The 106,252-nt window shown below is 41.7% G+C and carries 84 protein-coding genes, 1 tRNA gene, 1 rRNA gene and 7 pseudogenes (1 of these 93 cut by a window edge); 37 read left to right on the top strand and 56 right to left on the bottom strand.

All coding sequences use genetic code 11. The features are described 5' to 3' along the window. Positions 1–1,085: ribosomal RNA gene (locus HEQ19_23845) — 16S ribosomal RNA — on the bottom strand (it extends 402 nt beyond the left edge of the window). 840 nt (positions 1,086–1,925) lie between these two features. Here HEQ19_23845 and metH point away from each other — a divergent pair. The 3 genes from metH to HEQ19_23825 all read left to right on the top strand — a co-directional run bounded on the left by metH (position 1,926) and on the right by HEQ19_23825 (position 6,100). Continuing rightward, the gene (gene metH, locus HEQ19_23835; GenBank protein WYM02073.1) at positions 1,926–5,462 is read left to right on the top strand and encodes a methionine synthase; all 3,537 of its coding nucleotides are present in this window, start codon (positions 1,926–1,928) and stop codon (positions 5,460–5,462) included. A gap of 84 nt (positions 5,463–5,546) precedes the next feature. Beyond that, on the top strand, positions 5,547–5,711 hold the full coding sequence (locus HEQ19_23830) for a hypothetical protein (protein ID WYM02072.1): 165 nt from the start codon (positions 5,547–5,549) through the stop codon (positions 5,709–5,711). Positions 5,712–5,893: 182 nt separating this feature from the next. Then, entirely contained in the window at positions 5,894–6,100 is a 207-nt protein-coding gene (locus tag HEQ19_23825; GenBank protein WYM02071.1) for a hypothetical protein, read from the top strand. 143 nt (positions 6,101–6,243) lie between these two features. On the opposite strand, the gene HEQ19_23820 is transcribed toward HEQ19_23825, so the two are convergent. The 16 genes and pseudogenes from HEQ19_23820 to ilvN form a co-directional block, all read right to left on the bottom strand. Next, a complete protein-coding gene (locus HEQ19_23820) occupies positions 6,244–7,290 on the bottom strand; it encodes a glycosyltransferase (GenBank protein ID WYM02070.1) in 1,047 nt (348 codons plus the stop codon). A gap of 52 nt (positions 7,291–7,342) precedes the next feature. Further along, entirely contained in the window at positions 7,343–8,629 is a 1,287-nt protein-coding gene (locus HEQ19_23815; GenBank protein WYM02069.1) for a glycosyltransferase, read from the bottom strand. Positions 8,630–8,638: 9 nt separating this feature from the next. Continuing rightward, entirely contained in the window at positions 8,639–9,922 is a 1,284-nt protein-coding gene (locus tag HEQ19_23810) for a colanic acid biosynthesis glycosyltransferase WcaL (protein ID WYM02068.1), read from the bottom strand. 50 nt (positions 9,923–9,972) lie between these two features. Further along, the gene (locus tag HEQ19_23805) at positions 9,973–10,656 is read right to left on the bottom strand and encodes a histidine phosphatase family protein (GenBank protein ID WYM02067.1); all 684 of its coding nucleotides are present in this window, start codon (positions 10,654–10,656) and stop codon (positions 9,973–9,975) included. Then, positions 10,640–12,487: an ABC transporter ATP-binding protein gene (locus HEQ19_23800; protein WYM02066.1), complete on the bottom strand. Its 1,848-nt coding sequence runs from the start codon at positions 12,485–12,487 to the stop codon at positions 10,640–10,642. Before HEQ19_23800 ends, HEQ19_23805 begins: the two co-directional genes overlap by 17 nt. A 37-nt stretch (positions 12,488–12,524) precedes the next feature. After that, positions 12,525–13,724, bottom strand: coding sequence for a glycosyltransferase (locus HEQ19_23795; protein ID WYM02065.1), 1,200 nt, complete (start codon positions 13,722–13,724; stop codon positions 12,525–12,527). Next, entirely contained in the window at positions 13,690–14,907 is a 1,218-nt protein-coding gene (locus HEQ19_23790) for a glycosyltransferase family protein (GenBank protein ID WYM02064.1), read from the bottom strand. The genes HEQ19_23795 and HEQ19_23790 overlap by 35 nt, the downstream gene beginning before the upstream one ends. 497 nt (positions 14,908–15,404) lie before the next feature. Continuing rightward, on the bottom strand, positions 15,405–15,968 hold the full coding sequence (locus HEQ19_23785; protein ID WYM03576.1) for a Uma2 family endonuclease: 564 nt from the start codon (positions 15,966–15,968) through the stop codon (positions 15,405–15,407). A gap of 178 nt (positions 15,969–16,146) precedes the next feature. After that, positions 16,147–17,559: a carotenoid oxygenase family protein gene (locus HEQ19_23780; GenBank protein WYM03575.1), complete on the bottom strand. Its 1,413-nt coding sequence runs from the start codon at positions 17,557–17,559 to the stop codon at positions 16,147–16,149. A 643-nt stretch (positions 17,560–18,202) separates the two neighbouring features. Further along, positions 18,203–19,342 (bottom strand): annotated as a pseudogene (glf, locus tag HEQ19_23775) (UDP-galactopyranose mutase). Between the two features lie 119 nt (positions 19,343–19,461). Continuing rightward, entirely contained in the window at positions 19,462–21,327 is a 1,866-nt protein-coding gene (locus HEQ19_23770; protein WYM02062.1) for a glycosyltransferase, read from the bottom strand. 140 nt (positions 21,328–21,467) lie between these two features. Further along, positions 21,468–22,469, bottom strand: coding sequence for a glycosyltransferase family 2 protein (locus tag HEQ19_23765; GenBank protein ID WYM02061.1), 1,002 nt, complete (start codon positions 22,467–22,469; stop codon positions 21,468–21,470). Next, a complete protein-coding gene (locus tag HEQ19_23760) occupies positions 22,470–23,768 on the bottom strand; it encodes a glycosyltransferase family 2 protein (protein WYM02060.1) in 1,299 nt (432 codons plus the stop codon). It lies immediately after the preceding gene. A gap of 655 nt (positions 23,769–24,423) precedes the next feature. Beyond that, on the bottom strand, positions 24,424–25,569 hold the full coding sequence (locus HEQ19_23755) for a glycosyltransferase family 4 protein (GenBank protein WYM02059.1): 1,146 nt from the start codon (positions 25,567–25,569) through the stop codon (positions 24,424–24,426). Positions 25,570–26,465: 896 nt separating this feature from the next. Beyond that, the gene (locus HEQ19_23750) at positions 26,466–26,771 is read right to left on the bottom strand and encodes a hypothetical protein (protein ID WYM02058.1); all 306 of its coding nucleotides are present in this window, start codon (positions 26,769–26,771) and stop codon (positions 26,466–26,468) included. A gap of 12 nt (positions 26,772–26,783) precedes the next feature. Next, entirely contained in the window at positions 26,784–27,302 is a 519-nt protein-coding gene (gene ilvN, locus HEQ19_23745; GenBank protein ID WYM02057.1) for an acetolactate synthase small subunit, read from the bottom strand. A 181-nt stretch (positions 27,303–27,483) separates the two neighbouring features. Here ilvN and HEQ19_23740 point away from each other — a divergent pair, with 181 nt between their 5' ends. Continuing rightward, a complete protein-coding gene (locus tag HEQ19_23740; GenBank protein WYM02056.1) occupies positions 27,484–27,834 on the top strand; it encodes a BON domain-containing protein in 351 nt (116 codons plus the stop codon). A 140-nt stretch (positions 27,835–27,974) separates the two neighbouring features. Here the strand turns inward: HEQ19_23740 and HEQ19_23735 are convergent. Beyond that, positions 27,975–28,094, bottom strand: a pseudogene (locus HEQ19_23735) (transposase). Continuing rightward, positions 28,079–29,008, bottom strand: coding sequence for an alpha/beta fold hydrolase (locus tag HEQ19_23730; protein ID WYM02055.1), 930 nt, complete (start codon positions 29,006–29,008; stop codon positions 28,079–28,081). Before HEQ19_23730 ends, HEQ19_23735 begins: the two are co-directional and overlap by 16 nt. 548 nt (positions 29,009–29,556) lie before the next feature. Between HEQ19_23730 and infC the strand changes: the two genes are divergently transcribed. After that, on the top strand, positions 29,557–30,090 hold the full coding sequence (gene infC, locus HEQ19_23725) for a translation initiation factor IF-3 (GenBank protein WYM02054.1): 534 nt from the start codon (positions 29,557–29,559) through the stop codon (positions 30,088–30,090). A 67-nt stretch (positions 30,091–30,157) separates the two neighbouring features. Here the strand turns inward: infC and HEQ19_23720 are convergent, their stop codons facing one another. Beyond that, positions 30,158–31,330, bottom strand: coding sequence for a transposase (locus HEQ19_23720; GenBank protein WYM02053.1), 1,173 nt, complete (start codon positions 31,328–31,330; stop codon positions 30,158–30,160). A gap of 731 nt (positions 31,331–32,061) precedes the next feature. Here HEQ19_23720 and HEQ19_23715 point away from each other — a divergent pair. After that, positions 32,062–35,064, top strand: coding sequence for an MFS transporter (locus HEQ19_23715; GenBank protein ID WYM02052.1), 3,003 nt, complete (start codon positions 32,062–32,064; stop codon positions 35,062–35,064). A gap of 660 nt (positions 35,065–35,724) precedes the next feature. Here HEQ19_23715 and nadC read toward each other — a convergent pair. Together nadC and HEQ19_23705 are read right to left on the bottom strand one after the other, a co-directional pair. Then, positions 35,725–36,600 carry a carboxylating nicotinate-nucleotide diphosphorylase gene (gene nadC, locus HEQ19_23710; protein ID WYM03574.2) on the bottom strand — a complete coding sequence of 292 codons (876 nt, stop codon included), beginning with the start codon at positions 36,598–36,600 and terminating at the stop codon, positions 35,725–35,727. A gap of 105 nt (positions 36,601–36,705) precedes the next feature. Continuing rightward, positions 36,706–37,125, bottom strand: a complete 420-nt coding sequence (locus HEQ19_23705; protein WYM02051.1) for a cyclic nucleotide-binding domain-containing protein — start codon at positions 37,123–37,125, stop codon at positions 36,706–36,708. Positions 37,126–37,311: 186 nt separating this feature from the next. Between HEQ19_23705 and HEQ19_23700 the strand changes: the two genes are divergently transcribed. Next, entirely contained in the window at positions 37,312–40,278 is a 2,967-nt protein-coding gene (locus HEQ19_23700; GenBank protein ID WYM02050.1) for a UPF0182 family protein, read from the top strand. Between the two features lie 263 nt (positions 40,279–40,541). Here HEQ19_23700 and HEQ19_23695 read toward each other — a convergent pair whose 3' ends face one another. The 9 genes from HEQ19_23695 to HEQ19_31295 form a co-directional block, all read right to left on the bottom strand. Beyond that, entirely contained in the window at positions 40,542–41,201 is a 660-nt protein-coding gene (locus HEQ19_23695; GenBank protein ID WYM02049.1) for a Na(+)/H(+) antiporter subunit B, read from the bottom strand. Continuing rightward, entirely contained in the window at positions 41,201–41,797 is a 597-nt protein-coding gene (locus tag HEQ19_23690; protein WYM02048.1) for a DUF4040 domain-containing protein, read from the bottom strand. The genes HEQ19_23695 and HEQ19_23690 overlap by 1 nt, the downstream gene beginning before the upstream one ends. Further along, entirely contained in the window at positions 41,790–42,068 is a 279-nt protein-coding gene (locus tag HEQ19_23685; GenBank protein ID WYM02047.1) for a monovalent cation/H(+) antiporter subunit G, read from the bottom strand. The genes HEQ19_23690 and HEQ19_23685 overlap by 8 nt, the downstream gene beginning before the upstream one ends. After that, positions 42,065–42,316, bottom strand: coding sequence for a hypothetical protein (locus HEQ19_23680; GenBank protein WYM02046.1), 252 nt, complete (start codon positions 42,314–42,316; stop codon positions 42,065–42,067). The genes HEQ19_23685 and HEQ19_23680 overlap by 4 nt, the downstream gene beginning before the upstream one ends. Beyond that, a complete protein-coding gene (locus HEQ19_23675; protein WYM02045.1) occupies positions 42,313–42,702 on the bottom strand; it encodes a Na+/H+ antiporter subunit E in 390 nt (129 codons plus the stop codon). Before HEQ19_23675 ends, HEQ19_23680 begins: the two co-directional genes overlap by 4 nt. After that, positions 42,699–44,129 (bottom strand): cation:proton antiporter, encoded by a 1,431-nt coding sequence (locus HEQ19_23670; GenBank protein ID WYM02044.1) that lies wholly within the window; start codon positions 44,127–44,129, stop codon positions 42,699–42,701. Before HEQ19_23670 ends, HEQ19_23675 begins: the two co-directional genes overlap by 4 nt. Then, positions 44,126–44,461 carry a cation:proton antiporter subunit C gene (locus tag HEQ19_23665; protein ID WYM02043.1) on the bottom strand — a complete coding sequence of 112 codons (336 nt, stop codon included), beginning with the start codon at positions 44,459–44,461 and terminating at the stop codon, positions 44,126–44,128. The genes HEQ19_23670 and HEQ19_23665 overlap by 4 nt, the downstream gene beginning before the upstream one ends. 1,186 nt (positions 44,462–45,647) lie before the next feature. Next, on the bottom strand, positions 45,648–46,268 hold the full coding sequence (locus HEQ19_23660; GenBank protein ID WYM02042.1) for a methyltransferase domain-containing protein: 621 nt from the start codon (positions 46,266–46,268) through the stop codon (positions 45,648–45,650). A 431-nt stretch (positions 46,269–46,699) separates the two neighbouring features. Continuing rightward, positions 46,700–46,855, bottom strand: coding sequence for a hypothetical protein (locus HEQ19_31295; protein ID WZI66999.1), 156 nt, complete (start codon positions 46,853–46,855; stop codon positions 46,700–46,702). Positions 46,856–46,911: 56 nt separating this feature from the next. Here HEQ19_31295 and HEQ19_23655 point away from each other — a divergent pair, with 56 nt between their 5' ends. The 4 genes from HEQ19_23655 to arsM all read left to right on the top strand — a co-directional run bounded on the left by HEQ19_23655 (position 46,912) and on the right by arsM (position 50,439). Continuing rightward, positions 46,912–48,135 carry a transposase gene (locus tag HEQ19_23655; protein WYM03573.1) on the top strand — a complete coding sequence of 408 codons (1,224 nt, stop codon included), beginning with the start codon at positions 46,912–46,914 and terminating at the stop codon, positions 48,133–48,135. Positions 48,136–48,159: 24 nt separating this feature from the next. Then, entirely contained in the window at positions 48,160–48,456 is a 297-nt protein-coding gene (locus HEQ19_23650) for a Mo-dependent nitrogenase C-terminal domain-containing protein (GenBank protein WYM02041.1), read from the top strand. Positions 48,457–48,628: 172 nt separating this feature from the next. Next, complete coding sequence (locus HEQ19_23645; GenBank protein ID WYM02040.1) at positions 48,629–49,303, top strand: response regulator transcription factor; 675 nt, start codon at positions 48,629–48,631, stop codon at positions 49,301–49,303. A gap of 167 nt (positions 49,304–49,470) precedes the next feature. Next, positions 49,471–50,439: an arsenosugar biosynthesis arsenite methyltransferase ArsM gene (gene arsM, locus HEQ19_23640; protein WYM03572.1), complete on the top strand. Its 969-nt coding sequence runs from the start codon at positions 49,471–49,473 to the stop codon at positions 50,437–50,439. Positions 50,440–50,458: 19 nt separating this feature from the next. On the opposite strand, the gene HEQ19_23635 is transcribed toward arsM, so the two are convergent. Beyond that, positions 50,459–50,695: a hypothetical protein gene (locus HEQ19_23635; GenBank protein ID WYM02039.2), complete on the bottom strand. Its 237-nt coding sequence runs from the start codon at positions 50,693–50,695 to the stop codon at positions 50,459–50,461. Here HEQ19_23635 and arsS point away from each other — a divergent pair. The 5 genes from arsS to HEQ19_23610 all read left to right on the top strand — a co-directional run bounded on the left by arsS (position 50,687) and on the right by HEQ19_23610 (position 56,210). Continuing rightward, on the top strand, positions 50,687–51,673 hold the full coding sequence (gene arsS, locus HEQ19_23630) for an arsenosugar biosynthesis radical SAM (seleno)protein ArsS (protein WYM02038.1): 987 nt from the start codon (positions 50,687–50,689) through the stop codon (positions 51,671–51,673). The genes HEQ19_23635 and arsS overlap by 9 nt on opposite strands. A gap of 870 nt (positions 51,674–52,543) precedes the next feature. Continuing rightward, positions 52,544–53,005, top strand: coding sequence for a DUF29 domain-containing protein (locus HEQ19_23625; protein ID WYM02037.1), 462 nt, complete (start codon positions 52,544–52,546; stop codon positions 53,003–53,005). Between the two features lie 410 nt (positions 53,006–53,415). Then, the gene (locus HEQ19_23620) at positions 53,416–54,420 is read left to right on the top strand and encodes a zinc-dependent alcohol dehydrogenase family protein (protein WYM02036.1); all 1,005 of its coding nucleotides are present in this window, start codon (positions 53,416–53,418) and stop codon (positions 54,418–54,420) included. A 666-nt stretch (positions 54,421–55,086) separates the two neighbouring features. Beyond that, entirely contained in the window at positions 55,087–56,061 is a 975-nt protein-coding gene (gene era / locus HEQ19_23615; GenBank protein WYM02035.1) for a GTPase Era, read from the top strand. A gap of 11 nt (positions 56,062–56,072) precedes the next feature. Then, on the top strand, positions 56,073–56,210 hold the full coding sequence (locus HEQ19_23610) for a hypothetical protein (protein WYM02034.1): 138 nt from the start codon (positions 56,073–56,075) through the stop codon (positions 56,208–56,210). A 42-nt stretch (positions 56,211–56,252) separates the two neighbouring features. Here HEQ19_23610 and HEQ19_23605 read toward each other — a convergent pair whose 3' ends face one another. Further along, positions 56,253–56,681, bottom strand: coding sequence for a hypothetical protein (locus HEQ19_23605; protein WYM02033.1), 429 nt, complete (start codon positions 56,679–56,681; stop codon positions 56,253–56,255). Positions 56,682–56,877: 196 nt separating this feature from the next. Then, the gene (locus HEQ19_23600; protein ID WYM02032.1) at positions 56,878–57,633 is read right to left on the bottom strand and encodes a M15 family metallopeptidase; all 756 of its coding nucleotides are present in this window, start codon (positions 57,631–57,633) and stop codon (positions 56,878–56,880) included. A 615-nt stretch (positions 57,634–58,248) separates the two neighbouring features. Here HEQ19_23600 and HEQ19_23595 point away from each other — a divergent pair. The 5 genes from HEQ19_23595 (at position 58,249) to HEQ19_23575 (ending at position 61,151) form a co-directional block, all read left to right on the top strand. Next, complete coding sequence (locus HEQ19_23595; GenBank protein ID WYM02031.1) at positions 58,249–58,518, top strand: type II toxin-antitoxin system RnlB family antitoxin; 270 nt, start codon at positions 58,249–58,251, stop codon at positions 58,516–58,518. Between the two features lie 49 nt (positions 58,519–58,567). Continuing rightward, on the top strand, positions 58,568–59,506 hold the full coding sequence (rnhC, locus tag HEQ19_23590) for a ribonuclease HIII (protein ID WYM03571.2): 939 nt from the start codon (positions 58,568–58,570) through the stop codon (positions 59,504–59,506). 339 nt (positions 59,507–59,845) lie between these two features. Further along, on the top strand, positions 59,846–60,415 hold the full coding sequence (locus tag HEQ19_23585) for a zeta toxin family protein (GenBank protein ID WYM02030.1): 570 nt from the start codon (positions 59,846–59,848) through the stop codon (positions 60,413–60,415). Beyond that, positions 60,408–60,602, top strand: a complete 195-nt coding sequence (locus HEQ19_23580) for a hypothetical protein (GenBank protein WYM03570.2) — start codon at positions 60,408–60,410, stop codon at positions 60,600–60,602. Before HEQ19_23585 ends, HEQ19_23580 begins: the two co-directional genes overlap by 8 nt. A 78-nt stretch (positions 60,603–60,680) precedes the next feature. Then, positions 60,681–61,151, top strand: coding sequence for a type I restriction-modification system subunit M N-terminal domain-containing protein (locus HEQ19_23575; GenBank protein WZI66998.1), 471 nt, complete (start codon positions 60,681–60,683; stop codon positions 61,149–61,151). A 57-nt stretch (positions 61,152–61,208) separates the two neighbouring features. On the opposite strand, the gene HEQ19_23570 is transcribed toward HEQ19_23575, so the two are convergent. Beyond that, positions 61,209–64,013, bottom strand: coding sequence for a pitrilysin family protein (locus tag HEQ19_23570; GenBank protein WYM03569.2), 2,805 nt, complete (start codon positions 64,011–64,013; stop codon positions 61,209–61,211). A gap of 236 nt (positions 64,014–64,249) precedes the next feature. On the opposite strand from HEQ19_23570, the gene HEQ19_23565 reads away from it, so the two are divergent. Then, the gene (locus HEQ19_23565) at positions 64,250–64,540 is read left to right on the top strand and encodes a type II toxin-antitoxin system ParD family antitoxin (protein ID WYM02029.1); all 291 of its coding nucleotides are present in this window, start codon (positions 64,250–64,252) and stop codon (positions 64,538–64,540) included. Beyond that, a complete protein-coding gene (locus tag HEQ19_23560; protein WYM03568.2) occupies positions 64,522–64,827 on the top strand; it encodes a type II toxin-antitoxin system RelE/ParE family toxin in 306 nt (101 codons plus the stop codon). Before HEQ19_23565 ends, HEQ19_23560 begins: the two co-directional genes overlap by 19 nt. Before the next feature lie 58 nt (positions 64,828–64,885). Here the strand turns inward: HEQ19_23560 and HEQ19_23555 are convergent, their stop codons facing one another. Both HEQ19_23555 and HEQ19_23550 read right to left on the bottom strand, forming a co-directional pair. Beyond that, a complete protein-coding gene (locus tag HEQ19_23555; GenBank protein WZI66997.1) occupies positions 64,886–65,287 on the bottom strand; it encodes a hypothetical protein in 402 nt (133 codons plus the stop codon). 6 nt (positions 65,288–65,293) lie between these two features. Then, positions 65,294–66,310, bottom strand: a pseudogene (locus tag HEQ19_23550) (transposase). Between the two features lie 169 nt (positions 66,311–66,479). Between HEQ19_23550 and HEQ19_23545 the strand changes: the two are divergent. Beyond that, positions 66,480–67,622 carry an IS4 family transposase gene (locus HEQ19_23545; GenBank protein WYM03567.1) on the top strand — a complete coding sequence of 381 codons (1,143 nt, stop codon included), beginning with the start codon at positions 66,480–66,482 and terminating at the stop codon, positions 67,620–67,622. Position 67,623: 1 nt separating this feature from the next. Here the strand turns inward: HEQ19_23545 and HEQ19_23540 are convergent, their stop codons facing one another. Beyond that, on the bottom strand, positions 67,624–67,932 hold the full coding sequence (locus HEQ19_23540) for a hypothetical protein (protein WZI67240.1): 309 nt from the start codon (positions 67,930–67,932) through the stop codon (positions 67,624–67,626). Positions 67,933–68,173: 241 nt separating this feature from the next. Next, on the bottom strand, positions 68,174–68,431 hold the full coding sequence (locus tag HEQ19_23535) for a hypothetical protein (GenBank protein WZI66996.1): 258 nt from the start codon (positions 68,429–68,431) through the stop codon (positions 68,174–68,176). Between the two features lie 146 nt (positions 68,432–68,577). Between HEQ19_23535 and HEQ19_23530 the strand changes: the two are divergent. The 4 genes and pseudogenes from HEQ19_23530 (at position 68,578) to HEQ19_23515 (ending at position 71,745) form a co-directional block, all read left to right on the top strand. After that, positions 68,578–68,955 (top strand): annotated as a pseudogene (locus HEQ19_23530) (Uma2 family endonuclease). A gap of 107 nt (positions 68,956–69,062) precedes the next feature. Next, the gene (locus HEQ19_23525) at positions 69,063–70,205 is read left to right on the top strand and encodes an IS4 family transposase (protein ID WYM03565.1); all 1,143 of its coding nucleotides are present in this window, start codon (positions 69,063–69,065) and stop codon (positions 70,203–70,205) included. A 21-nt stretch (positions 70,206–70,226) separates the two neighbouring features. Next, positions 70,227–70,469: pseudogene (locus tag HEQ19_23520) on the top strand (Uma2 family endonuclease). A 616-nt stretch (positions 70,470–71,085) separates the two neighbouring features. Then, complete coding sequence (locus HEQ19_23515) at positions 71,086–71,745, top strand: hypothetical protein (GenBank protein ID WYM02027.1); 660 nt, start codon at positions 71,086–71,088, stop codon at positions 71,743–71,745. 85 nt (positions 71,746–71,830) lie between these two features. Here the strand turns inward: HEQ19_23515 and HEQ19_23510 are convergent, their stop codons facing one another. From HEQ19_23510 to HEQ19_23480, 7 genes are all read right to left on the bottom strand, one after another. After that, on the bottom strand, positions 71,831–73,924 hold the full coding sequence (locus tag HEQ19_23510) for a prolyl oligopeptidase family serine peptidase (GenBank protein WYM03564.1): 2,094 nt from the start codon (positions 73,922–73,924) through the stop codon (positions 71,831–71,833). A gap of 319 nt (positions 73,925–74,243) precedes the next feature. After that, a complete protein-coding gene (locus tag HEQ19_23505) occupies positions 74,244–79,487 on the bottom strand; it encodes a response regulator (GenBank protein ID WYM02026.1) in 5,244 nt (1,747 codons plus the stop codon). Positions 79,488–79,625: 138 nt separating this feature from the next. Further along, complete coding sequence (locus tag HEQ19_31290; GenBank protein ID WZI66995.1) at positions 79,626–79,748, bottom strand: hypothetical protein; 123 nt, start codon at positions 79,746–79,748, stop codon at positions 79,626–79,628. Positions 79,749–79,769: 21 nt separating this feature from the next. Then, positions 79,770–82,643, bottom strand: coding sequence for a methyl-accepting chemotaxis protein (locus HEQ19_23495; GenBank protein WYM03563.1), 2,874 nt, complete (start codon positions 82,641–82,643; stop codon positions 79,770–79,772). A gap of 16 nt (positions 82,644–82,659) precedes the next feature. Then, positions 82,660–83,190 carry a chemotaxis protein CheW gene (locus HEQ19_23490; protein ID WYM02024.1) on the bottom strand — a complete coding sequence of 177 codons (531 nt, stop codon included), beginning with the start codon at positions 83,188–83,190 and terminating at the stop codon, positions 82,660–82,662. 154 nt (positions 83,191–83,344) lie between these two features. Further along, complete coding sequence (locus tag HEQ19_23485; protein WYM02023.1) at positions 83,345–83,710, bottom strand: response regulator; 366 nt, start codon at positions 83,708–83,710, stop codon at positions 83,345–83,347. 391 nt (positions 83,711–84,101) lie between these two features. Beyond that, positions 84,102–85,292 (bottom strand): response regulator, encoded by a 1,191-nt coding sequence (locus tag HEQ19_23480; protein WYM02022.1) that lies wholly within the window; start codon positions 85,290–85,292, stop codon positions 84,102–84,104. 333 nt (positions 85,293–85,625) lie between these two features. Between HEQ19_23480 and hmpF the strand changes: the two genes are divergently transcribed. Beyond that, a complete protein-coding gene (gene hmpF, locus HEQ19_23475) occupies positions 85,626–87,401 on the top strand; it encodes a pilus motility taxis protein HmpF (GenBank protein WYM02021.1) in 1,776 nt (591 codons plus the stop codon). 101 nt (positions 87,402–87,502) lie between these two features. Here hmpF and tilS read toward each other — a convergent pair whose 3' ends face one another. From tilS to HEQ19_23455, 4 genes are all read right to left on the bottom strand, one after another. Next, complete coding sequence (tilS, locus tag HEQ19_23470; GenBank protein WYM02020.1) at positions 87,503–88,477, bottom strand: tRNA lysidine(34) synthetase TilS; 975 nt, start codon at positions 88,475–88,477, stop codon at positions 87,503–87,505. 137 nt (positions 88,478–88,614) lie between these two features. Beyond that, entirely contained in the window at positions 88,615–88,896 is a 282-nt protein-coding gene (locus HEQ19_23465) for a hypothetical protein (protein ID WYM02019.1), read from the bottom strand. Between the two features lie 621 nt (positions 88,897–89,517). Further along, entirely contained in the window at positions 89,518–90,585 is a 1,068-nt protein-coding gene (gene ccsB / locus HEQ19_23460; protein WYM02018.1) for a c-type cytochrome biogenesis protein CcsB, read from the bottom strand. A 205-nt stretch (positions 90,586–90,790) separates the two neighbouring features. After that, the gene (locus HEQ19_23455; GenBank protein WYM02017.1) at positions 90,791–91,123 is read right to left on the bottom strand and encodes a hypothetical protein; all 333 of its coding nucleotides are present in this window, start codon (positions 91,121–91,123) and stop codon (positions 90,791–90,793) included. Positions 91,124–91,359: 236 nt separating this feature from the next. On the opposite strand from HEQ19_23455, the gene HEQ19_23450 reads away from it, so the two are divergent. Both HEQ19_23450 and HEQ19_23445 read left to right on the top strand, forming a co-directional pair. Continuing rightward, complete coding sequence (locus HEQ19_23450; GenBank protein WYM02016.1) at positions 91,360–92,355, top strand: mechanosensitive ion channel family protein; 996 nt, start codon at positions 91,360–91,362, stop codon at positions 92,353–92,355. 37 nt (positions 92,356–92,392) lie between these two features. Next, positions 92,393–92,728, top strand: a pseudogene (locus HEQ19_23445) (Rpn family recombination-promoting nuclease/putative transposase). A gap of 250 nt (positions 92,729–92,978) precedes the next feature. On the opposite strand, the gene HEQ19_23440 reads toward HEQ19_23445, so the two are convergent. The 3 genes from HEQ19_23440 to HEQ19_23430 form a co-directional block, all read right to left on the bottom strand. Next, positions 92,979–94,703, bottom strand: a complete 1,725-nt coding sequence (locus HEQ19_23440; protein ID WYM03562.2) for a DUF3352 domain-containing protein — start codon at positions 94,701–94,703, stop codon at positions 92,979–92,981. Positions 94,704–94,733: 30 nt separating this feature from the next. Next, positions 94,734–95,357 carry a chorismate lyase gene (locus HEQ19_23435; GenBank protein WYM02015.1) on the bottom strand — a complete coding sequence of 208 codons (624 nt, stop codon included), beginning with the start codon at positions 95,355–95,357 and terminating at the stop codon, positions 94,734–94,736. A 154-nt stretch (positions 95,358–95,511) separates the two neighbouring features. Then, positions 95,512–95,592: transfer RNA gene (locus HEQ19_23430), tRNA-Leu, on the bottom strand. 472 nt (positions 95,593–96,064) lie between these two features. On the opposite strand from HEQ19_23430, the gene accC reads away from it, so the two are divergent. Next, positions 96,065–97,408 carry an acetyl-CoA carboxylase biotin carboxylase subunit gene (gene accC / locus HEQ19_23425; GenBank protein ID WYM02014.1) on the top strand — a complete coding sequence of 448 codons (1,344 nt, stop codon included), beginning with the start codon at positions 96,065–96,067 and terminating at the stop codon, positions 97,406–97,408. A 204-nt stretch (positions 97,409–97,612) separates the two neighbouring features. On the opposite strand, the gene HEQ19_23420 is transcribed toward accC, so the two are convergent. Continuing rightward, positions 97,613–97,906 (bottom strand): YggT family protein, encoded by a 294-nt coding sequence (locus tag HEQ19_23420; protein ID WYM02013.1) that lies wholly within the window; start codon positions 97,904–97,906, stop codon positions 97,613–97,615. Between the two features lie 228 nt (positions 97,907–98,134). Between HEQ19_23420 and HEQ19_23415 the strand changes: the two genes are divergently transcribed. The 4 genes and pseudogenes from HEQ19_23415 to HEQ19_23400 all read left to right on the top strand — a co-directional run bounded on the left by HEQ19_23415 (position 98,135) and on the right by HEQ19_23400 (position 101,249). Further along, positions 98,135–98,254: a photosystem II reaction center X protein gene (locus HEQ19_23415; protein WYM02012.1), complete on the top strand. Its 120-nt coding sequence runs from the start codon at positions 98,135–98,137 to the stop codon at positions 98,252–98,254. Between the two features lie 366 nt (positions 98,255–98,620). Next, a complete protein-coding gene (locus HEQ19_23410; GenBank protein WYM02011.1) occupies positions 98,621–99,517 on the top strand; it encodes a Ycf66 family protein in 897 nt (298 codons plus the stop codon). A 47-nt stretch (positions 99,518–99,564) separates the two neighbouring features. After that, positions 99,565–100,126: pseudogene (locus HEQ19_23405) on the top strand (hypothetical protein). Between the two features lie 601 nt (positions 100,127–100,727). Continuing rightward, positions 100,728–101,249, top strand: a complete 522-nt coding sequence (locus tag HEQ19_23400; GenBank protein WYM02010.1) for a Tol biopolymer transporter periplasmic protein — start codon at positions 100,728–100,730, stop codon at positions 101,247–101,249. 76 nt (positions 101,250–101,325) lie between these two features. On the opposite strand, the gene HEQ19_23395 is transcribed toward HEQ19_23400, so the two are convergent. Then, positions 101,326–102,327 (bottom strand): succinate dehydrogenase/fumarate reductase iron-sulfur subunit, encoded by a 1,002-nt coding sequence (locus HEQ19_23395; GenBank protein ID WYM02009.1) that lies wholly within the window; start codon positions 102,325–102,327, stop codon positions 101,326–101,328. A gap of 1,513 nt (positions 102,328–103,840) precedes the next feature. Here HEQ19_23395 and HEQ19_23390 point away from each other — a divergent pair. Continuing rightward, positions 103,841–104,281: an AbrB family transcriptional regulator gene (locus HEQ19_23390; protein WYM02008.1), complete on the top strand. Its 441-nt coding sequence runs from the start codon at positions 103,841–103,843 to the stop codon at positions 104,279–104,281. A gap of 257 nt (positions 104,282–104,538) precedes the next feature. On the opposite strand, the gene HEQ19_23385 is transcribed toward HEQ19_23390, so the two are convergent. After that, a complete protein-coding gene (locus HEQ19_23385) occupies positions 104,539–105,660 on the bottom strand; it encodes a geranylgeranyl reductase family protein (protein WYM02007.1) in 1,122 nt (373 codons plus the stop codon). Positions 105,661–106,252 lie beyond the last annotated feature (592 nt).

The raw sequence follows: 106,252 nt of genomic DNA, 5'->3' as shown, positions 1-106,252 counted from the left end.
ACTTAATGCTGGCAACTAAAAACGAGGGTTGCGCTCGTTGCGGGACTTAACCCAACATCTCACGACACGAGCTGACGACAGCCATGCACCACCTGTGTTCGCGCTCCCGAAGGCACTCTTCCCTTTCAAGAAGATTCGCGACATGTCAAGCCTTGGTAAGGTTCTTCGCGTTGCATCGAATTAAACCACATACTCCACCGCTTGTGCGGGCCCCCGTCAATTCCTTTGAGTTTCACACTTGCGTGCGTACTCCCCAGGCGGGATACTTAACGCGTTAGCTACGGCACGGCTCGGGTCGATACAAGCCACGCCTAGTATCCATCGTTTACGGCTAGGACTACTGGGGTATCTAATCCCATTCGCTCCCCTAGCTTTCGTCCCTCAGTGTCAGTTGCGGCCTAGCAGAGCGCTTTCGCCACCGGTGTTCTTCCTGATCTCTACGCATTTCACCGCTACACCAGGAATTCCCTCTGCCCCGAACGCACTCTAGCCATGTAGTTTCCACTGCTTTTATCTAGTTGAGCTAGACTCTTTAACAGCAGACTTACATAGCCACCTGCGGACGCTTTACGCCCAATCATTCCGGATAACGCTTGCATCCTCCGTATTACCGCGGCTGCTGGCACGGAGTTAGCCGATGCTTATTCCTCAGGTACCGTCATTTTTTTCTTCCCTGAGAAAAGAGGTTTACGACCCAAGAGCCTTCCTCCCTCACGCGGTATTGCTCCGTCAGGCTTTCGCCCATTGCGGAAAATTCCCCACTGCTGCCTCCCGTAGGAGTCTGGGCCGTGTCTCAGTCCCAGTGTGGCTGATCATCCTCTCAGACCAGCTACTGATCGTCGCCTTGGTAGGCTCTTACCCCACCAACTAGCTAATCAGACGCGAGCTCATCTTCAGGCAATTAATCTTTTACATCTCTGCTCATCCGGTATTAGCCACCGTTTCCAATGGTTGTCCCAGACCTGAAGGCAGATTCTCACGCGTTACTCACCCGTCCGCCACTATCTCCGAAGAGACCGTTCGACTTGCATGTGTTAAGCATACCGCCAGCGTTCATCCTGAGCCAGGATCAAACTCTCCGTTTTGGTTTGTTTGTTTAAGCTCTTTAGCTGCTCTTTTTTAACTTCAGCTTAGTTATTCTATTTACTGACGCAGGCCACTTGCTGTATAATGGCTTTCAAACTATAATATTTTCAAGGTTCGGTGTCCCTCCAGCGTCGCTTCGTTTCGCTTCGCTCTCAGGCACTTATTCAATATAGCGAACCTTCTTTTCTTTGTCAACTCTTTTTCCAAAAAAATTTTTCTGGGCTGTTTTTATTCTCTCAAAGCTGCTCACCGTCCTGAGTTTAGGCAACAATGGTTTATGCACTGTGGCGACTAAGGAAGGGACAAGCGTGAATTTTCAGTCGGTAATAGCTTTATTGCATCAGTTCTGGGGGGAACGTGGTTGTCTGATTGCCCAGCCCTACGACAATGATATTGATATTTATCTGATTGACCCTCCGAATTTTAGATTTTGGATACTTCTCTACGAGAGGCTACGCCAACGACTTCGCTCAGTACAAGTTTTGGATTTTAGATTTTTGGGGTACCTTGCAGACCCCATGTGTCTGTAAAAATCTCAAAGACGCTCCTACGTCGCTTTACGCTACGCTATGCCGTAGGCTTTACGCACCGCAAGCACGTCAATCTAAAATCCCCGAGCAAGGCACCCTTGTGGTCGGGGTCACATCACCCTCAATTTTATCGACTATGTGAGGAGGACAGGGGGGTAGGGGCGCAGGCCTTGCGCCCCAGAAGTTCATTCAACAACGCCAAAAACACGGATTTACCAAATCTTGTCGCAAGTGTCAAAAATTTGGCAAATAATAAATTAAGTCGAGTATCACAAAACTCACTTAATTTATTATTTCTTCAAGCAAAATATGACCCATCCTTTCCTTGAACGCCTACATGGTCTAGAACGCCCGGTTATCGTCTTCGACGGTGCGATGGGAACTAACTTGCAAACGCAAAACCTTACCGCTGATGACTTTGGCGGACCGCAGTATGAAGGTTGTAACGAATATTTAGTCCACACCAAACCCGAAGCTGTCGCTAAGGTTCACCGTGATTTTCTCGCTGCTGGTGCGGATGTCATTGAAACGGATACCTTTGGTGCTACGTCGATTGTCCTGGCAGAATATGATTTAGCAGACCAAGCATACTACTTGAGTAAGAAAGCAGCAGAATTAGCCAAGGGTGTCGCTGCTGAATTCTCGACGCCGGATAAACCCCGGTTTGTGGCTGGTTCCATTGGACCGACAACCAAACTCCCCACCTTGGGACATATCGACTTTGACACCCTGAAAACAGCTTTTGCTGAACAAGCAGAAGCGCTGTGGGATGGTGGGGTTGATATATTTTTGGTGGAAACATGCCAAGATGTGCTGCAAATTAAAGCAGCGCTGAATGGAATTGAGGAAGTGTTTGCCAAAAAAGGCGATCGCCGTCCGTTAATGGTTTCTGTGACAATGGAAAGCATGGGGACAATGTTGGTAGGTTCGGAAATCAGCGCGGTGCTGACAATTTTGGAGCCTTACCCCATTGATATTCTCGGTCTGAACTGTGCCACAGGCCCAGATTTGATGAAACCACATATTAAATATCTGTCGTCCCATTCGCCTTTCATCGTCTCCTGTATTCCCAATGCGGGTTTACCTGAGAATGTCGGCGGTCAAGCACACTACCGCCTGACCCCGCTGGAATTACGGATGTCGCTGATGCATTTTGTTGAAGATTTGGGTGTCCAAGTGATTGGGGGTTGCTGTGGGACACGTCCAGAACACATTCAACAATTGGCAGAAATCGCCAAAGACTTAAAGCCAAAGGTGCGACAACCGAATTTAGAACCAGCCGCAGCTTCAATTTACACGACGCAAAATTATACTCAAGACAATTCCTTCTTGATTGTCGGCGAACGTCTCAACGCCAGTGGTTCCAAAAAATGCCGCGAGTTGCTGAATGCGGAAGATTGGAATGGACTGGTGTCAATGGCGCGGGAACAAGTGAAGGAAGGCGCCCATATCCTCGATGTCAATGTCGATTATGTGGGACGTGATGGTGTCCGGGATATGCACGAATTAGTTTCGCGCATCGTCAATAATGTTACACTCCCCTTAATGCTCGACTCCACAGAATGGGAAAAAATGGAGGCGGGTTTAAAAGTTGCCGGTGGTAAGTGTTTGCTGAATTCCACCAACTATGAAGATGGGGAACCCCGTTTCTTGAAGGTGTTGGAATTAGCGAAAAAATACGGCGCTGGTGTCATCATTGGTACAATCGATGAAGATGGCATGGCGCGAACCGCCGAGAAAAAGTTTCAAATTGCCCAACGTGCCTATCGCCAAGCTGTAGAATACGGTATTGCGCCTACAGAAATATTTTTTGATACTCTGGCGTTACCAATTTCCACCGGGATTGAGGAAGACCGAGAAAACGCCAAAGCCACCATTGAATCTATCCGCAGAATTCGTCAGGAATTACCAGGCTGTCACGTTATGCTGGGTGTTTCCAATATTTCCTTCGGTTTAAACCCAGCGGCGCGAATCGTGCTAAATTCGATGTTTTTGCACGAGGCGATGAATGTGGGAATGGATGCAGCCATTGTTAGCGCTAGCAAGATTTTACCACTAGCCAAGATTGAGGAACGCCATCAACAAATCTGTCGCGACTTGATTTATGATCAACGGCGATTTGAGGGGAATGTCTGCGTTTATGACCCCTTGGGAGAACTGACCACCGTGTTTGCTGGGGTGAAAGCCAAACGCAACACCGGTATTGATGAAAATCTCCCCATCGAAGAACGCCTGAAGCGTCATATCATCGACGGTGAACGCATCGGTTTAGAAACGCAGTTGACTAAAGCTTTAGAACAATATCCGCCTTTGGAGATTATCAACACATTCCTGTTAGATGGGATGAAAGTTGTGGGTGAGTTGTTCGGTTCCGGTCAAATGCAGCTACCTTTCGTTTTACAATCAGCCGAAACCATGAAGGCAGCGGTTGCTTATTTAGAACCGTTCATGGAAAAATCAGAATCGGGTAATAATGCCAAGGGTACTTTTATTATTGCCACGGTGAAAGGTGATGTCCACGATATTGGGAAAAATTTGGTGGATATCATTTTATCTAATAATGGCTACAAGGTGATTAATCTGGGCATTAAGCAGCCGGTGGAAAATATCATTGAGGCGTACCTACAGCACAAAGCTGATTGTATTGCGATGAGTGGTTTGCTGGTGAAATCTACCGCTTTTATGAAGGAAAATTTGGAGGTATTTAACGAAAAGGGAATTACTGTCCCGGTGATTTTAGGTGGTGCGGCCTTGACTCCTAAATTTGTGCATCAGGATTGCCAAAATACTTACAAAGGTAAAGTTATTTATGGCAAAGATGCTTTCTCTGATTTGCATTTTATGGATAAATTAATGCCAGCTAAAGCTGCTGCAAATTGGGATGATTTTCAGGGATTTTTGGATGATTTGTCCACTGATGAATTAGCAAATACTAATCCCCAATCCCCAGTTCCCAGTCCCCAGTCCCCAGTTCTCAGTACCGAATCCCGAGTCGCCATAGATACGCGGCGTTCGGAAGCGGTGGCGTTAGATATTCCCCGTCCAACTCCGCATTTTTGGGGAACGCAGTTGTTGCAGTCTGCTGATATTCCTATTGAGGAGGTATTCTGGTATTTGGATTTGCAAGCTTTGATTGCTGGACAATGGCAATTCCGCAAGCCGAAGGAGCAATCTAAGGAAGAATATCAGGCTTTTTTGGATGAGACGGTGTATCCTATTTTGGAACTGTGGAAGCACCGAATTATTGAGGAGAATTTGTTGCATCCGCAGGTAATTTATGGGTATTTTCCTTGTCAGGCTGAGGGGAATATTTTGTATGTTTATGAGACCAACAGCACAGGCGCAGAAGTAAGAACAAGTTTTGAGTTTCCCAGACAGAAATCTTTGAGGCGGCTTTGTATTGCAGATTTTTTTGCAAGTAAGGAGTCGGGAATAATTGATGTGTTTCCGATGCAAGCGGTGACTGTGGGTGAGGTGGCGACGGAGTTTGCTCAGAAGTTGTTTGCGGATAATCAATACACTGATTATCTGTATTTTCATGGTATGGCGGTGCAGGTGGCTGAGGCTTTGGCTGAATGGACTCACGCGAGAATTCGCCGGGAGTTGGGCCTTGGGGCTGAGGAACCGGATAATATTCGCGATATTTTAGCACAGCGTTATCGTGGTTCGCGGTATAGTTTTGGCTATCCGGCTTGTCCGAATATTCAAGACCAGTATAAGCAACTGGAGTTGTTGGGGACTGATAGAATTAAGCTGTATATGGATGAAAGTGAGCAGCTTTATCCTGAACAGTCTACGACGGCGATTATTACTTATCACCCAGTAGCGAAGTACTTTAGCGCGTAATACCCCACCCCCTAACCCCCTCCCCGCTGTTTCGTGGAGGGGGGATTAAATAAACCGCAAATAAACATAAATCGCTCCAGGCTTATGACTCTAAAAACTCAGACCGAAAAAGACTTTTCTACTGCAAGCACTAATATGAATATTAATCAAGAAGCAGAGAACGAAAAAGTTTTATGTTCTCATTGTCAGCGGACAGCTACGAACGGTATTAAATGTAAAGGAATTTGTGTGGCTGACAATGACTATTAAGGTATGAATTTTCAACATTTGTATCAAAATTTGCCTAGGCCATATGAAACGATAAACGATACATAAATCGCTGTATTAGGGTCATTGAAACATGAATATTTTGAACAGATTAATTGTGGTGTAGCCGTTATCCTCATAGCATCAATGGAATTCTCAAACTGTTGCACATTCTTTGGAAACCTATGACACCTCAAGAATTTTTAGAAAATTTGGCTTTAGCCGAAACAGACCCCGAAAAACTAGTTGTTTTTGCGCGATACTTAGATACAACTGCGCTGGACAATGCAACATCCCGAAAATGGAGAAGCATTTCTTACAGTGCCGAAATTCAGCTAGCGCTCAATAATCTTGCCTTTCATCTAGAGGCACTTGCTGAGGCAGGAAAGTGAGGTAAAATTCTTTATAAGCGAGCAAATAACGTAGACGCTTCCTCCCTATAAGCGTCCACAAAAAACTATAACAACTATAATTCTAGGGGCGCAAGGCCTTGCGCCCCTACCGGCGTACCTCATTTACCTGAAATATGCTGTATTTATTTAGTCGGGGTTAATTCTTCGATTAGTAAAGGGTATTTTTTAATCGGTGGTAACTCAATTTTGCATTGTATGAGCATTTTTTCATAACGGTTAGTGAGGAAACTATTGATTTTCCTATCTAATTTTTTCAACAATCTTTTTAAAGGTTTATTTTCATGACCAAAGCTAACTTGACGTACAAAAGGTTTAATAATAGTCGCTACTCTTCTGACACCTAATTTTTTGTACTTAGTTTGAAAATAACCATCTTCAGATAAATCCCATTTGCTGCGGATACGTTGTAGACTGGCTAAAGTCCAAGCATCACTCCAACGCAGCATATAAAAGTGTAAATCACTCCATTCTAGGGGAGGACCCGGTACATAAGTTACTAAACTATCAGGTTCAAAATAAACCTTACCACCTACTTGTCTTACAGTCATACAAAAATCAATGTGTTCTTTGGTGTTGAGAATTTCTTCATCTAAATAGCCAATTTGCTCAAATATTTCCGTGCGAACTAAAGTGCAGTGAAATTCTGCTAGTTCAGTTTCAGTGCGTTGGAGTTGAGGAAGTAATTCTGATGCTTGATGACCTTGTTTGTACATTTTTTCGCGTAGATGTCGCCTACCTTTAATATCGATCACAATATGGCTTTCTCCACCAGCAAAATGAACTCTTTGATGTATGGGTTGCTTTTCGCACATTAAAGGTCCGACAACGGTTGCTTTTGTTGTTTCTGCACAATTAACTAAGGCTTCTAACCAACCGGGAGAAACTATCACATCATTATCAATGAATACTAAATATTTAGTATCAACATGACTCAAACCAATATTACGTGCATGATTGGGTGAGAGATAGTAATCTGTACGAATTAATTTAAAGTTATTTGCTTGCGCTTTTGTTTGGAGATAATGATAGACTTGATGTGGTGAATTACCATCAACGTAAATTAATTTAAAGGGAATTTTTGTATGTTCATAAATACTTTCTAGTGATTCTTGGGTGCAGCTAAAACGTTCACGGGGGACAACTATAAGGGTGACAATTGGTTGTGACATTTTTGGTAGATCCATTTTGATGTTTATTCAGGTTTAGACGCGATTCAATAATTTATCTAGATGCGATGAATGGGGTCTCAAAAAGATATTGTGTGGGTAAATTATGATCTAGTAGTTGCTGATAGATTTCTAATAACTCATCATTGAGCTTATTCATGTCATATTTATCTTCAACACGCGCACGCCCAGCTTTACCCATTTTTTCCCATAGTTCGGGATGTGTAATGAGATAAGTTAATTTAGTAGCGATCGCCTCTGCGTCTCGTTCTGGTACTAGAAACCCTGACACCCCATCTTCGACTAATTCAGGAATTCCGCCATGTCTGGTACTAATCACAGGTAAACCCATCGCCATCGCTTCTTTTAATGTGTTGACTGGCGCATCCTGATTTCCATCTTTACCAGTAACACTGGGTGCGACGAAAATATGGCATTTATCCAGAATTTCGACAATTTCTTTTTGTTGTTTCCAGCCTAATAATTTAACAATGTGATGTAGATTTAATTCGTCAATCAGGTTTTGAAAATATACTTTTAATTCTCCATCACCAATAATATTGTACTCAAGATGAGGATGATATTGAGCTACTTGAGCAATAGCTTTAATGACATATTCAATTCCCTTTTTTTCTACTAATCTTCCAGTAGTTGCAATGCGAATAATCCCATCATGGGGAAAATAACGTTCTTTAAAGCCAAATTTAGTGCAATCAATTCCTGAACCGTGGACATGAATTTTATTCACATCACAACCCAAAGCAACTGCTTGATTTTTGAAAAATTCACAGTTAGCCAAAAAATAGTCTGTTTCTTGGAATAATTCCTGATAAACCTTTTCACCCCATTTAGGGAGAAATTTACTAATATCTGAACCTCGGAAAGTAGCAATTAATTTACCTTCAATTAAACCAAGTTGACGAAACCACACAGCAAACACGCCTAATGTGCTGAATTGACAGTGAATGATGTCGTAAGATTTTTTTTCTAAAAATGGTAACGCTCTATAGAGCATTTTTAATGATTTGGCTTGGCTAACATAGCGGGAAGTATTCAGTAATTGCAGACAAACAGCAGGATTTTTGTAAAATTTAAGCAGGAGTAAACTTAAACCTTTAATCCATCGCCATAATTGATTATTTGGTCGAGTCGGAGCATAAATTGTCCGTTCCATTAGCTGATATTTTGCGACTAATGGATGTACTTTAGATATATCTGAAGGAAGACCATCAAGGGAATAGATATCAACATCGTGTCCGCGTTCGATAGTCCCGACAATTTGATTTAAAATAAAAGGCTCAGATAGCACAGGAAAATGTGCTACAAAAAATGCAACTTTCATAAGTTTATGTTAGATGTAAGTTAATTCTTGTATCAAAGCTGGCTGTGGTAATTCTGGTTGTAGTAGTTGCTGATAGATTACTACTAACTCATCATTGAGCTTGTTCATATCGTATTTATCTTCAACACGCGCACGCCCAGCTTTACCCATTTTTTCCCATAGTTCGGGATGTGTAATGAGATAAGTTAATTTAGTAGCGATCGCCTCTGTATCTCGTTCTGGTACTAGAAACCCTGACACTCCATCTTCGACTAATTCAGGAATTCCGCCATGTCTGGTACTAATTACAGGTAAACCCATCGCCATTGCTTCTTTTAATGTGTTGACTGGCGCATCTTGATTACCATCTTTACCAGTAACACTAGGCGCGACGAAAATATGGCATTTATCCAGAATTTCAACAATTTCCTTTTGCTGTTTCCATCCCAATAATTTGACAATATGACCTATATTTAATTCGGTGATTAATTGCTCTAACTGTTCCTTTAACTCCCCATCACCGATAATTTGGTATTCAATATTAGGGTAAATTTCAACTATTTTAGCAACTGCACGAATAGCATATTCAATGCCTTTTTTTTCAACCAAGCGTCCCGTTGTAGCAATTTGTATTTTCCCATCTATAGGGAAATAACGCGGTTTAAAGGTAAATTTCTGACAATCTAAACCAGAACCGTGAACAACGATTTTATTAGGATCGCAGCCTAAATCAATGGCGCGATCGCCAAAAAATTTGCAGTTCGCCAAGAAAAATTCTCCTTTCTCAAAGAGTTGTTCGTAAACATTAATCCCGTTCTCATGGACATATTTACTAATATCAATACCGCGAAAAGTTGTAACTAATTTACCAGAAATTATCCCTGCTTGTCGATAAGCCAATGCAATAGGAGATAATGTCCCAAATTGACAGTGAATAATATCGTATGCACCATCTTTAAGTAAAGGTACAATCCGATAAAATGTTTTTAAAGTCGTTACTTCGTTGTCATACTTTCCAGACTGAAAGAACTGCAAACTTTTTAAAGAACCTTTGTGAAGATTCTTAATAAGTAATCCTATCCCTTGAAAAAAACACCAAATCACATTATCAGGAACGATAGGCGGAAAATAAGTACATTCCATCAGCTTATATTCCTCGACAATTGGATGCATTTTACCTGTATAATTCTTGGGCAACCCATTCACAGGATGAATGTGAACCTCATGTCCACGGTCAATTAAACCTGTAATTTGATTGAGAATAAACGCCTCAGACAAAACCGGAAATCGCCAAACAATAAACGCTATTTTCATAGTTAAATCTCTGTGTATTTCTACAAATATGTATGTTGATAAATGCTTCCTTATGCCTCAATCAAAAAATTGATATGATGGTTTAAATTCATCACCTCTAATTGTCCAGAAGCTAAAGAACCATCAGGAAATTTGAGGATACTAATTCCACAATTTGACTGACAAAAACAATGATAAAACTCAGGACTTATCCCCAAAGCAGTGCTAATCAAAGCCCGATTTGTACCCCCATGAGCAATCACCAGCAAAGTTTTACCCATATTAGGCGGTAATACTTCCCACCAAAATTTTTCCGCCCTTTCAAATAAATTCAAAGCAGGATAAAACCGTGTTTTATTATCTATCAGCATCCAAAATTCATGGGGACGTTGTTTCCAAAGTTGATATGCTTCTGGGAAAGTTTCCCGCACATATTGAAATGCTAAACCTTCCCAATTTGGCAAATCATTTTCCCGCAATTTATCAGTAATCACAACTGCCTCCGGTACAATAGAGATTACCTCTAAAATTTCCTTAGCAGTTTCCTGCGCTCGTTGCAATGAACTGATATAAACAGCATCAAATGCGATTCCTTTGAGAAAGTTTCCTGTAATTCGTGCGTCCCTGCGCCCAACTTCCGTTAATACCGACGCATCGCTACTACCTTGATACAATCCCAAAGCATTAAATGTACTCTCTCCGTGGCGCAGGAGAATCACGCGAGTTCCAGGAGATTTTTCAAGCTTCAACTGCATAGATATCTCCCTCTGTATCAACAATACTTTGCATCCGGTATAAGGTGGCGTAACAACCACTTAAACGCATTAGTTCTGTGTGCGTACCTTGTTCTAAGATGCTTCTCTCATCAACGTAGAGAATTATATCTGCGTTCTCTACCGCTTTCAGGTTGTGGGAAATAATAAACGTTGTGCGTCCTTGAGTTAACTTACTCAGTGCAGTATTGACAAGATGTTCAGTTTTTTTATCTAAACCTGTGGTGGGTTCATCCAGAATCACTATCGGTGCTTGACGTATTGCAGCACGAGCGATGGCGATTCTTTGTCTTTGTCCCCCTGATAGTGTACCACCGCGATCGCCCAAAATTGTATCGTAACCTTGGGGCAAATTCATGATAAATTCATGTGCATTCGCCAATCTTGCGGCTTTTTCTACTTCCTTATCGGAACATCCTAATTTACCGTAAGCGATGTTTTCTTTAACGCTGACAGCAAATAAAACACTATCTTGCAAAACTACGCTGATTTGCTGTCTGAGAGAATTTAAAGTATATTCGCGGATATCTTGACCATCGATTAAAATCCGCCCACCTTCTGGGTCATACAGTCGTAATATTAAACTCAGGAGTGTTGATTTACCGCTACCAGAAGCCCCTACTAAGGCAATTTGCTGTCCTGGTTGGACGCTAAAGCTAATATCTTTTAAAATATCTTTCCCTGTGTTGTAGCCAAAGCAAACATTCTCAAAACGTACCGCACCAAAAAAAGGATGTGCTGGTTTCGCCCTAGGTAAATCCTGTACATTCGGTTCATAGTCGAGAATTTCTACCACCCGTTCCCCGGAAGCTGTAGCTTTCGCAATTTGTCCGATTTGATTAGAAAGTTTTCGCATCGGTTCAAAAGCGTTTTTCAAATAAGTCATAAAAACTAACAATTCCCCAGGAGTGAGTTCCTTGTTTAGCACCACATGAGAACCCCGCCACAATACCACAGCAATAATCACCGCCATTAAAATTTGTACAGCCCTTTCCAATGCGGCTGATAGTCTTAAAGACTCGATAGCTTCATCTAAACTCTTCTGATTTTGTTTGGCAAAAACATCATGCAACATTTTCTGAAGAGATAGGACTTGTACTACTTTAATTGCACCGATAGTTTCACCAGTAGTTACTGCTAAAACACCTTCCGAATCACGATGTTTTTTAGCAAATTTGCGAATGCGGCTAATCATGTTACTGGTTAACAAGATTAATAAGGGAAATATGGTCATTACTACTAATGCTAATTCCCAATTTAGCCACAACATAATAGCTAACATTCCCACAAGAGAGAATGTATTAGCAAATAAAGGCAAAGCAGTTTTCACTGTCACAGTCCGCATCTTTTCAATATCGGCGGTGACACGGGCGATTAAATCTCCACTTTTAGAGTTTTGGTGAAAGGATAAGGAAAGATGTTGTAAATGATTAAAAATGTCACTGCGTACTTCTGACAAAACCCGCACCACAGCCAAGGACATTCCATAAGTGCTAAGATATGCAGCAATGCTACCAATTCCAGCAATGATCACAATGGCTACAGTCGAAACAGTTAATAATAAAACTGGACTTAATCCCTGAATCTGAGTAATATTAGCAGCCTGATTATGAGCAGGGATGAGGATGTAATCAAAAACATATTTTAAAGGCCAAGGTTCAAGCAAGCGTAGACCAGTTTCAAATAGTAGTGCGAGAAAAGAACCTGCTATTAAAAGTTTTTGTTGTCGAATATAAGGTGCAAATTTCGCTAATATTCGCAATATACTTGGGATGACTCCTACTAATTCCTTTTCTTTGGCACGCTGACCCATTAATTGTATCTCTCCTTTTTCAACTTTAATTCTGAAATTACAGATTTGTTTTCGCAGTCAGGGAAATAGTTTTTTCCAGAAAACTTTGCAGAAAAATAGCTGTGTTTTCTGCTCCCTGCAAATCAAATTTATGAGGAGTATCTAAACCGATATTTTTGGTTAAACAAGTAATAATTTTATCAGCCAGATACGATGCTTCTAAATACTGTGAATGAATATAATCAACAATTCCCAATTTCTGTAATTTTTCTGTTCTGATTAATTGTTCTTGATCTTGATTTTCATGCCCAATCGGCACAACAATTGCACGTACACCCGTACTCAAAATATTCATTGTCGTGTTATAACCACTTAAGCTGAGAGAAATATCTGCCGTTTGCATATAATCAAGTAGCTGTAATGTATAGGTTTCAAGATGAATATTTTCCTGATTTGCTATAGCTTGTCGTAATTTTTTTATCTTTGCTTCTGGCATAAATGGGCCAGTGAATATTTTAATAATATGAGGTAATGTTGTTGATAAAATTGCACTGGCTGCTATCACTATTTCCAACAGTTCATAGCCTATTCTACCGCCACCAACACTCACCAAAATTTTTGCCGTATCTGAATTTACATCACCCCATAGTTGATGATTAATATTTGCCATCACTGATTGAGTTACAAATCCAGTGTGTATAATTTCTGATTTGATATCTCTATATCTACTAAAACTTTCAGAGAATTTTTGAAAGTTTGTATCTGCATGAAATAGTAGTAGATCAAAATAACGATTCATTAAATAGCAAATAGTTTCCTCTTCTTCATTATCCGTCTTTTTGCCAATTACATCACGTAAACTACAAACAATTTTCGTGTCAGGGCTTGTAGTTTTAATATGCTCAACTAAAGGAACTAATTCAAATAATAGCTTGTGTCTACCAAAGGGAAAAAATTCGGTAATTAAACAATCTGGTTTGACTCTATCAAATTCCGAAATCAACAGATTTTTGCGGATTTCCTTCACTTCATCAACACTGAGATCACCATCTTCAACAATAAATTTACCATCTTCTAACCACAGTGCAGGTAATCTAATTAATTCTACTTGTGGGGGGATTTCAAAGCCTGCGATCGCTGGGCCTCCACAAATAAAATAAACTTGAAAATATTTTACTAAACTCCGCACAATTTCAGTACTTCTGACTAAATGCCCCATACCGCTAAGGTACTGGCAATAAAACATGATTTTTTTCATGGTGGAATTGACCTTCACAACTAGTTTGAGTTAATAGTAAATAAATGTGATCTGTAATATTATCTAAGCCATTCATATTTAGGGGTAATTGCGATATAGATACCTGATTTGTTAGAGCATATTTTAAAGTTTCTGAATTAAATTTTTCTGGATGAATTGCTGAAAATAAACCTAACTCTGCCATCTTTTGAGCGCGGATCAATTGTTCTTTTGATGGGTGAGATCGTGGTATAATTACGGCAGGCTTTTTAGCAGATAAAATTTCACATACCGTATTGTAACCAGCCATAGAAACTATAGTATTTGCCGCCTGAATGTAGCTCATTAAATCATCTGTAAATTCCCTCACCTGGACTTGCGGATGATTTGCTGCTTGCATCACCAGTTGTTTTTGTGTTGTGGGCATTTCCGGCCCATAAATTATGAGACTTTTGTAGATATTGCCTGTATCTAATGATTTAATTGCATCTAAATAAGTAGCAACTAATTCATAACCATCCTCACCACCACCAGGCGTAACTAAAATCAATTTTTCTTGTGGTAATATTTGTAATTCTGCTCTAATTTTCTCAGGTGGTTTTAGCCCTGATGGATGGCCGATATAACCGCAATAATGAGACTTATGGGTGATATTAGGAGAAAATTGATATGCTTTGACAGTATCAAAAACTTCTGGTGTGCCTACTATTAAAACTTGATGGTAATACTTTTCTATTGTGCCGTAATAGCCATTTTTTGTCCATTCGGAAACAGTGACTTCAGGTGAGTCGAGAATATCGCGTAGTAAGAGAACTAGCTTAGTTTCAGGTAACTGTTGATGAAAATAATCAATGGTGTCAGCTAACTCGTTTTTGATTCCGGATGGTTTTTTGTCTACTAGAAATAAGTCTGGTTGAAAGTTAATTGCAGCTGAGAGAATTAATTGCGATCGCAATCTCACCGTCTCCTCAAGTCCCATACCCAGATACTTTACCGCTATTTCGCCAGTTGAGCCTCTGTTCAAGCAAGGCAATTTGATGTAATCTAAACCCTTGGGTAAACGAAACCCCTGCAACATCGGCGAACCCGACAGTAATAAAATCGAGATATCAGTTATTTTATCAAGCAGATGTTGGCAAATAGTCAACATTCTACGGATGTTACCAAGTCCGTATGCGTCGTGGGAATATACCAGCAGTCGCATAATTTTTACCAATTTGGAACATATAATATATACGAGAAACATCCGTTTGATGTCCTCTTGCTAATACATATAATTACTGTTTTACATGAGTTGTTCATGAAATTTTTATGAAAACTTTCTCATGAAGTTGTTAAGCTTATTGGTCAGTATACAGCATATTTCAGGTAAATGAGGTACGCCGGTAGGGGCGCAAGGCCTTGCGCCCCTACAATTATCTGTACCTCACCAACTTGCAATCTGCTGTAAGTAAGTCGGCACGATAAAAAACTCCACTGAAAATACTGTAAAGAATGATGCGTGACGACATTCCTGGTGTAAGCTGCGTACAATATTTATCGATGGGTCACGCACCCTACGATGATTAATGTTTTCGGAGAGTATAGTATTTCTCTGTCAAGTGAAGTACAAGAACCCCACCCCCAACCCCCTCTACCACGGGATAGAGGGGGCTATGATGTACCGCATGTGATTAGGAAATGCTATAGGTCATAATTAATTTAAATTCTCCGCTGCAACCAACTAAACACTTTATTAACTGAAAGTTTCAGATTTATACCTTCTAACACTGGTAAAATATCTTCTCCAGCTAATAAATCTGGTAGGCAATTAGGTTGATAAACTAAAACTGATCGTTCTCTGGGATCTATCAACCATCCTAACTGAGTACCATTTCTCAAGCAATACAGAATATTCCCAGTGACTTTGGTTTGACTTTGATCAGGGGAAAGAATTTCAATTACCCAAGGTGGGGCATACTCAATACCAGTGCTAATGATATCACCTGTTTCATCTAGTGGTAGTTGATTACTTTCCACAATCACTACGTCGGGAACAACGGAACGATTACCAAAAGAACACCGCAATTCTGGAAAAGCTTCGTATTTGCTATCTACCCCATCAACTACAGCGACTAAACGCTTTTGTAGCAGACTATGTTTGCCTCCTCCCATAGGTTTTTGAATTGCCTCTTTGTTTATATACTCCCAAGCTGGTGACTCATCAATATATGCAAGTTTTAAGAACTCCTGTAGAGTAGTGGTTTCTGGAAGTTTAATTGTCATCATCGTCAATGATTTAGGCGATTCTTGCTGATTATAAACTGTCCCTGATAATCTCGTTTCGTGACTAAGTTACAAATTCTTCCGGTTTGTCAATAAATGTCCGTGGAAGTCCAGCAAATACTTAACTAGGAGATTACTCCCCTCTACCACGTGATAGAGGGGCTGGGGGTGAAGTTCTCTACACCGAACTCTGCAACTGTTCCTCACTTATCCAAGCGCCGTGGAAGCCATAGGGTACACGTTGGGGAATCAACACCCGCGCTACAGGTTCACTGTTGACATCTTGGGCGTTGACTACCACTAGTTCCGAAGTTTCTGCAGCTTCATCGTGGACGAAAGTCACAAGCCAGCCATCATCCTCTACAGTGGCGCCAGAACGGGGTACAAATACGGCTTCACCGCCGTAGCGTCCCTGTCCAAATTCATGGGTTTGGGATGTGCCATTGCTGAAGTCATATTTAATTAAACCATCAAAGAAAGGCTGGGAACTGTCCCCCGACTGGGCAATGTAACCATATCGGGTTTTTTGCCCCAAGAGGTTTTCGTTAACGCGGGGAAATTCGCCTGGTACATCGTCTAATCTCTGTTCTTGAACTGTCCCCGTTTTCAAGTTAAATCGCCACTGATGTAGGCGGGGAATATCCCCATCTGGATCTTGTTGTGTATCTTCAGTGACTAAAACATTAGTGGAACTCATTCGACAAGCGATAAGTACTACCTCCATACCCTCTTCGTAGGCGTTGAGGGTATGGAGGACGTAGCAAGCGGAAGTTTCAAACCACCGGATGTTAGTATTGTCGCCGTCACGTGGGATAATGCCAAAACGACTAGGGCGATCGCGCTCAAATTTCATCAGCGGTTCTCCCCTTTGTACACGTTCGCCGCTAAAAGTCAAGGGCAAATCCATAAAAATTGTGTAGTTTTCGGTGATGGCAAAATCGTGCATCATCACCGCCATCGGTAGCTCAATGGGTACTGTACGGACTAATTTCCCTTGGTCGGAAACCACGCTATATTGCACATAGGGCGGCGCGAATGAGTAACCAAAGAACATCATTTCGCCTGTGATTGGGTCTACCTTGGGATGGGCAGTAAAGGCAGAAACTAGCTGTCCATCATAGGTGTATTCGCCAATCGTCTCTAAATCAGGAACCTGGATATTGTGCGGCGCACCCCCTTCCCATAGCGCCAATAATTGACCAGCGTGCCACACAAGGGCAGTATTAGCAGTATTCTTACCAGGTCCGTAGGGATTATCCATCTGTGGCGGTTCTAATAGTCCACTCCAAATAGCTTTACCCGCTGCTTGCTCGATTGTCCATCCATTTGTCCGCACATAGCGATTGCGATAAGTGGCTTGACCGTTGCGAATTCGCACACCGTGCAACATTCCATCGCCGTCAAACCAGTGGTACTTACCAATCGGTGCCCACTGGGGATTCGGTCCATTACGCACAAACATCCCTGATAAATCGGGGGGTAGCTGACCAATTACTTGCAGAGTGTCAGCTGTGATTTCTTCACCGACTGGCGCAAAGTTGCCATCAAGATAGGGATTGACAACTGTTGTTGTCTCTTTGTTAGCTGTCATAGCGAGAGAATCTGATAACGGCACTTTTTTCAGTGTATTAGCGATCGCTCTTTTTGTGCTTGGCAACACAGTTAGCTTAACCCGGCAGAAGCCCCACACCATACCCGAAGTTGGTGTGGGATCAATGACAGGATAAAAACGAGACGCCCTCTAATTGTTTTTTACCCCAGGTAAAACAGATTAGAGGGCAGTTGAGTTTTTATCAATATCTTGAGATAGGTAATCACTTCTTGCTATTGTATTCAGTGACGACAAAGCCTAAAATGCTGGTCTAACATAGTACCTTCTCACTTTGGGAGAAGGTACGCCAAGAAAACTGAAAATATGGGGTTTTATAGGGAAATGCAACCGTGTATGCGTTGCTACCTCCTGTAAGTAAAATTTTCAAGGAAACTAGTTTAAACTTGGAATTTTTTTAAGACCAAGAGTGGGGCAGGGCACGTACCTCACTATAAAATGCTGTGGTGGGAAAAATGGAGTACCACTAAAGAAGTTCCTGATATCCTTAACAGGACTCGGAAGCCTACACCACATTGCTTGCAATTGGTGTAGGAGTGTCACATATCTGGATACCCCATACCCCATACCCCCTTAGTATTGAAAGTTGTAATATTTGCGTTTTCTGACATCCCATAGCTAAAATTTAAGCCTTGACTGCAATTTGTTTATAAATCGACAAAGCCTGTGCCACACATTGATCCATATTCAGATACTTGTAAGTCGCCAACCGTCCCACAAAATATACCCCAGGTGTTGCATCAGCTAGCGCCTGATATTTCTTATACATTTCGTTATTCTCAGGACGCGGTATAGGATAATAGGGGTCGCCTTCTGCTTTGGGAAATTCGTAAACAATACTAGTTTTGGCGTGTTCCTGTCCAGTCAAGTACTTAAATTCTGTCACACGAGTATATAAGTTTTCATTCGGATAGTTGATGACTGGTGCTGATTGAAACCTAGCCTGGTTGTGGGTTTCGTGCTGGAAATCGAGGGAACGATAAGGTAACTTACCGTAGCGATGATCAAAAAATTCATCAATCGGTCCGGTATAAACCATCTCACCATAAGGTATTACCTGGGCGATTTCTCGGTAATCGGTGTTAAGCATCACCTTGATATTGGGATGGGCTAACATATTCTCGAACATCCGAGTTAAACCGTGCAATGGCATTGCTTGGTAAGTATCGCTAAAATATCGATGATCGCGGTTTGTCCGAGTAGGAATTCGAGCAATTACTGATTTATCAAGTTCCGATGGATCGAGTCCCCATTGTTTGCGAGTATAGCCTCGGAAAAACTTTTCATACAGTTCCTTACCGACTTTACTGACTACTACATCTTCTGATGTGCGGATATATTCTTTTGGTTCAGCAACCGATTTCAAAAATTCTTCTACTTGAAATGAATTGAGATTCATTCCATAGAGTTTGTTGATGGTGTCGAGATTGATGGGGATGGGTAATAATTGTCCATCTACGCTAGCAAGAACACGATGTTCATAAGGTCGCCATTGTGTGAAGCGGGAGAGATATTCAAAGACTTCACGGGAGTTGGTATGAAAGATATGGGGTCCGTATTTATGGACGAGTATGCCATGATCATCGTAATGATCGTAGGCGTTACCGCCAATGTGGTTACGCTTGTCTACAACCAGCACTTTTTTACCAGACTGACTCGCCAAACATTCAGCAATCACGCTTCCTGAGAAGCCGGCGCCAACAATCAAGTAATCGAAGACAAATTGTTTGCTAATGATACTTGGTGCTTGTTTACCTACAATCGCCCCATTCTCATTATTGCGGGTGGTAATGGTAGAGTTTATTAGTTTCATCCAGAAAATTTTAGATAGAAAAAATATGATTTGGTTTTCAGCGCAAATGACATTATTATGTCTAGGTGTTATTATTCTGATTTAGAGTATTTATTAATCTCTAAATATTGCTCCCAAAATGTCTTATTAGTAAGTTCAGGCAGGGTTTTTCTATAGAGTTGCTTAACTTGAGAAAAATTCAGAAATATTTTTACAGATAGGATGATCGTCTTAATAAAAATTTTCCAGAATTCCACTCTAGAAAAATTTACAACAAATCCTTCCTGATTATTTATATGATAATATAGAGCTTTTTTGGCTCGAAAAACATTCAGGGGTCTGTAACCGTGCATAGGAATAACTTTGTATCCCTGGTCAGTGAGTTTACTATCTTGATGAAAGAATAAAGAAGGTAGCAGATGTCCATTTAAGGTCATCAATCTCAGCAAGCGATGAATCATGTTCTCTGCTTCACCAAGACTTTTTTGATACTTCTCATAAATAAAAGGCAAATCATGATTTTTTACTGGCTGTTCTCCTATATTTTTAATTTCTAAGTTCTTTTCTTCAGGATTTACAGATTTTAAATAATTAGGACCTTGGAGAAAATCATAGACAGCCTTCAAGACCAGATCCGCACTTTTATATCTATAGCAGAATGCCTCTTTCATGCTAAATTTTAGCAGATACTTGATAGCGTCTATTTTGCTAAAACTATCAGAATAAATGCTATTTAAAATCATCTCATTTTTTCTAGAGTAATAATTTGGCGTTGGAGAACATTTATTTTCAAATGATTCATGCCAAACACATATACCGTTAAGAGTAATAATTTTAAGGTGTAACCTAATAGGTAGTTCTATATCATCTCCTCTGATAAAAAATGGATAAGGTAGGCTAAAATCGTCTATAACATTAATGGGGAAACAAAATAACCACCAGCCATTGTAACTAATGTGTTCTTCAATCTCATTAAATAAAATATTTTTAATGTTTCTGAGGTCAAGGTCAGGTTTTAATCTGACAACCTGATCAGCCCATACAGACCCATTTTCATGCTGGATATATTGACAATCTAACTTTAACATACTGCCGCCAGTACATAAGCTTTTGTCATTAGTTACCATTTGGAAGTTGTAAATTCTTTCAAATACTTCTGGATAGATGATGACATCATCATCCATAAATATAATATGTGAGAAATCATTTTTTCTTTTTAATACTTCTAAAACTCCTCTTGTATAGCCTCCGCTACCACCAGCATTTTTATTAGGTATTAAATGTATTTTAGGATTATCAAATTCTTCTAATGTTCTACCATTATCAATTAAAAATAGTTCAAATTTATCTATAGATGTTGAATTTTTGAGAAAATATCTTTCTAAGAGATTCACATTTTTTTCTACATACTCTTCTCGCTTATATGTACACATGACCACTGCAATTTTTATGTCTGCTTTTGGGCGATTAATTCTATTTATGTTAAAATAACCTCCTGTCAATAAGCAGTTATTTTTTAAGGCTTCAATTTCAATGTATAACAAGCCTTTGTAAGAGCTTATGTCTATATCATTAAATGCAGTGATATCAGTTAAAATTTGCGAATTAATAAATTTTTGATCAATTAATTTTGGCGCTTCAGATAAATAATCTATATTGATGAGGTTAATCTGGAAAGCTCCCTTTAAACATAGATTAATATTTATGCTTTTTACATTAGTGTAATCTTTCCATTTTTGGACTGAAAAAGCATTAAAATAAGTATCAAATATGATTCTTCCCCCTTGTTTGAGTTCAACAAGAGTTTGCTGATAATTCATCACAGCTTTAGAATTCAATCTAAAAAATAACTCTTCTACAGAACAAATATCTAAATTTGGGAAAATAATATTTTGCAGTTTAATCGTAGTTGGAGTATTTAGATTTTCCAGCTTTGGATTTAGTAAAATATCTGACATGTGTATTTTATCCTGGTGTTCAATTTTGTAATCGTATTTTGGAGATGGGTGCTATTTCTTAAATTTATTTTCCACGTCAGTAGCATTTCCAGATACCATCCTATATCAATAATGCCAACGAGAAATAAAAGTTGGAATGTTCAACAAGTATCTCTACTCAAATTTGTTGGAGTCAGATTAACTTTATGTAGATTTAAACCCGCTTCCCAGCCAACATGAATACCCTCAAAAGCTTGTCGAATGTACTGGATTAAAATTGAATTTGGCAATTGATGTGTGAATTTAAGTCTGATAATTCTCAGCAGACAGCGATAAATTAAAAGTAAAGTCAAGCGGATAATAAAAACCGGAAACCAAACTTTATTAAATCCATGCTTAATCGCAAAATAAGTTGTATTTTTTGCTAAAGTATGCCAGCATGTGAGATGTTTTTGGTCGATACGATTATGACTAGGTTGAGGATAATGATTTACCACCACATCAGCATGGTGAACTTCATACCCCGCCTGAATTAAGCGTAAACAAACATCAGTTTCATCAAGAAAGTAATCGAAAAATTCATCATAGCCCTTGATTTTTTCTAGTAAATCTTTCCGAAATGATGAATTAGTGCCCATTAAACTGTTAAACCAAACGCCATTTACTTGGTTATAATTGCCAGAATCAGCCGGACGAATTGCAATAGTTTGACTAAAAACATTGCTAATACCACGATGAAACTGTAAGGGTTCACCTGGACGAGTTGAGTCTCTAACAGTACCTCCAACCGCAGCACATTTATCACCATACAATGCATAAATATTTAGTAATTCTTCTATCCATGTAGCTGGTGGAATTGCATCATCATCAAAAAAAGCGACAATGGAACCTGTGGCTAATTTAATTCCCAAATTGCGGGAGTAACTCAGATTTTTTTGCTCAATTTTGTGAAACTTGAGTTTAAACTTACTCTTGTTTGATAATCTATCGACTATTTCAATTGTCTGTGTTGTTGATGAAGCATCAATAACAATTACTTCAAAATTATGGTAGCTAATGAGTTCGAGTGATGTCAGCGCTTTTTCGAGAAAAATAGGGCGATCACTCGTACAAATTATGATAGAAACTAGACCAGATAAGAGAGTAGGTATTGCTTGCGCCATTTATGATATCTTTAACTTGCGAATTTGCCAGTATATCTGCGACATTTGGCTGAGGGTTTTGATAACTGCTTTCATCAAAATAAAAGGATTAATTGAGACTGGTAAATAACCATTACCTGTAAAATAGTAAACCCGTTTTGCTAAATTGAGAGCGTAAATTTCAGGATGTTGATAACTAAGGATGACAATATCAATTGGTTTCCAAAACCAAGCGATTAGCCACAGCCAAACACGCCCTACTAATTTCTCAGGTGGAAGCCAGGAAATAACCTTTGTAGCAACCTCCATCTTCCTTAAAATTTGACTTTGTACATCATCTTGATAGATGGTAGATTGCACTAAAATCTTAGCTTGTTCATCAATGATTGCTTCTAAAGAATATTCGGTGTAATTCACCGCTTTCGGTATCTCTCCCTGAATACCATTTATGAAGTCTTGAAACCCTGTAATAGAAATTTCAGCAAGAAAGTAACGCCCTGTAATCGCGTAATAAACTAGTCGTGGTACACTCACAATCACTCTTTTTAATAAAAGGTCTGGTCGGTGTTTTTGCCAGCAATAACAAAGATTACGCTCATCGTAATAATTAATCCAAGGTCTGCATTTAAAATCCGGGGAATAATGCCAAATAATAGAATCTGGATTTACAGCAACAATCCAGCCAGCTTGTTTGGCTCGCAAGCACCACTCCACATCATCAAAGTGGAGAAAGTAATTTTCAAATACTCCAATTGTTTCCACAATTGTGCGGCGCACTAGTAGCGATGCAGCCGCACAAATATCTACATTAATGTAGGGTTTACTATTCAGGATTTCTGCGGCTGAAATGTTAAATAAGTTAGCACCATTTGTTTTTAAGTGGGCTTTTTGATAATTAATATAGCTGCCTAATTCTTGAATTTTATTAGGTTCCTGTAATTTGCGAATTTGAGAACCTACTAAGCCTACTTCGTCATGATTTTCTAAAGTATTAATTAGTGTAATTAATGCTAATGGAGCTAGGCGCACATCATTATCAAGTAGCCATAGGTAATCATATTCAAGCTTACTCACCAACTCCAAACCGTAGGAAAAACCTCCTGAACCACCGAGATTCCTACCCGTTTGTAAAACATGAATTTGACCATAATAGTATTCTTCTAAATAAGTCTGAGTACCATCATTTGAAGCATTATCTACAACGTAAATGTCCAGATTTATATCCTGTAATTCCAGGTTGCTAATGTCTTCCAGCAATGAGCAAATATAATGTAGCTTATTCCAAGTAACAATAATAGCTGCTACTTTTATACTTCTCATAGTATTAATATACTGTCATGAATGGGATCATCTGTCAGTTAAAAAATAAATAAAATTTATACTGATGATAATAGATTACACAAGATATAATTAATTACACCATGCGTTACTTAATCAAAAATTATAAATTTTAGAAGCCAAAAAATATTACATGGCTCAAATATTTAACTTTTTCATTCTTGGGATTTGTCTACAGATTCCTTTTTTCTTGACAAAACAAACTTATCCAAAATCCTCTGTGCAGCACAGAAAATATTGTGCATTTTGGCAGGTCTATTGATAATTTTGTCCTAAGTTAAAAAGTGGTTGATGCGTACAATAATCAACAAAATTCCCAACAACAAATAGCTAAAACATTTGGAGTAAGTTGGAAATTAATTTCCGGTTCAATAAAGCAATACTCTAGTAGTAGAACAACTTTTGCTAATATAATTGCACCCAAATGATAACTGCTATATCCCATGTGCCAGTTCCAAGGGTGGAATGTGAGTTTAAAAAAAGATAATCAACAGTTACTATGCGTGATTTTGCTGTAATTTATGTAGTAATTATCTGGAAATTCGCACACAAAAAACCAGACACCATAAATTACCCCAGTTATTTTTCAAACTGAGCTAAACGTCTAAAACCTAAGAAAATTTACGCGGCTTTTTGTTTATTTAATCGCCAAAGAATCGTAAATCTCAATTAACTGTTTGGCACTGACTGATGTAGAATGGTTATCTGTCACCCATTCTCGTCCAGCTTTGCCAAGCTGTAGACAATAATGTGGGTTATGAATCAGTGCGATCGCAGATTGAGCCATACCCTCGATATCATCAACATCATGTAATATTGCTGTTTTCCCATCCACGACAGCCTCTGTTAAACCAAGAATTTTCGAGCCAATTACGGGAAGTCCAGCTGCATTAGCTTCCAGTGCAACTACTGGCAAACCTTCATATAAAGAGGGTAACAAAAATACATCACATTTACTCATCAATGATGGTACATCATCCCGCTGACCTAAAAGATACACCGCCTGGGAAAGTTTAAGTTGAGCTATATTTTTTTCGATGAACCCTCGTAGCGGACCTTCTCCTACCAAAAGCAGTTTGGCTGTAGGTATATGCTTGACAACTAATTTAAATATCGATAGCAATCCCAGGTGGTTTTTTTGTTCGCTGAAGCGTCCAACATGAAGAATTACAGGTACATCCTTTGACCAGCCAAAAGACTGACGAAAGGTATTGCGCTCTTCGGTGGTTGCTAATTCAGGAATATTTATCCCGTAATTTAGTATACGAGAACGTTTGTGTATTTTTGTACCTTGCAGATTGAGGCTATCAAGAACTGCTTGAGAACAACCTGTAACTAAATCAGAATGAGTGAGTGCATACCTAATGCTAATCATTGCATAAACTGAGCGCATTTGACGTATTGAAGGCAGCCGAGTAAAGGGCATCTGGTAACCAAAATAAGTATTATGAAAAGAAGTGATGATAGGAATTTCTAATTGGTGAGATACCCATACAGGCAAGCCACTATATACTTGTAAATGATTGTGTATTATTTGGTAATCTTCCTCTAGCAGTATTTGTCTAAGTTGTTGAGCGAATCTGACTTGATTAATACCTAATCTACAGCAAATAACTTTGGCATCTAAATGCTGTGCAATCTTAGCCAATACTCCAATATTTGACCCTTTACAGTAGAAGTCGATGACATATTGGCTTCGCGGTATTTCACCTAGCATATAAAGTAACCATTTTTCAATGCCACCTCTATTAAAATTGTTGATTAAATGTAGAACTTTTGGCATGAATTAGCGCCTTTTTTAATAAAACTAAAGAGTTAAAATTTAAGAGATGTGCCCAGGCGAATAGAATTGCCTGCGGCACACTGCGTGAACGCGGCTACACAGACAAAACCTGCCGACCCAGGTTGGAAAAACCTTCTCTACGTAGCCTTCGGCGTCGAAGACAGACGCTACGCGAACGCGTAGCGTCTCGTAGAGAAAATATTGTGTTAGTCCACGGAGGTGGACTTTGCTTGTGTAGTTGTCACCTTCATTCGCCGATAACTTTTAAAACATCCTCTTAGTAGAAAGTAGAAAATTTTTTAAATTTGTATCCTTACAGAATATTGTCAAGATGAAAAAGCTTTCCGAAAGCAGAACTTTCACCCATTAGCAGCTTTCAACATTTACTTACAGCAATTTTCACGCAATAACCACAGATCGTTTTAGGGGCGCAAGGCCTTGCGTCCCGGACGCATGGTCTATTTACCTGAAAATTACTGTAAATGCTAATTACTGTTTTATTTGTGTATTCATTTTGTACCAAGTTTTTGGAGTTTAAGTAATGCCAACTTGGCAAAAGTTTTATTTCTGAAAAATTTAGACTATCAGCAATTTTTTTATTTGTTTTAGTTTAATTACATCCTGTTATAGAAATCATATTTGATTTTTGAAATACATGTAGGCTGGGCAATGCCCACAAAAACCATGATATGGTGGGCATTGCCCACCCTACAGATACTGAGATTTTTTCAATAATCAAATCGGATTCCTATATATCATGTTCGGTTGATCGCTTATAAAATGACAAGTATTTATCCGAACATGATATTAGGGAGTTCCAAATAAAAAAATATCCAATTTTTATAGCAACCGCCAAAGTGCTTAGGACATTAACTGATGATAAAACCTAGACACAATCAGACTTGTAACCCAGCGATGCACTGAGCGGTCGTTGTGTCCCCAGCGATGCACTGAGCGGTCGTTGTGTCCCCAGTCCCCAGTCCCCATCGATGCACTGAGCGGTCGTTGTGTCCCCAGTCCCCAGTCCCCATCGATGCACTGAGCGGTCGTTGTGTCCCCAGTCCCCAGTCCCCAGCGATGCACTGAGCGGTCGTTGTGTCCCCAGTCCCCAGTCCCCTGCTATATTGTGAAGTTGAAGCCCCCCAAAATAAAAGCGGGCTTTGAAACCCGCGCCACAAGATTGGATGAATTATTGTTTGCAAATCCCCTCAAGACTAAACCTTTGCTTCTAAAGATTTGAGTAACTCAGTATTCACACCAGACTCACGAGTCAGAGAGATTTTACCAGTACGGGCTATTTCCTGCAGTCCAAATTTTTGCAGCACCTGGACGATCGCCACCATTTTCCCTGGATCGCCTACTACCTCCAAAGTCAGAGAATCTTCAGCCACATCTACCACTCGCGCCCGGAAAATCTGAGATAGTTCAATTACTTCTGAGCGGTTGCTGCTAGTAGCATTCACTTTGAGGAGCATCAATTCTCGCTCTACGCAAGGAGTTTCGGTAATGTCCTGCACCTTGAGGACATTAACTAACTTATATAGTTGCTTGGTGAGTTGTTCAATCACGCGATCATCTCCAGGTACAACCATTGTAATTCGGGAAATACCTCCCTGTTCGGCTGGACCTACCGCTAGGCTTTCGATATTAAAGCCCCGACGAGCAAATAAACTAGAAATACGGGAAAGAACCCCCGCTTCATCTTCTACTAATACTGAAAGGGTATGTTTCATCTTCGCCAACAGAGGCTAGGGCAGGATGTGATTAAGACAGTCATTAATTTAATGGCTGCACATGTACTATGAAATTTTTAGGTCTAAACTTTAATTATAACATTTATTAGTTAGTAATGCACCTTAGTAGTAAAGCTTTTATATTGTACTAAGTAATTGCTCTAATTGGAGACCAAAGTTTATGAGTTGGTTACAAAGACTTTTTGGACTGCAAAAACCTGAAAATGCACAGGTAAATCCAACTTCACAGCCAGTACTGCAAGCGCCTACCGCTAGTCAATCAATTCCCCCAGAGCGTGTAGGACTGAGTGGAGAATACGACCAAAGTGGGTTGGCAAAACGGGTGGCATTGGCCTTTGATCAAGACTCGGAACTCGGTGATCTGAATACCCTTTGGGTTGCTCAGACGGGAGGAACTGTCGTATTAAAAGGCAAAGTTCCTAACCAAGCAATTCTCAAGAAGATGATTTCTGTTGCGCGAGCGGTAAAGGGAACCACAGAGGTTGATACTACCCAAGTCACCATTGGCTAGTATCTATAGGGTAGGATAGCTGGATTTCCTATCGGAAATATGCTGAGAACCCCCGAAGATGTGGCTGACTTAGGAAGACACATCTGTGCTTTAAGCCGGGGGATGAAAGCTAGCCGCCTGATTTATCAGGCTTGTCTGTCTTAATTGCTTTTTTGGTTCTCAATATATTGCCTAACAACCTCGGTACTTACTGCTCCTGTCGAAGCAACAAAGTAACTAGGACTCCACATACTAGGTAATTTTTTCAAATGGGGAAACTCACAGACTTATCCAGCCAATCCAAAATAGCCTGATTTACCTGTTCTGGGCATTCATCATGGGGACAATGGCCGACATTTTCCAGATGCAGCACTTCTAATTTTTCATTGTATTGGGCAAATTGACGCCCCAATGCTGGCGGAACCCATCGGTCTTGTTGTCCCCAAATTAACAGCATGGGAATTGTTAAGTTTGGTAATAAAGCCTTGACACTAGGACTAAAATTAACTCCGCTAGCAGCTTGAAACAGAGCAATAAAAGCACGCACAGAACCTCTATCTTGGGGAGGAGCAGCGAATATTTCTAATAATTCATCGGTGACAGCCTCTGGATTGGCGTAGGCTGTGCTAGCCCAAAAGCGCAATATTCCTGGTTGGCGCACTAGTTTAAATAAAGGTTTCAGCAACAGTGGGGAAGCAATAATTCTTTTGATTGAGGTGATAATGGGCATGACAAACGGTCGCACCGAAGCAGGGATTGCTTCTTGCTCTAATGTGGGGTCTGGTAAACTCATCATCACCACACCCTGCACCATATCGGGATGGGCGGCCGCTGCTGCTAAAGATATCAGTGAACCTAGGGAATTACCAATCAATACCACTGGTTGACGAATAAATGCTTTCCAAAAGTCGTAAACTTGCTCTACCCACAGATGGACGCTGTAATTGACGGGGGCTTTTTCCGAAGCGCCCCAACCGAGCATATCTAGAGCGTAGACGGTGTGATGTTCGCCCAAAACCTCTAAATTATGCCGCCAATGACCTATGGAAGCCCCAAACCCATGTAATAAAATCAGGGGCGTTGTCTTTTGCTGATGTTGGGCAGAGCGAATATAAGTGTAGCGAGTTTGCCAGCCCCGCCAAACCCAGTCTCTTTGATTACCAACCCGTTGCTGCCAGTGTACCGCAGTGGTCACATTGCCCTCCTATTGATCGGTCAGTGTCTGGAGCATGTTAAGACGGCGATCGCCACTCTCAAACCCAATACCCGTGAATGAAATTGAACAAAAGACTGAATTTATTGGTTTTAAACCCGCGCAGGTGGTTTTTGTTTGTGTAGATGCGCTGGGAATCCGCCCTCTGATTCTGCCCCTAACCTAATTATAAACATTTGTATTTTTTATTACTTTTTGTTGGCAAAAGTGTCTTTTCAGTGTAATGTTGCTATCCTGGAATTATACCTTACACTTGAAAAGTCAATGACTTGACAAATAATTGTTACAATATTTAATGATTCTCCAATTTGTGTAATTTAGATTAACGATCGCACAGAAATTCTCTCACAATGAGTAGAATGACAAATACAACAACGACACAACTAGTTCATGGATTAGTTACCCTAGAACAATAGACTCATTTTTCATTCCTCAGCTATTTGAGGACTTGAAGCGTGAGGCTGATTAACCAAAAATTAAGCCAATCAAGACCAAACCCAATTCTTAACTAAGAGCTCCCACGAAACACAATGCCTGTGATTGAGAAAAAAAGAACTCGCGATTTGCCCCAAATTAACGAACGAATTCGTTTCCCTAAAATTCGGGTCATTGATACTGACGGTAGCCAACTGGGAATTATCACCCCACAGGAAGCACTACAACTAGCAGAAGAAAAAGAGCTAGATTTGGTGCTGCTGAGTGATAAAGCTGACCCACCGGTCTGTCGAATTATGGACTACGGGAAATACAAGTTTGAGCAAGAAAAGAAGGCGCGGGAAGCCCGGAAAAAGCAACACACGGCTGATGTCAAGGAAGTGAAGATGCGCTATAAAATAGAAGAACACGACTATAACGTCCGTGTCAAGCAAGCAGAGCGCTTTCTCAAAGATGGTGATAAAGTCAAAGCTACTGTGATGTTCCGGGGTCGAGAAATTCAACACAGTGACTTAGCAGAAGATCTACTCAAGCGCATGGCGACTGATTTGGAGCCATTTGGTGAGGTGCAGCAAGCACCGAAAAAAGAAGGGCGCAACATGATGATGCTACTCTCGCCCAAAAAATAATCTAGCGATTTGGTGACATCTCCTACACTTCTGCTTCGCAGTAAGTGTAGGCTTCTCAACGACTCCTCTACGAGGACATTAATTGAGCTTTAAGACCGTGCGCCCCACGGTTCTTTATATTTATAGCCGCATTCAAATCTCTGCACAAACTGGTATGACAAACAGGGCAGTTGTGCATTCTTTGAGACAACGGCTTTTTAACCTTGTGACCACAGTTAGAACATTCTTGACTTGTGCCGTTTGGCTTGACAGCTATTACTTTTAAACCAGCATTTTCGGCTTTGAAAGAAAGTATTGTTACAAACTGACTCCAACCAGCATCATTAATACTTTTAGCCAGTCTAGTTTTAACGAGTCCTTTGATATTCAATTTTTCAACAGCAACAACATCATATTTGTCAAGCAGTGACTTGGCTATTTTAAAGTGAAAGTCTCTGCGAGTATCGGCAACTTTTTTATGTTGTTTGCCCAATTTTTGAATAGCTTTTTTACGACGTAATGAACCTTTTTTACGTCTTGATACCTTACGCTGTGCGGATTTTAATTTACGTTCAGCTTTGCTTAGATGTTTTGGTGCAGCAATTCTAGAACCGTCATCAGCTACATAAAAATCAATCAAACCTACATCAATTCCAACAATATTATCAGGATTGAAATCGGACTTAATTGTGGGAACCGTCTTGTCATCAAGGCTCAAGGTTACATAATAGCCATCTGCTTTTTTGGTAACAGATACGGTTTTAATATCAAATCCATCGGGTATTGGTCGATGAACAATTACTTTAACATCCCCAATCTTTGACAGAGTGATTTTGTTTTTAACAAAGTGATGCTGTTTGAATTGAGTATAAGTAAAAGTTTTATATTGCCCTTTTCCCTTGAATCTAGGTCTACCAGACTTCTTCCCGCTAACGTCACCTTTTAACCATCTATCAAAAGCTAATTCAACTTTTTTAGGTACTTCCTGTAATACTTGAGAGTGAATCTCTTTGTACCAATGTCTATCTATTTTAAGTTGAACCAAAGACGCTTTTTGATTGTAGTATGATGGTTGTTCTTTTAATTCTGGTATGTGACAAATTAATGGACATCTATCAATAGGGCAGCGATTCATTTCATACCAGTCAAACCTTTGAGCCAACAAATAATTGTACTGACAACGCAGCATTTCTAATGTTTTATCTATTTTCGCTGATTGCTCTTTAGTTGGCTTGATTTTGTACTGGTATGATGTCTTCATTTTTTTCCTTTGTTTTCGACCTACACATAGGATAACATAAACGTCAAGACAATGTGTAGGCAATTATGAAAAATAAAGCATTAAATTTAAGAATATCAGAACGTAGATTAAATAAGCTACGGTTATATGCAAGTCAAAACGATAAAACTATGACTCATGTAGTTGAAGACTTTATAGACTCGCTCAAAGTTAAAAATGGCGACTCCTCCCCGACCCCACTCCCTGATCAACCTGACGGTTGATAAAGGTCGGGGGTCAACTCGTCGCCGCCCCGCCATTCATCTCATCACCTCCCTTCGCTTCGGTGAGAGGCTTCTTGCGGTTTAAGCTAAACCAGCAGTATAATTGACAACTAAAAATTTGATACCGTCAATGTAGTCGGTAAAATTGATCAAAAACTGATAGTCCTGAGCGCTGAGTGGGAAACATAATACTCAGATGCTCAGGACTTTTGCCATTTTTACGCGATGGGGGGGATGAGGGGAGTGAGGGAGTGGGGGAGTGGGGGAATGCTGAGTTAAAAAGTAGCAACGAATTATTATTCATCCCCATCGCCCCGATGCTGCTCGGATAAGCAGGGGAGGCAGGGGAGGCAGGGGAAGCAGGGGAGGCAAAACTCAACGCCAGCCTCCATTTCTCCCCCTGCTCCCCCTGCTTGCCTCAACCAAGAAATTCGTTAACCGAGCAGTATTGCCATCCCCCCCGATGCTAATAGTAGAAAATTAAACTGCATGGAACTAAAAAATCACTGGGTTACTACCAATCAAGACCCTCTAGCACGACTACTAAAGTGGGTAAATCTCCGACCAGAGGAGAGCGAACGCACTTGGATCATGTTTGCTTTTTACACTACTATTTCCGTAGGATTGCGGTGGGCAGAGGACAGTACAGTAGCACTGTTTTTGGATGAATATGGAGCTAACCCACTACCAGTGATGTATATTGCCAGTGCAGCAATGGGAGCTGGAATAGTTGTTATATATTCCTGGCTGCAAAAGATTTTCCCCTTGCGTTGGGTGATTGTGGCGATCGCACCCTGTATGGTAATGCCATTAGTTTTATTAGTCTTTTTGCATTGGGGAATTCATGTTTCTTACTTATCACTCATTATCGTATTTTTACTGAGGTTATGGGTAGACGCACTTTATGTGGTTAATGACCTCAACACGTCCATCGTTGCTAACCAACTATTTAACATTCGGGAGATTAAGCGCACCTACCCACTAGTCAGCAGTGGTATTTTGGTAGCCGATGTCATTAGTGGTTTTAGTTTACCTTGGCTACTGGAATTCTTGAGGCTGAATAAGGTAATCCTCATCGCCTGTGTAGTGATTATTTTAGGGGCTGGAATTCTATTTTATTTAAGTTATCACTATCGAGACGCTTTCCCCGATGCGCCACAACGGCTAATTCCCCAAGAACAAGCCTCACGACACCGCCGCCTAGAAACTCCATTAAGACGCTATACATGGCAATTGTTTGCCTTTGTAGGTCTTTTGCAAGTCATTGGGTTGTTAATAGATTTTCAGTATCTGCGGGAATTGAAGTCAACTTTCGGCGATCGCGAACTCGCTAGCTTCTTAGGTCTGTTTGGGGGGATTGTCGGACTGTGTGAGTTAATGACCCAGTGGTTTATCTCCAGCAGACTCATCGAACGTATTGGTGTGTTTTTCGCAGCAGCGCTTTTACCGATTACTGTTGGTTTTGTCGTACCAGCAGCGATCGCATTACTGAATATATTTCCCGCAATGCAATCGCAAAGCTTGTTTTGGGGGCTGATAATTCTCAAATTCTGTGATGAACTTTTACGCTACACCTTTGTCATGAGTAGCGGTCCGGCGTTGTACCAACCAATTCCAGAGCGAATTCGTAGCCGTACACAAACATTATCCGGCGGAACTGCCGAAGCGATCGCCACAGGTTTCGCAGGATTTCTCATTTTTGTGACCTTACTATTTTGCGGACAATTTGTTCCAGTTCCATTACAACAGTGGGTATTTATCGCAGAAACAATATTAGTATCTGGGGCTTGTTTACGAGTAGTTTTAATCCTGCGATCGCGCTATGTTGATGTCTTAGTTTTAAGTGCATATCGGGGTGAATTGAGTACCACAAATGTAGGTTTACGCCTATTTAAGCAGGGAGTAATCAAAGCCTTAAGCGAAAAAGGTACCGAGGCAGATAAACACTCTTGTATTGAACTTTTAGCCCAAATTGATCCCCAAGGAGCCGGCGAAGTTTTAGCACCATTGATCTTCCAATTACACCCAGATTTGCAATGCCAAACTTTAGAAGTAATGCTCATGGGAGATGCAAATCCTGCTTATTTACCAGATGTCCGCCCGTTATTAGAACAGCCCGAAGGAACTGTTCCCCCTGAAGTTTTCGCCCTAGCCTTGCGCTACGTTTGGCTAGCTGAACCACATCCTAATTTAAGCCTCTTAGAAGAGTACCTGCATCCACGACAAAACTCACTCATCCGCGCCACAGCCGCCGCCTTACTTTTGCGACAAGGAACGCCAATGCAAAAAGTAGGAGCTACCAAAACCATGCGACGGATGCTGACTCATAAGCAAGAACGGGAACGGGTGAATGCAGTTCACGCCTTAAGAGAAGCGGTTTATTTGCAGGCTTTAAGGATTCACATCCCGAATTTATTGCAAGATGAATCATTACGGGTGCGTTGTGCTGTATTAGAAATGATTGCAGCCACGCGATTAGAGGAATACTATTCAGCATTGATAGCAGCACTTTACTATAAATCCACCCGAAGTACAGCAATGCGTGCTTTAGTGAAACTAGAAAATGATGCCCTGGAAATGCTCTTAGAAGTGGCTACTAATATTTACACATCAGAAGTAGTGCGGATGTATGCTTGGCGGACGATTGGTCAAATCGGTACATTGGAAGCAATCGATAGTTTATGGCAACACTTAGAACTATCTTGGGGTACTACGAGATATCATATTCTTCGCAGCTTATTAAAAATCCATAAACAACCAGAGATTACTAGTTTAGAGGATCAATTCTATGAAAATAGAGTGGAAAATTTAATTAACCAGGAATTACAGTTTTTAGGCGAAATTTACGCAGCCTACATAGACTTAAGCACACAAGAGACGCTGGAAAACTATCAATCAGATGAGAAGATTGTGACTGTGGGTAAGTTACTCCAAGAGTCACTATTAGAATTGGAAATTGATGTCAAAGAGCGATTGCTGTTATTACTAAGACTGCTTTATTCCCCAGAAAAGATGCAAGCAGCCGCTTTCAATCTGCGGTCTGAATCAGGAGTAAACTTAGCGCGAGGACTAGAAATTTTAGACCACACCATAAATCTACCCTCAAAATCCCTGTTACTGAATATATTAGACCAGCGATCGCACGCAGAAAAACTGTATTTGCTTGGGGAAGCAGGATTGGTAGAATATCAAAAAATGTCAGTTAGCGAGCGGCTTTATCAGTTGTTAACCCTAGCTAATTTGCTTTCTGACTGGTGTTTAGCTTGCTGTTTTCATCTTGCTCAAATTAGCCACATTCGGCTAAAAATTGCGGATATTTTGCTGACTTTACGTCATCCTACAGGCTTTGTCCGAGAAGCAGGAATCTCATACCTGAATGTTGTTTCACATCGTGTGTTGTTAGAACTGCTACCCCAGCTACAAAAAGACCCACACCCACTTGTAATTGCTCAAGTTAAAGAGTTGATGGCAAAATATCAACTCGTCAAATAGGCGTGAGATTCCCCTTTTAGCGCCTATAGTCTATTGAGAATGGGTTAGAGTGATCGCTTTCCAATTAGATGAAGTAAACTCTAGCCCCTAGTCCCGCGATTTCAAACTATTTGTTTAGCCGGATAAATTTTTAGATACCCCTAAATCCACACGATATGATACCATCTGTAGGGGCACGGCATTGCCGTGCCCCTACGCGGAATCTAGATGTGTCAGCGTTTTAGTGGTATTGTATAAGACTTTGAAATCGCGGGACTAGCCCCCGATCTCAACGAGATGTAACGCAGTGACGTACTCCACACACTCCCTTTCAGGTGAGTGTGGGCTTCTGTGCGACTCTTCTATGAAGACATTGACTGAGCTTTAAGACTGTGCTACCCACGGTTCTTTGGTTAAGCCAAACAATTAGCTTTTATTTTAATAGGCTGCTTTTCAGCATTTAATTGGATTACACCTACTGGTTAAAATTATAATAAGTATTTAGAAAAAAAAAACAAGAAAGTGTTCATTCCTCACCGACCAACATTGCTGATTTCGCTATGCTCAATTTCGCTCGTTGGTCAATTCGTCACTCACGCGCCATTCATCCCACGCTCATTCGAGTGAGCGTGGGGCTTCTGTCGGGAAAGCTAAAACAGGAACCGTTATTTAGCTTGGTCTTTACGCTGAAATCCTCATACTCAAATCCAACCACTTCGACTGAGTAATCGGCGCACTACTAGAAATATAATCAACACCCGTCTGGGCCACAGCACGAATCGTGTCCAAAGTCACATTCCCTGAAGCCTCAATTTTCACACGGCTATCCTGCTGGCGAATCAACTGCACCGCCTGACACATTATATCCAGAGGCATATTATCCAACATAATAATGTCAGCTTCGTGTTGTAAAGCTGCTTTTACCTGATCGAGACTTTCCGTTTCCACTTCTATGGTCAAGGGATAAGGTATCTGAGAACGAATGCGGGTAATAGCCTCGCCAATTCCCTGTGCCGCAGCAATATGATTATCCTTAATCATCACCGCATCATCCAACCCCATACGGTGATTAATCGCCCCACCCACAGCCGTCGCGTACTTTTCCAACAGTCTCAGCCCTGGTGTGGTTTTACGAGTATCTACTAACTGAGCAGGTAAATCAGCAATTCGCTCTACATATCTATATGTAAGAGTCGCAATCCCACTTAGACGCATACCTAAATTGAGAGCAACCCGTTCCCCCATCAGCAGCGCATCCAGAGACCCCTGAATTTCTGCCACAACCTGTCCTGGTTCACACCATGCACCTTCATCTGTGACAGGAGCAAAGCTAACTTTCTCATTCAAAAGCTGAAACACCCTAGCCGCAATTGGTAAACCAGCAATCACTCCAGGGGCTTTAGCTATCCACTTGGCTGTTCCTGGGGTGACATTTTCGGCTAATAGACTATTAGTTGTGCGATCGCCCCGACCAATATCTTCCAACAACCAGCCACGCAGCAGGGGATCTAATACTATCCAGGGCGGTAAAACACCAAACTTGCTGACAATGCTCACAAATTTATCGTTTCCTTCTCAACTTCCAGGAATAATATAGCCTAGAATCCTTACCCCACAAGTATTTTTCTCTCGCATCGAAAAATCTGATTGTTAGCAGACCAGTTAGGAATACTCATTCAATCTGCGAATCAAGCGGGATAACTGACGAATGATATTTACCGCAATTTCGGGCGTTTCTTCAATCGCATCATAAAGTTGCTCTTGTGTCAATTCTAAACATTCACACGGCTCTAAAGTTGTGGCAGAGGCAGAACGGGGTTGTGTATCAAAAACTGCCATTTCTCCGAAATATTGTCCCTGTTCTACCTCTGCCAGTTTTTTCTCGCCAATGTGAACTTTAACTTTACCAGACACTACAATGTAGAGCGATTGCCCTTGTTCTCCCTGTGTAAAGATGGTGTAATTAGCTGGAAATGATAGTTCATCCATCACTGAAGTCAGGCGGACGATAAAATCATCCCGTAATTCCTTAAAAATTGGGACTCGCCTGACGAATAATAAACGGTCAACACTGGTTAACATGATTCGCGGTTAAAAAATACACACTAAAAATCATCAACTCTGTATATATAGCTAGGTTAACACTAACTTAGTGAGAGCGGGATGAGCTATAACTGCATTTGTCGGGTGCATGATGACAGAAGATATATGTGCCAATTCCGTAAGTCCTGATAAAATTGGTTTTGCAGATAGGTTGGCTACCAAGGAATGTTGTGGAAATGGATCTGGCGACTATTCATAGTATTCTTAGGGTTGTGGTTACTCCTTGATTTGGGTTCCCGCCTAGGAGCAGAGATTTTTTGGTTTGAGGAAGTTGGCTATCTACAAGTATTTTTGCTGAGGTTGGTGACTAGGGGTAGTTTATGGGTACTTGTGGCGAGTATAAGTGCTGTCTATTTACTGGGAAATCTGACTCTAGCGAAATGGCTGAAATATCCCCGTGATCTGAAAATTGAGCCAGTCAGGCGTGAAGAATTTAAACTCAGCAATGACCTGAAAGACTTTCTAGCTCCACAGGATTCCAAAGGTGATATAATCCTTAGTCATGATCGGCGGCGGTTTCCAGGATTAAGATTACGTTGGCTGCTACCTCTAGCTTTGGGATTGAGCTTATTGGTAGGATTGATACTGGCTTACTACGGTGAAATTGCCGTTTCTTACTGGAATTTGAAAGTTAACCAGGCTAATCTACCCGTAACCGCCTTGTTTGAACCAGAGGTAATTTGGCAATTGGTGCGTCAAATTATCTCCCAAGTTTGGTATCTTGGCTTGGTTGTGGGAATAGCGATCGCTCTATTAATTTATCCGCAATTTTTGCTCAGGGCGATCGCCATTGTGTTATCTGTCTTATTTGCTCAAGTCCTATCGCCACACTGGCCAAAAGTCCTACAATATTTCCATCCCACTTCCTTTAACAACATTGAGCCTTTATTTGGTCAAGATATCAGCTTTTATGTCTTCGCTCTCCCAGTTTGGGAACTGCTGGAACTCTGGTTAATTGGACTATTTTTATCTGGCTTTGTCGGTGTCACCCTCACCTATTTATTATCGGGAGACAGTCTCGGACAAGGAATTTTTCCTGGATTTTCACAACAGCAGCAACGTCATTTATACGGTGTCGGCGGATGTTTGATGCTCGTGATGACTTTGAGTTATGGGCTGAATCGTTATCAATTACTCTATTCCCGGCGTGGGGTGAGTTATGGTGCTAGCTACACCGATGTCACAGCACAGTTGCCAGCTTACACTATTTTATGTGTTTTGGCATTCGCGATCGCCTTTTACTTGTTGTGGCGAACCATCTGCTGGCGACCTAAATCACAGTATCGCCAATTGGTGTATTACGGCTTAGGAATTTATTTCATCCTGGCAATCATATCTGATCTGATTTTACCAAGTGTGGTGCAATATTTATTTGTGCAGCCCAATGAATTACAACGGGAGGAACTTTACATTCAGCGTACTATTGCCTTGACTCGCCAGGCATTTGATTTAGATACAATTGATGCTAGGATATTTAATCCCCAAGGTCAATTAACAGAAGCTGATATTAAAGCCAATGACCTGACAATTCGGAATATTCGCCTCTGGGATCAGCGACCGCTGTTACAAACTAACCGTCAGCTGCAACAAATTAGACCATATTATCGTTTCCCCGACGCCGATATTGACCGCTACACCCTGGAAACAGATATCACCACAGATGACAAAGAACCTACAGTACGGCGGCAGGTATTAATTGCAGCCAGGGAATTAGATTATACTGCCGTACCAGAACAAGCTAAAACCTGGGTAAACAGTCATTTAATTTATACTCACGGTTATGGGTTTACCGTCAGCCCTGTGAATACAGTCGGACCAGGTGGGCTACCAGAATATTTTGTCAAAGATATTAGCGGCGATAGTAGCGCCCTGACGACATCCAGCGCCGCCATTCGTGAAAGTATTCCCATTGGGCAACCCCGAATTTATTACGGCGAGATTAGTAATACTTATGTGATGACAGGCACAAAGTCGAAAGAATTAGACTATCCCAGTGGCAGTGATAATGCTTACAATACATACGATGGCAGGGGTGGGATTAATATTGGTACACCGTGGCGCAGGTGGCTATTTGCTAAGTATTTGAAAGATTGGCAAATGGTATTGACGCAGGACTTTGTACCAGAGACAAAGGTTTTATTCCGACGTAATATTAAGCAACGCATTCAGGCGATCGCACCCTTTTTAAGATACGACAGTGACCCCTATTTAGTTGTAGCCGATGCCAATCCCGGTGATACCAAAGAGCAAAATTATCTCTACTGGATTATTGATGCTTACACCACAAGCGATCGCTATCCCTACTCAGATACAGGTACTGAAGGCATAAACTACATTCGCAACTCTGTAAAAGTAGTGGTTGATGCCTACCACGGCACCGTTAAGTTTTACGTTGCTGCTACCAACGACCCGATAATTGCTACCTGGCAGAGCATATTTCCCCAACTGTTCCAGCCTCTTAGTACCATGCCTGCAAATCTCCGCCAGCATATCCGCTATCCGGTAGATTTCTTTAAAATTCAATCTGAGCGGTTGATGACCTACCACATGACCGACCCTCAAGTATTTTACAACCGCGAAGACCTCTGGCAAATCCCCAACGAAATTTATGGCAGCGAAGCACGTCCGGTAGAGCCGTATTATTTGATTACCAGCCTACCAAATATGCCCTTTGAAGAATTTATCCTACTTCTGCCTTACACTCCCAAACAGCGGACTAATTTAATCGCTTGGTTGGCAGCGCGATCAGATGGCAATAACTATGGTAAATTGTTGTTGTATATCTTTCCTAAAGAACGCCTCATTTACGGCACAGAGCAAATTGAGGCGCGGATTAACCAAGACCCGGTGATTTCTCAACAAATTTCCCTGTGGAATCGCCAGGGGTCAAAAGCAATTCAGGGCAATTTGCTAGTTATTCCCATTGAAGAATCCTTGCTTTATGTTGAGCCAATATATCTAGAAGCTACACAAAATAGCTTACCCACACTAGTTAGGGTAGTCGTAGCTTACGAAAACCGAATTGTGATGGCACAAACCCTAGAACAAGCATTACAAGGAATCTTCCAACCACAAGCGACGCGGGAGCCAGCAATTATTCGTCCTGTGGAGGAAGCATCCCCCCCTAGTTAGTATTGGATTATAGAGAAAATGCCGAAAACCCTTGAGGAACAGGCGCACAGCGCCATATTCCGTACTTCAGGCAAAGGTTTGGATAATCCTGGACAAAATAGGTAGTAGTCTGTCAATTTTGTTTTGAGGGATTTTTGGTAGTGTGAGCGTCTCGCTCACGCGGGCAAGATGCCCGCACTACAGTCCATCATTTTTACCTTGACAGAGTAGTAGGGGAGTGTCAAGTCCTAATCTACCTGTCCACTGCTATAGTTTGGGAAGAGTCAAAACAATCCGCGATAACGGATAAAAACCAAAATAACCGCCCAGGACCCCAAAGCAACTTTGATTGCGACCAGGATATTGAGTAAAGGTACAACCCCCCCACTAAAAAGTGCGCCCATCTCTCCGTGGGGTAATTCTAATCCGCACAAAGTTATAACTGCCAGTATAATGAAAATCAGCACCGAAATTTTTTCCCAGGTAGCAGCGTGCCAGCGCTGGTAAATCTCCTGCATCCACTCCGGTGATGAGGTAATCGCCACAAGACCAATCGCAGTTCCGCCAGCCACCCCAGCCGCAAAACCACCACCAGGGGTCAGATGTCCGCGAATCGCCAGCTCGATACTCACCAAAGCGCTAATGGTTGCGCCCAGACGCGCCAAGACAATTGATGGTTGATCGGTGAAATGATAGATCGCGCAGGACGGCCTTTCATTAGCCAGGAGAAAATAAGCACCCATAATGGCGATAGTAAATACCACTACCTCGAAGATAGTGTCATACAAGCGATTCCTGAGAATGATAATTGTCACCGCATTGGGTATGCCACCATCTTTGACAATGGCGTCAACTATAGAGAAATCGTTATCTGGTGCAGGATTCGGCAAGACGAGCATTTTCACATACAACGCTATCCCTGCAGCAATGTAGACCCATTTCATTAATGCTTCTCCCCTGAATCTGGTGTATTTACATAGGTTATAATTGTTGCAGGTGACGAAAGTTCACTTTGCATAATGTCATAGACGCGTTTAACCCGGATGGCGGTATGATAGGGTAGGTTTTCGTCCCGATTCGTTACTGGGTATTGATCAGCCGGTTCTGGTCTGACACAGGTTGCATGGACTTCTTTCTCCATCAGCGCCCGTTGCAAGGCTTGGGTATTCGGGTAGGGAACGAGATCTAGACGCATCTGGCGTTTGCGAAAAATTCTGCGTAACTCATCCATCAGTTGCCCAAAATGGCGATCGCCTTTGCCCTCTGGCTCACCTGCTGAGTCTTCGATAACACCAAGACGCATGACCAACGAAGAACGCACGGCGATCGCATAGAGAGTTATTGCCAACATCGTACCCACTAATGCCTCCGTCAAAGCCACATCCGGCGCACCCAAAAGCACATATAACAATGCTGCGACGGCTCCCAGTATTCCCCGAATTACCAGGGCATTGTACGGATTGACTTGGAGTATTAGCATACAAGCAGACAAGGGCAGCAAGGCAGTGATGAAATAGATAAACAGATCGTACTTATTCATCCTTACCCCCAGTAGTAGAACAATATGCCAATACATACCCCAACATCGTGTTCCACATTGCCAAACAGATGATACCCAACAGAAGTAGCGGCCATTCTCTAGGGATCTTCAGCAGCAACCCAAAGACGATACTGATTGAGCCTAGGGTATCGGAAACCGAAAGAGTATGCAGCTTGAATAATAGCGATCGCTTGCCCAATAGGAAAGATGTCCCCCAAAACCAGAAGACAAGCCCTATAACTATGCAGGTATAACTTAAGAAGTTGATCATACATCACTCATGCGTTTAAGGACATTTGCCAGCAGCATTAAGGCCGCATTACCTACACTCAGGATGATTACCCCGACAATGCCGATCATCCAATCATCACGGAAAACGGATACCACCAGGATCATGACTGCAGTTTTGGAGGAGATACTGGAAAATGCCAACATCTTTTGCCAAACAGCGTCATTTCTCCAAGCTTCGTAGATGGGTATGAGCAAGGCGACAATCATGGCTATGACGATGAGATTCATGGCTTTTTCCTCCGTTGAATCCGGTGTACTTCATACCAGCCATCTTCGTGGTATTTGACAACAATGGTTTTTGGTGTAAAGGTAATGATAAATATGTCTAGGAAGATGAGTGCTGATGTCCTTCTTTCTGGCACACGTTCCATGACGATCACTTCTTCGGTATGGGGACGGAAAATGATTTCCAATGCCTCAATATACGCCTGGGGAATTGCCACTATAATCTCACGTAACACCCGTAGCCAATCCTTTAATACTCCTACGGCTTTGGGGCGTCCCGGTAAAAGAAGGGAGATAATGACACCAATGATGATATTTACCAAAGTGAAATTGGCAGTGAGCAAGAACCAGATAGCCAGTCGCAATAGCAAATTTAGATATCCAGTCATGCCAACACCATCCAGAAGATGACAACTAACATCAGACTCATAAAACCGATGAGATGCTCAAATTGCTCAAGTAAACGCGGTAACTTGACTACTAATCGTTGAACAATGAAAAAATATACTAACCACCCAATGGCAATGGTTGCGAGTGCTTTGATAATGTTTTCGACAGTATACGCCTGATAATATACAACGTTGGCGACAATCAGGGCACCAATCAACAGGATGACACCAGGCCAAAAACCTCGTTTTACCTCATCTGTTCCCCCACGGGGTAGAAATATGAATTTGGCAAAGGATATTGCTGTGCCCACAGATGCAACGTTCATGGCGATAACTTGCCAAGATTCGAGATTCTTCATTGTCAACGTCTTAGCCCCAAAGCCAGACAACAAAGGAAAGCCGGATATCGATAAACTGGCTATTGCCAGGGCAATCCAAACGGCGGTATTAATTGGCTTATGTTGTAGTTCCTTGAAGTTGCGACTGGGTAAGACCCCGGCGATCAAAAACAGCGCCGATTTCACCAAGCCGTGGGTCAGAGCATAAAAACCGCCAACTATAGGTGCTGCGAGGATAAAGCCTAACTGGGAAACAGTATGAAACGCCAGCATTCGCTTAGTATCTTTTTCAAAGATGGCATAGAACACTCCGAGAAAAGCTGTCCCAATACCAAAGATTCTGATTATCGGGTCAATCTCATCCAAAATCAGGGCACAACGTACTAGAGGATAGACTCCAGTTTTGACAACGACTCCCGATAACAAGGCTGATACCGGCGTTTCCGATTCCGAGTGAGTCAACGGTAGCCACAATCCCGATACAAATACCCCACCCTTTACCAGTAGCCCCAAAAATATCAGAGCAAATGCTTCTGGTGGTGCGCCGCGTAAGGCGGAAAAAGCAAATGAATGATTTGTCTGATAGGCTAGTACCGCGCCCACCAGATAAAATAGCATGGATACATTACTGACAAACAGATAGCGCAACGCCACCCAAATCGAGCGATTAGTCCGGGGATAGGCAATCAGGAGAAACGCAGCAATACCGCTCACCTCTAAAGCCACGTATAAACTGATAAAATCTGTAGAGGCAAACGCCGCATTGACGCTGCCATGCAACATTATGGTCTGCGCGTAAAAAAAAGTTGTCTTATCGCTTTGCCAACAGTAAAGGATAACCGCAGCCGTTACCAGGGCATTTGTTAATATAAAGTAGCCGGTCAATTCGTCGAGTATTAAGGTGACACCGAAGTGATTCAGTAATATCAGCGGTTCCAGCGGTGACTGAGCAATAAATAACTGCGACGCATATCCGGCCGAAGCAAGAGCCATGCACAGGGCGAGGTATTTGTCAAGTTTCGGGAGCAGATAAATGATAAACCCCACCAAAAACGGTAGTGCAATCCAGATGATGGTAATAGTTCTCATGGGGTATTGTTTTTCTCGATTTCGTTGCTTTCCAATGTGGGATTATCCTGTGACAACTTCATGACACCGACTAGCATTAGGGCTTGAATCGAAAAGCCGATCACAATCGCCGTTAATATGACCGCCTGGGGAACCGGATCGGCGTAAGCGCCCTTTTTGACGGTTGATAAAATAGGTGTGAATAATCCCTCTCGTGATGCGATCAGGACGTAATAGGCGATAACCCCCGTACTCATGACATCCATCGAGACGATTTTCATCACAAGGTTCTTTTTTAGGAGAATGCCGAAAAATCCGCACAATATTGTGGCGAATATGCTTGCTTCTAACACAGGAATTGTATGTTGGGTAAGGGTTAACCGTAATTAGCCGAAAAACAAATTTTATATTTAAATATGTTCGCCACAATCACGGCATTTAATGTGGGTAAAGCTTTGATATAAAGTCATTTCACCAACTTCTCACTAGCAGAAAGGGAGTTTATGTTTTCGGTTGACATTGAGGTAATTTGGATAAGGTTCTAGACATATGCATGAGTTTAGACACTAATTTATAGTGTTTATCATAAATTTACACGTGTGTTATATCAACAATAGGTGGTATGCGGTACCCAAAGCAAGAAACTGCCATAGCTAGTCGTTATGAACTGCATAGAGAAATACAATGATCAAAAAGGGTTGAGCTTAAACAAAAAAGCCCCAGGCTTCACCCATTTGCGTAGTTTCTCGCAAACAAGGGAAGCAGGGGCAGAATTATTGTTTACAGCAATTTTCATGCAATAACCACAGATTCTCTGAGGGCGCAAGGCCTTACGTCCCAAAGGCGTGGTGTATTTACAGGAAGATGCTGTAAGTTAAAAGCTTTGTTTAGAAGCCTGCGATAGCCTAAGTAATGTATTATATTTGAATTGCGGAATGTGGGATTTAGATTCATCTACGACCTTTTTTGGAAATATCTAATCGTCAATTCCGTGAATTTTAATAGTGTTGTCGCTACTACCACTGACAATAGCTTGTTTAAGCTTGATAAGCTTTGCCTTATAGGGCTTTCACCCTGATTGATGTTTAATTACCATAAGGGGATCGGTAGAGCCAAAAGTATTTATCCGAACATGATGTTAAGGTATTAGGACTTACGCATTGACAAAAAACACAAAATATGTGGCTCCAAAAAACCGGAGATGTCGTAGGGGTTTAGCATTGCTAAACCCCGAAAACGCGGGTCTGTTTATAGCGTTTCTCGCCCTAGTGAGGTACATCGGTAAGGGCACGGCAGTGCCGTGCCCCTACATCGCGTGATACAATTTTGTACCTCATCTGAATAGGAAGTGCTATACCATCAAAGTAATAATTAATCAAAGCCTGAAACAACGTATTTTGGTAAAAGCATACCATGACAAATTTGTACAGTGCGTAAGTCCTAGGTATGTCCTCCCCCAAATTCTCTAATTGATGGTTTTTACCTGTTGATGTCTAAATCCCCAACAGGTAAATTATGAATTATGAATTATGAATTAGTTTAATTCAAGGATGGTTTAGCAAAGATTGTCAGCAAGACAGGCCCTAATAAATAGTAATGACCTACAGATAATAATCCAGCAGATGAGCCTAGCTGTTCGCGTTGTTTGGGGCTGTAAAATCTTGTTTTACCCAGAAAACCTAAGGTGAATTGAACTTCTGGTTCATTTTTCACAGTTGTGTCAACTAAATAGAATCGTCCACCAGGTGAAAGCACCCGCGCCACTTCACTTAAAACCTGTTGTGGTTCTAAATAGTGCAAAAAACTGATAGTGTTGAAAACTGCATTAAATTGACCTTCAGCAAAGGTCAGAGATTCTGCTTTTCCCTCAATATAAATTAAACGGGGACGATGGCAGTTATTCTGTCTCGCTATCCGCAACATTTTAGGGGATAAATCTAATCCGGTACCACGCAAATCGGGAAACTTAGCCGCAAGGCGTTCAAGTAGGCGTCCAGTACCGCAACCTAAGTCAAGTACATTTGGTTGTTCGGGAAAGTCTACATATTCCAGCAGGCGTTTGTGGACGGTTTGGTAAAACACTGATGGAAGCAGCCAGTCGTAGCTTGGCGCCCATTTGTCAAAAACCTGCTTTTTATTGGTGATAAATTCTTGAGTCATCAGTTTTCGCAGCTTATTTGCACTTTACACCTCAATGGGTGAGGTTTAAGCCGCGCCTCCAGGAATTGGTTAACAAGACAAATTCACTCTAGCCTAAACCTACCATTCTTGCTCAATAAATCCGGAATGTAGGAATTGGAGTGTGTTGTTGTATTTGTCGGGTGAAAATGAAACATTTAACCAGTGAAGAATTCAGGAACTGCATAAAACCACATAACCCCACAGTATCTATTAATAGGGGTTTAAACCTAACAGTTCCAACTAACTTGGAAATTTTTAATTCTCAGGAGAAAATTTATGACCGAGTTATCCGCGCCGAGCAAGCCCCTAAATTCTATTTATGGGGGCTAGGCGCGGGCGATTTCAATCTCTACGAGACGCTGCGCGTTAAGCGTAGCTATTTGCCGCAGGCTTTACGCCGTCCCCATTCCTCAACAAGTACTGGCGGTAATTCCTCGGTTTGCAGCTTCATTTTTTATGTTATCCCAAGCTGTTGGAGTTAAAAAAACAGTCCTTTTGCCTTTGATTTCGTCGTGATAAACTGGTTGATTTTTAATCCTTTTTATCCCTTTTTTAGTTGTTATCATAATAACTAACTGCTATACTAGATAGAGATTAACAGATGCAAGGAGGTGATGCGAGAGTGTTGGTACTAGAATATAAAGCAGTTGTCAAAAGAGCCACATCAAAAGCCATAGATGAAGCTATTCGTACGAATCAATTTGTCCGAAATAAAGTGCTTAGATATTGGATGAATAATCGCGGCGTGGGCAAAAAAGAACTATATCAGTACAACACTCAATTAAGAACAGAATTTAAATTTGTTAATGATTTAAACAGTCATGCTTGTCAGGCGGCAGTAGAAAATGTAGAACGTGCTATCAATAGATTTTTTGATAACTGCAAGAAAAACCAACCTGGAAAAAAGGGTTATCCCCGGTTCAAAAAGCATAGCCGTTCAGTTGAATATAAGGTGTCTGGGTGGAAGTTGCACCCAACAAAACGCCGTATAACGTTCACTGATAGAAAAGGTATTGGCGAACTCAAGCTATTAGGTAAATGGGATATTCATCAATACCCTGTTGAACTAATTAAACGAGTGAGGATTGTGCGTAGAGCGGATGGATACTATGTGCAATTTTGCATCAAGATTGATAATCAACAAGAGGCACCACCAACTACATCAGAAATCGGTATTGATGTCGGCTTAGAATATTTCTACTCTGATAGTAATGGCAACCATCAGGAGAATCCGCGATTTCTCCGCAAGGCAGAGAAAGATATTAAGCGGGTTCAACGTAACATTTACAAGAAAAAAAAAGGGTCATCTGGCAGAAGAAAAGCACGTGGTGTTTATGCTCGGAAACATTTAAAAGTAACAAGACGGAGGAACGAACACGCCAAGAGACTGGCGCGTAACTTATGCCTAGCTAACGCTAAGGTGGTATTGGAAGATTTAAATATTTCCGGCTTGGTAAAAAACCACAAACTAGCCTTGAGCATTTCTGATGCTTCTTGGTACAACTTCCGCCAGTGGCTCGAATACTTTGGTGCAAAATTTGGACGGGAAATCATTGCAGTTCCTCCCCACTTCACAAGCATTGAATGTTCTAATTGTGGTGCTAGAGTGCAAAAATCTTTAAGCACCCGTACCCATTCGTGCCCACACTGCGGATATGTTGAACAACGTGATGTGAATGCAGCCAAAGTAATTTTAAGGAGCCAGTGCCGTGGGCGGGTTTCCCGACTTGAGGCAACTGGCGTTCGTGCAAACGCTACCGGAGGGCATCCGGGAAGTAACGCCAGTAGAGATGTTTCCTCTACTTCTGTTGGTCGTAAGACCTGCAAAAGCAAGGAACGTCAGTGACGCTGGAATCCCCCGGATTTATCCGTGGGGAGTGTCAAAAGCTTTATTCAAGTCCAGTTACACAAAGACCTACTCCACCCAATCCGTAAGTGGTTGGAAGGGATCGAAATTCGTAACCGCAAACTAGCTCATTTCTTGTGCAAGGCTATTCCGGCTCAATGTCCCTTTGAACGAGATATTATCCTATTTGGTCGCCAGCTTTTTCACATTCCACCGATGTGTAAGTTAAATCCTCTTTACGAGGAAGTGGTGAGTTTGCGCTTTAAAGCTCTCTGTTATCTTGCAGATGAATGCGGCGAAGATGTAAACGCCTATTGTTAAACTTTGATGATAATGTAACGCAGTAGTCATTGGCAGCAGCAAATTTACGGTTGTTACGGGGTTAAGTCTATACTAAGCTAACTTACACCTAATTAGATATGTGGCTATTTAGCCAACTTGCCCAGTCTGTGTATCTGTTGACCAAAACCTGTTGAAACCATTAAAATCATCTATGACGCACATCTTACTGGTTGAAGATGAAGTCAAATTAGCGCGATTTGTCGAATTAGAACTAAATTATGAAGGCTATCAAGTCAGCATCGCCTACGATGGATTAACTGCAATCACGGCAACGCAAAAGTTACGTCCAGATTTACTCATTGTAGACTGGATGTTACCTGGTTTGTCGGGTTTAGAAATTTGCCACCGCTTGCGAAGTAGTGGTGACAAGGTGCCGATAATTTTATTAACAGTCAAAGATGAAGTGAGCGATCGCGTAGCAGTCTTAGACTCTGGTGCTGATGATTATGTCGTCAAACCCTTCAGTGTCGAGGAATTATTAGCGAAAGTCAGCGCCCATCTGCGAACAAACAAGGAAGCAGACGCCACCGATATCTTGGAATTTGAAGACCTCAGTTTAAATCGTCGCACAGGACAAGTGTATCGGGGCAAGCGATTAATTGAGTTAACTACCAAAGAATTTGATTTACTAGAATATTTACTCACCCATCCGCGACAGCTAATTACAGGCGATCGCATTTTAGCGGAAGTCTGGGGTTCCGACTTCATGGGCGATGCTAACATTATCGAAGTTTATATTCGCTACTTGTGCTTAAAACTAGAAGCCAATAACGAAAAGCGCCTAGTTCAAACCGTGGAAAGTCTTGGCTACGTATTGCGCGATTAAATTTTTACTGACATTGACCTCCTAACCTCCCATATTTTGCTGGGGTCTAGGGCTGCTTTCTCAGTAAAAACTCATTCAATTGAGAGCTAATTAGATTAGGATGCACAAAGTTGACTCTACAAGACAACACACAACAGCATAAACTCAAATTGCAAATCTCGAATGCTATGACCTATCTAGAAACAGCGGCGCAATTTTACCATAAAGTAGCAGAAACACCGCAAGTGGGACTTTGTTGTGTGCAAAGTACACCCCTACAACTACCAGGACTGAAAATTCCTTTACCAATGCAGGAAATGAACTATGGTTGTGGTACCACAGTTCATCCCACTGAACTGATAAACCAACCCACGGTGCTGTATGTTGGTGTTGGCGGTGGCTTAGAAGCTTTGCAGTTTGCCTATTTTTCCCGTCGTCCAGGTGCGGTAATTGCGGTTGATCCAGTTGAATCCATGCGGGAAGCAGCCACACGCAACCTGGAACTTGCTGCTCAAGAAAATCCCTGGTTTGACACCAGTTTTGTCGAAATTCGCCCAGGTGACGCCTTTAACTTACCCATCGCTGATGCTTCAGTTGATGTGGTAGCACAAAATTGCCTCTTCAATATATTTCAACCAGAAGATTTAACTATTGCTTTAAAAGAAGCATTTCGGGTCTTAAAACCAGGAGGACGCTTACAGATGAGTGATCCCATTGCTACTCGTCCCATTCCACTACATTTACAACAAGATGAGCAGCTACGGGCTATGTGTTTATCAGGCGCACTCACATATCAAGAATATACTCAATTGCTTATTAAAGCTGGCTTTGGTCAGATTGAAATTCGCGCCCGTCGCCCTTACCGCTTGCTAGATACCCAAACTTATAACCTAGAAGAAAATTTACTTCTAGAAAGTCTAGATTCGGTTTCTTTCAAAGTTGCTATTCCCGAAGATGGTGCTTGTATTTTTACTGGAAAAACCGCAATTTATGCGGGTGCAGAAAGTTTTTTTGACGACTCTGCAGGTCATCTATTACAGCGGGGGATTCCATCTGCGGTTTGTGATAAAACTGCTGCTAAACTTGCAGCTTTAATGCCTACAAAAATAATTATTACCGATTCCACTTGGCACTATAACGGTGGTGGTTGTTGTTAGGATTTTAAATAATGACCAATCACCAATGACCAATCACCAATGACCAATCACCAATCACCAATGACAAATGACAAAGAGTAATGAGTAATGAGTAATGAGTAATGAGTAATGAGTAATGACCAATGACCAATGACAAAGAGTAATGAGTAATGATTAATGAGTAATGAGTAATGAGTAATGACCAATGACCAATGACAAATGACAAATGACAAATGACAAATGACAAATGACAAATGACCAAAAAATAATGCTTCAAACAGCAATCACACCATTCAACCAAAAACTCAGTTATCCTTTGAGCAAAAAGGGCATTAGTGTTTTACAAATTAATCTCGGTAAACGCTGTAACCTTGCTTGTACACATTGTCATGTCGAAGCTAGTCCCAAACGTACAGAAGAACTTTCTGGGGAAATTTGCGAACAATTGATTGAGTTAATTCACAGATTTCCCGAAATTAAAATTGTCGATTTAACTGGTGGCGCACCAGAAATGAATTATGGATTCAAGCCATTAGTAGAAGCAGCTAGAGCATCTGGTAAACAGGTAATTGTTCGCTCAAATTTGACGATTTACTTTGTGGATGGGTTTGGTGATTTACCAGAATACTTCGCTCAACATCAAGTTAGAGTTGTGGCTTCTCTACCATGCTACCTAGCAGATAATGTTGATAAAATGCGCGGTACTGGTGTTTTTGATGATTCTATTAAAGCTTTGCAATGCTTGAACCAACTCGGTTATGGACAAAAACCAGATTTAATTTTGGACTTGGTTTACAATCCGCAGTTACCCACAGGTGAAAAATTTTCCTTAGCTCCCGAACAGAGTAATCTCGAACGGGATTACAAAATGTTCTTGCAAGAACATTTTCAGATTGTATTTAACAACCTGTTCACCATTACCAATCTGCCGGTTGGTAGAACTAAAATGCATTTAGAACGGAAAAACCTGTACGCCAGCTATCTACAGTTTTTAGAGTCGCATTTTAATACCAATACCATTGAGCATTTAATGTGTCGTGATGAATTATCGATTGATTATTTGGGTAATGTCTATGATTGCGACTTTAATCAGATGATGAATCTACCTGCGAAAACTTGTAATGGTGAAACCTTGACAATTAGCAAATTGCTAGCAGCTGGTAGTTTAGACCTGGTTGATGAAGTGCAAACTGCTTCCTATTGCTATGGTTGTACTGCTGGGTGTGGTTCTAGCTGTGGTGGTGCCCTGTTGTAAAGTCAATGGTTTTTCAATTTTGGATTGATGTATCTCTATGTATTTATGTAATCAAAATCATCAAATCCAATTTTGTAACAAAATCTGTTAAGTTTACATTGCTAATCGTCAAATTGGTTTATTATGAAATGAGATTAGTTACGTCTCCTCACACCACACCAAAATACCGTGAACTTCTCGAAGTTTTCACGGTTTTTATTTTCTTTTTGTAGATTAAATTATAGTGTTATAACTACTGGAAGTCGCGGATATACTAACAAAGTCTGCCTTTGGAGACTATCAGGTTTTATTTTGTCGTTGAAACTAAAATTAGCACCCTAACGACTGGAAATCACCGCTAGAGGAACATAGAGGTTCGCGTCGCGCGGGAAAGCCTCTGCAGACCATGAGGAAAATTTATGGTGTGGTGATGGGGAAATATTTCGTTACCAAAATTGTTACGAGGCCGTGGCGATGGATGAGCTAGTTTATGATGATATGCAGTTAAGCTCCTTAAACTACACCTAAAGCCGTGGAACTCCTGGTTTCACGGTTTTTCCCTTATTGTGTCGCTACAATGTCAGATACAGCAGATTGCAGGTAAATGAGGTACAGATATTACAATGATTTTCAGGTAAATAGACCACGCTTTTGGGGCGCAAGGCCTAGATCCCCTACAAGGATCTGTGGTTCAAAGAAATGAAAATTGCTGTATGTTAAAATTAAAAAATTGCTAAAAAATTGGTATTATATAGTTACCCTCCTAATTGCCAAGTCTCAATTTCCACGGCATATCCATCCAGCAGCAATCTGTAGAGATATGTAAACGGCATAGAAAGAGCGGGATTAAATTAAGTTTATTGGTTGGATTCTAGGAGGTTGAAAAATAAGATGACCGCGCCTCAACCAACAGTATTGACAAACTCTTATCTTTACGACCAAGATTTTTATCTCTGGATAGAGACAACTGCTAAACAATTAAAAGAAGCCAGATTTTCTGAGGTTGATTTAGAAAATCTCATCGAAGAGATTGAATGCATGGGAAGAAGTGAAAAAAAGGCAATAAAAAGTAATTTAATAGTTGTCTTAATCCATTTGTTAAAATATCAATATCAGCCAGAAAAGCGCCCTCCTAGTTGGAAAGGCTGTATTAGAGAACATCGTCGGCGCCTCAGAGAAGCTTTTGTAGATAGTCCTAGTCTAAAACCATATTTCCAGGAAGTTCTGCTGCAGTGTTATCAAGATGCAAGAAAGCAAGCCAGTGATGAAACTGGTTTATCGCTTGATACTTTTCCGCTAGACTCTCTGTTTAGTGTGGATGAATGTTTAAATGAAGATTTTTTACCAGATTAGTTACAACGGATTTCATCTAAGAGGTTGTTTGAAAAGTTCGACTTTTGACCCTTGACTTTTGACCCTTGACTCTTGACTCTTGACTCTTGACTCTTGACTCTTGACTCTTGACTCTTGACTCTTGACTCTTGACTCTTGACTCTTGACTCTTGACTCTTGACTCTTGACTCTTGACTCTTGACTCTTGACTCTTGACTCTTGACTCTTGACCCTTGACTCTTGACCCTTGACTCTTGACTTTTGACCCTTGACTCTTGACTCTGGACTGCGATCACAGAAGATATATGTGCCAGTTGCGTAAGTCCTGATAAAAATAAGTGTACATTTAAATGTACTATTATCATAGCTATTTCAATTGCGCTAAAGTTGCAAATAAGCGTGCATCTAGCTTGAGCCAGGAGGAAAAAGTGATGAAAGCAGTCATCATGACAGCAGCAGGAAGTCCCGAAGTTCTGCAACTACAAGAATTACCAAAACCTACACCAGGAAATTCAGAAATTTTAGTCCGCTTGGTAGCGGCTGGTGTTAACCCCATTGATACCAAACTGCGTAACCGAGGCACTTTTTATCCCGATCACACTCCGGCTATTTTAGGATGTGATGGTGCTGGTATCGTCGAGGCTGTGGGTGGTGATGTTCAACGCTTTCGCCCTGGGGATGAGGTATATTTTTGCTATGGCGGTTTGGGCGCACACCAAGGCAATTATGCTGAATATACCATCGTTGATGAGCGGTTTGTCGCCCGTAAACCCGCTTCTGTCTCCTTTGCGGAAGCAGCAGCCGCACCTTTGGTGTTAATCACCGCCTGGGAAGCTTTATATGAACGGGGACGACTGGAGCCTGGTGAAAAAGTGTTGATTCATGCCGGTGCTGGTGGTGTCGGACATGTAGCAATTCAACTAGCGAAACTCAAAGGTGCATCTGTCGCCACTACTGTCAGTTCTGAGGATAAGGCGAATTTTGTCCAACAACTAGGTGCTGATGAAGTAATTTTTTATAAACAAACCGACTTTGTGCAAGCCGCATTAAATTGGACTGGTGGCGAAGGTGTAGACTTGGCTTTTGACACTGTTGGCGGCGAAACCTTTCATCAAACCTTCCCCGCAGTGCGAGTATATGGGGATATTGTGACGATTCTCGAACCCGATGCCAAGACTGTTTGGAAAACTGCTAGAGTACGTAATCTACGCATCGGTTTTGAATTAATGTTGACGCCGATGTTGCTAGGCATCACACAAAGCCTCCAGCATCACGCAGAAATTCTCGAACAATCAGCAGCCTCAATTGATCAAGGTAAGTTAAAAATCCACGTCAGTCATAAGTTTCCTCTAGAATCAGCAGCAAAAGCCCATGAATTGCTTGAAAGTGGGTCTATCACCGGTAAAATTGTTCTGCTGATTAACGATGAAAGATAGGTAACGCAGACAAACCCCAGATAGAAACCATTAATTTACGACAAATGGCGTCGGGCGATCGCGACGTAGGAGCGTCTTTTGGATTGACCCCGACCACATTAGCGTAGCGGGACGAAGTACGGGTGCCTTGCTCGGGGATTTTAGATTGACGTGCTTGCGGTGCGTAAAGCCTACGGCATAGCGTAGCGTAAAGCGACGTAGGAGCGTCTTTTAGATTTTTACAGACACATGGGGTCTGCAAGGTACCCCAAAAATCTAAAACTTGTACTGAGCGAAGTCGAAGTATCCAAAACTTGTACTGAGCGTAGCCTTCGGCGCCCGCTCTTAAGTCGTTGGCGTAGCCTCTGTCTGCGACACGCACTCGCGTTCGTAGAGAAGTATCCAAAATCTAAAATTCGGAGGGTCAGAGGGAATAAACAGAACTAAGCGTTTGCTCGCTCAAAATACCTGAAGTCCTTACAAATGACCAATCACAAATGACAAATCACCAATCACAAATTACCAGTAGTCTCAGTGTATTGATCTACTTATTTCTTTTTTTAACATGCGAACCAAATATATTTAGTAGTAGATTAAACTGAAATAAAGGCAGTTACACAAATGTCAAGGTTATTCTATGTTTGTTTTGTGCCTAAGAAAAAAAACAACTTATACCAACTGTAAAATATGATGGTGGAGCTAAAGGTGACTAGTATTGATCATGACATCTTCTCTTTTTCAGGAGAAGTAAGAATTCCCCAAGCTCCTCCTGAATTTAAATCGGGTTTTATCGGCATTATTGGTCGTCCTAATGTCGGTAAATCTACTTTGATGAATCAATTAGTAGGAGAAAAAATAGCAATTACATCACCAGTAGCACAAACTACACGCAATCGATTGCGAGGTATTTTAACTACACCTGAAGCGCAGCTAATATTTGTGGATACACCAGGAATTCATAAACCCCATCATCAATTAGGGGAAGTTCTGGTGAAAAATGCCAAATTAGCAATTGAATCTGTAGATGTGGTACTGTTTGTAGTGGATGCAACAGTGGCTTGTGGATCAGGCGATCGCTTTATTGCCGATTTGCTAGGTCGCAGCCAAACGCCAGTGATTTTGGGTTTGAACAAAATCGACCAAAAACCAGCAAATTCCCAACTAATAGATGAGAGTTACACACAGTTAGCCCAGACTTATCAATGGCAAACAGTAGAATTTTCTGCTAAAACTAGTGTCGGGTTGCCACAACTGCAAAACTTATTAATTGCAAATTTAGAAGCAGGTCCATACTACTATCCACCGGACTTAGTAACCGACCAGCCAGAACGGTTTATTATGGGCGAATTGATTCGCGAACAGATTTTACTTTTGACCCGTGAAGAAGTTCCCCATTCCGTAGCGATCGCCATTGATAAAGTAGAAGAAAGCCCAAGCATTACCCGCGTACTCGCTACCATCAACGTTGAACGAGATTCCCAAAAAGGAATCCTCATTGGTAAAGGTGGCTCCATGCTCAAATCAATCGGTAGTGAAGCACGCGAACAAATCCAAAAATTAATTGCTGGTAAAGTCTACCTAGAACTGTTCGTCAAAGTCCAACCAAAATGGCGCCAGTCTCGCGTGACTTTAGCAGAATTAGGCTATCGCGTCGAAGAGTAAACTACAGGGGATTGGGGATTGGGGATTGGGGATTGGGGATTGCACTTCGGCTCCGCTCTGTTACCAGGGATTGGGGATTGGGGATTGGGGATTGGGGATTGCACTTCGGCTCCGCTCTGTTACCAGGGATTGGGGATTGGGGAGAATGACAAATGACAAATGACAAATGACAACTCCTATTTCCCCATCCTCTACCCGCGACTATCAAATTCTCCAGTCACCAGTAGCCAAATTCTCGAAGCGGAATAACCCTTGACAGGGTTTTTCTGGATTGCTTTCGCCAAAATAGCTCCTAATAGCGCACGACGGACTTCGGAATCTGTGACGCCAGATATCCCTTGCGCCCTAGAGAAATTAATAAAAGCGGTATCATAATCATCCCGACTGGCGGCTGCTTTAATGGCTATTCGCATCAATCGCCCATACTCCAAACCGTAATCCGGGTTAATCCACAGCCCATTAGGAATGCAGTCTCCAGAAAATAAATGGCCTGGTTTATTAGTAATTTGACTGACGCATTTAGAGTCATTCTTACCACCTACAACAGGGAAGGCTGTTGTTGTCACAGTAGTAATAGCCGCTACCACTACCACCAAAACCTGATTGAGTGCTTGTTTCACTTATTCTTTAGGAAAATAGTATATTTACTATTTTTACTTTTTCTCCCTGTGCTGTTAAAAACAAGTACATGAAAATACAAAAAATAAAAAACTCCCCTAGGTGAGGACGATTATGAGTAGGGGCGCAAGGCCTTGCGCCCCGGAAGATCATCAAACAACGCTAAACACCCTGATTTTCCCGTGGTATGAATTATAATTAATTACGTGGAATTTTATTAAATGGCGCATCCATGACGGCGTATTTGTCCCATCCTGGTGCATCAAAGTGCCACCATTCTGTTTTTAATCCAACAAATCCCTGCTTTCGCATTGCATCTTCCAATATTTGTCGATTTTTGCGAGACTGAATACTGCCACCACTATAATCTCTATGAGAAGCTGGAGTAAAAGCATCAAATGCACTAGGCATTTCTAATTCCTTACCACTGCTATTAATTAAAGTTGCGTCTACTGCTGCACCACGATTATGTCGAGAACCTTTGGCAGGATTAGCAACATATCTTTCATCAGGTAGGAGTTTCCACATTTCTTTTTGCACCGAAAGTGGCCTGTAGCAATCATAGACTTTTAACTGCAATTTATTATTTTTGGCTAAATCTTCTTGTACTAGTGAGAGTTTTTTAGCTGCTCCATACCGCAATATACATCTAGCATCAGGATATAATTTCTTTTTTAGGAAGTTATTTGGTGTAGCATAGCGAATATCAAGGGCAATGTTTTTGTTGATTGATTGTATATCAACTAGCTGTGAGTCATTTGCTGCATTAATTGCAGGTTGAGCCGATACTAAATTAGGTTGTGAAGTCGGCGAAGTGCTAGAAGCTATTACTTGATTTAGTGGATTTTGAGGATTACCAACAGAATTTTGACCTGCTTTACCCTGAGTGCAGGCTATTATGAGAAATAATATACATATTATCGAAATTAGAAATTTCCACCGGCGATTAATCATTAGTTTAAATTTTGATAAATGATAGGAGCTAGTACTGCTGCGCGGAATTTACAGCATATTCCAACTTTGTGATCTACTGATTATCAGGACTTACTTATACAAATTCAACAAATCTTTGCAATACAGGACTTACGCACAACTAACGGAGAAACGAACCACATTCGCGTAGCGTCTCTCTTCGAGAGGCTTCTCTATGTTCCCTACGGGACGCTACGCGTAAGCGAAGCCGCAGGCTTTACGCGTAGCGTGTCGTAGACAGAGGCTCCGCCAACGCCAACGTAGAGAAGGACACAAAGAACACGTTTACACAATTTACTACCCCAATTCCTTGAATCACAAAAACATCACGGGTCGTGTAGAAGCCACTTGGCAATAGATGCGTGGAGGAAACACGCCACGGCTTGTTTTAACAAGTGTGGAAAATGATATGATCAAATTGTGAGTAGGAATAACCATCTACGTGTTGAAGTGTTTTGTAAGGAGTAACCCCTGATTTACCTCGCATTCGCACAGGTTGCGATTCTGGGTAAAACTTGTAATGGGAAAACATGAAGCGTACCGAACTGGCGTTGTGATGGACTCGGAAAACAAAAAAATCCTATTTCGTACCTGCCTATGATTGAAAAAGAATTAAGCAGGCTCAATTTTAGTGGAAAAATTATCTTCGATTTATTACTTTCTAATGGATATAGCTCAAATCGATTTATTGAAGCAGATGTATATGAGGCTAAAGTTAACAGAGGCTCAATGAAAGTGATTGATTCTTCTAAATTAGATGAATTTCTTATGAGAAAAACTCATGATTTTTATAAATCTCATCCAAAGTTAGTAGAGAGTAATAATATCTTATTGGATGAAGAAAAATACCATTTAATTCACAGTTGATTAATTATCCATAAACCTCATCTGAAAGTAATAAATCCCTGGAGTCCTCGTGAGTGAAATTGACAAAGCTATTCAAAAGTATGAAGACCTACGCCAGTTAATCTCAACTAGTGATTTTATGGTCTCTGCTTATAAAGAAATTAATTATGGCTTACAATTTTCAATTCAAAAAGCAGGGTGGTCGGGTATTATCAGAATCTATCAAAATAAGCAGGGTAAGGTAAAGGTTGACTTTTCCCAATTAGATGAAAGTGAAAATTCCCGCTTGATAAAAAGCTTCTCTGAAGAAAAAAGTCTTCCTCTTCCTAAAGAGTTAAGCTCAACTCTCCCTAATGATTTGACATTACCTATTATTGGAAGTGACGAATCTGGTAAAGGGGATTATTTCGGGCCTTTGGTGAGTGCGAGCATATATGTAGACGAAGCAATGGCGAGCCAACTCACACTAATGAATGTGAGAGATAGTAAAGCTATAAGCGATAATAAAATTCAGAAAATTGCTAGAGATATCCGAAGAATTTGCCATAATAAGTTTGTGATTGTAGAAATTTCTGCTGCAAGATATAACCAGATATATGCCAAACTTGAAAACGAGAAAAAATCACTTAATGACTTACTGGCTTGGGCACACGCTAAAGCAATAGAGGATCTACTATCTAAAGTTGAATGTCAAACAGCGATAGTTGATCAATTCGCTGACGAAAAGCTTTTGCTTGAAAAACTACAAGAACATGGTAAGAAATTAAAAATTATTCAAGCTCATCGGGCTGAGAGTCATATAGCTGTTGCAGCAGCTTCAATCTTAGCAAGAGAGCGATTTCTCAATAAACTAGACAACTTGGGAAAACAGTACCACACAAAATTACCAAAAGGCTCTTCTCAAGCAGTTGTTACTATAGCAAGACAGTTGATTGAACAAAATGGTAGAGAAATTTTGGAGAAGGTTGCAAAACTCCATTTCAAGACGACAAATGAAGTACTAGGTTAGTTGTAGCAAACTGCAAACATAAACGCTTCAAACTGCAAACAAGCCGATTTTGAAACCACATTAAGGTTCTTGGTAACTTTTGGTGATCTTGGTATGAAACCGAGATACATGTAAAAACCTGCAAGATGGGCTGAAACCCCTTATCCTGTATGGTTTTGATAATTTGATATAGTAGGCTGAAAAAGCCGTGTTCGGTAACGAGAAACCTAGCCTTTTGGAGTCATCTTGCCGGAAAAAACACATATCTCGGCTCAATGCCAAACAGGTAACAACTAAATCTCATAAAAAAACTCAATCAAAAACTAAATCACCTGTACAATTAAGCTTACCATTAAAATAATGCCCAACTTATACATTATCGGTGGTGCAAACGGTTCTGGTAAAACCACCGCCGCTATGCAAATTCTCCCCTATTTTCTAGAAGTATTTGAATACGTCAACGCTGATGAAATAGCCGCCGGACTTTCTCCTTTTAACCCGGAATCTGTAGCAGTTCAAGCCGGACGTTTAATGTTAGAAAGATTAGAAACTCTGGTAAACGCTGAAGCTGACTTTGCCTTTGAAACTACATTAGCAGCCCGTAACTTTGCCCGATTCTTGAGAGAATGTAGGGAGAAAGGTTATATGCTCAACTTAATTTACTTTTGGTTACAAAGTCCCGAATTAGCCATTGCACGGGTACGCAGAAGGGTAGAAAGTGGTGGTCACAACATCCCAGAAGACACTATTCGCCGTCGCTACGAACGTGGTAGAAAGAACTTAATTGAATTATACTTACCTTTATGTGATAGATGGATTGTTTATGATAACTCTAACCCAATTTTACAGCTAATCGCTGAACGCCCTTTAAATCAAGAGCCTATCATTTATCAACCCCAAGTATGGAGTCAAATCACTACTAATGAATAAACCAACTTCTGCAAATAAACCAATTCCAGAGAAATTATCTAGCCAAATTGATGCAGGTGTTAAACTCGCTATTGCTAAGGCTATTGAAAGACACCGCAAATTAGGCGAATCTATTAGCATTTGGCAAGATGGCCAAGTTGTGACCTTAACTCCTGAACAAATTCCGCCTCTAACCTCAGATGACTAAACTTATGATAACCTCAGATGAATAAATTTCTGATGAGGAATTTTTCTTGTTTAAAAAATACATTTCTATTTAATTTCTATGGCTAACGAATCTGCTGCTATAGTCCAAAAACTCTGGAATTACTGCAACGTCCTCCGCGATGACGGCGTGAGTTACAGTGATTATGTAGAACAACTTACCTATTTATTATTCTTAAAAATGGTAGAGGAACAAAATCAACTTCCTCCCCCATTGGGTAAACGTTCCACCATTCCCCCTGATTATAGCTGGGAAGCATTACGCTCTAAAGATGGAGATGCTTTAGAAATTCAATATCGCCACACCTTAGAACAACTGGGGAAAGAAAAAGGACTTTTAGGCGTTATCTTCCGTAAATCTCAAAACAGAATTCAAGACCCAGCTAAATTAAAACGACTGGTAGAATTAATTAATTCAGAAACTTGGATAGGTTTAGATATTGACGTTAAAGGAGAAATTTACGAAGGTCTATTACAAAAGAACGCTGAAGATGTTAAAAACAGTTTTTATCTCAATGTGCCAGTTGCGTAAGTCCTGACATCGATAGTAAGGGCGCAAGGCCCTGCGCCCCTACCCCTACCTGTATTATCAGCCGCCCTTTGGCACCGTATCCCCAGGACCTGCGGTGACAATCACGAGATTTTCTGGCTGAATTAACTCCTGAATTGCTTGCTTTACTTGAGCTAGAGTTACTTGCTCAATCCGCTGGGGAAACTCTCTCAGTTCCTGTAAAGACAGCCCGTAGACAGCGTTATTCAAAATCATGCTGGCGACATCACTGGGATTAGCCAAATCCACAGGATAGCTATTGACAATTGAGCGTTTTGCTGCATTAAATTCTGCCTCAGTCACTCCTTGTTCACGTAACTGTTTGAGTAAAGCCAGGGTACTAGCGATCGCTTTTTGAGTATCACCGGGTGCAGTCTGCATCTGAATTAAGAACGGGCCTGGATTGACTCCGGCTGCAAATCCACTGTAGATCCCATAGGTCAGACCTTGGCGATCGCGCACCTCCGTACCCAAGCGGCTAGACAAGGTATCACCGCCTAAAATTTGATTCAACACTAGGGCTGCATAATAACGCGGGTCTTTCCTAGAAATGCCGTTATAACCGATGTATGTCACAGCTTCTGCCTTACCAGGAATCACCGAGGTTAGCTGTGTCATATTTACTGGAATTTTAACTGATGGGAGATTGAGAACAGGCGGCTTACCTGTAACTTCCCATTTACCAAAAGTCTGATTGAGCAAGGCTTTCACCTTAACTGGGTCAAAGTCACCCACCAGGGCGATCATTGTCGTATCTGGTCGATAATGTTCTTGGTAGAAGCGTAGCACATCATCATGAGTAATGCTTTTTAAGCTTTCGACTGTGGGAAAGCTATGGAAAGGATGATTTTCTGGGTAAATTGCTTGCTGGAATACCCGTCTTCCCAATCCCCTGGGGTCATCAAGCTGCATTTTCAGACTCGTCAAAGCCCGTTGGCGAGTTAGTTCGAGTTGGTCTGTGGGGAAGGTCGCTTTTTGGACAACATCTGCCAAGGTTTCAATTAAAATTGGCAAGTTAGCTGATAATCCCTGACCACCAATGGTAACTCCCTCACGCGCGGCGGTAAAGTCTAAAGATGCGCCCCGGTCTTCTAAGGTTTTCGCTAAAGCCAAAGCATTTTGAGTCTGCGTCCCATTCATTAAGTTGTTAGCAGTCAAACTCGCTAATCCAGCTTTTTGATTACCATCAAACTCATTCCCGGCGTCGATTTGTCCGCTGAGGTTGACAACAGGAACGCTATGGTCAGGTAACAGGAGAAATTGTAACCCGTTCTCTAGGGTAAACAGCTCTGGTAGCGATTGTTTGTTAGAAACAGTGGCTGATGTCGCAGGAGGGAGATATTTAGCGATTTCTGCTGGATCTACAGGCTTACCGGGGCTAAAGTTCTCGACGGTGCGACCAGAACCACCATTAGAAGTTCCTGGTTTACCATCAAGTTGCGTTGGCTGAAAGTAACCGATGGTTTGTTTCGCCGGACTGAGGTAAGTTTTCGCCACCCGCAGTACATCTTTTGGGGTAACTTTGGCGATCGCAGCGAGATACTGTTCAACATAGCGATAATCGCCAGTAACAGTTTGGTTATACCCCAATTGACTCGCCTGACTGGTAATATCTTGGTTTCCCAATACAAACGAAGCTAAAAGTAAGGTCTTCGCCCGATTCAATTCTTCTAAAGTGACTGGCTGTTGTTGTAGTTTGACCAAAGCTTCCTGGAGTACATCAGCAATTTTAGCCAACTCTTGACCTGGCGCCGCCGTAGCGTTAATTTCATACCAACCTGGTTCAATCAGTTCTGCAGCACTCGCATTAACTGAGCTAGCCAGTCCAGATTCGACCACAGCTTGGTAAAGCCTAGAACTACGTCCACCAGTCAAAATCGCATCCATCACATCGATTGCTGGTACATCAGGATGCTTAATGTCGGGCAGAGGATACACAAATTGTAACAGTGCCGCACTTCCCGGCTGCTTGAGGACTATTGGCGCTTTTTTGGTAACAGGGGTAGCAGGGGAAGGGTCGGCAATAGAAGAAGATGCATAGAATCTATTAAGTGCCTTCCTTGCGTCATTCAGTACCGTTTTCTCTGCCAACTTCCCAAAAGTTTCTTCCACAACTTTCAGCACAGGTTCTGTAGCAAAATCGCCGGTAATCACCAAAGTGGCATTTTCTGGGCTATAGTAGGTTTGGTAATAATTCCGCACCTGCTCCACCGTAAATTTAGTGACATCAGCTTTTGTCCCGCCCACAGGTAAACCATAGGCACGGTTGGGGAAAGCCGCTCTCATCACTGCTCGACTCAAACGATAACTTGGTGAATTTTCGTACCCCTGCAACTCGGATATAACTACCCGTTTCTCACTTGTTAATTGTGCAGATCCTACCAAAGCATTTTCCATGCGGTCAGCTTCTAGGGTCAGCAGTGCTTCTAGTTTATCTCGCGGCACTGTCCCAAAGTAAGCCGTTTCATCATAACTGGTAAAAGCATTAAACTGACTGCCTAAAGCACTAAATAGCCGTCCAAACTGCACCGGACGGTCAGCGGTCCCTTTAAACATCAAATGCTCTAATTGGTGAGAAATGCCATTTTCTCCCGTTCCTTCATTGCGTGAGCCAACTTTATACCAAACTTGTACACTTACCACAGGGGCGGTATGAACTTCCTTAGTCAGTACAGTTAAGCCATTGTCCAAGACCTTCTTTTGCACACCCTGGGTGAGTGAAGCCCCAGATACAGGTGCAAGGGCTTTTGGTGTCACAGCATTGGTAAAATTGCCCCAAAAGGGCACAACACTGAGGAGGAAACTCAGGAACAATCCTATAAGCATGTAACGTGAGTGCTTCATAAACAATTCACACAGATATCTTTCATTTTTAATTGAAAATTTCCCACTTTGCATCTGAGTCAATCAGCGCCCTTACACACCTACCAGTTTAATGAGCGATCGCCTTTGCTAACTTAACTATGGTTCGCCATTTCGCGTGAAGAATGGCGGAGATAGGCTAGCCACTAACAGAAATTGACAATTATTGTTAGTGGTGGGAGAATGAAAAATAGAGGTATATTACCGGACATGGGGCAATGAACGTTCATCTTGGTCAGACCTTCGATAAATTTGTGGCTGAACTCATTGAAAGCGGACTCTACCAATCGCAAAGTGAAGTAATCCGGGAGGGGCTTCGTCTTCTCAAGGAACGAGAAGACCTACGGAACCTCAAACTTCAACAGCTTCGCCGTGAGATTCAAGTGGGAATAGATCAGCTGGAGCGTGGGGAGTTGACTACCTACACCTCATCACAAGAACTTGCTGATGAAATCAAAACAAAAGGACGTCAGAAAATCGCCTCCTTAGAATGGAACGATCAGGTATGAAGGAGTTGCGAGTTACCGATGAAGCAAAATCGGATCTCTTGGAAATTTGGTTGTACCTCTCTCAAAACAATGAAAGTGCAGCAGATACCATTATTACCAAGTTAACTCAGAAGTTTGACGATCTGGTTGCAACGCCTGAAATCGGGCGAAAACGTGCAGATATTGCGCCTCTTATCCGCAGTTTTCCGGTGGGAAAGTATCTGATTTTTTACCGAATTATTGACTCAGGTATTGAGATTGTCAGGGTAATCCACGGTGCAAGAGATATTGAAAATCTCTTTGAGTGACCATAGCAGTCAGTAGGGTTAGCCTTTAATCTACTATCTTTTGTATAAGAAAATTACTTCATTGCAAAATTCCCACCAAAATTTTCATTAAATCCGCTAAATCATCGGGAATTCGATATAGGGAAACATCCTGAAAAATCTGCTGCTTTGTTTTTTCTAACCGACCAAAACGCCAAGCATCGCCAATTGTCACCGCACCATAAAATATATCACCTTCTTCTACTTCAGAAATTGCAATTAGTTCTACCGCAAGCTGTGTAAATCCCCGTGTCAAGTCATCATTTTTAGCTTCAACCACCAACAACCCTGGATTGCGTTTGAGAAAATAATCCAAATTACCCTTCAACCAGTTATTTACTAACAACGGATACTCAATTCGCACCTGACATTGACAATACCGAGCAACTTCTAGCAATGCAGGTGCTACAAGCGTCTCGCGTCTTGCTGTCTCACTGCTCAAAGTGAACTACCTACACCGATTTGGAGTACCAAATACGGTATAGGCTTCTGGTACATTTCGCAATGCTGCCAGAACTTCCTTAGAGGTACTATTAGTAGTAGAACCATCCACTACCGGATTCCCTTTACGGCGTTTTATCGTTGGGAACAGTCCCAGCCCAACGCGCTTTACGTTGATAGCGGCATTAATATCCCTATCAACCAAAAGCGATTCTTTTTCGTCCCAATAATTACGAATGTTGCAATCAGTGAAGATAAATTCATCACGATACGCAAGCAATTGAGATGTGTATGCAGGTTTGACTGCTATTGTCCTAGTTCCAGCTTTTCGGGCTATGTATTCTAGGATTGTGAAAAATTGTCCAAATGCAGCATCGTTCCAGGATTTATTTAATCCTGATTTAGCTGATTGACCGTTGGGTAAATATTTCCCATTTTCATCTTGTTTGGCTTTATTTTTCTTTGATAAAGCTCTTAAATTTAAATCTTCATATACAAAAACTTTCTTCCCAGTTTTGAGCAAGGTATGGGCAGTTTTAAAAGCATGGTCAATTCTAGCTCTGGCAATACGTTGATGTTCTTTTGCTTCTTTTTTAGCTAATTTACGGCGTGATTTACTGCCCTTTTTCTTGGTGGATTTACGTTTGGATATATCTGCTAGTCTCTTTTCGGACTTAGAGAAAGATTTTAGCGATGGTAGCTTGGTATTCTCTGAAGTTGCCAAATAATCATCTTCATGTAATACTGCATCCAATCCAAGACTGTTTTCCCAAGTTGGAGCAATTTCATCAGGTGTAAAGGTAGGAATATTTGGGTCTGACAAACAAATGGTTACGTACCACCCATCCGCCTTTTTTGTCAAAAGAGCATTTTTTAAAATAAATCCATTAGGTAATGGGCGATGTAAACGCACCTTTACCCAGCCTTTTAATTTTGAAAATGACAAAAATAGCCATTCTTGCTCAACACGTTCGACAGTAATAGCTTGACCTTCAATTTTTATTGTGCGATAACGCGCAGCATTTTTAAAACGAGGTTTGCCACTACGATTTCCTTTGTAATCACCTTCAACAAAGCGAGAAAAAGCTGAAGGGGCGACGAAACAAGCTCAAAAGCTTTGTATGTAAGGAGGGCAACGTTTTGTGGTAGAAAAAGATAGGTCTACTTTTGTCAATAAGACCTATCTAATGATAATGTTACCTGCATTCTACCAAAACCACTTAAAAAGTCAATTAAGTTTAGCAGAATACTTGCTGCTAAAAATTTTAATCCATCTATTACAGTCAATCAAAGAAGTAACTTTAGAAAAGTTAGCAAATGCGCTACCTTTGGCAGTTAAATTTGAGAGTAGAAGAAAGAGAATACAAAGATTTTTATCATTACCAAATCTCACCATTGAGAAAGTTTGGTTTCCCATTATTAAAGAATGGCTGGAAACATACTTCAAAGATGAAAAAATTATTTATATAGCAATTGATAGAACTAATTGGAGTCGGATAAATTTATTCATGGTGAGTATCATTTGGGATAAAAGAGCAGTACCAATATATTTTACTTTATTGCCAAAATTAGGTAATAGTAACATCGCTGAACAACAAAAAATATTGTCTCAAGTAATACCAATCTTTAAAAACTATAAAATCTGTGTATTAGGTGATAGAGAATTTTGCTCTGTCAAACTGGCAAAGTATCTCCAGGGATTGGATGTGTATTTTTGTTTGCGATTAAAAAAGAATGAGTTTTTGCAAGTTGAAAAAGATGTTTTTGTTGAGTTAAAAAATCTGGGTTTAGTACCGGGAGTTTCTTTTTTTATCAAAGGAGTTAAAGTGACAAAGACTCGGGGTTTTATGAGCTTTAATGTAGCGGCTAAATGGAAACGTAAAATCAATGGAGTAGCACCGAAAGAAGGATGGTTTATTTTAACAAATTTTGACGACTTAGAGTCGGCAATATCTGCCTATAAACAAAGATTTGATATAGAAGAAATGTTTAGAGATTTTAAAACAGGTGGTTATAATTTAGAAGAGACTAATGTTGAAGGCAACCGATTTATTTCTCTAGTTTTACTGATAACGCTCGCTTACACTTCTGCCATGATTCAGGGTCAAAAAATTAAACATAAAGGAATACAAAAATATGTAGCTCGTGTTAAAGAGTCTGGTCGCTCTGTGCGGAGACATAGTAGTTTTTATGTTGGCTTGTATGGTCAAACTTGGGTCAATTTCACAGATATTTGTATGGAATTAGTGACAGAATTAATGAGAATTAATCGTAATAAGCGCAAGTATTATCAACAGGGATTGAGGGCTATGAAGCTTATCGAGTCTATGTTTTAGCTTATTTCGTCGCCCCCTCAGGAGAAAAAGCCAAGTCTACACGCTTGGATACATCCTGTAATGTCTGAGATGGAACACTTGTAAAGTCTAGTAGTTCACCAGAATGACTTACCTTTATCAAGTCGGACTTAATAACAGGAAGTTGTTTTTTTTGTGAGTAATAGTCGGGGTTGTCTCGTAATTTTGGTATTGAACAAATTAACGGACAAAAATTAATTGCAGTCCGATTATACTGATACCAGTCGAACCTGTCTCCTAACTGCCTGTTGTACCAGTATCGACAAATTCTTAACCAATTGTTTAGCTGGATTTTTTGCTTGGTGTCTGGATAAGCGCGGTACTGATAGTTAAGCAGTATAAGGAAATCACCTACTTAATTGCATTTAGTGTTGACGTTTATTACTATAAAGTATCGAGAAGGAAAAGTCAACTATGTTGAATCCCAAGACAAGCCAAAATAAAACAAAAGATTATTAATTACTCAACTGCCCCAATTACCGAATCAGCCTATGGCTAATATTGGTAATTGGGGCGTTTCGTAATTAATCGCCTTATATCCCGACACCAAACTGAGTACAGTTATGGTGCCAGGCTAAGGCGCGAAAGCTAACTAACAATAAAGACTCATCAATTCGCTGTCGCAACTCTTCCAAGCGTTCTAAGTTGCGATCGCTGCGTGGTAATTCCAGATGTGTTTTCACCAAAGCATAGCCTAATTCAGCCAATATTTCGTCTGGCTCATAAGGCATTTCAAAATACGACCCAAATGTGTAGGATTGTCCCTCTTGCAAAATCCGACGGCGAGTCATGATTTTTGTGCTTGTGACTACACATTAAAGTACTATTTAATTTTAGCGTGGCGATTCAAATTATAATCATACATATAAAAGTGTTTATGGAGTGACTCTGTAAAAGGATCGCGTTGTCGATTCTGGGACACAGGGTAAACGTATTTATGACACAAGCACAAACAAAACTAGTAACTTTTGAAGAATTCACAGCATGGCGACCGTCAGACCTCAGGTACGAACTACACGATGGGGTAATTGTTGAAATGCCACAACCATCAGGAGACCATGAAGACGTTGTGGGTTTTTTGGTTCAACAATTCACTGTTGAATATGTGCGATTAAATCTACCTTATATAATCCCCAAAACAGTACTGGTAAAACCTGCCAAAAATGAATCAGGTTATGCACCAGATGTGCTGTTACTCAATCGCCAAAATCTTGTAAATGAACCATTGTGGAAGAAACAATCCACTGTAATTTATGGCGCATCAATTCCACTGGTTGTAGAAGTAGTTTCTACGAATTGGGATGATGATTACTACCTGAAGGGGCGACGAAACAAGCTCAAAAGCTTTGTATGTAAGGAGGGCAACGTTTTGTGGTAGAAAAAGATAGGTCTACTTTTGTCAATAAGACCTATCTAATGATAATGTTACCTGCATTCTACCAAAACCACTTAAAAAGTCAATTAAGTTTAGCAGAATACTTGCTGCTAAAAATTTTAATCCATCTATTACAGTCAATCAAAGAAGTAACTTTAGAAAAGTTAGCAAATGCGCTACCTTTGGCAGTTAAATTTGAGAGTAGAAGAAAGAGAATACAAAGATTTTTATCATTACCAAATCTCACCATTGAGAAAGTTTGGTTTCCCATTATTAAAGAATGGCTGGAAACATACTTCAAAGATGAAAAAATTATTTATATAGCAATTGATAGAACTAATTGGAGTCGGATAAATTTATTCATGGTGAGTATCATTTGGGATAAAAGAGCAGTACCAATATATTTTACTTTATTGCCAAAATTAGGTAATAGTAACATCGCTGAACAACAAAAAATATTGTCTCAAGTAATACCAATCTTTAAAAACTATAAAATCTGTGTATTAGGTGATAGAGAATTTTGCTCTGTCAAACTGGCAAAGTATCTCCAGGGATTGGATGTGTATTTTTGTTTGCGATTAAAAAAGAATGAGTTTTTGCAAGTTGAAAAAGATGTTTTTGTTGAGTTAAAAAATCTGGGTTTAGTACCGGGAGTTTCTTTTTTTATCAAAGGAGTTAAAGTGACAAAGACTCGGGGTTTTATGAGCTTTAATGTAGCGGCTAAATGGAAACGTAAAATCAATGGAGTAGCACCGAAAGAAGGATGGTTTATTTTAACAAATTTTGACGACTTAGAGTCGGCAATATCTGCCTATAAACAAAGATTTGATATAGAAGAAATGTTTAGAGATTTTAAAACAGGTGGTTATAATTTAGAAGAGACTAATGTTGAAGGCAACCGATTTATTTCTCTAGTTTTACTGATAACGCTCGCTTACACTTCTGCCATGATTCAGGGTCAAAAAATTAAACATAAAGGAATACAAAAATATGTAGCTCGTGTTAAAGAGTCTGGTCGCTCTGTGCGGAGACATAGTAGTTTTTATGTTGGCTTGTATGGTCAAACTTGGGTCAATTTCACAGATATTTGTATGGAATTAGTGACAGAATTAATGAGAATTAATCGTAATAAGCGCAAGTATTATCAACAGGGATTGAGGGCTATGAAGCTTATCGAGTCTATGTTTTAGCTTATTTCGTCGCCCCCTCAGGATTACTACACAAAGTTGGGTAAATATGAAAGTATTGGAATTCCTGAATACTGGATTGTAGACTACCTGGGACTAGGCGCTAAAAAGTTTACTGGAAATCCCAAAAAACCCACACTTTCTATTTATCAGCTAATAGATGAAGAGTACCAAGTTACCCAGTTTAGGGGAGATGAACGCATCATATCTCCCACATTTCCACAATTAAGCTTGACCGCTAACCAGATTTTTAGTGCGGGAATCTAAGTAAGTCGGCGCGAAAAAACAAAACTATATTACTACACGTAAATATGCCCCAAATGCTTACCTGTTTGACCAATGACAAATGACGAAGAACGCCTGTATGGTTCAATAGACCAAATATATAGTATAAAATATATCAATCTAGAAAATATTGAATTCGTAATGATACTTAAGTTACGCAAGGTATATAAAAATGTGGCAATAATACAATTATGAAGAATACATGAAGTGCAAAAAAGGCGATTGATTTTACTGTATTTTTAACATCAGGTAGTAATACTGATTGACAGAATTAATTAGGGCTTGCTGAATAAGTCTCTAAAGCGAACCTAGAAGCCACACAGGTTGCAAAATGGTTGTTTCATTGCTCAGTTTCCAAATTTACCCAGCGCTCGCTAACGAAAGTGCAAGGGTTTTGAGACTCTAGATGTTATAACCTTGCATTTGTTTGGTAAAAAAGGCTGGAATTCCTTACCTGGACTGCATTACACCTTTATTCAGCAACCCCTAATTACATATTGATTTTTTACCAAGCAAGAATTTCAGCCCATTTTTTGTGTAATTAATTCTGTGCTATTACTGAGTATCTTCCGTAACACTACCCTTAAAGAGGTAAATAATGAATTTGTCTAAATTGGTCAAAAGTCTGACTTTAACTGCAGGGATCATAATTGTATCAGAAACAGCGTTGTTTTCTCCAGAAAACAAGGCTTTAGCGCAGGTAGGATCGGCATCATTTGTTCAGCTTTTTGAGGCTGATGGCGATCCTGGTCAGTGCAATGCCCTTGCATCTGGTGTTATCGTAACTCCTTTCGGAATTTGGTCTAATCCTGTAAGGATAGACACTGATGGGAGATCGGGAGGCTGTCGTCAGGCGTTTACAGTTTCAGATCCACAGAACACACTTGCAGGTTTGAATTTATTTGTTGACTTTAGACCAGACGGCGATCCAGGTCAATGTGGCAATCCCGGCTTGAGAGGGATTCCCGTAATTCCTTTAGATGTTGCATTCTATGGTCCACTTTACAAAACAATTCTTCAAAGTATTGCTTACCGCATTGACACGGATAATCGCAGTGGTGGTTGCCAACAAACATTTTCTTTATCTGGTCGCAACGATATTGTTCTTGATGTATCTTTCACTCCAGATGGAGACGCGGGACAATGCGGTAACGCCGGGGCTTTTACCGTAACTCCAAGTAGTCCGGTGACATTCCGCATTGACACGGATAATCGCAGTGGCGGTTGTCGTCAATCATTTCGGTTGCGCCGAGTATAAAACTGCACTTTGTGAATAGTTCTGACTTGTCAGAACGGGATTCAGCCATTATAGTAGGGTGGGCAATGCCCACCCCATAATTCTACTAAACCTCAACCCCCAAAACTCGCACCAAAAAACCCCACTTATCCGCTGCTTCCTCAATAATCTTCGCCGTGGGCTTACCCGCACCATGTCCGGCTTTTGTCTCAATTCTAATTAACACCGGCGCATCACCAACATGAACGGCTTGCAAAGCAGCAGCAAATTTGAAACTATGAGCAGGGACAACGCGATCATCATGATCGGCTGTGGTAATTAAAGTAGCTGGATAAGCTGTATCTGCTTTGAGGTTGTGCAATGGCGAATAAGCATAAAGGGCGGGAAATTCCTCTGGGTTATCTGCTGAACCATATTCCGAAGTCCAAGCCCAGCCAATGGTAAATTTATGGAAGCGCAACATATCCATAACGCCGACCGCTGGTAAAGCAGCACCAAACAAATCAGGACGCTGGGTCATACAAGCACCCACCAATAACCCACCGTTGCTACCACCACCAATAGCTAATTTTCTCGGTTTTGTGTACCCATTGGCAACTAGCCACTCACCAGCAGCAATAAAATCATCAAATACATTCTGCTTTTTCTCCTTCATTCCTGCTTGGTGCCATTCTTCGCCATACTCTCCACCACCACGGATATTAGGCACAGCATAGACACCACCCATCTCCATCCATACCAAATTACTCACAGAAAAACTAGGAGTGATGGAGGCATTAAACCCACCATAAGCATAAAGGTAAGTGGGATTATTTCCATCTAGTTTAATCCCTTTTTTGTGAGTGATAAACATTGGCAATTTTGTGCCATCTTTGCTGTGGTAGAATATTTGTTGAGTCTCGTAATCATCAGGATTAAAATCTACCTTTGGCTGGCGGAAAAGTTCACTTTTTCCTGTCACCATGTCGTAACGATAAATCGTGCCTGGTGTGGTAAAGCTGGTGAAACTATAAAAAGTTTCGGTATCATGACGCTTACCACCAAAGCCACCTGCAGAACCGACTCCGGGTAATTCTACCTCCCGGACAAATGCACCAGTCAGGTCAAAAATTTTAATTTGGCTATGAGCATCTTTGAGATAATCAGCAACAAATTGGTTATTTAGTATGCTGACACTTTCCAAAGTTTCCGCTGCTTGGGGAATGATTTCTCGCCAACTTTCCGCCGATGGTTGTTGGGTATCGATAGCAATAACTCGTCCCCGTGGTGATTTTAAATCTGTGCGAAAATAGAAGACGCTATCATCATTGTCAATAAAGCTGTAATCAGCCTCAAATTTGTTAATTAGTTCCACTACTTCAGAATTGGGGTTAGTCAAATCTTTGTAGAAAACCAAATTTTTTGGGTCAGTTCCCTGCCAAACTGAGATGATGAGATATTTCCCATCTTCAGTAACACCGCCACTAAAACCCCATTCCTTTTCATCAGGGCGATGATATATTAATACATCTTCTGATTGGGTCGTTCCCAGTTGGTGATAGTAAAGCTTTTGATAATAATTGACATCTTCTAATTTAGTTTTTTCATTTGGTTCATTATAACGACTGTAGAAAAAACCTTGATTATCTTTTGTCCACGATGCGCCTGAGAATTTAATCCATTGCAGGTGGTCTTGGAGGTCTGCACCAGTTTCGATATCCCGCACTTTCCACTCTTGCCAATCAGAGCCAGAGCTAGATAAACCGTAGGCTAACAGGTTCCCGTCATCGCTGATTGATAATCCTGAAAGGGCAATTGTACCATCTTCTGAAAGTTTATTGGGGTCGAGTAAAACTTTCGCTTCGGCGTCAAGAGTTTTGAGAGTGTAGAGGACGCTTTGATTTTGCAGTCCGTCATTTTTGAAATAAAAATAGCGTTCACCGCCACCATTTTTTAAAGATTCACCCTCTTTAAATGGGATGCTATATTTTGCATAATCCCAAAGTTTAGTCAGCCGCTGTTTGATTTTTTCTCTAGCAGGAATTTCGGTAAGATAGGCTGAAGTAACTTGATTTTGTGCCTCAACCCATACCCTTGTTTCTTCTGAATCCGGGTCTTCTAACCAACGATAAGGATCTGCAACTACAGTACCGTGGTAGTTATCAACTTGATCGCTTTTGCGAGTGGGTGGGTAGATGAGGGGTTGTGCTGAGTAGGTCATAATTTGGGAAGGTAACTTTGTCGGCATTGTAGCAACAGTTATGGTAAGGAGTAATCTCCTAGTAAGTATCTATAGAGGATTTGGAGGTTTATAATACCAATTTGACAAAAGAATGGCACAGATAGGGTAGGGGCGCAAGGCCTTGCGCCCAGATTATCGATGTGTTGCGCCCAGATTATCGATGTGTTGCAAAGATTTTTGAATTGATATATAGCGTTTCTCGCCCTAGTGAGGTACATCGGTAAGGGCACGGCAGTGCCGTGCCCCTACATCGCGTGATACAATTTTGTACCTCATCTGAATAGGAAGTGCTATAACTTTACACAATGGTAGTATTAACCAGTTTTTCCCCTTTCAGCATCCTTCCTGCAGCTTCGAGTAGGGCTTCTTCTAGATAGGGTTTGGTGAAGTAACCGCTAGCACCAAGTTGAATAGCCATTTGTCTGTGCTTGTCTGCACCCCGTGAGGTGAGCATGGCGATTGGTAGGTGGTTGAGATTGTTGTCTTTTTGGATGCGTGAGAGCAACTCTAGTCCATCGCAACGGGGCATTTCGATGTCGCAAAATACTATATCACAAGGCAGACCAGAACGCAATTTATCCCAAGCTTCCTGACCATCACGGGCTTGTTCTACGCGATAACCTGCTTTGTTAAAGGTCAAGGAGAGCAATTCCCGGACTGTAATTGAGTCATCAACAATCAGGACTGTTGGGTCAATTTTCACAGCCGATGTATCTGGCGTATTGGGAGTAGCTTTTTGCTGCCAATAAGTACTAGTATTTTGTTTAGAAATCCGTCCCTGGAAGATGTCCATGATTTCTAGTACGTCAGCAATCGGCATAATACGACCATCACCTAGAACTGTAGCACCAGCTACACCGATAGGTTTAGGTGCTGGGCTTTCAAATTGCTTAATGACGATTTCTTGTTCGCTCAATACCAGATCAATCTGTAAGGCTATCAAGGTATTTCCCGATCGCACCACGACGACGGAAACCATATCATCATCTCGGTTCCCACCATAAACATTACCACGACTCAGCTGGCGATTGAAGCTTAAAAGTTCTTTCAGGGGTCGGAATGGTAATATTGTATCCCGCCAGGAAATAAATGATTGTCCATCGGCAGTGTGCTGGATATTTTTGACGGGTATATCTAGGGTATCTTCAACGCCGTCCATCGGGAAGGCAATCCTAGCTCTATCAGATACACAGCAGAGAGCTTTACAAATACTCAAGGTCAGTGGTAGACGTATTGTAAAGGTTGTTCCTTTACCAATAGCGGAATCGGTGTTAACTATCCCCCGAATTTCGCTAATCTCGGAGCGGACTACATCCATTCCCACACCACGACCTGACATTTCATCCGCCTGATCTTTCATCGTAAAACCAGACTGGAACAGCAAGTCATAGACATCGATGCGGCTCATGGCTTTTGCTTGTTGGGCTGTAATCATCCCCAGCTTCAAAGCCTTTGCTTTGACTCGTTCTGCATCGATCCCCGCACCGTCATCACCCACAGAAATCACGGTTTGGTTCCCTTGGTGAAAGGCGCGGATTGTAATCACTCCCACGGGTGATTTACCTAGGGTTGCTCGTTCCTCTGAGGTTTCAATGCCGTGAATGATTGCATTATTGAGCATGTGGGTTAGCGGATCATTCAGATGATCGAGGATCATCTTATCAATTAAGGTGTTCCCACCTTCAATAAGTAACTCTACCTGTTTACCATACTTAATAGCATTATCTCGCACTCCTCGCCGCAAGCGATCGATAGTTTGGGAAAAAGGCACCATTCGCGCCCTTGTCAGTCCCTCTTGTAGCTGGGTGGTAACTTGGCGGAACTGTCGCGCTACTCGCTCAGTTTCTTCGGTCACAAAGTCAATGTCACTAGCCGACTCTCGCACCCGCACAATCATTTCAATCATTTCCTGGGATAATGTATGGAAAGGCGTGAAACGATCCATTTCTAGCTCACTAAAACCCCGCTCTGCATTGCTGTCATGGGTGGGGACAGAAGCAGAGTCTTTGTGTTTGCGACTGGCGAGGAGAGAGGCTTCTAATAGCGATCGCTCATATAACTCCTGCATCCTCGCACCCACATTCGACAGCTGTTGTACCTGAATTAACAAGTTATCTAGTGACTGTCGCAGACGTTCGTGATCCTGCTCTAAGGTATTGCGGTTTACCACCAATTCCCCAACTAAATTGCTCATATCGTCCAGTTGTTTAACTGGCACTTTCATCGTTTCTTCAAATCTCGCCGCACGACGATTAGAGCTACGTTGGATTTTATTTGTATTCGATTTTATTTGTGGTGAGTGCGATATCGTTTGATCTGCTTGGGCTAGCAGTTTCTCTAAATCACTAAATTCATCGTCTATCTCTGGTATCACCGCCTTGCTAGCTGTGTAATCAGCAGCTGGTGTCAGTTGTGGCTGGAATGATAGCGGTGGTGAGGACACCTGTTCATTGTTGTCTGTACCCAGCAATGCTTCCAATGCAGCAAAATCTTCTACTGTGATAGCAAAAGCATTGCGAATAGGAGCTACTTGTTCTTCTTGTAGTAATGCTTCCAAATCAGCAAATTCATCTTGAATATAAGTCTGATTTTCTGGAGCTACTGCTTGAGGTATAATAACACCATTTTCTACTTGAGATATTTCGCCTATATCCAACACAGGCTCTGACAAATCCGCTGATTCTGCTGTGAGATTTAACTCAGATTCAGTGCCTATACTTTGTAATAACTCTTCCTGACTTTCTCCTGCTAATAAAGCATAATCTCTCATCAATAAATCATTGTCTAAACCCAATTCCTCGCTTTGTACAAGGCTTGCTTCTGTAAATTTAACTTCAGTTGCTAACGGAGAATCTAAAATCTCAGACTCAATTGCTATATCTGTAAAATTAAATTCTGGATTAATAGTTTCTCTTGGCAATAAATCATCTAAATCATTAATAGGATTATCGGCGCTGTCTAGCTGAATATAAGTAGTAAGAGTAATGGTTTGATCTTCATTCTCATCGCTAGCATCCAAAAACTCAAATTCCAGGTCAGTAAAGGATTTAGAACTATCAGCAAATTCTGTCTCTAGCGGCTGATTGGTAAATTCGGGGATGAAATCCAAAACTTCGGGAGTTAGATCTGTCGAATCGTTCTCTGATTGGAGGTGGATACTCTCAGCCACAGACTCTACATCATCCCTAACAGCAGATAAATTTGTCGTGTTACTTGCTGTAAACTCCCCAAACAAATCATTCCCCACATCTGATGTTATATTCAGTTCAAGTTCCGGCTCTGGCTGTAAAAAAGTAAGTTCAAAATCTTCTACACCAAAACTGTTTGTTGGTGAAGATATATCCTGCTGACTATCAACAAAAAAGTCTTCATTAGCCGCAGCCATAAACAAACTTTCTTCTAAAGCTTGCACAACTTCCTGCTTTTGTTCTGGTTCGGCTTCTTGTTCCCAGAAGTTGCTGATAGGGTCTTCTGACACAGAAAACTCTATATTTGTGTCATCAGATGTATTAAATAAATCTCCGATAGCTGACTCGCTTGGAGACAGTAGTGAATTCTCTTCCAGTTCCGCAAACAGATGATCGAAAGATACGTTTTCTGGCTGAGATATGTGATTATTAGGCGTACTTTCTTCCAGCCGATTAGTATTTTTATCAGCTAAAAATAACTCTTCAAAATTGTTTTCTTGCTTGGTGGTTACTTCGAGGCTGGCGATATTTTCCGTCTCTGCTGGAGTTAATTCTCCTGGAGATATTGATTCATTTTCATCTAGTTCCAACTCCACTAAATCGTCGCTGATATTCGCTGTGGATATTTCTCCAGCAGACTTTTGGGAATCATCGGCGATTTGGGTTAATTCATCTAGTCCCAACTCCAATAAATCATCGCTGATATTCGCTGTGGACATTTCTCCAGCAGACTTTTGAGAATCATCGGCAATTTGGGTTAATTCGGCGAAAATTGGCTCATTAGAGGAGTCTAAATTTAGCTCCAAGTCAGAAATATTATCCAACTCATCCAACTCAAAGGTTGTATCTGATAAAACATTGACTGGCAATTCGGAATTGTCTTTTTCTAAAAAATTGTCGCCAAATAACAACGATAAATCTTCACTATTAGCGGAGATTGTTGGAATTTCCTCACTGCTATTATCATCATCAAATAACAGAAAATCAGCAAAATCATTATCAAGATTCTCGGTTTCGCTGTTGTCAATAATTCCCGATGTATTGTCGGTATTCACGTCTAGGATTTCCTCTTGTTGCCAAGTCTCATCCAGTTCGGAATTGTCAATTTCAAACAAACCAGCAAGGGTATTTAACTCAGCTATTCCTACTTCTGGTCCCTTGGAATCAATATTGGTATTTGTTGGATGTCGATCATTTTCCAGACTGGATAAGGGGTGAGAAAGTAGAGAAGTTTCCGTGACTGTGTTTTCTGCGGCTGCGGGAATTTCTACGTCTAGATTAAGTTGCTCAGATACCTCAGTTAGGCTAATAATCGTGTTTTTATTGCCATTGACAAAATCATCTGTTGTTCCAGACAATAGATGATCAGCCCCAGTTTCTGTAATTGACTGTGTTGCTGGCTCTTGCTCTAGCAAATCAGGGGTTATTTCTAATAGTTCAATCTCAGGAAAGTTGAGGAGTGCTTCTAATTGTTGACTAATTGTAATCTCAATGTCCCTACCTTGTAGGACTAACTCCTGAGCTTGTTTAAATTCTGTAATGACAATTTTAGCTAAAGTTAGATAGGTATTTTCAGGATTAGCGATCGCACTAGCGGCCGCTTGACATAAACTACACCACTTAGGTAAATGAAATTTCTCACCCAGTGTGACTAATTGGTGACAGCATTGCTCTAAATTTTGTCGAGATTCAGGCGTTGTACTTTGCTTAAACAATTGCAACATTTCCCGCAGTGTTTGTAACACTTGGGTTTGAAACTCGCCCCAATTTTTATCTTCAGGGATGGGGACAGGCGATCGCTCCTCTTCGGATGTGTCAAACACAAGATTGGTGTCTTCGACCTGGAAAATCTGACTGAGTGAATTAACGTTATCTGTCCCTGTTGACTGGCTGTGAATTTCCCTAGTACTGCTAACTACTCCATTGGTGCCTTGTTTTACGAGTAATTCTAGATGCTCATGCAGCCATTGAAACACCGGCTCAGTTTCTGACATCAGAGTATTTGCTGTCTCTTCCGACAGACCATAGGGTCCGCTCAAATTCTCTAACAGCACTTTAAGAGTATCAGAGACACCGAGAAATAAAGACTCTAACTTTTGGTCAATCTGAACCGGATGCTCTTTGAGAACCTTGAAACAATCTTCCAAACGGTGAGAAGTGTGCTGGATGCTACTTAGTCCCAGCATCGCCGCTCCTCCTTTAATAGAGTGAGCCGCCCGGAAGACTTCGTTAATCATTTCCGGGTCGTTTAAAGTACTTTCCAGATTCAGCAATCCCTGCTCAATGGTATTGAGATGGTCTCTTGCTTCTTCAATAAAGTAACCCAAAATGCGCTGTTGTTGTTCCGGCAGCATAGTTCAAAGTTCTGAGTTATGAGTGCTAAGTTATTCTTTGTCCTTTGTCCTTTGTCCTTTGTCCTTTGTCCTTTGTCCTTTGTCCTTTGTCCTTTGTCCTTTGTCCTTTGTCCTTTGTCCTTTGTCCTTTGTCCTTTACTAATGACCAATAACAAATGACCAATAACAAATGACCAATAACAAATGACCAATAACAAATGACCAATAACAAATGACCAATAACAAATGACCAATAACAAATGACCAATAACAAATGACCAATGACCAATGACCAATGACAAATTACCGAGATTCGATGGTTTCGACTCGGAAGCGTTCCACGGAAGCTATCAAGTCGCGGGATACACCCACCAAGTTTTGGAGGGCGCCGGAAACTCGCTGGGCTTCCTGGGAGGTTTCTTGCGCTGTCAGTTCTACGGTTTGCATGACGTGAGCAACGGCGCGAGAAGTCTCCGTCTGTTCCACTGTATCCGTGGTAATTGAACGCACAAGGATATCAATACGATTCGCCACTTGAATGATATTTTCTAGCGATCGCTTGGCTTCTTCTGCCAATTTTGTGCCTTTAATGACCTGTTGTGTGCCTTCTTCCATTGCGGTCATTACAGAGCCTGTTTCGCTCTGAATTTGCATCACAATTTGTTCGATTTCCTTTAAGGATTTGGCAGATTTGTCGGCTAGCTGTCGCACTTCATCTGCCACAATAGCAAACCCCCGTCCGGCTTCTCCTGCCCTTGCTGCCTCAATACTAGCATTGAGGGCTAACAAATTGGTTCTCGAAGCAATCTGAGAAATCAAAGCCACAATCTTAGAAATTTCTTGAGAAGATTCTGCCAGTCGTTTCACCTTGCGAGTGGTTTCTGCTACAGTTTCCCGAATTTCTAAAATCCCCGCCACAGTATTTTCCACAGCTTCCCCACCTTTGAGGGCGATGGTACTAGCATCACGGGCTACAGTTTCGGCTTCTCGCGCCGCTTCTGCTACCCGCTGAATTGAGTCTGTCATCACCTGGACGGAATTCAAGGTGTTTGCTAACTCTTCAGCTTGTCGCAACGCATCACTAGATAAGGCTCTAGCAAAGGTTTCTGAGTTGGTTGCACCTTTAGTCACTTCTCTAGCTGCGACTTTTACCTGTTGGACAATATCCCGCAGATTTTGAATTGTCAGGTTAAAGGCGTCTGCAACGGCTCCTAGTACGTCGGCTGTCACCTCAGCTTGAACCGTTAAATCTCCCCTAGCGGCTCCTTCTACGTCGTCTAAGAGGCGAATTACTTGACGTTGCAGGTTTTCTTTGGCTTCTTCTTGTTCATCGGCTTTGCGTTGGGCTTCATTTGTGGTCGCGAAAATTACCCGCGCCATTTCATTAAAGCCGGTGGCTAGCATTCCTAATTCATCTTCGGAATAGACTGTGGCTTTAACATTGAGATTACCTTGGCGTACAGCATCAAACTGAGCTTGTAGATCCTTGGTTGTGCGCCGAATTTGCTTGAGTGTGAGATTTCCCATCACCCCTGCAGTCACACCACCAGCAATCCCAGCAGCTAAGGCCATAGCCCAACCTGTATTGCGTACTGACTCCCTTTGTTGGGCTGGCGAAAAGGTCGTAGCCGCAAAGCTGACTGTCGCTACCATCAGCGCCGAAACCACGCCCACAACCCCGGCTACTACCCATTGTTTGTTTTCTAGGCTGGCATTTTCTAGGAGTGCTAACCAGCCCTGCTCAACGCTGACGTTAGGTTCTAGCTTAGAGACATCTGTTTGGGTAAAGACTGGGACTGCTTCTTGGGAGCCGGTGATACTAAATAGTTCTTCTTCGCGATCGCTATTTGTGGCATCACTCATAGGAAGATCTATGCCTTTACTTGGCAATCTCCCATTGGCATCCAGGGTACCAACACGGATGGCGACTTCAGCAAAGGTTGGCTCTTCTTCTGTCAGATCAAAGCCAGGAATACTGCCTAGATCATCAAATTCATCAAAGTCATCTAAAAACTCGATATTACTCTTAGCTGTTTCTGCATTCAATATACCAGTTGTGTCTTCATCAGTGTTAATATCTTCCGTCCCAAATGCCGATTCAAATGCCTCAAAATCAAAATTATCATCCCCCTCAAAATTCTTGATGCCGCCGGCGACACCCGATTTTATCGCCTTTTGTTCTACCGCGTAATTTCGCTCAAAAGATGATGTGACTTCCGGCAAATCTTCTGCGGTGTCTGTGTCTGTTTGTCCCAACCAATTTTCTGATGTAACTTGAAAATCATCTTTGTTATATATCAAGTTTTTGGGATTTTTGCCAATTTCTTCTCCCATCGACTTGCTGATCAATAGAGTATCATCAGACTCGTCATTTTTTGGCAATTCCAAATCAGCACTCCTCGCTGCTGGCGAAGTTTCGCCAATCAACAACTCAGCCGGTATTTCCGAGTTACCTTGTGCAAAAGGTGAATTGCTATCGTCGCCAATACTGGGAACTGAATCTGACTCGTCAATAGTACCCGTTGATAGATCTTCTTGCCAGAAAGGGGGAAGTTCTAATTCTACTTGGTCTTGCCAACTGTTGCTTTGAGAATCTTGCTCACTTGGTTGTTCATGCAAGCTAAAAGGGTCTTCCGTAAAAGATGCTGCAGAATCTGCTTCTGGCGAAAATTCCAGATTGTCCGTGGGAATATAAAAGGGATTTCCTAATGATATTTCATCTATTTCCTCTGAAATTTCTTCCTCCTCACTTAAGGATTCAAAATCAAAGCTGTCCTCTTCTAAATTCTCACTCAAATCCCATTTTTTTAATTCTAGTTCATCAACTTGCACAGCTGCCGATATATCTACTGCATCTCCTTGACCATTGTCTACAGAAGAGTTCGATAAATCTAAAGTTTCTTGCAATTGATTAATACTATCAATTCCATTTTTGGCAAACTCTATAATTCCCGCATCTTCACTCAATACCAAAACTGTTTCATATTCTATTTTGGCAATATCATACTCCTGCAAAACGTAGTAGATATGACCCCTTAACAAATGAGAATTAGAGTCATCTGGTAAATTTTGCACCACCTCGTCAATTAAAGTGGCTGCTAGTTCATAATTCTGTTCTGTGTAGGCTGTATAAGCCTGCTGATAAGCTTCGAGGTACTCATCTATACTTGCTGCCATTTCCTCTCTCCCCATTTCATCCTGCCCACCTTGCACTCCGCAAAATTGCCATTTGATCGAGTAGTCGTAGACACTGATTGTGATTAGCATCTAATAACCACTCTCCGCGCAAAAAGGGAGCCATAGTATCCGGCACATGAGTTGGTAGCATCAGATGCTGGACATCAAGCCAGTCCATACCACCGATTTCTTCTACCGCCAAGCCCACTATCGTGTCTTGCTCTTCGATAGCAATCACCGGAATCTCTGCTCTATCTGTGTTTAACGCGGTTGCTTCTCCCAGAAATTGACCCAAATCAGCCACCCAAATTACTCGACCTCGTAAATTTAGAGTACCCAAAAGCAAAGGAGAAACATTAGGGATCGGTGTAATTCGATCTGGACTCAGTTCCATTACCTCCCGAATACCAGTTGCTGGTAGTGCAAACTCCTGATGCGAGGGAATATAAAACCGCAAATGTAACTCACCTTCAGGACTTTCTACTTGTAATTCAGGGCGGAAATGGTCTTGACCACTTCCACTTAAAAAGTCCGGTTTGCTGACCATATTTTCTTCATCGTTGCTTGTCCAACGTTCTCATAAAAGAACTTATAGTAAGCTAGGCAAAAGCAGTACCTAGCTGTGTGTACGCAATTCTGGCTCAACGGGCTATTCGACACTTGCGTTGCTCCCCACCCTGTAAGGATGGGGTAGTTGAACCTTATCCTCGCAGTAGTTGTTTGACTGTTCCCACCAACTCAGTTGGTTGAAAAGGTTTGGCTATGTAGGCGTCTGCACCCTGCTTCATCCCCCAGTAGCGATCAAATTCTTCGCCCTTGGAAGAACACATGACCACGGGGACATTTTGGGTTTTCGGATCGGATTTTAACCGTCGGCAAACTTCGTAGCCGTTCATTCGGGGCATGACAATATCTAAAACGACTAAATCAGGAGGTGTGCTTTGAATAGCTTCCAAAGCTTCTACTCCATCACTGGCATGGGTGACTATTAAGCCACTGGCTTTCAGGAGGTCTGTGATCATCTCCCGTTGTGCAATACTGTCTTCCACAATCAGAACTGTACTCATAAATGCGTATCTACCTCCTGATGTAGACGTTCCTTGTTGGAACATTCCCTGATTTCCTCACCAGCATTTACTGTATAAATTAATTCTATTTTTCACTAATTTACTAGATAATAAGGTTGTACTGTGGTTGGCTGATTCTGTGATAACATTTTTTACTCGATTTTTTATCGATTGAGCAAGTCTTGTATCTTTTTTGTGTCACTACAGCAGAGAGTAGATTAACAAAGTTGTTAACGGAGGCACAAGTAGGTGCAAATAAACCTTCTAGGCTTTGCTCGTCATTTGTCATTTTTCATGCTTCATTGGTAAGGATTTGGGGCATATTTACGTTTCGTAATATAGTTTGGTTGATTCCCACTGACTTACTTAAAATCTTTTTTATTTCCATCGTCTATGCCCTGTTGAGATATTTCTCGATGAGCATTAGTAACTCAGTATCGTCAAAGGGCTTTGTTAAATAATCTGTAGCCCCGACCATCTTAGCTCTGAGTCGATCATTGAATCCATCCTTAGCAGTAAGCATGATAATTGGCACAAACGCAAAGGCTTGGGAATGACGCAGCATGGCACAAATCTCGTAGCCGTCTAATTTCGGCATGGTAATTTCACAGAAAATTAAATCTGGCTGGAGTTGAAAAACGAGACTGAGCGCCTCTAAGGGATTAGTGATTGCGATCGCTTCATATCCTTGTGGCTGTAAGATAGACTCTATAGTTTCACCGATGCTGGTTGTATCGTCAATACATACTATTCGCCCCCTATAATTACTCTCTACCCGCACATCAGTTGTACAATCACTGTTTTTGTCAGTTCTTTTATATACTATTTTTAGCCAACCCTGTTGCACGTAAGGATATATTGCTTTGGCAACGGTCAAAATATCTCGGTTGAGATAACGCGCTAGTTGACGCAGGGAGGTTTTCCCATCTGCCCAATGTTGTAACTTATTTATTGTTTTTGTCGGTAGTGAGGAATTTAGCTGCACTATGTCAGCAAGCATGGGCAATTGTTCCGGTGACTGAATCTCTGGATATAGTTGTTTCCACTCTTGCAGTTGTTTGGTAATTTTGGTAACTAATGGTGTAATCTCCAAGCTAGTTAATTGCGGGGCAATTACTGAACTCTGATGGAAAATAAAGCTACCTTGATGTAAACTCAGCAAATCAAACAGTGTCTCATGCACCAAGCCGTGGATGATATTTCTCGCTACCTTGGGGTTAATCATGTTCCGTTCTAACAGTGCCCAAAGGTAAGTATACTCTGGTGGATTGAGCGATGTTAAGGAGGCTAAATGTATTTCGTCTGGCGGTATCTCAATACGGTAATGCCTTAAGTAATCTCCGATGCGTGAGCCGCTGCGATCGCCTTCTTGACAATAAATAATTTGACCATTCCATAAAAATACTAACCAACGCTGTTGTTGACACTTACGGCAATAGTGATGTCTGTTGGTCTCGTATCCATCAAGCTTTTCGCAATTCTGACAGTTCTTGGCTTCAACTAACAACTGTCCAGTTTTTTGCCCCAACTCCATCAATTGCAGGAGACTACGGATATCAATTTCATTTAAATTTCCCTGCATTTAGCTAAAAATTGCTCCTTGTTATCTTTTTGACATGTTTTGTGAATTTTTCCCGTTCTCGATTCCAGGATACATTACGTAACAATCCTGAACACCTTGTAATATTTTGTGACAAAGCTAGTGATCACACGGTAGTCATCATCACTGCTATTAGCACAAAATATAAAAACATAATTCAGTCGCTTTTATAAAAATCAAGACGTAACATATTGCGTCTATAAATTGTTTTGTCTGTCTTTTTTTTTCTTGGCTGAACTGAAATCAGACAAGTTAACAGAATTATCTAAGGTATAACCTAAAACACGGTCATCAAGTATATAAGGGATTAAAGGTGTGCTGTATTTAGCAGAAGTACAAAAGCAGAAAAGTGGTTTACTGGGTAGTGGAAGCAAAACTGAACTAAAACTGTTGGCTTGTCAACGGACTGATCAGAGTTGGAGTCCGGTTCCAGAAGAAGTGATTAATGCTGAAGACGCCAGCAAATTAAACGATGGCGCACTGGTATTAGTGGAAATGACTCCCAATCGTCAGCTACAGCGGATTCAAGAAGCAGGACGCCCTCTAGTTAACATTTTGCAAAATTTTTCTCGCCAATTAGAAAAATTTAAACTCAAGGAAGACGAAATTGACCAGTGGAAAGAATCGCTGACGTTTCAAGCGCAAGAATTGAATCGTCGGGAAATGGACATGGAAACCCGCTGGGAACAGTTACAACAAATTGAGGAGGAACTGCAAAATCTAGAGACGCAACAACAGCAAGTTAAGACATCTCGTGCAGAAATCGAACAGTTACAACAAGAATTGGAGCGCAATCATCAGGAACTCGAAGGCGCATGGGAGCATTTGCGCGGTGAGCAGCGTCGTATAGAGGAATACCAAGCAAATTGCCAACAGGGGAAGGTTTTGGATGAGGAGCAAAGTCGAGTCATCAGTGAATTGCTCGATAGTGAGTTGCTCGATCGCTTGTCTACTCGGGTAGCTCCCACAGAAATCCTCAAAGAACACCTCCAGCTGTCCTTTGAATTGGTAGAAAAACAGCAAGCGAATCTCAACCCACACTGGGAAAAACTTGAACAGCAAAAAACTTTAGCCACTCAACAGCAAGAGGAAGTGAATCGCCTGGTACACAGTTTAAGCGATCGCCAAAATGCATACCAACAGGCACAAAATTCTCTGGAGGAACAAACATCTCAGTTAAAAGTCCATACCGCCGTCCTTACTAGCAAAAAAGAGTATATTCAGATACTCAATGAACAATTACGCCATGAGCAGGACTTATATCAGGACATTCACTCTTTGGCTGCAAACTCCAGTGATGCGGTTATCAGCCAGCAACTGAATGTGGAAGCTTTAGAAAAAATGCCTCAAGAAGAACTGCAAAAATTGATACAAGATTTGCAGACAAAGTTTGAGATTGACTCTACCTTCGTCCAGGATCAAGAACTAGAACTTAAATATAAGCAAGATACTATAGAGGAACTGCAAAAAAAAATCAACCAGGCCTCTGACCAAGACCGCATCAACTTAGAAACAGAATTGACCGAAGAAAAAGACCTCTACCAAATGCTGAACGAAACTTTGGTAGGACAACGCCGGAATTTGCTAGAGCGACAGAAATTAATCAAGGAACACCGTAACATACTACGACGACGACAAGGAAATACACTGGCTGATGTACAAGAAAATCAGAAAATTGATTTCAGTCAGATTCTTTTGCAAATTGAAAACCAGCGACAACAACATTCCCAAGAACTGCAAAAACTAGAACGAGACATTGAGCAGATGCGTGCTGCTATTGAGTTAGCGCAGGGGACAATTAACACACAAAGCCAAGAACTGGAAAATAAACGCCAAGAACTCAAAACAATCGAGGAAAACCTACAGAACCTGCGAACAGCAACTGCTGAATGTTGGAGTCGCGTTAATCTCTATCAAGAAGCACTACAGCCAATTCAAGATTGCTTAGATGGTTTACGGGAGAAGCTTCAAGTAATGGTGGAAGATTTAGCTCAAATTCAAGAAACTGGAAATTATCAACTTCAGACTATCAGCCAAATGCGTCACACTCTCCTGAGTCTGATATCTCAGCCAGAATTGATTGCTTCTTGAAAGCGTTTGACCACCAATGGTAGGGGCGCAAGGCCTTGCGCCCCTACGAAGATCTTTGGTTATTACGTGAAAATCGCTGTAATTTGAATTCACTCACCGACCTACTGAAGATAAATCCAATCTCCTTCGACATAGGCGATCGCACCTCCTGGAAATGGATCGGTTTGCGAACGGTTTGGTGCTGTAATTAAAGCTGTTAATTTTTCTATATGTTCAAAATTTGGCGACTCAGGTAGTATTTTTTGTAATAGCTGACGCATGACACGCCGTTGCAAAGCCAGTGGTGCTGTTTGCAATACCCGACGATTTAGCATCACCATTATCCCATCCCCCCCCCGCATCGCTTCTTGGCGCAAATTATCTGCAGCTTGCTCTAAATATTCCACTTCCGCTTGTAGAAGTTCTGCTGTTTGCGCTAAAACTGATTCTACTTTCAGGTTGAAATTTGCTTGCAAATATGGTAATAATTCTTGGCGGATACGATTTCGGGCATATTTCACATCTTGATTGGTGGAATCTTCCCAAATTGGTAACTGGAACTGTTGACAAAATTGCTCTGTTTCTGTACGAGTCACTTCTAAGAGTGGACGTACCAGCAGAATGTCGTTAGTTAGTGGGCGTTCCCAAGTTAAAGCTTGTAAACCATCAGCACCAGTACCGCGAATTAAGTTATAAAGCAGAGTTTCGGCGCGATCGCTTGCCGTGTGTCCTGTAATAATATAATGGTAATGATTTGCTTGGGCGATCGCACTTAAAGCTTGATATCGCCAATCCCTTGCAGCTGCTTCACTTTTTACAGCTTCCTCAGCGGTTGCTAAATAAAATGATATTCCCCAACTTTTAGCTAAATTTTCTACATGGTCAGCATTAGCTTGGGAGTCAGAACGCCAGCGATGATCGCAATGAGCAATACCTAAATCCCATCCCCATTTTGATTGTAAATCTAAAAGTAGTTTAATTAAGCACAGAGAATCTTGACCGCCAGAAACAGCAACTAATAACCGCTGCTTAGGCTTAAATAGCTGGCGCGATCTAATTGTGCGATGTATTTTTGTATGTAGGGGAGTCCATACCATGTTGAATTTTGAACCGCAGATGGACGCAGATATTTTTCTATTGTATCGGCGTAGCTTTGTGTTGAGGTGCCAGACATGCGTCTACATCAACGGTCGCAATTTTCGATTTGGAATTTAGCACAATAATAGATATATATTTAGAACATGGGACTCTGTTCATCATCCCAACATTTATTGTTATACCAACTTCTATGTGTATGTTGGCATTCTGCTTGATTATCTATCCAAGGGATTGATGTAGGAAAATAAGAATCACCACTTCCAGTCAATAAAGATAATACTGAAGAAAAGGTAGTGAAACAACCAATTGGTAAAACCACAAGCAGTAATAGCGTCAGCAAAATATTATTATTATTACCCTCAACTGTGGGTTTTCTATGTAGGGCAATATTTTTCGCAGGCTTTGAATTTGACAGCATAATACCCGTATATAAATTTCATAAACATCTTTTATTTGGCGTGCCCCTGTATTGCTGGAACTATATTCCAATACTTTTAATACTAACACAATAGTAATATTACGTATTTAGGTTTTTCTACAAATACCATCGTTAATCGACTGTTAATTTAGTATTTGTTTTCTTGGTTTGATTTATTTTATTTGTTTTAATTGTTTGATTATAGCGATTCTCAGTTAAGTGAGGTACAAAATTGTATCACGCGGTGTAGGGGCACGGCAATGCCGTGCCCCTACGGGTGTACCTTACTAGGGCGAGAAACGCTATAAGTAAACAGACCCGCGTTGTAGGGGTTTAGCAATGCTAAACCCCTACGACATCTCCGGTTTTTTGGATTAACATATTTTGTGTTTTTTGTCAATGCGTAAGTCCTAACTCTATCTCGTGGTAGAGGAGCTAGGGGTGGGGTCTTATTTTCAAGTCAGCTAGTCATGGGAAAATCCCACAACTAAAAATGAAAATCTCTTAGACAGTCCCCAGTCCCCAGCGATGCACTGAGCTTGCCGAAGTGTCCCTAGTCCCCAATCCCCAGCGATGCACTGAGCTTGCCGAAGTGTCCCTAGTCCCTAGTCCCCAGTCCCCTTAGAAAAACCAACCGTAAGAATGTAAACCCTTACCTAAAAGATTCACACCAAGATAGCAAACCCAGACGACGACAAAGCCAGTAGCTGCTAAAATAGCTGGACGTAGCCCTTGCCAACCGCGAGTGATTCTGGCGTGGAGGTATGCGGCGAAAACTAACCAAGTGATTAACGCCCAGGTTTCTTTGGGGTCCCAACTCCAGTAAGAACCCCAAGCTTCGTTAGCCCAAACGCCACCAGCTATAATGCCAATTGTCAGCAGGGGAAATCCCAGTCCTATAATGCGATAGCTGATGTTATCGAGGGTTTCAGCTAGGCTAAGGCGCTGGGGTGAAAGGAGTTCAGAATTTTGGATATTGGATGTGGGATTTGGGATTGTGGTTGTGATGACTGCTCCCAAAACAGCTGTGTTACCATTACCGTTATCATTGGTTTCATAACGAGCAAAGCCATTATTTTCTACAGTCGCAGTTTGTGGCTGAGAAACTAGCTCGCCTGCTTTGTGTAACCGATAGCCATTACTACGATAGCCACCAGTACCAACAGAACTACCTTGTAGTTGGATGTTTTGACCGCGAGTGACGATGAGAAAAGCGATCGCTAACAGCGAACCCACCATCAAAGCAGCATAACTCAACATCATCACACTGACGTGCATCATCAACCAATTTGACTTCAGCGCCGGGACTAAAGGTTCTGCCTTTTGCATTTCTGATGGTAGTGTCAAAGTAGCAAAAGCTGTAATCCCCATAGCCACAGGGGCGGTCACAACCCCCACCAAGCGGCTACGACTGCTATTTTCAGCAATCAAGTGGACAGCGGTAATTCCCCAAGTTAAGAAAAATAGCGATTCATACAAATTGCTCAGTGGGAAATAGCCGGCTTCTATCCATCGCGCCCCTAATATTGTAGCTATGCACAAATTAGCGATCGCCATTCCCGCTGTCCCCAAAGCCGCCATTGTCGGTAGATTCGGAAAAGCAGCCCCTACCCAATACACCAGCATCGTGAGGAATAAGACCGCAAAAGATCCATTGTCCAGCCAGTTCTGGAGTAAAACCAGATTCATAAAGTCTTCTCCCTAGTGGATTCGTTAAAATTATCAGTTCTGACTTTTCTGATCCTATATCGTTACCGAAAATTTAGGTCTAGAGCCAAGTCCACAACGACCCCTCAGTGCTACGCTTCTAGGACGGCTTTTTGGTACAATAATCCCAACAGGCAGGGCATTGTCTGTTGTTGCTCAATGCCCATAGGTGTTAGGACTAGCCCTTTCAAGGTGTCTTATTTTCCAGTTTTTTCTGGTTTAGAATCTTAAAAGTTGAGACATGAGGTCGATTCTTGAGATAAGTCCGCTTTGGTTGAGGTTTTTTTGGACTTCGCGGATGACGACGAAAAGCCCTCAGCTTGACATGACCTGCCAGATGTTTGAGAATTTGCGATAATTCTGTGAAGGTCATGTTCTGAAAAACTCGCCATTCTTCAGGGGGAATTGCAATCATCATCCCCCGGTAAGTACCCTTGATTTCGTAAGCTTTGTAGTAGCTGGAAACTTCGGTTTCAATCTTGTCAGTACCATGAACAGTTCTGAGTGCAGCCTTAACCACAGACAGCTGGATATGGCTTTCGTAACTTTAGCAATTTTCGATTACGCAGTCTCTTAAACTGGCATTTTACTATTAGTTATCCATAAAAGTAGCGAAAGAAACACAAGATTTTAACGTCACCCCTTTAGTAAATGTCAACGTCCTAGAAACTCCTACTACTAGCAATTAATTACAAATGATGATGAATATTTCTAAAATTCTAAAATCCCAAATCTAAAATCGAATGAGGAAAGTTAATGAACGCAGAAATATCCGCCGCTTGGGACAAAGTTCAAAGCATAATTAATGGTTTCATCGCTTTGTTACCAAACATGTTCTTAGCGTTGATTGTTTTTCTATTGTTTTTGTTTATTGCCAGCAGAATTAAGGCATTTGTTAAACACTTAACTCGTAACCGTCGCTACGCCCGAAATCTGGGATTAGTACTAGGAAGGTTAGCCCAAGGCGCAACAGTTTTGATTGGTTTGTTTGTTGCCCTTTCTATTGTAATTCCCACATTTAAAGCTGGTGATTTAGTGCAGTTGTTGGGAATTAGCGGTGTAGCAATTGGTTTTGCCTTCCGCGATATTCTACAAAACTTTTTGGCGGGGATTTTAATTTTGCTAACAGAACCTTTTCAAATTAATGATCAAATAGTATTTAAAGGTTTTGAAGGAACTGTCGAAAATATCCAAACACGCGCCACAACAATTAAAACTTATGACGGTCGGCTGATTGTCATTCCTAACTCGGAACTGTTTACTAATTCTGTCACAGTCAACACTGCTTTTGATAAACGCCGATTAGAATATGATGTCGGTATTGGCTACGGCGACGACATTGATTTAGCCAAGCAGTTGATGTTAGATGCACTGTATGAAATAGATGAAGTTTTAAAAGATCCGGCTCCTGATGTGTTGGCGCTGGAACTGGCTGAAAGCACCGTCAACATTCGTGTGCGCTGGTGGATCAAACCGCCACGCAGAGCAGATGATTTATCTTCACGAGACAAGGTAATTTCGGCAATTAAGCAAAAGCTATATGTGGAACACGGTATTGATTTGCCATACCCAACACGACAAATTTTATTCCACGACCAAACCGAAGAAACAGATGGCGATCGCTCCCGTCAGCGTGAAGGTTGGCCAGCCGGTAAAAAAGAAGAACCAAAGCCTCGCCGTGTCAGCGATTCTCTCAGGTTACTGGCTCAAGCGCGTTCTTCAGAAGATGGCAACGGTAAAAACGAACCATGAGAAATGTTAAGATTTGAGGACATAACGCTTTCTCTAACAGTTAATTACTAGAACCAGTCAGGAAGTTAATTCAGTACAAAAACAGCAACAATTATTACAATTAATTGAGACGATTTTGGTTTATAAATTTCCCAGTATGGATATCAAGGAGATACAGGAAATGTTTGGATTAAGCGATTTGAAGCAAACACGAGTATATCAGCAAGCTTTTGCAGAAGGCGAACAGAAAGGAAAACAGGAAGGTATAGAAAAAGGAAAGTTACTTGCTGTACCACCAATGTTAGCTGCCGGGTTGACAGTGGAACAGATCGCACAAGCTTTAGGTTTAACTCTGGATGAGGTAAGGCAAGCTGCACAACAACCGACTCAGTAGACGCAGACAGGCTTGTAATTAGGGCTTGCTGAATAAGTCTCTAAAGCTAACCTAGAAGCCACAAAGGTTGCAAAGTTTATCCATAAATCAACAGTTGCCTCCAGGTCGAAGATTAGGTATTAATTGCGACTGCCACCCTGCCCATAGGTGTTAGGACTTACGCATTGACAAAAAACACAAAATATGGACTGCAAACAACCCCAGATGTCGTAGGGGTTTAGCATTGCTAAACCCCGAAAACGCTCACTCCTCACTTCTGTGGACTAGATGAGGGGGCTGGGGTATCAGCTTTTTTCAGTGAGATAAATAAGTCGTAGCGATTACTGCGACTGTCGCTAACAGATGTTGTCACCCCAATTGAACGGGTTGCAGCTAGCCAAGTTTGTTGATTGGGAATTAAAGTCGGGAGGGGAAAATTTTTCGCTGTCCGTTCCACATCAAGGAAAAATTGACCATTTGTGGGATTGGGTTCTGTCGGAACGGTTTGTTGAAATGGCGAAGTGCTAGCTAGTGTATAATTAGGGTTGGGGATAATTTTATCGCTAATGGGAGCGCCCACCACTAAAAAGGCGATATCTCCATCTAACCAGCCGTGGGTAGCGGTTAAAGTACCAAAAGGCCCAATCCAGTTAATAACCGGTTTACCCGCGACTGTTCCCGGTTGAATCTGGAACTGGTATTGATTTTTCATCACCTCATCTAGCTGTTTTAAAGATGCTTCAGCCGATGAGCGATCGCTTGCCTGTACCATGAAGAGGAATCCTGCACGAAAATCCTCTGATGACCCTGGTTTGGGGCTATTGGGAATTATTGAAACAGAAAACTCGCCTTTCATCCAACTGAGCAAATCCCGATCTAAATCCAGATTTGTCAGGGATTTAACACCACTTCGCAGCTGTTCTGCTGTGATCGGCGAGAGGGGATTTCCTTGGGATGTTAAAATATAGTCTGCCCACAAACGTTGTAAGTTTCCACCAGATAGCATCATTAAGGTTTCTGCTGGTACCCGGTTTTGCATTCTCCCGGCGTTGTTTTCCACCGCTAGCACGCGCTGACTGTTAGGATTGAGCCAGGAAACGCCTTTTAACCGGATTCCTTCTGGTTCTAAGGTAATGCTTCCCGCTAAACCTTGGTTATTCTGCAGTTGAGCCAATACTTGGCCAGGTAAATGACGATTGGGAGAAGCGGCTGCTATTTTCGCAGCTGAGGGCACATTTATATAAAACTGGGCAAATGGTTGATAATTAGCAATTTTGGGAAAATTATCAGCAAATCCCCCTGTTGTGGCTAGGGATACTTGATTTTTATAAGCGTCAATTGCTCTTTCTGTGGCTTTGGGATTATCGGTAATCACGAGGAACCGCCCATCTATTAATGTTGCGGAAAAGTTAGCCCCAGTTTGTCCATCGGTTTGTTTAATGGCAAAACCCTCATATGTACGGTCAATCCATTTGCCTTGACTTGGTGCTTTGGGTTGTGCTAAAATAGTTTTTGCTTTATCTATATCTTTGACTGGCAGCACCATGACCATCGACTGCTGACTAGTATCAGCATCAGTATTAGTCGCTACGGGTTTAGGTGCGGGTTGACTCGATTGGGGCGAAAGAATGGCGATTGTGACTTCATCGCCTACCCAAGGTTGAATATCTTTTTGGAAATCATACCCATTATTAGTCAGAAAGCGATCGCGCAGCTGCACTAAGTTTTTATCTAATTCTGCTTGGGTTTCTTTTGTCCCCAACGAGCGCAATTTCTCCCATTGCTGAGGATTTGTGCTGAGGGAAACCGCAAACAACGCATCTTGAGGAATAATATTTGCACCTACTGGCAAATTTCTCGCAAATAGTTGTCCCTGGGTTAAAAACCAGTATGCTGCACCCCCTGCGCCAATCAATAATCCAGCAGCGGAAAGTGTCAGTACCAGAGACGGTTTCTTTTTTTTCTTCATCGAGACAGACACAACAGGTAGTGCCATTGAAATTCATACCTCATACTTGCTAATTTATTACATATTGATGGAACCAATGTGCGTAGCTCCCAAATATTTAGTTAAATAAGGCGAAAAAACTTCATAAATCAATGTTAGGGGCTGTCCATGATGCCAAAACAAATAGTGACGCCCCCAAAAAGGCCCCTTAACCTCAAAACCAGACTCCAAAGCCACTGAGTCCCCGTAGTAAATTCCTTGAATATCCCTATATAACTCTGTACGGATACGAGCTAAACTCGCCCAAATCGGTAAGGAACGGTTTTGCAAAAACTCATCTACATGACTAGCTTCCCACCATGAAGTAGCGTAACCTAATCGCTGACCAGAGGCGGTACGCAGCCAGACCTGTCGCCGCAGTCGCGGACCTGGGACAGATTGAATTAAGTTGGGCGCATCATCTGCATTCATACCAATCAAAGACATGTCAATCACATCCACTTCTGTCGGCTCACCTGTGAGCAATTGTAAGTGTCGTGTTGGGGAGCCATCGCCCAAAAGTAGCAATTGCCAAGCTGGTGCTAGCACAGAGTGAGGCAAACTTTGTTGAATTACTTCCTCACCACCTTGCCAAATCGGAGTCAGGCGATGCCACCCCGTTGGTAATGTTAAGTTGTTTGTCGCTGTAAAAGTAGCAGTCAATGTTTTTTACAAAACTTCATCTATCTCTATAAAAACATAAAAAAAAGCAATAAGTCCAAAGTCCAGAGTCCAGATTCCATAAACAAAAGTCAACAGTTTCAGGTTGCTTAACCTTAACCATTGACTTTTGACTCTTGACTATATATGTAAAAAATGCGGATGGCGAGACTCGAACTCGCAAGGCAAAGCCACACGCACCTCAAGCGTGCGCGTATACCAATTCCGCCACATCCGCACAGGTTATCTAACTAAATGAATATAGCATAAAATTTTTGCTAGTGGATACCAGACTGACAGAAATATAGTTACTTCTCAAGTGATATTAAAGGGGTATAACCGAATGGCAGGCTTGTTGAGGCTCCGATGAGGGGGATGACGATGTTGAATAATTTTTCCCGACTCCTTTACCTCCCTTATCTCCTCCATCTCTCCTAGCTCCCCTAGCTCCGTGCCGTTCGGATATAGCCAACAGCCCCCTGCGGGTGGCCCAAACAGACTAGCAGCAGTAATATTGTTAGTCTAGTTAAACCCGTAGGGGCTTCTAAGCTAGATCCTACCCTTTGGGAAGCCGCCCAAAGGGCGTTTACACAATGCTTAAGGACGAGGCTTGGTAATCTGCCATGATAATTTGCAATAAGGGGAGAGCGTTGTTGCATGTTGAATGGGAGAGAATGTCAATCTACTGGTACTGATATCGAAGCTAGAAAATGAAGTTTGACAAAATATTAATTGCCAATCGGGGAGAAATCGCCCTTCGCATTCTCCGCGCCTGTGAAGAAATGGGAATTGCGACGGTTGCCGTTCACTCCACTGTTGATCGTAATGCGCTACACGTCCAACTTGCCGATGAAGCGGTTTGCATTGGCGAGCCAGCCAGCAGTAAAAGTTATTTGAATATTCCCAATATTATTGCTGCAGCCTTAACGCGCAATGCGAGTGCTATTCATCCTGGTTATGGGTTTTTGGCAGAAAATGCCCGATTTGTAGAAATCTGTGCAGACCATCATATTGCCTTTATTGGCCCGACTCCAGAAGCTATCCGCTTGATGGGTGATAAATCTACGGCTAAAGAAACCATGCAACGGGCTGGGGTGCCTACAGTTCCAGGTAGTGAAGGACTGGTAGAGTCGGAGCAAGAAGGATTAACACTTGCCAAGGATATCGGTTATCCAGTGATGATTAAAGCTACAGCTGGTGGCGGTGGACGAGGTATGCGGCTAGTGCGTTCTGAAGACGAATTTGTCAAACTCTTTTTGGCGGCGCAAGGGGAAGCAGGCGCAGCCTTTGGTAATTCTGGTGTTTATATAGAAAAATTCATTGAGCGTCCGCGCCACATTGAATTTCAAATTCTAGCAGATAACTATGGTAATGTTATCCACTTAGGTGAACGGGATTGCTCGATTCAGCGCCGCAACCAAAAACTGCTCGAAGAAGCTCCTAGCGCAGCTCTAGACCCAGATCTACGAGAAAAAATGGGACAAGCTGCTGTCAAAGCCGCTCAGTTTATTAATTACACTGGGGCTGGTACCATTGAGTTTCTTTTGGATAGATCGGGTCAATTCTATTTTATGGAAATGAACACCCGGATTCAAGTCGAACATCCCGTAACCGAAATGATTACTGGGGTAGACTTGGTTGTCGAACAAATCAGGATTGCCCAAGGAGAAAGACTCCAGCTGACCCAAGACCAAGTTGTTTTGCAGGGTCATGCGATTGAATGTCGCATTAACGCCGAAGACCCTGACCATGACTTTCGCCCTTCCCCAGGAAGGATTAGTGGTTATCTACCTCCTGGTGGACCCGGTGTGCGGATTGATTCCCACGTTTACACCGATTACCAAATTCCGCCCTATTACGATTCCTTAATTGGAAAGTTAATTGTTTGGGGACCCGACCGCCCCACAGCCATTAACCGAATGAAACGGGCTTTGCGGGAGTGTGCTGTCACCGGTCTACCCACAACCATTGGATTTCATCAAAAAATCATGGAAAACCCGCAGTTTTTACAGGGTAATGTCTCTACCAGTTTTGTCCAGGATATAAATAGCTAAGGGATTGGGGATTGGGGATTGGGGATTGCACTTCTCTGCGAGACGCTACGCGTAGCTTGCTTCCACGTAGTGGTACGGCTCCGCTATGTTACCAGGGATTGGGGATTGGGCATTGGGCATTGGGGGAGAAGAGAAAGTAATATTACCATGCCCCATGCCCCATGCCCCATACTTCGGCTTCGCTCAGTACAAGTGCCCCATGCCCTAATTGACACGCGACAACATGGTGAGCAACCCTTGCTGACCTAGTAGAATTTCTCGTAGCAGACTGAAAATACCAACCCAAATTATGGGAGTGATGTCCACCCCGCCGATAGGTTGTACCAGCTTTCGCATCGGTACTAAAAAAGGTTCAGTTGGCCAAGCTATGAGATTAAAGGGCAAACGATTCAGATCAACTTGTGGATACCAAGTGAGAATGATGCGGAAAATAAAGAAAAATGTCATCACTCCCAACACCGGACCGAGAATCAAAGCAGTCAGGTTAACACCAGTCATCGATTTGAGCTACCATCTGTGAACAAGCAGAAAATTTTAAGCTTTGTAAAGCACTCTCTCTCATTTTAACCAAATGCGGTCTCTTTCTTCTATGAATGAAACAGCAAACACGCTTTTGGGCGGTTATTGTTTCCTAGCTCATGGTGAGCAATCTCCTAGATGCTTCTCAAGGAACTGATACACCATTAGAATTAATATGATGAAGTGTGTAAAAAAAGGTTGAGAACTATGACACCTGCTTTAGCAAATTTTCTTTGGAGTCTGGTTTGGGGTGCAGCGATTGTCGTGATCCCAGCAACAGTGGGGCTGATTTTCATTAGCCAAAAAGATAAAATCCAGCGTTCATAATCATTTAGGGAGTTAATTCGACTCTCATAACCGATTTTTCTGTCAGCTATTTCCCTCGATCCACTAGTAGTCTGTCAATTTTGTTTTGAGGGATTTTTGGCAGTGTGAGCGTCTCGCTCACGCGGGCAAGATGCCCGCACTACAGTCCATCATTTTTATCTTGACAGAGTACTAGGAGCGTCAATTGCTCTGGGAAGAGACAAGGTTACTTAGCTGACAGATATCAGCTTTTTTAGCTTGAGCTAGATAGCTTCAGAGCATCTTTGCCAGATGCTTTGAAGTTTTAATATCTAAATATTGTGTCTGATTAGAGTAGTGATTTTAATTGTGACTCGCTAACATAGATTTGATATTGGGAAAACAGCAATGATAAATTTTGGGCTGAATTCAGCCAGTATTCTGGCTCAGGTAAATTTGGGGACGAACTCAGCCAGTATTCTAGGAATTTTCCTGGCTGTGGCTGGAGCAGCACTGTATTTTTTGAGGACTGTGCGTCCAGAATTGTCACGAGATCAAGATATATTTTTTGCGGCGGTAGGCTTACTTTGTGGTTTTATTTTGATCTTCCAAGGTTGGCGGTTAGACCCAATTTTACAATTTGGTCAGCTGCTTTTAGTCGGCACTACTGTATTTTTTGCAGTTGAAAGTATTCGGCTGCGAAGTATAGCTACCCAACAAGCCAAGCGCAATACGCCGATTGTAGACGAAGACCGACCAGTGAGTAATAAATATTCCTATGAACGGAGGTATAAAGCCGAGGTAGATGCAGAATTAGAACCTTTGCCTTATGAAGAGGAAGAACGCCCCCCCCGTGCGCGAATTCGGGGTAGTAGGGATGAGCGATCGCCTCGTGATGACTACTATGAAGATCAACCCCCGCGTCGTTCTGAACGCCGCAGCAGCACTGAAAGACAAGAACCAACGGATAAAACGCCCCGACGTAGTTCAGGACGGGGAGCAACTCGTCCAACTCAAAGAGACGATGATGATTGGGGTTCGGCCCCTAGGGAAGTTGATGATTGGGAAAGTTCTTCTGGAGAAGTCAAAAAACCTACCCGTCGTGGTAACAGTAGCCCTCAGCGTCCAGAAAGTCGTGATGAAGATGTTACCCCCAAACCCAGAAGGCGTCGTCCGCCTAGTGACTCAACTCCTCGCCGAGAACGGGAGGATGATGACGCGATCCCCACTGATTATGTAGATTACAAACCGATTGCAAAGCCCGATGACGATGCAGATAATTCGACCAATTTTGGAAATTATTAAAATATTCAGGGTGGATGTAGGCTGATAGGCGACGGAAAATAGTTGAGGTGAACAAAATTACGCCTAGATTTTGGCTCCAAAGACCCATTCATTGGAGCCTGGTTTTTAGCTTGGTAAGTGTGCTTGCATCTTGTAGTTCCAACGATATCCCCATTGGGCCTACCTCCCTCAATAGTCGCTACACCGAAGAACAACCGACTTTGAGCGGAAATGGGCGCTTTTTAGCTTTTGTTTCCAATCGTAATGGTAATCACCAGCTGCTAGTTTACGACTTGGAACAGCAACGGTTTATCGGCACACCAGGCTTAAACCGACGGGAAACAATTGCCGAAAGTCCTAGCCTGAGCTACACAGGGCGTTATATTGTTTATCTTACTAGCGACCAAGGTAGACCAGTTGTGGCGCTCTACGATCGCGCTATCCAACAATCGCAAATTCTCACCCCAATCTATCGCGGCCTGGGTCAGAAAGCCTGGGATCAGTCCAGATGGACGTTATGTTGTATTTGAAACAGCTAGCCGTGGTCAGTGGGATATTGAAGTTCTAGACCGAGGTCCAAATATAGAGTTAGATATTCCCAATGGTACCCCCGTGAGTCCACCGCCATAGGAGTAAGGAGTAAGGAGTCAGGAGTCAGGAGTAATGAGTAATGAGTAATGAGTAATGAGTAAGGAGTAATGAGTAATGAGTAATGAGTAATGAGTAATGAGTCAGGAGTAATGAGTCAGGAGTCAGGAGTCAGGAGTCAGGAGTTAGGACTGACAAATGACAAATGACTAATGACTAATGACAAATGACTAAATATTTTGACACTCTCAGGTCTAAAGACACTGAGATTCTACAGACAGAGTAAAACTCTCGCTACGACCGTCAAACGCCGTCTACCTAGTCACTCTAAGTCAAGCTTAGGTTTCTAGCTACTTTTATTTTTTCCAATGCTTTGGTGAATCCATCACTAAGCCAAGACGCGGTACGCTCCGCAACAAGCCTTTATTTGCTCTTTCCTGTCATACTGCGCCAGGACTTAAACCTAACCGTTGTTTCATAGGAGCCGGGATTTCTCCGATACTAGGATGCTTCAACACGCAGATGTTTTTTGTTCTTACTCACAATCTGATTTTAACACAAATACCACTGCGACTGAAGTCGCTCGTGCCGCTGACCACGAGCGGTCTGAAGACGCTGAGTTTCCCGCATCCCGCGTATTCCTATGAAACCCTCTATTTTGATTTCTGTGTTTACTTGCTTAGGTTTGACTGGGTGTTTTGGCTACCCGCGTCTGTTGAGTTATCCGTTTGATTCGGGGGGTCGGAGTTTGAACAGTCTAGCCTCGGAATTGAATCCGCAAATTTCGGGGAGATACATTGTTTTTACTAGTGACCGCCGAGGTAGCCCTGATGTGTACATGTTTGATACTGTAACTAGCAATTTGGTTGATGTGCCCGATTTAAATTCCTTCGATACGATCGCCTCTCATCCCAGCGTTTCTAGTGATGGTCGCTACATCGTTTTTGCTGCTAGTCGTCAAGGGCGATCCGCTATCTTCCTCTATGACCGAGAAACACGTCAATCACGGAATTTAACTGCTAATTTGCAAGCCGAAGTCCGCAACCCCGCCATTAGCGCCGATGGTAGTAGGATTGCTTTTGAATATAGTAATAGTGGACAGTGGGATATTTTAGTTTATGACCGTTCGGGACAACCATTAAATATCCCTCAAGATCCTCGGTGAGGAAGATGGGGAGAGGGGGAGATGGGGAGACAAGAAAATGATCATAGACTCTTGACTCCAAACTCCTCACTCAGCACTATTTATTTTCTAACTGTTGTACAGATTCGATGAGCGATCGCACTTGTGAAGTTCCCTGGGAAGATTCAAAGGAGAGGGGGAATTTACCCCTGACTATCATCCGCAAGCCGAGGGGTGCAAGACTGAGCAATCCTTTTAAATCTCGAAAATAATTACCTACGACTTGTAAACCAAATTGACGTTCATCAATCCAGCCACCTGCTTTGACTAACTCTATTAATACTTTGCGGTGACGAATTGTGCGGCTGTCACTGGCTTGTTTACGTGAGAGAATTTCTTGTTTAATTTTGGTGATTTGCTCTAGGGGTGCGACTTCCATTGGACAAACAGAGTCGCAGTATAAACAACGGGTACAACCCCAAACGCCTTTAGTACCTTCGTTGTAATTTTCTAGGCGAGTTTCGGTTTGGCGATCGCGTCCGTCTGCTACCATGCGGTAAGCTTTAGCTAGGGCGTGAGGTCCGACAAAATTTGGATCAACTTCACGGGCGTTGCATTCAGAATAACAAGCTCCACACATGATACAATTGCCAGTCTGATCGAGGCGCGATCGCTCTTCTGGTGTTTGCAAAAATTCCCTTTCTGGAACTTGTCTTGCTGCTGTACTCACATAAGGAGTAACCGCCTCGAGATTATTCCAAAAACTGTTCATATCTACGATTAAATCCTTAATTACGGGCATATTGCCTAAAGGCGCTACCGTAATTTCTGGAATAGTATTTTTCTGAGGTTCTGACGATGAGATATTTTGTAATCTGGCAATTTCGCTCCCAACATTTTCCTTACAAGCTAAAGCCGAACGTCCGTTGATTCGTATAGCGCAGCTACCACAAATGGTATTGCGGCAATTTTTGCGAAATGCTAAAGTCCCATCTTGCTCCCACTTAATGCGATTGAGACAATCCAAGATTGTATTGCCAGGTTCTGCCTCCAAAAGGTAAGTTTGCACTACAGGGGAGGAATTTTGCTGCTGTCGAATGACCTTAAAAAGAATGTCCATTACCACTCACCAAAATTTTCAAGTTACTACACTCATCAGAGAAATCATGACTATAGGCCGAGGACTCCAAAAAATAAGCTATACTTTTTTTGGCCTTGATTCCAGGTTAGCTGTTAATAGGCTGATGATTAAAGACCTACTGATTTTAATTTCAGGATAACCATTAAAATTTTAGTTGTAGAATGGCGATTGGCGACATTTGTCTCCAGATCTACGTCCAACAGCAAAAAAAGGTAATCATTGCTTCATATTTAAATCTACTGTAGTTAGTTGCTCCAAGTCCGCCAGTCAAAAATCCAAAGGCAATAGGGAAAGATCTATTGCCTCTTGCCCTTTGCCTACTCGCTTACCATGACTCTTGACTCTTGGTAATTTACCTCTTGGCTAGAGTCAGTGAGATAAGTCACATTGGCAGAGGGACTTGTGTTTATGCCCTGCATAGAAAAATTAACTAAATTAAATCCACCTTAGGTTATCACTAGATCTTCATGTCAACAGCAATCAGAGCCACGGGCTGAAAAATCCCTTAATGGTTGAGCTAGCGGAAATTTTCTTGTTATATAGAATTGTTAAATCTGATCATGAAGATTTGGTACAAGCAACAAAGCACTGTATAGATGTGGGAAAATTTATTCTTCCCTAAGACAGACCTGCAGAATACTATGACCGTTTTTTGGCTCAGTCCGATAAACAGGATGGAATTGCCTTACTATCAAGAAAATCAACTCACTCCTCAAAACTACCAGTCTAAATTTAGATGAATTTTGATAAAAGCCTTATGGCAATACTCACCACGTCAATAACGGGCTAGGAAAATCCTTAGCGCTTTTTACCTGCCGTGAGCTACGATATTTAGCTAAGAACTTTACCAGCAATTTAAATTCAAAATAAAACAACTATTTTGCTATTATTAGTCCATGCTAGTATTTAATATAAAATTACGAAGTCACAAAACCTGTCTCAATAGCCGTATACGCACGGCTACTACTGTTTTGTTTCTTTGTAATGTAGAGACAAGTAATTTTACGTCTCTACTGGCAGGAGAAAAGGGTGTATACCTGTAGAACCCTATTCAAATACTATGCTGTCCCAAGCTTGAGAGTATGAGTAGGGAACACCCTATAAATCACAGGCAAGAAAGACAAGCACTGAAAGTGGAAAACCTGCAATTTTTGGGGTCTACGACTTATTTGTAGTAGAACTCAAACAATTTGTAAAGGTGGCTGAAAGTTACACCGCTACAATAGCGCCAAAAGAAAAACAAATGATTTCCGATGGCGAATGATGGTTAAAAGTGCCGTAAAATGACCGAAATTAATGCTTGTGACAACCATGACCTTTAATTTGTTGTGGACAAGCATAATAGAGGTTTTTGGGCTACCTCCCCTATCCGCAGGAATTAACCCCTCATCCTAGGGACTCAGTAGCTTTGGAAAGATGCTAAAAAGCTAAATACTGGCATGAAGACGACATCGTTTATCAGTTTGGAGAAAGTAAGGAAATTTTGAGCATAATGACTGAAACTGCAACCGCGCCATTAACCGGAAAAACACTACTTGCTAAAGTAAAAGAACTTTCCAATTTACCACGTCGAGAAAGAGCCAAACAGTGTGGCTATTACACTGTTACTAAAAATAACCAGGTTCGTGTCAATCTCACAGATTTTTATGATGCCTTGTTATCGGCCAGAGGAATCCCTCTGAGTCCAGAAGCACCCAAAGATGGGCGTGGTCGTGAACCGACGTATCGTGTTAGCGTGCATCAAAATGGCCAGATTGTGATTGGTGCCACATACACCAAAGCAATGGGCTTAAAGCCTGGGGATGAATTTGAAATTAGACTGGGATACAAGCATATTCACCTGATCCAACTCGGTGAAAGTGATAAAAAATTAACCCAGCCAGATCTAGATGAAGAGGATATTGATGACGAAGATCTAGAAGACGAGGAGTAAATTTTTCTCATAGTCGGGAGCGGTTTAGGGAACTTCAAAAAATAAAAACAACCATTTGAAGTTGTTGACCGTTGACAATAAGCAGTCAACGGTCAACATTTCCGATTGAATATTTTTTTAGTTGGTAGTCCCTAAAATCTAAAATCTAAAATTCTGCGGGGTCTTGCTCGTACCCCAAAAATCCAAAATCCAAAATCTAAAATTCGGAGGGTCAAAAACCTAGATTTTTTGGACTTTTGACTCTTGACCCCCCTAGACTAACTACCAAAACCAGGGATTAAACGCTTGAGGGCGCGACCGGCAATGTCGCTATAATGGAGTTCGCCACAAAGTATTTGACCCATGATTTGGGGACCAGAAGGGCTTTTGACACCAGCTTTGTAACCAATGTTGGGAAGACGATAGAATGCTGCAGCTATTTTTTGTGCCCAGGCCATATCAGAACCCCATTGTTCATTAATGGCATTAGTGTATTCTTCTAAAGCGTTGATATTACCAGAAAGTGCTTGATTAATGGCAGCTGCTGCTAGCAACCCGCTAAAAATTGAGGGGCGAATTCCTTCAGCTGTCAACGGGTCAACTACACAAGCCGCTTCCCCGGCTAAAATTGCATTTTGGGTATGCAGCTTTTGCTTACCATCCCACAGGCAAAGGGGATGACCATATTGTTTGCTAGTTTTGACATCTAAATTAAATGATTGGGCGTATTCATCCAAAATCTGCTTAAAATTTTGGGGTTGGCCACCGATGAAAGTACCGACACCAATCGAATAACCATCATCCTTGGGAAAGTTCCAGATGTAGCCATTTTTGATTAAGCCAAACTCAAAATGTGCCATAGATTTATTCGACACATCTGCAGCTACTTCTGCCTCCAACGCTGCTGCTAAACGGCGTTTGCGGTCTTTGAAGCCTAGCCATTTTGCCATAGAACCTTTGGCGCCGTCAGCCGCAATTAAGTAGCGACCTGAAACTGGGCCATTGGCTGTATTAACATGCCAATAGTCGCCTTGAAATTCAATACCAGTGACTTCTGTATTGTCTTGCAGTTCAGCACCTTGCTTTTGGCCTTGTTGCACGAGGAAATAGTCAAAAACATCTCGCCTAACCATCCAAACTGGTTCTTTAATGCCGATTTTTGCTTCTACGGGGTCGCCTAATTTCCAGGTAAAGCGAAGAGTATCTACTTTCGCTGAAATCGCTGGGCTAAAATCAAAGTCAAACCATTGGGCGACTATGGGTGACACACCACCGCCACAGGGTTTATATCTTGGTAGGGATGCTTTTTCCACTACTAAAACGGAGTGGCCTTGCTTGGCTAAATGATATGCAGCGGTTCCACCAGCGGGTCCGGCACCGACGATGATGCTATCGTACATCCTGAATGTTGGCTCCTGAATTTAGTTTTTTTCCTGTGTATCTTTTTTCTATTAAGAGTCAGTCTCCGTAGACTTTAAATAATATCGTCATACCGGGCTTTCGTGTACATAGTTGATCATGAATACTTAGTTAAGCAATAGGGACACAAGTTTGTTGTGTCCCTAAATATGGTACGTATTTCCAGGGAATGAAAACATTTACAATTAAGATTGACACTCTCAGGTCTAAAGACACTGAGATTCTTTAAGACTTGCTTAAAAGGGATAGTCAAGTATCCCCCTAGACGCTCAAAACAACTACCCAAAGGTATTGCAATTGCGCTTACTTTTCTTTTTTTTGTTTTCCGAGTCCATCACAACGCCAGTTCGGTACGCTTCATGTTTTCCCATTACAAGTTTTACCCAGAATCGCCACCTGTGCGAATGCGAGGTAAATCAGGGGTTACTCCTTACAAAACACTTCAACACGTAGATGGTTATTCCTACTCACAATTTGATCATATCATTTTGCACAGGTGTTAAAACAAGCCGTGGCGTGTTTCCTCCACTGTCTAAAGCCAAGTGGCTTCTACACGACCCGTGATGTTTTTGT

The sequence above is a fragment of the Gloeotrichia echinulata CP02 genome, from assembly GCA_038087035.1.
Lineage (GTDB): Bacteria > Cyanobacteriota > Cyanobacteriia > Cyanobacteriales > Nostocaceae > Gloeotrichia > Gloeotrichia echinulata.
This window is presented reverse-complemented; position numbering and strand designations above follow the sequence as displayed.

Excerpts from the sequence above, each read along its gene's own strand:
- metH (WYM02073.1), top strand. The coding sequence starts at position 1,926 with ATGACCCATCCTTTCCTTGAACGCCTACATGGTCTAGAACGCCCGGTT.
- HEQ19_23830 (WYM02072.1), top strand. The coding sequence starts at position 5,547 with ATGACTCTAAAAACTCAGACCGAAAAAGACTTTTCTACTGCAAGCACT.
- HEQ19_23825 (WYM02071.1), top strand. The coding sequence starts at position 5,894 with ATGACACCTCAAGAATTTTTAGAAAATTTGGCTTTAGCCGAAACAGAC.
- HEQ19_23820 (WYM02070.1), bottom strand. The coding sequence starts at position 7,290 with ATGTCACAACCAATTGTCACCCTTATAGTTGTCCCCCGTGAACGTTTT.
- HEQ19_23815 (WYM02069.1), bottom strand. The coding sequence starts at position 8,629 with ATGAAAGTTGCATTTTTTGTAGCACATTTTCCTGTGCTATCTGAGCCT.
- HEQ19_23810 (WYM02068.1), bottom strand. The coding sequence starts at position 9,922 with ATGAAAATAGCGTTTATTGTTTGGCGATTTCCGGTTTTGTCTGAGGCG.
- HEQ19_23805 (WYM02067.1), bottom strand. The coding sequence starts at position 10,656 with ATGCAGTTGAAGCTTGAAAAATCTCCTGGAACTCGCGTGATTCTCCTG.
- HEQ19_23800 (WYM02066.1), bottom strand. The coding sequence starts at position 12,487 with ATGGGTCAGCGTGCCAAAGAAAAGGAATTAGTAGGAGTCATCCCAAGT.
- HEQ19_23795 (WYM02065.1), bottom strand. The coding sequence starts at position 13,724 with ATGAAAAAAATCATGTTTTATTGCCAGTACCTTAGCGGTATGGGGCAT.
- HEQ19_23790 (WYM02064.1), bottom strand. The coding sequence starts at position 14,907 with ATGCGACTGCTGGTATATTCCCACGACGCATACGGACTTGGTAACATC.
- HEQ19_23785 (WYM03576.1), bottom strand. The coding sequence starts at position 15,968 with ATGACAATTAAACTTCCAGAAACCACTACTCTACAGGAGTTCTTAAAA.
- HEQ19_23780 (WYM03575.1), bottom strand. The coding sequence starts at position 17,559 with ATGACAGCTAACAAAGAGACAACAACAGTTGTCAATCCCTATCTTGAT.
- HEQ19_23770 (WYM02062.1), bottom strand. The coding sequence starts at position 21,327 with ATGTCAGATATTTTACTAAATCCAAAGCTGGAAAATCTAAATACTCCA.
- HEQ19_23765 (WYM02061.1), bottom strand. The coding sequence starts at position 22,469 with ATGGCGCAAGCAATACCTACTCTCTTATCTGGTCTAGTTTCTATCATA.
- HEQ19_23760 (WYM02060.1), bottom strand. The coding sequence starts at position 23,768 with ATGAGAAGTATAAAAGTAGCAGCTATTATTGTTACTTGGAATAAGCTA.
- HEQ19_23755 (WYM02059.1), bottom strand. The coding sequence starts at position 25,569 with ATGCCAAAAGTTCTACATTTAATCAACAATTTTAATAGAGGTGGCATT.
- ilvN (WYM02057.1), bottom strand. The coding sequence starts at position 27,302 with ATGAAACATACCCTTTCAGTATTAGTAGAAGATGAAGCGGGGGTTCTT.
- HEQ19_23740 (WYM02056.1), top strand. The coding sequence starts at position 27,484 with ATGAGTTGGTTACAAAGACTTTTTGGACTGCAAAAACCTGAAAATGCA.
- infC (WYM02054.1), top strand. The coding sequence starts at position 29,557 with ATGCCTGTGATTGAGAAAAAAAGAACTCGCGATTTGCCCCAAATTAAC.
- HEQ19_23720 (WYM02053.1), bottom strand. The coding sequence starts at position 31,330 with ATGAAGACATCATACCAGTACAAAATCAAGCCAACTAAAGAGCAATCA.
- HEQ19_23715 (WYM02052.1), top strand. The coding sequence starts at position 32,062 with ATGGAACTAAAAAATCACTGGGTTACTACCAATCAAGACCCTCTAGCA.
- HEQ19_23705 (WYM02051.1), bottom strand. The coding sequence starts at position 37,125 with ATGTTAACCAGTGTTGACCGTTTATTATTCGTCAGGCGAGTCCCAATT.
- HEQ19_23700 (WYM02050.1), top strand. The coding sequence starts at position 37,312 with ATGTTGTGGAAATGGATCTGGCGACTATTCATAGTATTCTTAGGGTTG.
- HEQ19_23695 (WYM02049.1), bottom strand. The coding sequence starts at position 41,201 with ATGAAATGGGTCTACATTGCTGCAGGGATAGCGTTGTATGTGAAAATG.
- HEQ19_23690 (WYM02048.1), bottom strand. The coding sequence starts at position 41,797 with ATGAATAAGTACGATCTGTTTATCTATTTCATCACTGCCTTGCTGCCC.
- HEQ19_23685 (WYM02047.1), bottom strand. The coding sequence starts at position 42,068 with ATGATCAACTTCTTAAGTTATACCTGCATAGTTATAGGGCTTGTCTTC.
- HEQ19_23680 (WYM02046.1), bottom strand. The coding sequence starts at position 42,316 with ATGAATCTCATCGTCATAGCCATGATTGTCGCCTTGCTCATACCCATC.
- HEQ19_23675 (WYM02045.1), bottom strand. The coding sequence starts at position 42,702 with ATGACTGGATATCTAAATTTGCTATTGCGACTGGCTATCTGGTTCTTG.
- HEQ19_23670 (WYM02044.1), bottom strand. The coding sequence starts at position 44,129 with ATGAGAACTATTACCATCATCTGGATTGCACTACCGTTTTTGGTGGGG.
- HEQ19_23660 (WYM02042.1), bottom strand. The coding sequence starts at position 46,268 with ATGACTCAAGAATTTATCACCAATAAAAAGCAGGTTTTTGACAAATGG.
- HEQ19_31295 (WZI66999.1), bottom strand. The coding sequence starts at position 46,855 with ATGATAACAACTAAAAAAGGGATAAAAAGGATTAAAAATCAACCAGTT.
- HEQ19_23645 (WYM02040.1), top strand. The coding sequence starts at position 48,629 with ATGACGCACATCTTACTGGTTGAAGATGAAGTCAAATTAGCGCGATTT.
- arsM (WYM03572.1), top strand. The coding sequence starts at position 49,471 with ATGACCTATCTAGAAACAGCGGCGCAATTTTACCATAAAGTAGCAGAA.
- arsS (WYM02038.1), top strand. The coding sequence starts at position 50,687 with ATGCTTCAAACAGCAATCACACCATTCAACCAAAAACTCAGTTATCCT.
- HEQ19_23625 (WYM02037.1), top strand. The coding sequence starts at position 52,544 with ATGACCGCGCCTCAACCAACAGTATTGACAAACTCTTATCTTTACGAC.
- HEQ19_23620 (WYM02036.1), top strand. The coding sequence starts at position 53,416 with ATGAAAGCAGTCATCATGACAGCAGCAGGAAGTCCCGAAGTTCTGCAA.
- era (WYM02035.1), top strand. The coding sequence starts at position 55,087 with ATGATGGTGGAGCTAAAGGTGACTAGTATTGATCATGACATCTTCTCT.
- HEQ19_23600 (WYM02032.1), bottom strand. The coding sequence starts at position 57,633 with ATGATTAATCGCCGGTGGAAATTTCTAATTTCGATAATATGTATATTA.
- HEQ19_23595 (WYM02031.1), top strand. The coding sequence starts at position 58,249 with ATGATTGAAAAAGAATTAAGCAGGCTCAATTTTAGTGGAAAAATTATC.
- HEQ19_23585 (WYM02030.1), top strand. The coding sequence starts at position 59,846 with ATGCCCAACTTATACATTATCGGTGGTGCAAACGGTTCTGGTAAAACC.
- HEQ19_23580 (WYM03570.2), top strand. The coding sequence starts at position 60,408 with ATGAATAAACCAACTTCTGCAAATAAACCAATTCCAGAGAAATTATCT.
- HEQ19_23575 (WZI66998.1), top strand. The coding sequence starts at position 60,681 with ATGGCTAACGAATCTGCTGCTATAGTCCAAAAACTCTGGAATTACTGC.
- HEQ19_23570 (WYM03569.2), bottom strand. The coding sequence starts at position 64,013 with ATGAAGCACTCACGTTACATGCTTATAGGATTGTTCCTGAGTTTCCTC.
- HEQ19_23565 (WYM02029.1), top strand. The coding sequence starts at position 64,250 with ATGAACGTTCATCTTGGTCAGACCTTCGATAAATTTGTGGCTGAACTC.
- HEQ19_23560 (WYM03568.2), top strand. The coding sequence starts at position 64,522 with ATGGAACGATCAGGTATGAAGGAGTTGCGAGTTACCGATGAAGCAAAA.
- HEQ19_23545 (WYM03567.1), top strand. The coding sequence starts at position 66,480 with ATGTTACCTGCATTCTACCAAAACCACTTAAAAAGTCAATTAAGTTTA.
- HEQ19_23535 (WZI66996.1), bottom strand. The coding sequence starts at position 68,431 with ATGACTCGCCGTCGGATTTTGCAAGAGGGACAATCCTACACATTTGGG.
- HEQ19_23525 (WYM03565.1), top strand. The coding sequence starts at position 69,063 with ATGTTACCTGCATTCTACCAAAACCACTTAAAAAGTCAATTAAGTTTA.
- HEQ19_23515 (WYM02027.1), top strand. The coding sequence starts at position 71,086 with ATGAATTTGTCTAAATTGGTCAAAAGTCTGACTTTAACTGCAGGGATC.
- HEQ19_23510 (WYM03564.1), bottom strand. The coding sequence starts at position 73,924 with ATGACCTACTCAGCACAACCCCTCATCTACCCACCCACTCGCAAAAGC.
- HEQ19_23505 (WYM02026.1), bottom strand. The coding sequence starts at position 79,487 with ATGCTGCCGGAACAACAACAGCGCATTTTGGGTTACTTTATTGAAGAA.
- HEQ19_23495 (WYM03563.1), bottom strand. The coding sequence starts at position 82,643 with ATGGCAGCAAGTATAGATGAGTACCTCGAAGCTTATCAGCAGGCTTAT.
- HEQ19_23490 (WYM02024.1), bottom strand. The coding sequence starts at position 83,190 with ATGGTCAGCAAACCGGACTTTTTAAGTGGAAGTGGTCAAGACCATTTC.
- HEQ19_23485 (WYM02023.1), bottom strand. The coding sequence starts at position 83,710 with ATGAGTACAGTTCTGATTGTGGAAGACAGTATTGCACAACGGGAGATG.
- HEQ19_23480 (WYM02022.1), bottom strand. The coding sequence starts at position 85,292 with ATGCAGGGAAATTTAAATGAAATTGATATCCGTAGTCTCCTGCAATTG.
- tilS (WYM02020.1), bottom strand. The coding sequence starts at position 88,477 with ATGGTATGGACTCCCCTACATACAAAAATACATCGCACAATTAGATCG.
- HEQ19_23465 (WYM02019.1), bottom strand. The coding sequence starts at position 88,896 with ATGCTGTCAAATTCAAAGCCTGCGAAAAATATTGCCCTACATAGAAAA.
- ccsB (WYM02018.1), bottom strand. The coding sequence starts at position 90,585 with ATGAATCTGGTTTTACTCCAGAACTGGCTGGACAATGGATCTTTTGCG.
- HEQ19_23450 (WYM02016.1), top strand. The coding sequence starts at position 91,360 with ATGAACGCAGAAATATCCGCCGCTTGGGACAAAGTTCAAAGCATAATT.
- HEQ19_23440 (WYM03562.2), bottom strand. The coding sequence starts at position 94,703 with ATGGCACTACCTGTTGTGTCTGTCTCGATGAAGAAAAAAAAGAAACCG.
- accC (WYM02014.1), top strand. The coding sequence starts at position 96,065 with ATGAAGTTTGACAAAATATTAATTGCCAATCGGGGAGAAATCGCCCTT.
- HEQ19_23420 (WYM02013.1), bottom strand. The coding sequence starts at position 97,906 with ATGACTGGTGTTAACCTGACTGCTTTGATTCTCGGTCCGGTGTTGGGA.
- HEQ19_23415 (WYM02012.1), top strand. The coding sequence starts at position 98,135 with ATGACACCTGCTTTAGCAAATTTTCTTTGGAGTCTGGTTTGGGGTGCA.
- HEQ19_23410 (WYM02011.1), top strand. The coding sequence starts at position 98,621 with ATGATAAATTTTGGGCTGAATTCAGCCAGTATTCTGGCTCAGGTAAAT.
- HEQ19_23400 (WYM02010.1), top strand. The coding sequence starts at position 100,728 with ATGAAACCCTCTATTTTGATTTCTGTGTTTACTTGCTTAGGTTTGACT.
- HEQ19_23395 (WYM02009.1), bottom strand. The coding sequence starts at position 102,327 with ATGGACATTCTTTTTAAGGTCATTCGACAGCAGCAAAATTCCTCCCCT.
- HEQ19_23390 (WYM02008.1), top strand. The coding sequence starts at position 103,841 with ATGACTGAAACTGCAACCGCGCCATTAACCGGAAAAACACTACTTGCT.
- HEQ19_23385 (WYM02007.1), bottom strand. The coding sequence starts at position 105,660 with ATGTACGATAGCATCATCGTCGGTGCCGGACCCGCTGGTGGAACCGCT.